General features: G+C 71.8%; 83 protein-coding genes and 5 pseudogenes (2 of these 88 only partly in view). 34 read left to right on the top strand and 54 right to left on the bottom strand.

What is annotated here, in order from left to right; genetic code table 11:
• Positions 1-116, top strand: a protein-coding gene (locus ETAA1_RS18975; protein WP_145241207.1) for an IS3 family transposase; it begins 1,038 nt to the left of the window's first position. Within the gene, positions 1-116 belong to an annotated coding region that runs on past the window's edge; the region does not span the whole gene.
• Here ETAA1_RS18975 and ETAA1_RS18970 read toward each other — a convergent pair.
• A complete protein-coding gene (locus ETAA1_RS18970; RefSeq protein WP_145241205.1) occupies positions 92-2,149 on the bottom strand; it encodes a HEAT repeat domain-containing protein in 2,058 nt (685 codons plus the stop codon). The two genes, ETAA1_RS18975 and ETAA1_RS18970, sit on opposite strands and share 25 nt — an antisense overlap.
• A 325-nt stretch (positions 2,150-2,474) precedes the next feature.
• On the opposite strand from ETAA1_RS18970, the gene ETAA1_RS18965 reads away from it, so the two are divergent.
• Positions 2,475-3,646, top strand: a protein-coding gene (locus tag ETAA1_RS18965; protein WP_145241203.1) for an IS3 family transposase whose coding sequence is annotated in 2 segments (ribosomal slippage) — positions 2,475-2,730 and positions 2,730-3,646 — 1,173 coding nt in all. Because the reading frame shifts where the segments join, the coding sequence is not laid out codon by codon here.
• A gap of 427 nt (positions 3,647-4,073) precedes the next feature.
• A complete protein-coding gene (locus ETAA1_RS18960) occupies positions 4,074-5,075 on the top strand; it encodes an IS701 family transposase (RefSeq protein ID WP_145244711.1) in 1,002 nt (333 codons plus the stop codon).
• A gap of 270 nt (positions 5,076-5,345) precedes the next feature.
• On the opposite strand, the gene ETAA1_RS18955 is transcribed toward ETAA1_RS18960, so the two are convergent.
• Positions 5,346-5,834, bottom strand: coding sequence for a hypothetical protein (locus tag ETAA1_RS18955; protein ID WP_238389253.1), 489 nt, complete (start codon positions 5,832-5,834; stop codon positions 5,346-5,348).
• Here ETAA1_RS18955 and tnpC (ETAA1_RS32955) point away from each other — a divergent pair.
• A pseudogene (tnpC, locus tag ETAA1_RS32955) lies at positions 5,769-6,746 on the top strand (IS66 family transposase). The gene ETAA1_RS18955 and the pseudogene tnpC (ETAA1_RS32955) sit on opposite strands and share 66 nt — an antisense overlap.
• A 156-nt stretch (positions 6,747-6,902) precedes the next feature.
• Here the strand turns inward: tnpC (ETAA1_RS32955) and ETAA1_RS32140 are convergent.
• The 5 genes from ETAA1_RS32140 to ETAA1_RS18925 are packed head-to-tail and all read right to left on the bottom strand — an operon-like array spanning position 6,903 to position 20,036.
• On the bottom strand, positions 6,903-7,046 hold the full coding sequence (locus tag ETAA1_RS32140) for a hypothetical protein (RefSeq protein ID WP_202920242.1): 144 nt from the start codon (positions 7,044-7,046) through the stop codon (positions 6,903-6,905).
• A gap of 56 nt (positions 7,047-7,102) precedes the next feature.
• Positions 7,103-8,389, bottom strand: a complete 1,287-nt coding sequence (locus tag ETAA1_RS18940; RefSeq protein ID WP_145241195.1) for a reverse transcriptase family protein — start codon at positions 8,387-8,389, stop codon at positions 7,103-7,105.
• 36 nt (positions 8,390-8,425) lie between these two features.
• The gene (locus ETAA1_RS18935; protein WP_145241193.1) at positions 8,426-10,273 is read right to left on the bottom strand and encodes an SWIM zinc finger family protein; all 1,848 of its coding nucleotides are present in this window, start codon (positions 10,271-10,273) and stop codon (positions 8,426-8,428) included.
• The gene (locus tag ETAA1_RS18930; RefSeq protein WP_145241191.1) at positions 10,270-16,773 is read right to left on the bottom strand and encodes a HEAT repeat domain-containing protein; all 6,504 of its coding nucleotides are present in this window, start codon (positions 16,771-16,773) and stop codon (positions 10,270-10,272) included. Before ETAA1_RS18930 ends, ETAA1_RS18935 begins: the two co-directional genes overlap by 4 nt.
• On the bottom strand, positions 16,770-20,036 hold the full coding sequence (locus ETAA1_RS18925) for a BRCT domain-containing protein (protein WP_145241189.1): 3,267 nt from the start codon (positions 20,034-20,036) through the stop codon (positions 16,770-16,772). Before ETAA1_RS18925 ends, ETAA1_RS18930 begins: the two co-directional genes overlap by 4 nt.
• 520 nt (positions 20,037-20,556) lie before the next feature.
• Here ETAA1_RS18925 and ETAA1_RS18920 point away from each other — a divergent pair.
• Together ETAA1_RS18920 and ETAA1_RS33885 are read left to right on the top strand one after the other, a co-directional pair.
• On the top strand, positions 20,557-21,858 hold the full coding sequence (locus ETAA1_RS18920) for a DNA ligase (protein ID WP_145241187.1): 1,302 nt from the start codon (positions 20,557-20,559) through the stop codon (positions 21,856-21,858).
• Between the two features lie 63 nt (positions 21,859-21,921).
• Positions 21,922-22,131: pseudogene (locus ETAA1_RS33885) on the top strand (DUF4419 domain-containing protein); the annotation flags it as partial.
• Here ETAA1_RS33885 and ETAA1_RS33880 read toward each other — a convergent pair.
• Positions 22,106-22,474, bottom strand: a complete 369-nt coding sequence (locus ETAA1_RS33880; RefSeq protein ID WP_390621220.1) for a DnaB-like helicase C-terminal domain-containing protein — start codon at positions 22,472-22,474, stop codon at positions 22,106-22,108. The pseudogene ETAA1_RS33885 and the gene ETAA1_RS33880 overlap by 26 nt on opposite strands.
• 347 nt (positions 22,475-22,821) lie before the next feature.
• Positions 22,822-23,097 carry a hypothetical protein gene (locus tag ETAA1_RS18905; RefSeq protein ID WP_145241183.1) on the bottom strand — a complete coding sequence of 92 codons (276 nt, stop codon included), beginning with the start codon at positions 23,095-23,097 and terminating at the stop codon, positions 22,822-22,824.
• 213 nt (positions 23,098-23,310) lie between these two features.
• On the opposite strand from ETAA1_RS18905, the gene ETAA1_RS18900 reads away from it, so the two are divergent.
• On the top strand, positions 23,311-28,656 hold the full coding sequence (locus ETAA1_RS18900) for a DUF4011 domain-containing protein (protein WP_202920241.1): 5,346 nt from the start codon (positions 23,311-23,313) through the stop codon (positions 28,654-28,656).
• A 71-nt stretch (positions 28,657-28,727) separates the two neighbouring features.
• On the opposite strand, the gene ETAA1_RS18895 is transcribed toward ETAA1_RS18900, so the two are convergent.
• Together ETAA1_RS18895 and ETAA1_RS18890 are read right to left on the bottom strand one after the other, a co-directional pair.
• Entirely contained in the window at positions 28,728-28,967 is a 240-nt protein-coding gene (locus tag ETAA1_RS18895; RefSeq protein WP_145241179.1) for a hypothetical protein, read from the bottom strand.
• 348 nt (positions 28,968-29,315) lie between these two features.
• Positions 29,316-30,845: an IS1380 family transposase gene (locus tag ETAA1_RS18890; RefSeq protein WP_202920240.1), complete on the bottom strand. Its 1,530-nt coding sequence runs from the start codon at positions 30,843-30,845 to the stop codon at positions 29,316-29,318.
• A 137-nt stretch (positions 30,846-30,982) separates the two neighbouring features.
• On the opposite strand from ETAA1_RS18890, the gene ETAA1_RS18885 reads away from it, so the two are divergent.
• Positions 30,983-31,585, top strand: a complete 603-nt coding sequence (locus tag ETAA1_RS18885; RefSeq protein WP_145241175.1) for a hypothetical protein — start codon at positions 30,983-30,985, stop codon at positions 31,583-31,585.
• A 79-nt stretch (positions 31,586-31,664) separates the two neighbouring features.
• Positions 31,665-32,039 carry a hypothetical protein gene (locus tag ETAA1_RS18880; RefSeq protein WP_145241173.1) on the top strand — a complete coding sequence of 125 codons (375 nt, stop codon included), beginning with the start codon at positions 31,665-31,667 and terminating at the stop codon, positions 32,037-32,039.
• Between the two features lie 260 nt (positions 32,040-32,299).
• Here ETAA1_RS18880 and ETAA1_RS33875 read toward each other — a convergent pair.
• A pseudogene (locus ETAA1_RS33875) lies at positions 32,300-32,413 on the bottom strand (Nmad3 family putative nucleotide modification protein); the annotation flags it as partial.
• Positions 32,410-32,688 (bottom strand): Nmad2 family putative nucleotide modification protein, encoded by a 279-nt coding sequence (locus tag ETAA1_RS18875; RefSeq protein WP_145241171.1) that lies wholly within the window; start codon positions 32,686-32,688, stop codon positions 32,410-32,412. The gene ETAA1_RS18875 and the pseudogene ETAA1_RS33875, both read right to left, overlap by 4 nt.
• Before the next feature lie 129 nt (positions 32,689-32,817).
• Here ETAA1_RS18875 and ETAA1_RS18870 point away from each other — a divergent pair, with 129 nt between their 5' ends.
• The 5 genes from ETAA1_RS18870 to ETAA1_RS18850 are packed head-to-tail and all read left to right on the top strand — an operon-like array spanning position 32,818 to position 36,038.
• The gene (locus ETAA1_RS18870; protein ID WP_145241169.1) at positions 32,818-33,483 is read left to right on the top strand and encodes a ParA family protein; all 666 of its coding nucleotides are present in this window, start codon (positions 32,818-32,820) and stop codon (positions 33,481-33,483) included.
• A 31-nt stretch (positions 33,484-33,514) separates the two neighbouring features.
• Positions 33,515-33,793, top strand: a complete 279-nt coding sequence (locus ETAA1_RS18865) for a hypothetical protein (protein WP_145241167.1) — start codon at positions 33,515-33,517, stop codon at positions 33,791-33,793.
• Between the two features lie 9 nt (positions 33,794-33,802).
• Positions 33,803-34,693 carry a replication protein RepA gene (locus ETAA1_RS18860; RefSeq protein ID WP_145241165.1) on the top strand — a complete coding sequence of 297 codons (891 nt, stop codon included), beginning with the start codon at positions 33,803-33,805 and terminating at the stop codon, positions 34,691-34,693.
• The gene (locus tag ETAA1_RS18855; RefSeq protein ID WP_145241163.1) at positions 34,585-35,733 is read left to right on the top strand and encodes an ISAs1 family transposase; all 1,149 of its coding nucleotides are present in this window, start codon (positions 34,585-34,587) and stop codon (positions 35,731-35,733) included. The genes ETAA1_RS18860 and ETAA1_RS18855 overlap by 109 nt, the downstream gene beginning before the upstream one ends.
• 47 nt (positions 35,734-35,780) lie before the next feature.
• Positions 35,781-36,038 (top strand): hypothetical protein, encoded by a 258-nt coding sequence (locus tag ETAA1_RS18850; RefSeq protein WP_202920239.1) that lies wholly within the window; start codon positions 35,781-35,783, stop codon positions 36,036-36,038.
• Positions 36,039-36,445: 407 nt separating this feature from the next.
• Here the strand turns inward: ETAA1_RS18850 and ETAA1_RS18845 are convergent, their stop codons facing one another.
• The gene (locus tag ETAA1_RS18845) at positions 36,446-37,873 is read right to left on the bottom strand and encodes a hypothetical protein (protein ID WP_145241159.1); all 1,428 of its coding nucleotides are present in this window, start codon (positions 37,871-37,873) and stop codon (positions 36,446-36,448) included.
• Positions 37,854-38,906, bottom strand: a complete 1,053-nt coding sequence (locus tag ETAA1_RS18840; RefSeq protein ID WP_145241157.1) for a hypothetical protein — start codon at positions 38,904-38,906, stop codon at positions 37,854-37,856. The genes ETAA1_RS18845 and ETAA1_RS18840 overlap by 20 nt, the downstream gene beginning before the upstream one ends.
• Positions 38,907-39,405: 499 nt before the next feature.
• On the opposite strand from ETAA1_RS18840, the gene ETAA1_RS18835 reads away from it, so the two are divergent.
• Together ETAA1_RS18835 and ETAA1_RS18830 are read left to right on the top strand one after the other, a co-directional pair.
• The gene (locus tag ETAA1_RS18835) at positions 39,406-39,819 is read left to right on the top strand and encodes a hypothetical protein (protein WP_145241156.1); all 414 of its coding nucleotides are present in this window, start codon (positions 39,406-39,408) and stop codon (positions 39,817-39,819) included.
• Between the two features lie 227 nt (positions 39,820-40,046).
• A pseudogene (locus ETAA1_RS18830) lies at positions 40,047-40,391 on the top strand (transposase); the annotation flags it as partial.
• Between the two features lie 58 nt (positions 40,392-40,449).
• Here ETAA1_RS18830 and ETAA1_RS18825 read toward each other — a convergent pair.
• The 4 genes from ETAA1_RS18825 to ETAA1_RS32135 all read right to left on the bottom strand — a co-directional run bounded on the left by ETAA1_RS18825 (position 40,450) and on the right by ETAA1_RS32135 (position 43,217).
• Positions 40,450-40,806 (bottom strand): RyR domain-containing protein, encoded by a 357-nt coding sequence (locus tag ETAA1_RS18825; RefSeq protein WP_145241152.1) that lies wholly within the window; start codon positions 40,804-40,806, stop codon positions 40,450-40,452.
• A 12-nt stretch (positions 40,807-40,818) separates the two neighbouring features.
• Positions 40,819-41,985 (bottom strand): hypothetical protein, encoded by a 1,167-nt coding sequence (locus tag ETAA1_RS18820; protein ID WP_145241150.1) that lies wholly within the window; start codon positions 41,983-41,985, stop codon positions 40,819-40,821.
• Positions 41,986-42,155: 170 nt separating this feature from the next.
• On the bottom strand, positions 42,156-42,536 hold the full coding sequence (locus ETAA1_RS18815; RefSeq protein WP_145241148.1) for a TIR domain-containing protein: 381 nt from the start codon (positions 42,534-42,536) through the stop codon (positions 42,156-42,158).
• 531 nt (positions 42,537-43,067) lie between these two features.
• A complete protein-coding gene (locus tag ETAA1_RS32135; protein WP_202920237.1) occupies positions 43,068-43,217 on the bottom strand; it encodes a hypothetical protein in 150 nt (49 codons plus the stop codon).
• 227 nt (positions 43,218-43,444) lie between these two features.
• On the opposite strand from ETAA1_RS32135, the gene ETAA1_RS18810 reads away from it, so the two are divergent.
• The 3 genes from ETAA1_RS18810 to ETAA1_RS33870 all read left to right on the top strand — a co-directional run bounded on the left by ETAA1_RS18810 (position 43,445) and on the right by ETAA1_RS33870 (position 45,440).
• Positions 43,445-43,981 carry a hypothetical protein gene (locus tag ETAA1_RS18810; protein WP_145241146.1) on the top strand — a complete coding sequence of 179 codons (537 nt, stop codon included), beginning with the start codon at positions 43,445-43,447 and terminating at the stop codon, positions 43,979-43,981.
• Between the two features lie 299 nt (positions 43,982-44,280).
• Entirely contained in the window at positions 44,281-44,553 is a 273-nt protein-coding gene (locus ETAA1_RS18805) for a hypothetical protein (RefSeq protein ID WP_145241145.1), read from the top strand.
• A gap of 608 nt (positions 44,554-45,161) precedes the next feature.
• Entirely contained in the window at positions 45,162-45,440 is a 279-nt protein-coding gene (locus ETAA1_RS33870; protein ID WP_202920966.1) for a transposase, read from the top strand.
• A gap of 479 nt (positions 45,441-45,919) precedes the next feature.
• On the opposite strand, the gene ETAA1_RS18795 is transcribed toward ETAA1_RS33870, so the two are convergent.
• The gene (locus ETAA1_RS18795; RefSeq protein WP_145241143.1) at positions 45,920-46,198 is read right to left on the bottom strand and encodes a hypothetical protein; all 279 of its coding nucleotides are present in this window, start codon (positions 46,196-46,198) and stop codon (positions 45,920-45,922) included.
• A gap of 235 nt (positions 46,199-46,433) precedes the next feature.
• Between ETAA1_RS18795 and ETAA1_RS18790 the strand changes: the two genes are divergently transcribed.
• Entirely contained in the window at positions 46,434-47,828 is a 1,395-nt protein-coding gene (locus tag ETAA1_RS18790; RefSeq protein ID WP_145233609.1) for a transposase, read from the top strand.
• A gap of 888 nt (positions 47,829-48,716) precedes the next feature.
• On the top strand, positions 48,717-50,609 hold the full coding sequence (locus ETAA1_RS18785; protein WP_202920236.1) for an IS110 family RNA-guided transposase: 1,893 nt from the start codon (positions 48,717-48,719) through the stop codon (positions 50,607-50,609).
• Positions 50,610-50,817: 208 nt separating this feature from the next.
• Here the strand turns inward: ETAA1_RS18785 and ETAA1_RS18780 are convergent, their stop codons facing one another.
• Positions 50,818-52,065: a tyrosine-type recombinase/integrase gene (locus ETAA1_RS18780; protein WP_145241139.1), complete on the bottom strand. Its 1,248-nt coding sequence runs from the start codon at positions 52,063-52,065 to the stop codon at positions 50,818-50,820.
• Positions 52,066-52,446: 381 nt separating this feature from the next.
• On the opposite strand from ETAA1_RS18780, the gene ETAA1_RS18775 reads away from it, so the two are divergent.
• Positions 52,447-53,841: a transposase gene (locus ETAA1_RS18775; RefSeq protein ID WP_145233609.1), complete on the top strand. Its 1,395-nt coding sequence runs from the start codon at positions 52,447-52,449 to the stop codon at positions 53,839-53,841.
• Between the two features lie 351 nt (positions 53,842-54,192).
• Here the strand turns inward: ETAA1_RS18775 and ETAA1_RS18770 are convergent, their stop codons facing one another.
• The 5 genes and pseudogenes from ETAA1_RS18770 to ETAA1_RS18755 all read right to left on the bottom strand — a co-directional run bounded on the left by ETAA1_RS18770 (position 54,193) and on the right by ETAA1_RS18755 (position 63,419).
• The gene (locus ETAA1_RS18770; RefSeq protein ID WP_145241137.1) at positions 54,193-57,438 is read right to left on the bottom strand and encodes a WD40 repeat domain-containing serine/threonine-protein kinase; all 3,246 of its coding nucleotides are present in this window, start codon (positions 57,436-57,438) and stop codon (positions 54,193-54,195) included.
• 4 nt (positions 57,439-57,442) lie between these two features.
• Positions 57,443-58,858 carry an urea ABC transporter substrate-binding protein gene (locus ETAA1_RS34015; protein ID WP_449369425.1) on the bottom strand — a complete coding sequence of 472 codons (1,416 nt, stop codon included), beginning with the start codon at positions 58,856-58,858 and terminating at the stop codon, positions 57,443-57,445.
• A 123-nt stretch (positions 58,859-58,981) separates the two neighbouring features.
• Positions 58,982-59,770 (bottom strand): annotated as a pseudogene (locus ETAA1_RS34010) (serine/threonine-protein kinase); the annotation flags it as partial.
• Between the two features lie 233 nt (positions 59,771-60,003).
• A complete protein-coding gene (locus ETAA1_RS18760; RefSeq protein ID WP_145241132.1) occupies positions 60,004-62,745 on the bottom strand; it encodes a protein kinase domain-containing protein in 2,742 nt (913 codons plus the stop codon).
• 98 nt (positions 62,746-62,843) lie between these two features.
• Positions 62,844-63,419, bottom strand: a complete 576-nt coding sequence (locus ETAA1_RS18755; protein WP_145241130.1) for an ECF-type sigma factor — start codon at positions 63,417-63,419, stop codon at positions 62,844-62,846.
• Between the two features lie 147 nt (positions 63,420-63,566).
• Here ETAA1_RS18755 and ETAA1_RS18750 point away from each other — a divergent pair, with 147 nt between their 5' ends.
• Together ETAA1_RS18750 and ETAA1_RS18745 are read left to right on the top strand one after the other, a co-directional pair.
• Positions 63,567-68,765, top strand: a complete 5,199-nt coding sequence (locus ETAA1_RS18750) for a protein kinase domain-containing protein (RefSeq protein ID WP_145241128.1) — start codon at positions 63,567-63,569, stop codon at positions 68,763-68,765.
• Between the two features lie 24 nt (positions 68,766-68,789).
• On the top strand, positions 68,790-79,151 hold the full coding sequence (locus ETAA1_RS18745; protein WP_145241126.1) for a protein kinase domain-containing protein: 10,362 nt from the start codon (positions 68,790-68,792) through the stop codon (positions 79,149-79,151).
• A gap of 145 nt (positions 79,152-79,296) precedes the next feature.
• On the opposite strand, the gene ETAA1_RS18740 is transcribed toward ETAA1_RS18745, so the two are convergent.
• The 5 genes from ETAA1_RS18740 to ETAA1_RS32125 form a co-directional block, all read right to left on the bottom strand.
• Positions 79,297-80,778, bottom strand: coding sequence for an alpha-amylase (locus ETAA1_RS18740; RefSeq protein ID WP_145241124.1), 1,482 nt, complete (start codon positions 80,776-80,778; stop codon positions 79,297-79,299).
• Positions 80,779-80,871: 93 nt separating this feature from the next.
• Positions 80,872-81,156, bottom strand: a complete 285-nt coding sequence (locus ETAA1_RS18735; RefSeq protein WP_145241122.1) for a GlsB/YeaQ/YmgE family stress response membrane protein — start codon at positions 81,154-81,156, stop codon at positions 80,872-80,874.
• Between the two features lie 888 nt (positions 81,157-82,044).
• The gene (locus ETAA1_RS18730) at positions 82,045-82,449 is read right to left on the bottom strand and encodes a hypothetical protein (RefSeq protein WP_145241120.1); all 405 of its coding nucleotides are present in this window, start codon (positions 82,447-82,449) and stop codon (positions 82,045-82,047) included.
• The gene (locus ETAA1_RS18725; RefSeq protein ID WP_145241118.1) at positions 82,412-83,071 is read right to left on the bottom strand and encodes a phospholipase D-like domain-containing protein; all 660 of its coding nucleotides are present in this window, start codon (positions 83,069-83,071) and stop codon (positions 82,412-82,414) included. Before ETAA1_RS18725 ends, ETAA1_RS18730 begins: the two co-directional genes overlap by 38 nt.
• On the bottom strand, positions 83,071-83,238 hold the full coding sequence (locus tag ETAA1_RS32125) for a hypothetical protein (RefSeq protein ID WP_202920235.1): 168 nt from the start codon (positions 83,236-83,238) through the stop codon (positions 83,071-83,073). Before ETAA1_RS32125 ends, ETAA1_RS18725 begins: the two co-directional genes overlap by 1 nt.
• A gap of 64 nt (positions 83,239-83,302) precedes the next feature.
• Here ETAA1_RS32125 and ETAA1_RS18720 point away from each other — a divergent pair, with 64 nt between their 5' ends.
• The gene (locus ETAA1_RS18720; protein ID WP_145241116.1) at positions 83,303-83,590 is read left to right on the top strand and encodes a hypothetical protein; all 288 of its coding nucleotides are present in this window, start codon (positions 83,303-83,305) and stop codon (positions 83,588-83,590) included.
• Between the two features lie 179 nt (positions 83,591-83,769).
• Here the strand turns inward: ETAA1_RS18720 and ETAA1_RS18715 are convergent, their stop codons facing one another.
• The gene (locus ETAA1_RS18715; protein ID WP_145241114.1) at positions 83,770-84,264 is read right to left on the bottom strand and encodes a hypothetical protein; all 495 of its coding nucleotides are present in this window, start codon (positions 84,262-84,264) and stop codon (positions 83,770-83,772) included.
• Positions 84,265-84,354: 90 nt separating this feature from the next.
• On the opposite strand from ETAA1_RS18715, the gene ETAA1_RS18710 reads away from it, so the two are divergent.
• The 3 genes from ETAA1_RS18710 (at position 84,355) to ETAA1_RS18705 (ending at position 86,696) form a co-directional block, all read left to right on the top strand.
• A complete protein-coding gene (locus ETAA1_RS18710; protein ID WP_145241112.1) occupies positions 84,355-85,419 on the top strand; it encodes an IS110 family RNA-guided transposase in 1,065 nt (354 codons plus the stop codon).
• Between the two features lie 559 nt (positions 85,420-85,978).
• Complete coding sequence (locus ETAA1_RS32120) at positions 85,979-86,443, top strand: hypothetical protein (protein ID WP_202920234.1); 465 nt, start codon at positions 85,979-85,981, stop codon at positions 86,441-86,443.
• 19 nt (positions 86,444-86,462) lie between these two features.
• A complete protein-coding gene (locus ETAA1_RS18705; RefSeq protein ID WP_145241110.1) occupies positions 86,463-86,696 on the top strand; it encodes a hypothetical protein in 234 nt (77 codons plus the stop codon).
• Here the strand turns inward: ETAA1_RS18705 and tnpC (ETAA1_RS18700) are convergent.
• Both tnpC (ETAA1_RS18700) and ETAA1_RS18695 read right to left on the bottom strand, forming a co-directional pair.
• Complete coding sequence (gene tnpC / locus ETAA1_RS18700) at positions 86,691-88,094, bottom strand: IS66 family transposase (protein ID WP_145241108.1); 1,404 nt, start codon at positions 88,092-88,094, stop codon at positions 86,691-86,693. The two genes, ETAA1_RS18705 and tnpC (ETAA1_RS18700), sit on opposite strands and share 6 nt — an antisense overlap.
• On the bottom strand, positions 88,066-88,785 hold the full coding sequence (locus ETAA1_RS18695) for a VIT1/CCC1 transporter family protein (RefSeq protein ID WP_145241106.1): 720 nt from the start codon (positions 88,783-88,785) through the stop codon (positions 88,066-88,068). Before ETAA1_RS18695 ends, tnpC (ETAA1_RS18700) begins: the two co-directional genes overlap by 29 nt.
• A 117-nt stretch (positions 88,786-88,902) precedes the next feature.
• Between ETAA1_RS18695 and ETAA1_RS18690 the strand changes: the two genes are divergently transcribed.
• Positions 88,903-89,967, top strand: a complete 1,065-nt coding sequence (locus ETAA1_RS18690) for an IS110 family RNA-guided transposase (protein WP_145241104.1) — start codon at positions 88,903-88,905, stop codon at positions 89,965-89,967.
• A gap of 76 nt (positions 89,968-90,043) precedes the next feature.
• On the opposite strand, the gene ETAA1_RS18685 is transcribed toward ETAA1_RS18690, so the two are convergent.
• The 12 genes from ETAA1_RS18685 to ETAA1_RS18630 all read right to left on the bottom strand — a co-directional run bounded on the left by ETAA1_RS18685 (position 90,044) and on the right by ETAA1_RS18630 (position 100,812).
• The gene (locus ETAA1_RS18685; RefSeq protein ID WP_145233609.1) at positions 90,044-91,438 is read right to left on the bottom strand and encodes a transposase; all 1,395 of its coding nucleotides are present in this window, start codon (positions 91,436-91,438) and stop codon (positions 90,044-90,046) included.
• A gap of 562 nt (positions 91,439-92,000) precedes the next feature.
• Positions 92,001-92,375, bottom strand: coding sequence for a hypothetical protein (locus ETAA1_RS18680; RefSeq protein WP_145241102.1), 375 nt, complete (start codon positions 92,373-92,375; stop codon positions 92,001-92,003).
• Positions 92,376-92,681: 306 nt separating this feature from the next.
• Entirely contained in the window at positions 92,682-92,894 is a 213-nt protein-coding gene (locus ETAA1_RS18675) for a hypothetical protein (RefSeq protein ID WP_145241100.1), read from the bottom strand.
• A 276-nt stretch (positions 92,895-93,170) separates the two neighbouring features.
• Positions 93,171-93,380, bottom strand: a complete 210-nt coding sequence (locus tag ETAA1_RS18670; RefSeq protein ID WP_145241098.1) for a hypothetical protein — start codon at positions 93,378-93,380, stop codon at positions 93,171-93,173.
• A 477-nt stretch (positions 93,381-93,857) separates the two neighbouring features.
• Positions 93,858-94,250, bottom strand: coding sequence for a hypothetical protein (locus ETAA1_RS18665; RefSeq protein WP_202920232.1), 393 nt, complete (start codon positions 94,248-94,250; stop codon positions 93,858-93,860).
• 204 nt (positions 94,251-94,454) lie between these two features.
• A complete protein-coding gene (locus ETAA1_RS18660; RefSeq protein ID WP_202920231.1) occupies positions 94,455-95,582 on the bottom strand; it encodes a sialate O-acetylesterase in 1,128 nt (375 codons plus the stop codon).
• Between the two features lie 380 nt (positions 95,583-95,962).
• Positions 95,963-97,327: a transposase gene (locus ETAA1_RS18655; RefSeq protein WP_145241094.1), complete on the bottom strand. Its 1,365-nt coding sequence runs from the start codon at positions 97,325-97,327 to the stop codon at positions 95,963-95,965.
• Between the two features lie 512 nt (positions 97,328-97,839).
• Positions 97,840-98,295: a response regulator gene (locus tag ETAA1_RS18650; protein ID WP_202920230.1), complete on the bottom strand. Its 456-nt coding sequence runs from the start codon at positions 98,293-98,295 to the stop codon at positions 97,840-97,842.
• Between the two features lie 129 nt (positions 98,296-98,424).
• On the bottom strand, positions 98,425-99,114 hold the full coding sequence (locus ETAA1_RS18645) for a VIT1/CCC1 transporter family protein (protein ID WP_145241090.1): 690 nt from the start codon (positions 99,112-99,114) through the stop codon (positions 98,425-98,427).
• A 140-nt stretch (positions 99,115-99,254) separates the two neighbouring features.
• Complete coding sequence (locus ETAA1_RS18640) at positions 99,255-99,698, bottom strand: hypothetical protein (protein ID WP_145241088.1); 444 nt, start codon at positions 99,696-99,698, stop codon at positions 99,255-99,257.
• Positions 99,699-99,768: 70 nt separating this feature from the next.
• Positions 99,769-100,299: a 2'-5' RNA ligase family protein gene (locus ETAA1_RS18635; RefSeq protein WP_145241086.1), complete on the bottom strand. Its 531-nt coding sequence runs from the start codon at positions 100,297-100,299 to the stop codon at positions 99,769-99,771.
• A gap of 78 nt (positions 100,300-100,377) precedes the next feature.
• Positions 100,378-100,812: a hypothetical protein gene (locus tag ETAA1_RS18630; RefSeq protein WP_202920229.1), complete on the bottom strand. Its 435-nt coding sequence runs from the start codon at positions 100,810-100,812 to the stop codon at positions 100,378-100,380.
• 295 nt (positions 100,813-101,107) lie between these two features.
• Between ETAA1_RS18630 and ETAA1_RS18625 the strand changes: the two genes are divergently transcribed.
• Positions 101,108-102,109 (top strand): IS110 family RNA-guided transposase, encoded by a 1,002-nt coding sequence (locus ETAA1_RS18625; protein ID WP_202920228.1) that lies wholly within the window; start codon positions 101,108-101,110, stop codon positions 102,107-102,109.
• Here ETAA1_RS18625 and ETAA1_RS18620 read toward each other — a convergent pair.
• The 7 genes from ETAA1_RS18620 to ETAA1_RS18590 form a co-directional block, all read right to left on the bottom strand.
• On the bottom strand, positions 102,092-102,679 hold the full coding sequence (locus ETAA1_RS18620; protein WP_145241082.1) for a hypothetical protein: 588 nt from the start codon (positions 102,677-102,679) through the stop codon (positions 102,092-102,094). The two genes, ETAA1_RS18625 and ETAA1_RS18620, sit on opposite strands and share 18 nt — an antisense overlap.
• 75 nt (positions 102,680-102,754) lie before the next feature.
• Complete coding sequence (locus tag ETAA1_RS18615) at positions 102,755-103,195, bottom strand: hypothetical protein (protein ID WP_145241080.1); 441 nt, start codon at positions 103,193-103,195, stop codon at positions 102,755-102,757.
• Positions 103,196-103,581: 386 nt separating this feature from the next.
• Entirely contained in the window at positions 103,582-103,788 is a 207-nt protein-coding gene (locus ETAA1_RS18610; RefSeq protein ID WP_145241078.1) for a hypothetical protein, read from the bottom strand.
• A gap of 152 nt (positions 103,789-103,940) precedes the next feature.
• On the bottom strand, positions 103,941-105,410 hold the full coding sequence (locus tag ETAA1_RS18605; protein ID WP_145241076.1) for a hypothetical protein: 1,470 nt from the start codon (positions 105,408-105,410) through the stop codon (positions 103,941-103,943).
• On the bottom strand, positions 105,410-106,273 hold the full coding sequence (locus ETAA1_RS18600; RefSeq protein WP_145241074.1) for a toprim domain-containing protein: 864 nt from the start codon (positions 106,271-106,273) through the stop codon (positions 105,410-105,412). The genes ETAA1_RS18605 and ETAA1_RS18600 overlap by 1 nt, the downstream gene beginning before the upstream one ends.
• Positions 106,270-107,691, bottom strand: a complete 1,422-nt coding sequence (locus tag ETAA1_RS18595) for a ParB N-terminal domain-containing protein (protein ID WP_145241072.1) — start codon at positions 107,689-107,691, stop codon at positions 106,270-106,272. Before ETAA1_RS18595 ends, ETAA1_RS18600 begins: the two co-directional genes overlap by 4 nt.
• A gap of 140 nt (positions 107,692-107,831) precedes the next feature.
• Positions 107,832-108,185 (bottom strand): DUF1580 domain-containing protein, encoded by a 354-nt coding sequence (locus ETAA1_RS18590; RefSeq protein ID WP_145241070.1) that lies wholly within the window; start codon positions 108,183-108,185, stop codon positions 107,832-107,834.
• A 215-nt stretch (positions 108,186-108,400) separates the two neighbouring features.
• Here ETAA1_RS18590 and ETAA1_RS18585 point away from each other — a divergent pair, with 215 nt between their 5' ends.
• From ETAA1_RS18585 to ETAA1_RS18575, 4 genes are all read left to right on the top strand, one after another.
• The gene (locus ETAA1_RS18585; RefSeq protein WP_145241068.1) at positions 108,401-109,159 is read left to right on the top strand and encodes a hypothetical protein; all 759 of its coding nucleotides are present in this window, start codon (positions 108,401-108,403) and stop codon (positions 109,157-109,159) included.
• Between the two features lie 290 nt (positions 109,160-109,449).
• On the top strand, positions 109,450-109,620 hold the full coding sequence (locus ETAA1_RS32115; RefSeq protein WP_202920227.1) for a hypothetical protein: 171 nt from the start codon (positions 109,450-109,452) through the stop codon (positions 109,618-109,620).
• Between the two features lie 11 nt (positions 109,621-109,631).
• Positions 109,632-111,485, top strand: coding sequence for a serine/threonine-protein kinase (locus tag ETAA1_RS18580; RefSeq protein ID WP_145241066.1), 1,854 nt, complete (start codon positions 109,632-109,634; stop codon positions 111,483-111,485).
• Positions 111,486-111,517: 32 nt separating this feature from the next.
• A complete protein-coding gene (locus ETAA1_RS18575) occupies positions 111,518-115,033 on the top strand; it encodes a CHAT domain-containing tetratricopeptide repeat protein (protein ID WP_145241064.1) in 3,516 nt (1,171 codons plus the stop codon).
• Between the two features lie 217 nt (positions 115,034-115,250).
• On the opposite strand, the gene ETAA1_RS18570 is transcribed toward ETAA1_RS18575, so the two are convergent.
• A protein-coding gene (locus tag ETAA1_RS18570) for a tyrosine-type recombinase/integrase (protein ID WP_145241062.1) crosses the window boundary here: on the bottom strand, positions 115,251-115,343 show its end. 1,149 nt of this gene lie beyond the right edge of the window; the window shows 93 of its 1,242 coding nt (coding positions 1,150-1,242); its start codon lies beyond the right edge, outside the window; the stop codon is at positions 115,251-115,253.

The raw sequence follows: 115,343 nt of genomic DNA, 5'->3' as shown, positions 1-115,343 counted from the left end.
AGGCGGCGAAGGCCAGCATCTTCGAGTACATCGAGACGTTCTACAACCGGGTCCGGCGACACTCGGCACTGGGCTACCAGTCGCCGGCCGACTACGAGGCATCACACCCCCAATAACCCTTAACCCCGTGTCCGTTTTTCGTGGGGAACTCCACGCGGAAGGTTCCCCCGCCCTCTACGACGTGGTAGTTGGTCAGCACCAGCCGGTTCGGGCCATCGATCAGCGTGCCGCTCCCCGAGCCGACACCGTCCCCGTACCGATCGGCGAGAACCCACGTGGCCGAGCGGGTGACGCGCTCCACCAACTGATCGCCAGTCGTCGGGGGCGGGGGCGGTGCCGGCGGCGCCGGAGGAGGGCCGGCGGCGAGGGCTTCGAACGCCTTGGCGGAATGTCGCGCCGCCTCGGGGCCGGCGGCCGTGAGCACGCGGAGCGCGGCCAGCCGCACGGCCGGATCCGCGGCCGGCAGTACGTCAGCGGCGGCCGTGATCAGGTCCGGCGCAAGCGGCCGGACTCGTGCTGCGTTTTCGAGTGCCGCCGCACGGATCGCGGCGTCGTCGTTCGCGATCAGCGCACGAAGGATCGGGCCGTCGGCCGGGTCGGTGACGCCGATGCGGACGAGCGACAGGGCGGCGGCGGAACGAACCAACGGGTCGTCCGCGGCGAGCAGCCGACCGATCGCCGCGACAGCCCCGGGAGCGCCTCCCATCTCCCCGAGCGCCCACACGGCCGCGGCGCGCACGCCCCCCTCCTGGTCGGCCACGAGGTACACCAACTCCGGCGCCGCCGCCCGCGCCGCGGGGCCGAACCCGCCCGCGGCGCGGGCGGCCAGCTCTCGGACCGGCGCCGACGGGTCGGCCAGCCTCGGCCGGACGAGTTCCACCACCGACTCGGCGTCGTTCGCGCCGGCCGTCAGAAGTCGCAGGGCCGTGTACCGGCGGACCGGGTCGGTGCCGTTGAGCGCAGCCATCAGAGGCGCCCGGTCGGCGCCGGCGTACGGCGCTAACGAGATGAGGACTCGGCCGACGGCCCGTGCTACGGCCGGGTCGGGGTCGGCAGCTCGGTTGAAGAGCTTCGGCAGTGCGGGCGTCCGCGCGTCCGGCCCGTAGAAGCCGACCGCCTGGGCCGCCGCCTCGCGCGTCTCCGCGTCGGGGGCGTCGAGCGCGGCGACGACGGCGGAGAGGAGGTCGCGGCCGGCCTTCTCGACCGTGCCGAAGTGGCGCAGGGCGTGAAGCCGGGCGTACCGCTTATCCCCCGCCAGCGCGGCGGCCAGGCAGCCGGCGTCCTCCGGTGCCGGAGGGCCGATTTGCTCCAGCGCCACGGCGGCCATCCGCCGGGCACGGTCGTCGACATCGTCGAGCCCGGCGACGAGGAGCGGGACCGCCCACCGGGCCGCCGCCTTCTGCTCCCCGAGCCGGCCGAACGCCTCGACGCGCTTCGCCGCGTCGCTCGACTTGGTATCGGCCAGGAGGACGGCTTTCGTGTCGGGCGGGGGTGGTGAAGCGGGGTCGACGGGGCGCGGGGCCAGGCCGCTCGGCGGAGCCGCGTCGGAGTCTTTCCACGCCCACCCGCCGTCCTTCGCTACCTTCGTCAGATACGCCCGCACCTCGGTCAAGTCGATGTCGTTGACGACCAGATTCTGGCTCCGGTCAAACATCGACACCACACCAACGAGTTCGCCGCGGTCGTTGGCCGTCGGCCCGCCGCTGTCGCCGGGGTTCACCGGCTTCTGAGTCTCCAGAATCATCGCGGCAATGACCTGCCCGTCGGGGAACCGGAACGTCTTTCGGCTCCGCCCGCGGACGGCGCCGACGGAGAACCGCCACAGCGCGCCGCCCTCGCGGGCCCCGGCCCCGGAGCCGCCAATCGAGTACACCGCCGCACCCGTCGCGGCCGGCTGCCCGGCCAGCGGCAGGCCGAACGCCTCGGCCGGAACGCGGTCCAGTTCCAGGACGGCCAGGTCTCGCCCGGCGTCTCGGGCGATGACCTTCGCGGTCACTCGGAGCTTGGCCGCGTTTGCGGTGTAGTGGGCGAGGTCCGTGATCAGGTCCCCTTTCCCGTCGTTGACGGGAAAGAATACGGTCGCCTCGCCGGCCGTCTCGACGACGTGGTAGTTGGTGAGGACCAGTTTTCTCGGCCCGTGAATTAACACACCACTGCCAGTGTTGACACCCCTGGTGGTTGGCCGCACGATGAACACCGCGCTGCGGAGGAGCCGCCGGTTTACCTCCTCCGGGGTGAACGCAGTCTTCGGCCCGTTCGGGGCGGGTGCAGGGGCGGCCGCGGTCGGTGGGGCGTCAGGGCCGATCGCGGCAGGGGCTCGAAGTGCCAACCACGTGGCCGTTCCGCCACCGACCAAGAGCACGAGCAGCCCGATCGCCCCGACCAGCACCAGCGGCGAACGCTTGATTGAAGTTCCCCACGGATCGTGGACAGCGGGAAAGCGGTGTAAGCTCTAATCACGAGGAGACACACCGATGGCCGGTTCCCGCAAGGTCTACACGCCGGAGTTCAAGCTCCAGGCCGTGAGGATGATCACCGAGCAGAAGCTGTCCGTGGCCGAGGTCGCCCGCCGCCTCGGGGTCACCGAGAACCGGCTCCACGACTGGAAGAAGGCGGTCCTCAAGAAGGGGGCCGACGCCTTCCCGGGATCGGGGCACCTCACCCCCGTCGAGGAAGAACTGCGCCGCCTCCGGGCCGACGTGAAGCGGCTGGAGATGGAGCGCGACATCCTAAAAAAAGCCACGGCGTTCTTCGCCACCCAGTCGAAGTGACCTTCGGCTGGATCGAGGAGCGCAAGGGCGAGTGGCCGGTGACGCAGTTGTGCCGTGTCCTGGAGGTGTCCCGCTCGGGGTTCTACGCCTGGCGGTCCCGCGAGCCCAGCCACGCCGAGGTCCGGCGGGAGGAGCTGACCGAACAGGTCGCGACGATTCACGCCGAGGTGAAGGGGCGGTACGGCAGCCCGCGCGTCCACGCCGAGCTGGTGAGCCGGGGCCACGAGTGCTGCGTGAACGTCGTGGCCGAGGTCATGCGGGAGGCCGGGATTGCCGCGAAGACGACGCGGAAGTTCCGGCAGACGACGGACTCGAACCACCCGCACCCGGTGGCCGAGAACGTCCTGGATCGGCAGTTCGATCCGGAGGAGCCGAACACGTCGTGGGTCGCGGACGTGACGTACATCCCGACCCGCGAGGGGTGGCTGTACCTGGCCGTCGTGGAGGACCTGTTCAGCCGGATGGTGGTGGGCTGGGCGATGGCCGCGACGATGACCAGTCGGTTGGTCGTGGATGCCCTGGAGATGGCGGTGGCCGACCGTCTCGGGGGGTCTTCGGTCCCGGCCCTGGTGGCCCACTCGGACCGCGGGAGTCAGTACGCCAGCGAGCACTACCGGCGTCGTCTCGCGGAGGAGGGGATCACGTGCAGCATGAGCCGGCGTGGGAACTGCTGGGACAACGCGCCGATGGAGTCGTTCTTCGCCAGCCTCAAGAAGGAGCTGGTCCATCACGAGGACTACGCCACGCGCGAGGAGGCGCGGGCGAGCATCTTCGAGTACATCGAGGCGTTCTACAACCGCGTCCGGCGGCACTCGTCACTGGGGTACGTCGCCCCCGCCGAGTACGAGCGGGCGCACAACCCGACCCACCGCTAAACGCTGTCCACTTTCCGTGGGGAACTCCAGATCGGCGGACCGGTGGGCCGTTGTCCTCGAGCGGCAACGGTTCGGCTGAGGTCGGTTGTGCCGGTATCACGGCTCGACAGCGGGGGCAGGCGGCTCGGGTGCCCGGGGGAATGCGGAGGTTAGCGGAGCACTTTGGGCAGTTGACGATCGTCATGCGGCGATCTCGGAGCGGGGTCTGCGCGCGGGTGTACACCGGAGAGTAACGTGACCGGCAGCCGAAACCGGACATTATTCCGTTCATTCCCAGTTTAAAGCGGGAGTGCCGGCGAGTGCCTCTACGTGAAAGCACCCGTTCGGCACTGGCCGGTCGCTGGACCCTACGCGAGTCCATTACGCCTTACGCAGTTGACCGAGGTTGATCTTGCGCAACCCCGTTCCGGCGGTTAGGTTCGGCGGGATGAACGCCGCCCGCTCGACCGCCGAGGACTACATCCAGTTTCTCATCGCCTCGCCGGTCGTGGTCTCGGCCACCGAGGCCGCCCGGGTCCAGCCGGATCGCCCGGCGGCACCGGCCCACGACTCGTTCACCCGACTCCTCCACCGCCTCGAGCCCGACCCCGAGGCCCTGTGGGCCGAGGTCCGGCCGCTGATCGGGCGGGGGACCGGGGTGCTGGTCATCGACGACTCGACCCTGGACAAGCCGCGGGCCAAGCACATCGGGCTGGTCGCCCACCACTGGTCCGGGAACCACCACGCCGTGGTCCGGGGGATCAACCTGATCACCGCCCTGTGGTCGGACGGGGATCGGGTGTACCCGTGCGACTACCGGGTGTACCACAAGGACGGGGACGGGAAGACCAAGAACGACCACTTCGCGGACCTGCTGGTGGCGGCCCGGGACCGGGGCCTCCGCCCCCGGGCGGTGCTGTTCGACGGGTGGTATGCGAGCGTCGAGAACCTCAAGCGGGTCCGGGACTTCGGGTGGGTGTTCGTGACCCGGTTCAAGGGGAACCGGAAGGTGCGAATCGACCACGGGGAGACGATGGCGTTGGACCGCCAGCCGATCGCCGGGTCGGGGACGGTGGTGTGGGTGCCGGGGTACGGGGAGGTGCGGGTGTTTCGGGTGGTCGCCCCAGACGGCGACACGACGCACTGGGCCACCAACGACCTCGGGATGGACGAGCCGATGCGGCTCGTGTTCGGCGAGTTGTCGTGGGGGATCGAGGAGTACCACCGGGGGCTGAAGCAGTACACCGGGGTCGAGCGGTGCCAGGTCCGGGCGGCGCGCGGGCAGCGGAACCACATCGGTTGTGCGATCCGCGCGTTCGTCCGGCTGGAGTACCATCGGTTCACCACCGGGGTGAGTTGGTTCGCCGCCAAGTGGGCCGTCATCCGGGACGCCGTCCGCGCGTACCTCGAACACCCGCTCTACCGTCTGCCAGACCCGATAACTGCGTAAGGCGTATCCATTTCTCAACGAGTTATTGCTTGCGAGCACCGGACGGGTCCTTCTCCAGCGACTCCAGAAGGCTCCAATTCGCTCCCGTCCTTGGGCATTCTCGTTTTTCCCCAGTGCCTCCGAAAGTCTCCGGTTCTCTTCGCATTCCCTGTAGCGGTCGGTACCATCGGCGGAGCAACTGCCGGGCGAAAATGCCCTGATTAGGTGAGCTCCCCGGCCGGCTGGCGTGATCGCAGATCCGAAGCGGTTCTGGTCGGCAACGGCGGCCGGTCACACGAGTAGACCGGAAGTGCTGTCCCAGACAGCAGCTTTCCACGACCGGGTACGGTTTTCAAGGGTATCGAGGAGATCTGGCAGGGTGGCCGCGATCGACTCCGCGGCGACGACGAGTTCGGCTTGGCGGGCGGCAATCGTCGCCGCAACGTGATCCTGCACCCTGGCAGCCCTCACGGCCTCCTCCGTCAGCCACCGGATGAGTTCGTCCCGCACCTTCTGCTCGAGCTCGGCGGTGACTACTTGGGCACCCGGCGGGACCTTCCGCGTGCCGGCGAACTTGCCTTCGAGCCAGTCGAGGAAAACCGGCGTCGTCATCGCGTTCAACTCGATGCGGTTCCGTTGCGGCCACTCGACATCTTCCGGCGGTAGGTCGCGGCCGTCAGGCACCCGGGCAGCGTTCTTCCCCTCGACCGGCGGCTGTGCGGGCCGGGGCTGTTGGCCGAGGTGCTCGTCGGGAAATTCCTCGACGACCTGCCGCTGCACCGCCAAGCCGACCGGATCGGTCGGGCCGGCGTCCGGGTGGCGGCCAGCACCCTGGGCGACTGGGTGACGCGGTCCGCGACCCTGCTGAGGCCGCTGTACCAGTTGATGCTCGACCGGGTGTGTGCGTGCCCGGTGATCTGGTCCGACGACACCCGCTCGCGGTTCGCGAAGTCCGGCGACCGGGTGATGCCGCATGGCCACTTCTGGGTGGCGATCGGGGACGCGACGGCCCCGTACACGGCGGTTCACTTCACCACCGGGTACGACGCCGCGGCCGGCCCGGAGCAGTTCCTCCGCGGCTTCCGGGGCTACGTGCACGCGGATTGCCTGTCGTAGTACAACGGCCTGTTCGCCGTCGGGGCAAAGCCCATCGCCTGTTGGGCTCACGCCCGCCGGAAGTGGCTCGACGCCGGGGAACCGGGAACACCCGTGGTGGAGTTCATCCACCGGCTGTGCCACGTCGAGCACCAACTCCCGCCGCCCGACACCCCGGAGCACATCTCGACCCGTCACGCGGCGCGGCGAGCGCAAGCGGTCCCGATCCTGAACGACCTGAAGGCGCGGCTCGACGCGATGCTCGGAACGGCACTGCCCAAGTCGGCCGTCGCGGTCGCGATCCGATGCCTGACCAATCATTGGGAGGCGTTCGTCCGGTACACCGAGGACGGGCGACTGTCGCTGGACAATAATCTGAGCGAGAGAACGCCCCGGCTGGCCAAGGCAGTCATCCACCTCAGCGACTACGAGTCGATCGACGCGGCCGAGCGGGCGATCGATCCGCACTTCCGGGAGAGGAACGAGTACTTCCGACTACACCCGAAGAGGGCCGGGAAGAAGATCTGGGGTAAGGAACCGGCTCCGCGTGAGTTCTCGGCTGGGAGCAACTGCAAGGACCCGAAGTGGTGCCGATGAAGGGGATCGTGTCGTCCGCCGAACGCCGGAGGCGAGAGTGATATGGATTGCCAATGCCGGGATGATGTCGTACCACCCCAGTCGCTCACCGGCCGTTTTTGGCCGGGGGTTTACCCCGCACCGAGGTTCGCCGCTCGGCCTGTCGAAGGGCATCGATCACCGTCCACGCGACTCACGCGAGAGCTTGTGGAGGAGGTCTCGGCACTTCAGGCACGTCACCGCCGCCGGGTCGTCGGTGGCGATGTCCTCCATCTCGGCCCGGTGGGCCGCTTCCCGGTCCCGCGGGTTGCATAGGACCATGCCTTCCGCGGTGAGGGCGTGGCGATCGCTTTTATCTCTGGTGTCGCGTGACATGATCAACCGTCGATTTCGGCCAACAACTTCCGGCCGAGTACTGGGTCGGTCATATAGATGTAGGCGGCCAGCCCGTGCAGCTGCGCCTCCGTATCGCCGTCCGGCCGTGGCTTCCCGACCTTGCGGTTGTGCAGTGCCGCCCGCAGTTGTCGCCGCAGCGCCCGCGGGGCGCGCGGGGCGGCGTCGCCGTTCACCACCAGCCCGGTCACCGCCTGCCGCCCACCGGGCCGCGCCACGCGCGTCTTCTCCGGGTGGATCCGAAAGCCTTCCGTCTCGACGACTCGCGTCACGCAGCCGATCATCGCCCCGAGTCGCGGCGGGCCGACGTGCGCCGCGGGCAGGCTGAACGTCAGGTCGTCGGCGTAGCGGGTGTATCGCCAGCCGAGCTTCGCCGCCAGCCCCGTGAGCCGGCGGTCGAGCCGCAGGCACAGGGCGTTCGTCAGCGCCGGGCTGGTCGGCGCGCCCTGCGGCAGGCAGCGCGGTCCGAGGCTCACGTAGTACGTCGTGCCGTCGAGTTGAACGACCTCGCGCGGCGACTCGGTGCAGAGCAGCGCCAGCAGCGTGGCGACGCGCTCGCGGTAGCCGGCGCGGCGGAACACGCCCTTCACCCGCCGCCACGTCACCGTCGGGAAGAACTCCTTCACGTCCATCTTCAGGACGAGGTTCGCGTTCGTGTGGACGGCCGCGTTCGTGAGCGTCGAGCGGCCGGCGAGGAACCCGTGCGCCGCGCCGTGGACCGGCAGCCGCTCGACGACGTTGTGCAGCACCCACGCCTGAGCCGCCTTGAGCCGCGGTAGCGGCGCCCAGATGGGCCGCTCGGAGCCGTCGCGCTTCGGGATGGCGAACCGGCAGTAGTGGAGCGACGTGGCCGCGTCGCGGTGGTACGTTAGGCCGCGGAGCTGCGCGACGGTGACCCCGAGCGCTTCGGCCAGCTGCGCCGGCGAGTCGAGCGGCGGCAGTTCGTTCTCGGCGGCGCGCTCCTCGCTGTTCGGCGTGTCCCACTTGTCGGGCGTGGCGTCGTCCGACCAGTAGATGCCGTCGCCGAGGTGGACGATGTGGGCCGCCTGGTACGCCTTCCACGCCTCGCGGGCCAGCGTCTTGCGCTCGGCGGCCTCCTGCTTGAGCGCCGTCTTGTACTGGTCCTTCTCGCGGTCGGACATCTTGTCCGCGTCGCGCCGCTCGACGAGGAACCCGCGCTCGCGCAGCTGCGCGTCGACGAAGGCGCGGACGCCGCCGGCCTGGTCGATCTGCCGCCAGAGGGTGAGCGGGTCGGTGCGCGGCGTGGTCATGTACAAGTCCGAAAAGCGCCTCGGTGGAACCCGACCTCACTCCGCCACGGCGTCCAGGTAGCCCTTCGCCTGCAACTCCGACACCCGTGCGAGGTACGCCCCGCGGGCCGCGGCCTCGTCGTTGAACCGCAGCGCCTGCACCCGCATCGGCTTCCCCGCCTCGCCCCAGCGAAGGCGGAGCCGGCGACGCTCCAGCGACACCTGCACCACCGTCTCCGCCCCGCCGGCGCGGCGGGTGAACGCCCGCGTCTCGAACGTCACCGCGTCGTCGGTCGCGGCCCGCTTCGCCTCGCGGTCGGCGTGGGCCAACCGCAGAGCGATCAAGTGGACGCACGGCCCGCCCTTCAGCCCCTGCTTGCGGAACGCGGCGCACGTGCACACCGCCCGCTTCACCTGCCCCTCGTCGGCGAGGAGCATCTGCGGGCGGTAGTCTCGCTTGTCCTCGGCCACCGACACCTCGCCGGTCAGTTCCAGCCCCTGGCCGGCGACGCGGTTCTCGGAGACGACCCGCACCGCGCCGCGCCGGGTCATCAGGTCGAACGCCACCTTCTCGCGCGCGTTGCGGAACTGGAGGCGGGCGAGGTCGAGCGGGCCGGCGGCGAGCGGGCGGAGGCGGTACTTGCCGGTCGCGATGTCGAACATCAGTTGCCCCTGCTGGCAGCCGAGTTGGAGCGTTTCGAGTAGCGCCGAGCCCTTCACCCCGGTCCGCGCCGCGATCGCCTTCGCGTCCGCCGCCCACACCCCGTCGGCGAGGGCGCCGACCACCTTCGTCAGCGCCTCCGGCGTCTGCGTCTTGCGCGGCAGGAGCAGGTCGAAGCCGAGCGCCTGCGACCAGTTCGACCCGGTGAACCCGGTGAGGCCGAGGGTCAGCGTGATCGCACCGGCGCGGAACACCCAGAAGCTCGGCAGGCCGCTGCCGAGCAGATACACGTCCACGCCCTCGACGAACGGCATAAGCCGGCGGATGGTCATGAGCCGGCGGCGGCCCCACACGCGGACCACCCGCGCCGCCTTGCCGCGGAACACGTCGCCGGTCGCCGGCAACACCGTCTCGCGCGGCTCGACGATCAGCCGCGGCGGCTCGGCCGGGACGAGCTCGAACCGCAGCCCGCGCCGCTTCCCCTTTTGGTCGGCGTTCATGCGGAGCGAGCGGAGAAGGTTGTACACGTCCACCGGGGCGAGGCGGCAGTGGTCGTACGGCAGGGTCGCCGCCGACTGCACCTGGAGGAAGCCGCGGAGCCACGAGTCCGGCACGCGGATCTGCTTCTCGATCACCTCGCGCTCGCCCGCGGCGACGGCCACGCCCTCGGCGCCGATCGTCAGGCGCGTTGTCTTGTACCCGCGGACGCGCTGCACGCCGTCGTACAGCGCCGCGCTGAAGTCGATGTTTGTCGTCCCGCACGCCGGCTCGGCGGCCTCGTTGTCGAACGCCGTCCGGTCGAACGCGAGGCAGGCGTAGGTGCTCTCGTCCTTGCCGAACACCTCGAACATCACCTGGTCGGGGTGGACGGTGACGACGGGGTCGAGGATGCAGTAGGCGAGCGGGTCGTTGCGGAGGAGCCACGCGAAGTACGCCTGCTGCGCCTTCCACACGCTCTGCCCGGCGGTGTCGCGCTTCAGCCGCAGGTAGGCGAGGTACGCGGTGCGGTCCTTCGGGACGTAGCGGTAGTCGGACCCGACGACGGCGTACAGCGCCGACAGCGCCTCGCGGAAGCGGAGCGGGTCCTTGACGTGCGCGGCGAAGCGGACCGGCGGGCGGCCGAGGTTGCCGTACAGCTCCACGTCGGCGGCGTTGCCGGCGGTGGCGACGCGGCTGGCGCCGGCGTAGGCGAGGTGGGCCGGCGTGGCGGCGGCGTCGGCCGGCGCTTCGGTGGTGGTGTTCATGCCGTCGCCTCCGCGGCGTGCCGCGCCCGCTTCGACCGCCGCAGCGCCCGCCACGCCGCCTTCCGCACGTCCTCGTCGTCGCCGTCGGCCGCCCCCATCTCGGCCAGCACCGCCTCGGCGGGCGGCGCCGCCATGACGCCCAGCCCCTCGATCGCCCCGAGCCGCGCCGCCTCCGGCTTCTTGCGGTCCTTCGCCACCGCCGCGAGCGCCGCCACGTCCTTCGCCGCGACCACCGCCGGCAGCGCCACCGCAAGCGTGTGGACCTGCGCGACGGCTCCGCGCACGAAGGCCGCCGCGGCGGGCAGCCCGCGCCCCGCGACCAGCCGCGTGAAGCTCGGCCGGTCGGACGCAAGCGGTTGCAGTAGCGCCGCGGCGCGGGCGGGGTCGTGGCGCGTCAGCACCGCGGCGGCGCTCTCGCGCACGACCGGGTCGTTGCCGCGGGCGAGCGCGTCCATCGCGGCGAGCACCGCCTCGTTCGCCGCGGCCGCCGCGAGCGCCCGCACGGCGTCGTGCCGGACCGGGCGGAACAGCGGATCGTCGGGCCGCGACACGGCGAGTTCGGCGACGCGATCCGTCGCACCGAGCCGGCACGCGGCCCACACCAGCGCGCGGAGCGCGTCGGCGGTCGGTGCCATCGCCGCGGCGACGGACTCGTCGGTCGCGTCGGGGCGGACGGTGGTGTAGGGCGGGTACATCGTCACCGGGCCGGCGGGCGGCTTCGTCCGCCGCTCGTCCCACGTCGCCGTCCACTTCGTCAGCGCGGCGGCGAGCGCCGCGGTCGTCGCGGCGTCGGGCGCCCCGGCGTTTCCGAGCAGCCGCGCGGCGAGGCGGACGGTGCCTTCGTTCGTACTCGCCAGCGCCGCCCGCGCGTCCGCCGTCGGGATTGCGGCGCGCGAGAGGAGGCTGGCCTCCAGCGACGCCTGAACCTCCGGGCCGCACCGCGGGAAGATGTCGAGGAGGCGGAGCACGTCGCCGCGCTCGGTCACGGCCCCCATCACGTCCTCGCCGAACGCGTCGGCGTCGGCGAGCGCGTCCGCCGCCGCCTCGTGCTGGACGAGGGCGTAGTGCGGCTCCAGCGAGCCGGCGCCGAACAGGCGGCGGGCGGCGCGGAAGGCCGCTTGCAACACGTCGAGTTCGTGACCGGTTCGCAGCAGCTTCAGGAGGAGGTCGCGGTTCGCCGGCTCGTCCTTGAAGCCGAGCTGCGGGACGGCGCCGAGCCGGACCATGAGGTTCTGCCGGTCGGTCGCGCGCCGGCGGATCAGCTGCCAGCCGCTCGCCGAGTCGAACCAACGCAGGCCGACGAGCGCCCGCAACGCCACGCCGCCGCTCCCCTTCGCCAGCCGTTCGAGGAGGCGGCCGATCTTCTCCGCGTCGGGCGAGCGGCGCAGGTGGCCTATCGCCTCCGCCGCCGGCTCCTGGAGCGCGTGGCCGTCCTCGCCGGCGAGGCGGAGGAGCACGTCGAGAGCGCGTGCGTCGCCGAGCTCGCCGAGCGCGAGTACGGCGCGAGCCCGCTCCCCCACGTCGTCGAGGTACTCGATCGCCGAGAGGAGGATGCTGATGCCGTCGGCGCGGCCGCCGCGGGCGAGCCCTTCGGCGGCGAGGAACTGCGTCGTCGCGTCCTTGTGCTTCAACGCCCGAAGTAATGCCTCGGCCGGGGCGCCGCGGTGCTTGAACCGCCAGCCCAGCGCCTCGACGGCCGTGCGCCGCAGCTCCGGGTCGGGGTTCGCGGTCAGCAGTGCGAGCGGCTCATCGACTTCCGGCCCGCGGCACCAGCGCGCCGCATGGAGGAGCTTCGCCACGAACACGTCCGCCCCCGCGGCGACGGCCCGGTCGAGCAGCCGCGCCAGCAGCGCCGGGTGGCGCGGGTGCTGCTTTTCCTCCCACGTGCGGTCCGGCCGCTCGTCGCTCGGGTCGTCGATCAGCTGGTCGAACCCGCTGGTGACGAGCAGCGCGTCGAACGCCGCGGTTCGCCACTCCTTCCGGCGGGCCGCGAGGTCGAACAGGCGGTCGGCGACTTCGGGCCGCCGCGCCGCGCCGGCGGCCGTGAACAGCACGAAGACCGGCGCCGTGCCGGCGGGGTCGGTCTCGATCCGGTATAGGAACGCGGCCGCGGCGCGCGGGTCGTTCAACTGCTGGATCGCCTCGATCAGCCGCGTCTGCTGGCCGGGGAGGCCGGCGTCGCGGAGGAGGGCGACGAGCGCGTCGAACGCCGCCGCGTCGCGCTTCGCCGCCAGCTCGAACGCCGCCGCCTCGCGCACCGACCGGTAGCGCGACCTGAGTGCCGCCCGAAGCGCCTGCCGCGCGTCCGCCGCCTGGTCGTACTCGCCGGCGAGCCACTGCACCGCCTGCCGGCGCAGCGGGTCGTGCGCGGCGGCGAGCGCGGCCGCGGCCACCGGCACCAGCCCGCGCCGGGCCGCGAGCAGCTTCGCCGCCTCGGCCGCCAGGTCGTCGGTGCGGGTAAGCAGCACGCGCTCCAGTACCGCGTCGCCGTCGGCGGTCGAGGTGCCTCCGGAGAGGAGTTCGAGCCCCTTCACGCCGAGGTCGGTGTGGCCGGCCTCCAGCGCCTCGGCGCCGAGGCGGGTGCGGGCGAAGCCGAGCGCCAGTAGCTGGTCGAACGCCTGGAAGCGGACCGGCTGGTTCGGATCGGCGAGCGCCTGCATCAGCACCGGGAACGCGGCCGGGCGGTACGCGGCGTCGGCGGCGGCGACCGCGAGCACCCGCGCCAGCGCCGTCTGCCGCACCCGCGCCACCGCCGGCGTCGCCGTCGCGCTCCCCTGCTCGCGGACGAGCCCGATGTACGCGCCGAACGCCAGCTCCTTCGCCTCGGCCGCACTCAGCCGCGACGCGGTCCGCGGCGGCGCGGTGACTTCCGCGGCGGCGATGTCGGCAGCGAAGCGTTTGGCGAACACCTCCCACTGGTAATTCCATCCCACCTGTTCTTTGTGGTCGAGCCACTGGAACTGACCGACCGCGCGGGCGCGGAGTGCTGGTGACCCACCGACCAGGACGGCGGCCAGAGTTTCCACCGTCTCGGCCGGGATCTTCCACGCCTCCTCGTCGCCGCGGTCGTTTACCAGTTCCACGACGAATGAGCGGAAAGCCGCCGGGTCGGGGTACAGTTCCAAGCCTCGCGCCCCGGCGAGCCGCGTCCGCGGCGCCTTCGCCGAGAGACACTCCAGGCAGCGGCGCGCGTCGCCCGACTGGCCGCGGAGCTCTGACAGCATCTCGACGAGAAGCGCCGACGTGCGTGTCGTCGCGTTCGCGTGGTCGAGCATCACCGCCACGACACGTTCGCCGGACGTCCCGAGCGCGACCGCGGCGCGCAGCACCGGCCCGGGGGGCAGATCGGACGCGAGCAGGCGACCGACGACTGACGCGTCTCCGAGCCGCGCCAGCCCGAGCGTAGCCGCGTGGCGCACGACCGTGTCGGGGTGAGACATCGCGGCGCGGAGTACGTCGGCGGTACCGGGCCGGGTCGCTGCCGCGAGGGCCACGGCCGCCGCTGCGCGGATCGTCGGGTGATTGCTCTCCAGGAGTGGGCGGATGACCGGGAGCGCGGCCGGGTCGGCCAGTTCCTCCAACCCGCCGAGTGCGGCTTCGACCACTTCCTTCCACCTCCCCACGCGCTCCGACACTGCGGGCTCTGGCTCGCCGGCCAGCGCCAGCAGCGGGGCGAGGGCGGCCGGGTGACCCTGTCGGGCGAGTGCGGCCGCAGCATTGGCCCGAATGTCGTCATGTACGGCCGACAGCGCCTCGGCGATCGAGTCTCGCGCGTCCTCGTCGATCAGGATGTTGAGGGCTCGTACCCGGTTGTCACGGTCGGTGTCCGCCAGCGCCCACACGAGCAACGCTTGCGCCGGCTTCGAGTGCTTCTTCTCCAGCGCGTCGATCCCGGCGCGGCGCGTGTCGGCGAACCGCGACGCCAGCGCCGCCGACAGTGGCGTCAACTCCTTCGTCTTCCGCGTCGCATGCGCGAACGCCTCGGCCCGCAGCGCCGGGTCCGGGTCGTTGAAGAAGTCGAGGACGAACGCCGGCGCCCACGGCTCGTCCGGCGCGGCCGCGGCCTCGGTCAGCACCTCGCGGCGCACGTCGGCGTTCGCCGAGCCGCGGGCGAAGCGGAGCCCGGCCTCGCCGGCGCCGAACTTCAGCACCGCCTTCCACGCCTCCGTCCGCACCGCCGGCGCGTCGTCGTCGAGCGCCCGCGCCAGCAGCGCCCACGCGGGTGACGTTGCCGCGTCGGGCGGGCCGCCCGGCGGGTCGCGGCGCACCACCTCGACCAGCGTTTGCAGCCCGCGGCGGCGCACGTCCTCGGCCGCGGCCGTCAGCCCCGACTCGGCGACGGCCAGCGGCGCCGCCGCCTCGATCCGTGCCAGCGCCGTGTACGCGGCGTCGCGGACCGACGTGTCCGGGTCGAAGAGAAGCGACCGGAGCCGCGCCGCGGCCCGCGGGTCGTTGAGCGTGGCGAGCGCCCGGCACACGTCCACCCGCGCCGCGGCGCTCTCCTCGCGGCTGAGCTGGATCAGGAGGCCGAACGCCCGCGCGTCGCCGAGCGTCGCCAGCGCCCGCGCCCCGCGGAGGCAGGTGTCCACCGCCCGCGCCGCCGTCGCCTGGAGCGGCACGTCGTAGTCGGCCGCGTCGAGCGCGGCGGCGGCCGCAGCCGGCTTCTCGGCCTTGTCGAGCTCGGCCAGCTGGCGGTGGAGCTCGTCGTCGGCCGCGCGCAGCGCCCGCGCCAGGGTCGGCCGCGCGAGCACGGTGACGAGGAAGGCGACGCGGCGGACGCCGGAATCGTCGTCCTCCAGGCGGCGGCGGACGGCGGCGGTCGCACGCGGGTCGGCGAGCTGGCCGCGCTCGAAGAACCGCACCAGCGCCGCGGCGCGTACGTCGCCGTGCTTCGACCCGAGCGCCGCCAGCCCGGCTTCCGGCGACGGCGCGGGGAAGACGGCTTCGAGGGCTGCGAGCGCCGCCTTCCGCACGTCCCAGGCGGCGTGGTCGAGCGCGTCGGTGAGGCGGGCGAGCGCCTGGTCGTCGCGCGCCGCCAGCGGCCCGAGTGCCGCCACCGCCAGCACGCCCACGTCCGGCTTGCCGGCCGTCAGCGCCAGGTCGATCGGCTTGAGGGTGTCGGCCCCGAGGTGCGTCTGCAACCCGCGGAACGCCTCGACGCGGACCTTCTCGTCCTTGTGGCGCACCGCGGCTTCGAGCAGCGCCACGGCCCGCGGGTTCGGCGACGCGGCGAGGAGTTGCGCGGCCAGCAGCCGCAGCTGGTGGTCGACGTCGGCGTCGAGGCGGGCGGCGATGAGGTCGAGGCCGGCGACGTCGGCCCACGCCGCGGCGTCGCGCAGCGCCTTCTCGCGCCGCTTCGGGTCGTGCTGCCCGGCCTCGTGCTTCGCCCGATCGACCGCCCCGTACACCCGGCCGACGGCGGCGCCGAACCGGCCGTCGGCGTCGAGCTCGACGAAGCGCATGGTGTCGTCGTCGCAGGCCACGGCCAGGCGCGGCTGGTTGTAGACCGTCACGACCGCGAGCGCGACGACCTTCCCGACGCCGTCCTTGAGCGCGGCCGGCTTGACGGCGCCGGCGCGCGGCCACGTCTTCAGCGCCGCATCGCGCGCGCCTGTGATCAGGCGGTCGCCGGTCGGCGTGAGGAGCATCGCGGTGACGATGTCTTCGTGGTTGTTGTCGCGTCCCTTGTCCTCGGGTTCGAGGCGGCCGCGGGCGTGCGTGCTGAGGAGCTTGTGGTCGGCGCCGGCCGAGAAGAAGCGGAGATCGTCCGGCTCGAACAACAACGCCGTGACGGCGCCGTCGTGGAGCCGCTCGGCGTCCGAGCGCTCGAAGTCGGCGCGGTCCTGGCCGTCGAACACGACCACGGTGCCCTTCTCGGTGCCGGCGGCGAGCCACTGCCCGGAGCGGTCGGCGGCGAGGCACGTCCCGCGGTCCGGGAGGTCGAGCGTCTGGAGAACCTTACCGTCGGCCCGCGACACGAGGTGGAGGTTCGCGCCGCTCAGCACCGCGAGGCGGTCGCCGGCCGCGACGACGAGCGCGGCGAGCGGCGCGTCGAACGGCCCAGCGAGCGGCTTCGGCGTCGCGCCGGCGGCGACGTAGACGCGGCGGTCGGTGCCGGCGACGTAGACGTGATCGCCGTCGACCGCGAGCGCGACGCCGCCGCACGGCAGCGGCTGCTCGGTCAGGTTCAGCGCGTCGGCGTCGAGGCGGAACAGCGCGGTCGGCTGCCCCTCGGGGTGCTCGGTGACGAACACAAGCGCCCCGCCGGCGCCGGCCGCGGCGCGGAAGTGCCCGCGGTACGTCAGGTGCTTCTCGCCGGTGCCGCCACTCGGCTTCCCGAACAGCACTGCCGCCGTCTCCGACGCGGCGCTGCCGAACTTCGCCCCCAGCGACTCGATCTGCGCCTCCACCACCGCCCGCTGCTCCGCCGGCAGGTTGGCGAGCATGGCGCGCATCTGCTCGATGCGCCGGCGGATCAGGTCCTGCATCTCCGGCGTCATGGCGCGACCGCCTTCAGCTCGGGGTGGCGGTGGCGGACGCGGGTGACGGCGACGAGGCACGCCGCCCGCTCGCTCGCCCCGCGCGAGTGCAGGAACTCGTCCAGCAGCGGCAGCACCCCGGCGGCGAACGCGCGGTCCTCGGTCGCCAGGTCGCGCATCACCTCGATCAGGTCGAGCTTCGCCCGCCGCGCCGGCAGCGGCCGGTTTGCGACCACGCTCGCCTCCGGCTTCTTCTTCGCTGACACCGCGGTGTCGCCGTCGTCGCTCGCGTCCTGCGCCGTCTTCTCGGGCGGCCCCGGCGGCACCTCGAACAGCACGCGGCGCAGGAATTGCGCGAGCGTCGGCCGTTCGGCGGGCCACTGCGGCGGCCGGGCCGGCACGCCGTCGCCGCGGGTCGCGGCCAGCTCCGCGGCGGCCTTCTTCGCCTTCGCGCCGACCTCGGGCGTTGGGGCGGTCGGCGGCTTCCACTCGGCCGTCACGCCGCGGTCGCGGTACGCCGCCCACAGCGCCCGGATGACGAACGCCCGCACCTTGCGGTCGGGGCTCTCGGTCAGGCGGAACAATTCCTCGGGCACGCGGAACCGCGGCACGCGGTTGATGAGTTCCATGCCGAGCGCCCGCGTCTCCGGGTCGGCGGCCTCGCAGAAGCGGTACGCCGCGGCCGGCTCCAGCTTCGCCGGGTCGAGGCGGAACGCGCGCGTCTCCGTGGCTTCGGCGGCGAGCAGCGCCTGGGCCACGAACCGGCGCACGTCGGCGAAGGGCAACTCGCTCATCCACACCAGCGCGTCCACGTCGGGGTTCCAGCGGGCGAACTCCCAGCGGGCCAGGTCGAGTGCGAACTCCCTGAGCGAGCGGCGCGTCTCGGCGAACAGAGGCGACACGCGCTCCCACGTCAGGAACGCCAGCGGTACCTCCGTGCCGGGATCGACCGGGCGGTCCGTCAGCTGCTGGCCGATCACCGGGTGGTGGCGGCGGACGTACAGCCGGGCGAACTTGCCGACCGGCGCGTCGGCGGGGCCGGGGGCGACGGCCAGTTCCCACAACCGCTCGCAGCCGGCGAGCGTGGCGTCGGCCGTGGCCGCCACCTGCTGCCCGACGAGCATCTGCAGGAACCGCGTCTCCGAGATTATGCCGATGTTCGTGCCGGCCGCGTTCAGCTGCTCCGCCTTGACCTGCTTCGACCCCTTCTTCCCCTGGCCGTACAGCGGCGAGCCCTCGTCGCCGATGACCAGGTAGTGCAGGTTCTTCGTCACCGACCCGGCGACCGTCCCGTTCGCCCCCTTCACCTTCGCCTCGGCCTCGTCGCGCGTCATCGACGCCAGCTTGCCGGTGAACAGGAAGGAGGCCTTCTGCAGGTCGACGGTCGTGGGGGCCGCAGCGGTCGGGGCGGCCTGCTGTGGCGCGAAATCGGCCGGCGCGAATGCGCGGATCAGCGTATCGACGGCGAAGTCGTGGTAGATCGGCTCGCTGCGGGCCACCAGCTTCATGAGCCAGTCGAACCCGAGGTCGAGCGGCGGGAACTTGCGCACGTCGCGCATCCAGTTCAGCACAACGCCGGATGTTACCTCCTGGAAGGTCAGCTCCGCCGCCCACTCCGGGCCGGACGCCCGCAGCGCCGCGAGCCACGGATCGGCCTCGTAGTCGGGGTGGAACGCGAGCGCCTTCCAAAAGTCGATGCCAAGTGTCGCCGGCTTGAGTTTCCCCCCGTCGATCCAGGCCCCCACGACCAACCACCCGGCAGGCGCGAGCAGCAGCCAGCGGAGGGAGTCGCGGTCGAGCGTGTCGAGGTCAAAGCGGGTCAGTTCCTGCGCGATCAGGTGGAGACGGCGGCGGGAGTCGGTGTCGTCCCGGACGAATCGCTTGAGCACGCCGAAGTAGAACGCGGGCCCGAGCGCGGGCGGCGCGTGGAACTTCGGCAGCAGCTTCCACACGAACTGGAACGCCTTCTCGCTCGGCGTCAGGAGGCGATCGGCGAACCACGCGGGCGTCAGCTCGGCGGCGCCGAACGCCTTCGGGATCACCTCCGCGGCGTAGGCGTGGCCGTGTTCGGTGTCGAGCAGCTCGCCCCACGCCGCGAGGCCGACGTCCTTGCGCGGGTCGCGCTCGCCGAGGAGGTCGCGGGCCAGCTTCCGCACTGGGTCGTGGCTGTTGTTGGCCAGCCGCACGAGGTCGGGCACGGTCAGGTCGCGGGCGTGGGTGCGGGCGTAGTCGGCGGCGTAGACGCGGGCGGCGTTGCTCGGCGAGTCGAGGAGCCGCAGCACCGCGGCGTGGAGGCCGTTGGCGCGGAACCCGGCCTGCTCGAACGTCGGCACGTTCTGGAGGAGCCACACCACGAACTCGTCGATCGCCGCGCTCCGCACGCCGACGAGGCGCACCACCCACACGGGCTCCACGTCGCGCAGCGCGGCGCGGAAGTCGGCCTTCAGGCCGGCGGCGGCGAACGCGCGGACGGCGTCGGCCTTCGCCCGCTCCAGCAGCGTGAACAGCGGCCGCGGGCTGCGCTTCCACAGGTCGCCGAACGCCCGGTCCTTGATCCGGTCCGGCGACGGGTACTCGCGGTAGCCGAAGGTGAAGCGCGACCGGCCGTACTTCTTCGAGTCGTGGAAGAAAATGTGGTTGGCGACCCAGGTGTTCCGCCAGTTGGTGTCGGCCGGGTAGCGGGTGAGCAGGTCCACCGCGGTGTCGGGGTAGGTGGCGGGGAGTTGCACGCCGGTGCGGCGGAGGAACCGCCACGCCCGCCGGGCCAGGTACGCGAGCGTCGCGCCGCTCACCTCGCGGCCGGGCCGGTGCTGCGCCGCCTCGGCGTCGAACCGGGCGGCGAGGGCGCCGTACACCGCGGTGTCGGGCTTCGCCTCGGCCTCCTTGAAGACGCGCTTCAGGGCGCGCCACGGGCCGTAGGCGAGCGGCACCGTCTCGATCACCTCGAACAGGCACGACCGGGCGAACGGGTCGTCGGCGGCCCACAGGTCGAGGACGACGGTGTACAGCCGGAGGCGGTCGGGCAGCGGCACCTCGGCGCCGGGGGCTTCGAGCGCCTTCAGCAACTCGACGCGCTGGTGCGCCTGCTCCTCCCTCGGCCGGCGGCGGAACTGGTAGTCGCGGCCGAGGGTGCGGAACGTGTCGAAGGTGACCGCCCCGTCGCGGAGTGGCTGGGCGGGCAGGGGGTCGGGCTGGGCCGCGAGGCGGGCGACGAGCCGCGGCAGTTCGGGGTCGCGGGCGTCCCACGCGCGGCGGACGTCGGCGAGGGTGAGGGCGACGGCCACGAGACCCCCGGTGTCGAGAAGAACGCCCGTGCGCGGTGGGTTGCCGCGCACGGGCCGTCGGTCGGGGCGGTCTACTACCTGACCTGGAACGTGGAAGGCTCACGGACCCGCCGGACCGGACGGTGCCGGTGCCGGGCAGGAACCACGAACGGCGGGGTTGAACCAGGCCTGCCCGGCACCGGCACCGTCCGGTCCGATAGCGGGTCTGGAACAGCCTTCCTCGGGACGCATGGCGGACCAAGTGCTCGGGTGACGCAACATCACCCCGCTGCAGAGCAGCCGAGCTAAACCGATGACCTCCGACCGACGTGAGACGAGTTTTACCCGTGGCGACCGCGGGGTGCAAGCAACGGAGTGAGAAAAACGACTCGGGCCGGGATTCGCACGAGCGGGAGCAGGCGAACGGAGCCCAGTGCCACTGCCACGGCCCCCCCGCTACGCCGATTGCGTGGCGGCAGCTCGCGGGATACTCTCCACACCACTCCATCCCACCCGTCCATCCCTCCTCGGAGGCCCAACCATGCCCGACCTGGCCGACGGCGAGACGTTCGAGGTGAAGGGGTCCGGGGCGAAGCCGTATCAGCTCCGGAACGTCGGCGGGGTCTACTCCTGCACCTGCCCGGCGTGGCGGAACCAGTCCACGCCGATCGAGCGGCGGACGTGCAAGCACCTCCGCAAGCTCCGCGGGGACGTCGCCGAGGAGGCCCGCGTCGGCGCGGCGCGGCCGCAGAAGCCGGCCGCGGCCGACGGCGACGCCGCCGGCCCGCCGGTCCTACTCGCCGAGACGTGGGACAACGCCCGCGACCCCGCCGGGTGGTGGATGAGCGAGAAGCTCGACGGGGTCCGCGCGTACTGGGACGGCACGCAGTTCGTCTCCCGCCAGGGGAACCTCTACCACGCCCCGAACTGGTTCGTCGAGGGGCTCCCGGACGTGCCGCTCGACGGCGAACTGTGGGTCGCCCGGAAGGCGTTCCAGCGGACGGTCGGCATCGTCCGCCGGCAGGACAAGCCGGACACCTGGAAGGAGGTGCAGTTCCTGGTGTTCGACGCCCCGGCCGCGGGCGGGGCGTTCGAGGAGCGGGTCGCGTACCTCCGGGACGGCCTCGCCAAATGGAAGGCGGGGTTCGCGGCCCTCCACCCCCACGAGCTGTGCCGCGGCGTCGACCACCTGCGGGCCGAGCTGGCACGGGTCGAGGGGCTCGGCGGCGAGGGGCTGATGCTCCGCGAGCCGGGGTCGCGGTACGAGGCCGGGCGGTCGGGCACGCTGGTGAAGGTGAAGAGCTTCCGGGACGACGAGGCGGTCGTGGTCGGGCACGAGCCCGGGAAGGGGCGGCACGCCGGCCGGCTCGGGGCGCTGACGGTGCGGCTGGCCAGCGGCAAGGTCTTCAGCGTCGGGACCGGGTTCACGGACCGGGAGCGGCAGAGCCCCCCGCCGGTCGGGTCCACGATCACGTTCCGCTACCAGGAGCTGTCGGACGGGGGCGTCCCGCGGTTCCCGAGCTACGTCGGGCTCCGGGCTGACGGCGGGGTTCCCGCCGCCTCACCGCCGCCCGCGGACCCCGACCCGTTACCGGCCCCGCCGGTCGTGGCGTCTTCCCCTGGAGCGGCGAGGCGGTTGTTCGAGTTCACCGAAGCCGGCGCGGCGAAGTTCTGGGAGGTGTGGACCGACGGGGCGGACGTGACGACGCGGTGGGGGAAAATCGGCAGCGCCGGGCAGCAGAAGTCGAAGACGTTCCCAACGCCCGAGAAGGCCGCGGCCGCAGCCGACGGATTGATCGCGGAGAAGGTGGGCAAGGGGTACGCGGAACGACCGGGTGGTTGAGGCCCCTGGCGACCCACACCCGGCGTCCACAACCCGACCACGACTCGCCCCACACTCGAGGGCACGACCGCCGACTGGGAACGGCTCGCCGAGAAGGTTGAAGCGCTTCGGCCGTTCGATCTCGACTGGTGGCTGCCGCACCTGCGACCGATCTGCGGCCAGTTCGTCGCCGCCAGCCGCGGCGAGGTGGACCGCGACCACTGGCGGGCGGTCTGCAAGCTCCGCAGCCAGTACGGCGGGGACTTGATCAACGGCTGGGTCGCCAGGCACTTCCCATACCTCCGCTCCTTCGTCGGCGGCCCGGTCGCCCGCCACAACCCGATCTTCGAGACCGGCGAGGGCTTTCAGTCGCTCGTCGCCCCCCGGGTCTGTCCCACGTGCCGTTCGCCTGGGAGACAGCGTCGGCGTGCTGCTCGATCTCACCCGATTCCCGGAGGTCGGACAGCCGCGGCTTCCCACTCGCCCGCTCCTCGACCTGGCGGTTGAGCTGGCGGAGACAGATGATCGGCACCCCCGTCTGCCGGGCGACGTGCTTCAACCGGCGGGCGGCAGTGCCCACCTGCTGGACGCGGTTGTCCCTCGGGTTCTCGGCCTGGAGGAGTTGGAGGTAGTCCACCAGCCGCCGGTACACCCGGGGGGTGTAGAGGTCACCCGCTGGGGCAGATGGTCCTGGTTCGCTCCCTCCCGGCGGTACCGCTGGATGTACCAAATGAGCACGTCACGCCACGTCCCAGTGCCTCCCGCCGAATCATCGGGTCGGCAGACTCGGGGTACGGCAGTTCCCGGCGTAGATAGGTCGGGGCAGGCGACGAAGGCGACTTCGACCCCGGCCTCGCCCCGCTTCCGCCCGGCACACTGGATCACCACCTTCATACACCGCCCCTGCGTTCCGGCGTGGTCTGCACCCTCGGAACCCAGATCACATCGTGGGGTGGCGTGCCGAAGCCCCTGCGGTCCTCCTCGTCAAGGCTGGCGACCCAGGCCGAGAGGAAGGCGTCGAGCCGGTCGTGGGCCGAGCCGCTCCCCGGTCCAGACGGCCAGGGCGAGGGCCAGCACCAGGTCGACGTGGTCCCGCTCCCTCCAGGATTCGAACGACTCGTTGCGGTCCGCCGTCACCTTCACCCGGAACGACTCCAACTCCTTGGCCAGCACCTCCGCCAGCGGCAGCCCCGGGGCGATCTTCAGCCGCAGCGTCCCGAGCACCGCTTGCACCGCCCCGACCAGGTCCTTCTTCGGCACCCTCCCGTCCCCCATCCGGTGCGGTGCCCGGCCGTGATCGTCCACGGCGTCACCCGCGCCGCCACGCCGCCGCCCAAGAGCATGTCCGCCACAGCCCGCTCGACGCCATTCGCGTCCTCGAATACTCGCAGGCCCGCGGCGGGTTTGGTACGATCGGTTTGGATAACGCCAGACCGTACTGACGCAGGCACGCTACACGGAAGACTTGACTCCATGCCGTTCGACATCGATGCCCGAATCGCCGAGTGGCAGAAGAGCCTCCTCGACACCACCAAACGAAACCGGCTCGTCAAGTTCGCGACCGGACGCGGAGGCGGGGTCGAACTCCTACACCCCGCCGCCGACGCCCTCTGGCAGCGGCTCGTGGTCGAGGGGCGGCCGCTCACGTTCCCGTGGAAGCGGGATCTCCTCGGTCTGCCGGCGGACGCGATCGACGCCGAGCCCGACCGCCGAGACGAGCCCGGCGCTGACGCGAACCCTGCCACCGCCGGCCCGCCCGAGGAACCCGTCCCTGACGCACTTGCCGCTGCTCCCGACGCCGAGCCGCCGCGGACACTCCGCGAACTGACCGAGGAGTGCCGGGAGTCGGCCAGCCTCGGCCCCGACCATCTCCTCACCGACCTGTCCGACAAGAAGCTCGCCGGCACCCTCCTCCGCCTCCACCGCGCCGCGTCCGAGGCCGAGACCGACCACGGCATCGCCACCCTGTACGCCGCGTTCGGCTTTCTCCGCTGGTACGACAGCCCGGACAGCCGGGAGGAACTCCGCTCCCCGCTCGTCCTGGTCCCGGTCCGCCTTTCCCGCGAGTCGGTCGAGGCGGTCTGGACGCTCCAGGCGAGCGACGACGACCCGGCCCCCAACCACTGCCTCGCCGAGCTCCTGGCCGCCGACTTCCGGATCCGCCTCCCGGCCGGCGACCTCGACATCGACGGGGCGGACGGGCTGGCGGCGTATTTGGCCGCGGTCGCCGCCGCGGTCCGCGCTGACCCCCGATGGGGGGTGGTCGAGGCGGCGGCCCTGGGGGTGTTCAACTTCCAGAAGCTGGCAATGTGGGAGGACCTCAAGCAGAACGCCGATCGGGTGAAGGCCCACTCCCTGTGCCGGGCGATCGCCGGGGACGGGGCAGTCGAGCTCCGCCCGCCGCCCGGCCTGCCCGCGCCCGCCGACCTGGATGAGGCCGTCCCGCCGGATGCCGCGACCCACATCCTCGACGCCGACAGCAGCCAGCATGAGGCGATCGAGGCCGTCAAGCGCGGGGCCGACGTGGTCATCGACGGCCCGCCGGGGACGGGTAAGAGCCAGACCATCGCCAACTGCGTCGCCGAGCTCTTGGCGGCCGGCAAGACGGTCCTGTTCGTCAGCGAGAAGACGGCCGCGCTGGAGGTGGTGAAGCGGCGGCTGGACGCCCGCGGGCTCGGCGACTTCTGCCTCGAACTCCACAGCCACAAGACCAACAAGCGGGAGGTCGCGGCGGAGCTCGGGCGGTGCCTCGACCTCCCCCCGGAGCCGTACCGGGACGTGTCCGGCGAGCTGCGGCAGTTGGCCGACGACCGCCGCCGGCTGAACTCCTACGCGGCCGAGCTCCACCGCCCCCGGCCGCCGCTCGGCCTGTCCGCCTTCCAGGCCCACGGGGAGCTGGCCCGGCTCGCCGACCTGCCCGACCGGACCCGGTGGACGGACCCGGACGTCTCCGCCCGGGACGCCGACTTCTACCGCCGCGCGACCGAGGCGCTCGACGGGCTGACCCGCTGCCGGGCGGTCGTCGAGAACCCGGGGGCGCACCCGTGGCGGGGGTGCCGGCTGGCGGCCGTGACCCAGGCCGGGCTCGACGACGCCCGCTACCACCTCGGCCGGCTGGCGGCCGGGGCCGCCCGGCTGGCCGCGGGCACCACCCTCGCCGACCTCGCGGCCGGCGGCCCGGCCGACACCGTCGCCGGGTGGCAGGCCGCCGTCCGCGCCGCGCGGGCAATGCTGGCCGTGCCCCCGGTGCCGCCGACGTGGCTGGCGAGCGACCCGCGCGCCTCGGCGGCCGCCGCCCGCGCGCTCCACGCGGCCACTGCCCGGTGTCGGGCTCTGGGCGACTCACTCGGCGCGTTCGACCCGGCAGCGGTGCGGCGGCTGGAGCCGGCCCGTGCGGCCGCGCTCGCCGGTGGGGTCGCCGGGCCGCGAGACCGCCTCGTCGGCGGCGCGACGCTGCCGGCGCGCGAGCGGGCGGCGGCCGCGCGCGTCGCGGCGGACCGCCTGGCCGCCGCCCGCCCCGTACTCGACCGGATCGCGGACGCATACGCCCGGCTCCTGGCCGCGCTGCGGCTCCCCGCCCGCGTCGGCGCCGTCGGGCAGGCGCGGAAGTTCGCCCAGGTCGGGGCGGAGGTCGCCACCGGGCTGCCGATCCCGCCCGGCTGGTGGGACGCGGCCCGCCGGGCGGAGGTCCGCGCCGCGGCCGCGCGGGCGGCCGAGGAGGAGGCCGCGGCCGCGGCAATCCGGTCCCGGCTGGCGGCGACGTTCGCCCCGGAGGCGTTCGCCCCCGAGGCCGCGGCGGTCGCCTGCGACGCGCTCCACCGGGGCGGGTCGTTCTGGCGGCGGCTGTTCCCCGCGTGGGGGGCCGTGCGGGCAAAGGTCGCCGGGTGGTACGCCGGCACGGCCCCGGACCGGGCCGCGATACTGGCCGACCTCGGGGTGCTGACCGAATACCACCGCCGGGCGGGGTACGTCCGGCAGGTCGAGGCCGGGTACGCCGCCGAGCTCGCCACCGGCGCCGGCGGGCGGGCGGACTGGGCGGCCACGGCCGAAGGGCTGGCGGCGGCAGAGCGGTACGAGCGGTGGAAACTGCCGGCCGAGGCGCGGGCAGTCCTGGCGCCGGGCGGCGGGCTCGACCGGGCGGGGCTCGCGGCGGCGGCCGACGACCTACGGCGGGCCGACGCGGAGTTCCAGGCGGCGTGGACGGCCGTCACGGCCGCCTACGCCCCGGCCGACCCCGCGGCCGCGCTGGCCGCCACGGCCGCCGACCTGCGGGACCGACTCCGGGCGGAGGCGGCGGCGGTCGCGGCGGAGGCAGACGGGCTGGCGGAGCTGGTCGGGCTTCTCCGGGACGGCCGCGACCTGCCGCCCGGGGAGTGCATTCCCCGATCGGCCGAACTGGCCGAGCTGGCCGACCTCCGTCGCAGGCTCGCTGCGCTCGCGGCGGCGCTGGCCCTCGACGGGACGGCCGAGACGGTCGAGGCGACCGATTGGGGCGGGTTCGCGGCCACGGGCGAGGCGCTGGAACGGTTCCTGGCCGCGGCCGGGAGGCCGTCCCCGGCGGCGGCCGCGGCCCTCCCCGCTGGCCCGGCCCGCGACCGCCTCCGGGCTGCGGTCGAGGCGTCCGACGAGGCCGCCCGGGGCGGGTTCGAGGACGCCTGGGTGTACGTCGCCGGCACCCTGTTCCCGGCCGACGAGCCGGTGTCGGAGGGAGTCGTCCTGGCCTGTGCCGCGGTCCCAGACGTCGCCTGCTGGGCCGCCGCCCGGCTGTCCGACCTGACCCGGCTGGACGAGTGGGTGCGCTACCGGCAGGTCCGGCGGGACGCGGCCGCCCTGGGCGTCGAGGCGGTGGTGGACGAGGTTTGCCGGGGCGAGTTGGCACTCGACCGTGCGGCCGACGCCTTCCGCCGGCGGTTCCTCGGGCTGTGGCTGGACGCGGTGTACGCCCGGGTGCCCGCGCTCGCCGACTTCGCGGCCGACGACCACGACCTCCGGGTTGGGCGGTTCGGCCGGCTCGACCGACTGGCGGTCGAGGCCGCCCCGGCCCGGCTCCGGGCCGCGCTCCTGGCCCACCCGCGCCGGCCGCGCGCGGACGGGTCGGCCCCGGACACGTCCGAGCTCGGGGTGCTGCTGCGGGAGGGGAACAAGAAGCGGCGGCACCTCCCGGTCCGGCGGCTGTTCGCGGCCCTCCCGACGCTCCTCCCGCGGCTCAAGCCGTGCGTCATGATGAGCCCGCTGGCCGTCAGCACGTACCTCGGGGCGGCGGACCTGACGTTCGACGTGGTCATCTTCGACGAAGCCTCGCAGGTGCGGCCGCCCGACGCGGTCGGGGCGGTCTACCGCGGCCGGCAGTTGGTGGTCGCCGGCGACCCGCGGCAGCTCCCGCCGAGCGACTTCTTCGCCCGCGCGACGGCCGACGACCCGGACGCGGACGACGGCGCCGACGGCACGGCCGGGTTCGAGAGCCTGCTGAACGTGTGCCTGTCGCTCGGGCTCGTGCGCAAGCGGCTGCGGTGGCACTACCGGAGCCGGCGGGAGGGGCTGATCGCGTTCTCGAACCGGTACTTCTACGACGGCGGGCTGGTCACGTTCCCGGGCGCCGACGACGCCGCCGGGCCGGCCGTGCGGTTCGAGCGGGTGGCCGACGGCCGGTTCGAGGACGGGGTAAACGTGCCCGAGGCCCGGCGGGCGGCCGACCTGGTGGTCGAACACGCCCGCCGGCGGCCGGACGAAAGTCTGGGGGTGATCGCGTTCTCGCAGCGGCAGCAGAACCGCATCCTCGACGAGCTGGAGGCCCGCCGCCGCGCCCACCCCGAGCTGGAGGGGTTCTTCAAGGAGGACCGGCCGGACCGGTTCTTCGTGAAGAACCTGGAGAACGTCCAGGGGGACGAGCGGGACGTGATCCTCCTGTCGGTCGGGTACGGGCCGGACGCGGCCGGGAAGGTGGCGATGCGGTTCGGGCCGCTGAACCGCGACGGCGGGGAGCGGCGGCTGAACGTGGCCGTCACCCGCGCCCGGGCCGGGATGACGGTCGTGTCGTCGCTGGCCGCGACGGACATCGACCTGTCCCGCACTGGGGCGGAGGGGGCGCGGCTGCTGCGGGCGTTCCTCGACTACGCCGAGCGCGGGCCGACCGCCCTGGCGGAGGCGGTCACCTCGGCCGCGGCGGCCGGGTTCGACTCGCCGTTCGAGCGGGAGGTGTGCGAGGAGCTGCGGCGCCGGGGGCTGACCGTCCACCCGCAGGTCGGGTGCGGCGGGTTCAAGATCGACTTGGGGGTGGTGGACCGGGCGGGCGGGGGCCGGTACGTGCTCGGGGTGGAGTGCGACGGGGCGACGTACCACTCGTCGGCGACGGCCCGGGACCGGGACCGGCTGCGGCAGGCGGTGCTGGAGGGGCTGGGGTGGCGGCTGTGCCGGGTGTGGTCCACCGACTGGCTGCGGAACCGGGAGAAGCAGGTGCAGCGGGTGCTCGACGCCCTCGCCTCCGCGGCCGTTCCGGCCCCGCCCCCGGTCACCCCGCCCCCGCCGCCCGACCCGCCCACGCCGGTCACTCCCCCCGACCTTCCACCCGCGCCGCCGAGCCCGACCTACGCGAAGATCGACGACGTGCCGGAGTTGGTGGTCCGCACGACGGTCCTGGCCGTGGTCGAGGAGTACGGGGCGACGGAGGCAGGCGACCTGTGCCGGGCGGTGGCCCGCCGGCTGGGGTTCAAGCGGCTCGGGGGCCGGATCGAGGACCGGATCAAGGAGTCGCTGGACGCCCTGGCCCGGGAGCGGAAGCTAGAGCGCCGGGACGACGGCCGCTGGGGTGCCGCCGGTTGACGGGTCACAGCGGGCGGAGCGCAGCCCGTAATCAGATCCGTGTCGCCACCCGATCACCTGGCTGGGGGGTGCTACCGAACCAACGTTCCGGCCTCGAACCGATCGGCCCACCGGCAGATTTCGTCCACTACCCACTGCACCCGCGCCGCGACCTCACGGACTTCCGCGGTACTGCGGTCGGACGACTTTGCCCGCCCCGCGCGTGCCAGGTCGGCGACCCGCGACTGGAGGCTCAGCGCGAAATACTTGATCTCCGACCACTTGGCCGGCACGTTGGCAGCGTCCCCAGTCGCACCCCGGTCGCTCGCCACGCCGGCCCGTTCGGCCTCTCGGCGACGATGGGCAGTCGCATCTGGGTCTGGAGGTTGCGGCACCGCGGGGGAGCGGGTCGTTGCCCGGGTGCGTCCGTCCTTCCCCCGCGTCGCGGCCATCCGGGGAATTTCCCCAGTCCCCACTAGGCCTTAAACAAGCGAGACCTGGGCCGTCTGTTGAGGAGTCGCTCGCAATCCGATGAAGCGATATCCTCCCTGTCCGGAGCCCGCTCGGCTCCGCCTCGCGTGGCGATTCTCTCGTCGTCCACCCGCTTCTCCTTCCTGCGTGTCGCTCTCGGCGTGCTCGCGGATCGGGACATCCGGATCCCGACTTCGAGATGAGGCCCCTCACTCGCGGAGCCGCGACACCAGGCGGAAGAGTGTCATCAGGTGCGGGTTCCAGCCCAGCAGTCGCAACACCACCCGGCGGCCGGTCCGGAGCACCTGACACGGGATCGTCACGAAGGCGTTCACGAACGTCTTGAACTCCATCCGCAGCACCCGTGCCTTCTCCGCGCGGTGGTACTCCTGCCAGCGGCCCGGCGACTCCGGCAGCAGCAACGCCCACCACGCCTTCAACGTCCACGCCAGGGCCGTCATCACCATCCAGGCCCCGTTGCTGGTCAGGGCGTCCACCGGGGCGGTGAGGGCGTGGGTGCCGCCGTGCAACTGGGCCAGCAGGTTCTCCTGATGGCAGCGGTCGTTGGCCTCGAACACCACCTCCGCGGCGGTGAGGTCCCGATCGTTGGTGAGGTAGAAGAAGTACCGGACCTCGGGGAAAAGCACCTGCTCGCCCTTCTCACGCGAGATGTGCTTGCGGACCACGACCATGCGGAAGGTGTTGGTACACGCGGTCGGCTGGTAATCGAACGCGGTGACTTCTTCCGACTGCAACCTCAACACCTCGAAGTTCCGTTCGCGGACGATGCGGTCCTTCACGGCCTCGGGCCGCGTGCGTGGCCGCGTCTTCACCTCGTAACGCGGCGGGCGACGCAGCGACTGCCACGCCGAAGCCGGCACGTCCTCGGCTTTCACCTGGAGGTTGGCCCGGGCGTCGTACCCGAAGATGAAGCGGACCCACGGGAGGGCGTGCCAGCGGTCGAGGTGCTCGGTCTGCGAGAAGTCGGTGTCGCCGCGGAGGACGACGCGGCGGAAGCCGGCCTGCAGGCAGAGCAGGATGGCTCGATCGACCTGGGCGGCGGCTCCCTCGTGCGAGGGCCGGTTGCCGGGCCGGTTGACCAGTCGCAGCACCTCACCGGTCTCGGCCAGGCTCACGACGAGGGGGTGGTAGCCCCACGTGCCGTCGTAGGCGATGTCCATGCCGGCCTTGCAGGCCCCGGTGGTCGCGACGAGCGTGCCGTCCATGTCGAGCGTGGCGCGGTCGAGGAAGGACGCGGGCTGCTCGGCCCAGACGGCCCGCCGGGCCACGTCGATGGCGTCCTGAAGCGTGTCGAGGTCGGTGGGCGTGAAGCGTCGGCAGAAGTCGCCGGCGGTGGTCGGGTCGGGGATGCGTCGCGCCCCGAGGGCATCGAGGAAGGCGTCGTCGTTGCGGCGCAGGTCGATGTCCTGGAGACACGTCCCGTGGCACAGCGCGTTATAGGCGATGTTGAGGACGTGGTCGGACTCGTGGTAGGGGAGATGCACCTTGAGCAGGTGCAGGCGCGCGTCAATGGCCTGGGGTAGGCCGACCTTCTGGACGAGTGTGTGAAGGAGCCCGATGCCGCCGTGGGCAATGGCCCGGTCGCGGCGCGACACGTCGTAATCGATGGGGCGAGACGAGAGCACGGGGCGGTGGGTGGCGGTGTCGCGCGTCGTGTCGAGTCGGCGTTCGATCCGGGACTGGCGGGAGCGGAACCACGAGCGGAAGATGGGCTTCACTTGAACTCCTCGATGGATTCCGGGCGAAGGGGAAGCAGCTACTCCCACAAACCCCGGAAACGGCCGAGGATTTCAAGCTTTTTCAGAAGCAGGCCAATCGGCACGGCAGAGATCACGCTTCGTTAAGGCCTAATGGCATGTGTCCGCCGGACCCGGCCACGCCGGACGCGGTGCGCGGGCTGGACGACCTGCCGACCGGGACGGTCGAGGCGGTGCTCCGGACCCTGCCGCGGCGGGCCGGGGAGCGGGAACACCGCCTGCTGTACCTGGCCCGCTCGCTGCTCGACCTCGCCCCCGACGCCCCGGCCGCGTACTGGGCCGCGGCGGTGCGGTTCAGGTGGACGCGGGCCGCCCCGGTCATCTGCACGCCCGAGTGGGGAGCGACGTGGCGCGCGTTCGTCCGGGCGTGGGGGCGGTGCGACGTGTCGGTGTCCGCGTCCCGCCCGCTGGCGCTGATGGCGGAAGCCGCGGCGGCGGCCGGCGGCTCGCCGGCGGACCGGCTCCGGGCGGCGTGTGAGGCCATGGCCCGGGCGACCCCGGACGGTCAGTTTCACCTGTCCTGCAGGATGGCGGGGCAGGTCGCCGGGGTGTCGAAGACGACGGCGGCGAGACTGCTGGCCGGCCTCAACGAGGCCGGGTTCCTCGCCCTGGTAGTCCCGGGGACGCGGGGGGCCGAATCCCGCCGGGCGGCGGTGTACCGGCTCGACCGCGCGTCGCTCGCCGCCTTCAGACAGACGTGAGTATCACCGGGCTCGGGTGCTAGAGTTCTGGAAGGCGGCCGCACCGGCGGCTGACCGACCCGAACCCCGAGGGCAGACCATGGCACACCGTGGCCGAGACGCCGACGACCGGCTGGCGCTGGAGCTGGCCGCCGGGGCGACCGTCCGGGACGCCGCCGGGGCCACCGGCGTGGGGGAGCGGACCGCCCACCGCCGGCTCGCCGACCCGGCCTTCAAGGCGCGGGTGGTCGCGGCCCGGGGGGAGATGTTCGCGGCCGCCGCCGGGCGGCTCGCGGCGGGGCTGGGCGGGGCCGCCGACACCCTCCTCGGGCTGGTCGCCCACCCCGACCCGGGGGTCCGCCTGCGGGCGGCGGCGAAGGTGCTCGAGCTCGGGACGGAGTTGGGCGTGGTGGCCGACCTGCACCGGCAGGTGGACGAACTTGAGCGCGAGGCCGCCAGCCGCGCCGGCCGGTGATCGCAAGGAGGGGTCGAGGATCGAGACTTGCAGAACCTGACATTCGGCCCGCGAGCCGGACGTCGATTTCGATCAGGGCAACACCGGGCAGCAGGCGGGCGTCGCACGGTGGTAGCGAAGGTTAACGCCCCATGCGTTAGCAGGGCGTCGATTTCGTGGGGGAGGGGCCATGGCGGAGGGAACGGTCGAGGCCGCGGGTGGGCGGCTGGCCGCAGCGACCGTCGCCGCCGTGTGGCGGTTTGGGTGTGGTCGCTGACCCCGTGGTTGTCCGGGATGGAGACGAACTCAAACGACCCGTCCCCGAACAGCGGCCCCTGGATGCCGCCGCACCCGGCATCGACGCCTACCCGCAGGAGAACGACTTGCCTGCTCATACCGTGCAGCCCTTTCTCCGCACCGTCGTCGGGCATTTCGGCAGCTTCAACTCCGAGTGCGGCTTGCACGGCGGGCCGTGGACGCCGACCTTGAAGTTGGACTTCAGCCACTTGGCGAACGCCCCGACGAACTCCTCGCTGAAGTCGGCCCGGTGTCCCGGCCCGGCCTTCTCGAACGGGTGGTCCAGGTGCTTGCGGGGGATGTCCGAGATGTCGATGGCGTTGCGGCCAAAGTAGAAGAAGTGGTGGGAGATCAGGGCGAAGCGGTCCTTCACGGAGATGTCGAAGTCGGCATCAATCCGGTTGGCCGGTCATCCGTAGGGCCGTCCTGCCGGACGGCGGGGCACGCCGGCGGGCGCACATCCTGCTTGCCAGCCGCCCGGGAGTGCGCTAGTCGTCGGGTCATGATCATCGTCGTCGCCAACTCGAAGGGGGGTGTGGGCAAGTCCACCATCTCCGTCCACCTCGCCTGCTGGCTCGCCGCCCGGGGCGCAAAAGTCGTCCTCGCCGACTGCGACACCCAGGCGTCGAGCTCCGACTGGCTCGGCGAGGCCGCCCCCACCGTGCGGGGGGTGCGCATGACCTCGCCCGACCAGATCCTCGACAACCTGCCACAGCTCGCCCAGGAGGCCGACTTCGTCGTGGCCGACGGGCCGGGGAGTAACACCGAGACCAGCCGCGCGCTGCTGCTCCGCGCCGACCTCGCGATCGTGCCCGTCAAGGCGTCGATGCTGGAAGTCCGGGCGCTCTCCCAGGCGACCGGGGTGCTCCGCCAGGCCCAGGACATCCGCGCCGGGGCCCCGAAGGCGGTCGTGGTGCTGAGCATGGTCGGGCGGAACTACCGCCTGACCCAGGACATGAAGGACGCCGCGGCCGTGCTCGGCCTGCCGCTCGCCGACACCCCGCTGGTGCTCCGCCAGGTCTACGCCGACGCCCCCGGGCAGGGGGCGGTGGTCTGGACGCTCGGCACCCGCGGGCGGGAGGCCGCCGTCGAGATGGACGCGCTGTTCCGCGAGCTGCTGCCGGACGCCGTGCCGGCCCGGAAGTCCCGGGCGCTGGCCGACGCCTGACCGAACCGAAACCGTACCGAGGAGGGACGCCATGACCGACCGACGCAGCCTGGTAGACGCGATCGTCACCAAACCCCACCACGAGCGGGCCGCCGAGGCAGCGTTCGTGTTCAGCGGCAAGCCCCCGGCGACCCGGCCGGCCGCCCCGGCCCGCGCGCCGCTGACCACCCGCATCCGCGCCGACTACGCCGCGGCCCTCAAGCGGGCCAGCCTGGAGCGGCAGCTCGCCGGCGTCGAGCCGGCGACCGTGCAGGAGATGCTCGAGGAGGCCCTCGGGCCGTGGCTGAAGGCCAACGGCTACCTGCCGTAAAGCCGCCCAGTGCCGGATTCCCGCCCCGCCCCGAAGGTCACCCCCCGCCAGCGTAAGCTGATCGAGGCCGCGAGTGCCATCCGCACTGCCCGCCCGGCCGACATCGACTTCCTCCACACCATCCGGTGCCAGTGCGGCATCCCGTACACCAACCCCGGCGAGGACGTCCGGGCGTGGGAGCGGAAGCAGGGGCACGCGACGCTGCGCATCGAGGCCGGGGCCGCCATCGACCCCCGCTCCGGCAAGTTCGTCGAGGTCGGCCTGCCCTACGGGGAGAAGCCGCGGCTGGTGCTGATCCACCTGGCCAGCGAGGCCGTCCGCACGAAGAACCCGGTGGTGGACGTGGAGGGGTCGATGACCGCGTTCGCCCGCTCCCTCGGGCTGGACACCAACGGCCCGAGCCTGCGGCACTTGAAGGACCAGCTCGCCCGGCTGGCCGCCGCGACGGTCCGCATGGGGCTGGTGGAGGAGGGGCGGGCGGTGCAGGTGAACACCCAGATCGTGAGCGCGTTCGACCTGTGGTACCCGGCCGAGCCGGACCAGCGGGTGCTCTGGCCCAGCACGGTGCGCCTCTCGGAGGAATACTTCCAGAGCCTCTCCCGCCACGCCGTGCCCTTAGACCGCCGGGCGGTCGGGGCGCTCGCCACGGCCAGCGCGCATAACTGGGCAATCTGGGGGGCATTGCGCGAGGGGCCGCATCGGCGTACACCAGGGCCTGGGGCCGGGGCCGTCGGGCCACACGACCGTCGGGGGCATCCCGGCACCGCCCCGCTCACCGAGGGGCCACCGGCATGGCGACCACGAGGGTCAACGTCGAAGCCATCGGCTCCTACTTCGAGTCGTTGTCCGACCCCCGGCACGTCCGCAACCGGAAGCACCTCCTGGTTGACGTCGTGGTGATCGCCGTGTGCGGCCTGGTGTGCGGGTGCGACGGCCCGACCGCCATCCACCGGTGGGCCGCCAACCGCCGGGATTGGCTCGACGAGTTCCTCACGCTGCCCAACGGCGTCCCCTCACGGGATTGCATCCGCCGGGTGCTGATCGCCCTCCAGCCCGAGGCTTTCCAGCGCTGCTTCCAGGAGTGGATCGCCGACGCCCTGGCACCCGACGGGGGCGGCCCCGGCCGCCTGGTCGCCATCGACGGCAAGACGCTCCGGCGGTCCCACGATGCGGCCAACGGGCTGGGTCCGCTGCACGTCGTCAGCGCCTGGGCGAGCGAGCACGGGGTCGCGTTGGGCCAGGTCGCGACCGAGGAGAAGTCGAACGAGATCACTGCCATCCCCGTCCTGCTGAAGCAGATCGAGCTCGCCAGGGCCGTGGTCACGATCGACGCGATGGGGTGCCAGAAGGACGTCGCGCGGGACGTCGTGGCCGGCGGCGGGGACTTCGTGATCGCCGTGAAGGACAACCAGCCGAAGCTCGCCGAGGCCATCGGGTCGGTCGTCGAGAAGCACCTGGACGGCGAACTGGAGGCACGCAAGCGCCGGCGCCACGAGACCGACGAGCGTGGGCACGGCCGGCGTGACGAGCGGTTCTACTTCGTGGCCCAGGTGCCGCCGGATTTTGCGGCCCGAGCGGAGTGGCCGTGGGTCAAGGCCGTTGGCACGGCGGTGCGGGTCACCACGCACGCCGACGGGACCCAGAGCGACGAGGTGCGGTACTACATGCTGAGCCGGTTCCTGAGCGGCAAACGCTTCGGGGCGGCGGTTCGGGCGCACTGGGGCATCGAGTCGATGCACTGGGTCTTGGACGTGACGTTCCGCGAGGACGAGAGCCGGACGCGCGAGCGGGTGCTGGCGAACAACTTGAGTTGGCTCCGGCGGTTCGCCGTCACGCTACTGAAGCGGCATCCCATCAAGGACAGCATCCGGGGGAAGATGATTCGCTGCCTGATGAATACACAGTTCCTCGACGAAGTCCTGACATTACCAGCAGTCTGATACGCGCTGACCGTGGGGCGCTCGCCACCTCGTCGCTGGCGCTCGACGTGTACGTGTGGCTCGCCCAGCGGCTGCACCGGGTGCAGCCGGGCCGGCCGCAGCTCGTCCCCTGGGCGAACCTGCACGACCAGTTCGGCCAGGGCTACGCCCGGGTCCGCGACTTCCGGGCGAAGTTCCTGGAGACGCTCCGGCAGGTGACGGCCGTCTACCCGGACGCGCGGCTGACCGCCGACGAGCAGGGGGTGACCCTGGAGCACAGCCCGCCGCCGGTGAGCGGCAAGAGCGAGCCCTTGCTCCTCGCATAGGGCGCAATCGCACGGAAACGGCACTTACAGAGGCGAAGTAGGGTCAGGTGCTGGGCGTGGTGCCGGAAGGGGTGAATTCTCTTCCCAGCCCCATCCCCGTGCGAAACCGGAAAGGCGAGGGGACGGAGGTAACCTCCTCACCCCCTGCATGCGATGCGGACGGGCGGTTATCCCCAGGCGGCGGGGTTGTCCCCGTGATCCACAGGATTCGGGCCGCTACCTATAGGTAAGAGTTATAGGTATACATATAGGTTTGCGCGACCAACTTCACGTTGGCCGACCGAGGAAATCCGACACCCGAGCGCGACCAACTTCACGTGCCCCGCGCGACCAAGTTCACGTGGACAACTTCCGGGGCGCGACCAAGTTCACGTGGATAAGTCGTGTGTCAGTGGACCGACTGACTGCTACACGGTGTTGCCCACCAGGTCATGGAGCAGATCAAACAGCTCGGAGTCGTCCGGTTCGGGCCACCCCCCCGGGGTCTTACAGTCGAAGGTCGCGGCGAGCAAGCGCTCCGGGTCCTCTCCCAAGACGCGTAACAGGTCGGGGGCACGCCGGCCCAGCACGGATCCGCCTGCCTCGAGTTCAGCCCGGGCAGCGGCCAGGTCGTCGTTCCGTGCGTGATAGCACGCGCGAAACAGGCGAGACTCGAACTCGCAAGCGGTGAAGGGCACGACGGGGTGGCGCTTAGACGCGAGTCCGGTCAGAATCGTCGACGAGGCGTCAAACCCCGCCTCCCAGTCACGACTCCCGGCCGCCTTGCGAAGGTCCGCCAACAGGTCCAGTTCCAGGTCGTAATCGTGGCCCGTCGCCAGCTCGAGGAAGTGCAGGGCCACGCGGTAGCGGTCCTCAGCGCCGGCGGCCTGGACGAGGGCGGCTCGGACGGCGTCGGCCCGGGTGGCCAGGGCGCTGGGCTTGATCACGAACAACGCGCCGTGGCCGACGGCCGGCTTGATGGTGCTGTCGGCCGACCAGTCGAACACCGCCTTCGCGCTTGTGTAATCCCCGGCGAGCGAGCAGAGTACCCCGGTCAACAGCAGGGCCACGGGGTACTCGCCGTTCGACCTCATCCGCCCGAAGAGGAGACGCAGGTCCCGCAGGATCGCGACGTAGGCGGCAAGGGCGGCGTCTAGGTCGCCCTCGGCAACGAGTCGGCGCGCCCGAAACGCCTTATTTTCCAGCAACAGCTCGGACGCAGGGGCATCCCCCCCACCCACAATCCACCCGCCGTCGCGCAAGTCGGTCAGCAGGTAGAGCCGGCCGAGGGCGGCCTCGGCCACGCGGACGAGGTCCCGCTTCCCGTGCAGGTTCTGGTAGGCCACGGCCAGTTCGCTCAGCAGGTACGCGAGTTTCGAGCCGGGCACCAGCTCTTCGCCCAACTGCATGACCGCCCCCCGCACGTACAGCCAAGTGTTGACCGGGTGATCCCGAACGAGGTCGGAGAGGCCAAGAAAACGCATGGCCCCTGCGACCAGCTCTACCCGCTCGGCAAACTCGTCCCGGCTAACCTCGCCGCGGGTCAAAGGCGTCAGGACCGACCGGTGCGCGGCGCAGTCGCCCACGTACAGGCTCCGCAGTTCCAGCCGGACACGCTGGCCCGCGAGCGGCGAGTGGGCCTCCATCAGTCGGCTGGCGACCAGGTACAGGGCGTCGTTGTGCTCCCGTCCGGGAAGGATTTCCGCGAGCACGCTGTCGAACAAGTCTTCGGTCAGCGCCGAGGCGTGACAGACCCGCCCGAGTTCCACCAACTCGTCGGCCCAGACGAGCCGGACGACCCGGTCCCAAAGCTCCCTCAGTTTGGCCGTTTCCGAGTCACCGGGCGTCGGTCCCATCGGTCTCGCTCCCAGCATTGACGGCGGCGTTCAGCCGGGGGCAGAACGCGACGTGGAACGCCCTGTCGGACGTGACGTCGTACCGGCCCCCTGGGGCGTCGTGCGCGGCCGCCCCGAGCCGGAACCGGACGATGCAGTTCTCGCTTCCCGGCCCGCCCCTGACCTCGAGCCGGAAGTGCTCCGCGGCACCAGGCCCGACCGCGTAGACGGGACGGCGGTCACAAGTCAGCTCGTAGTAGTCGGTGTCTCCGGTCAGGGCCACCTCGAACGTCGGCGGCTCGAGCAGCGGCAGCCACTCATTCCACGCCATCTCCTCGCCGACGTCAAACCGCTCCTCGACGAACAGGTACAAGGAGTCGATGAAGCACTCGCGGTCGGACCCGTTGTACACGTGGAAGTCGATGGTCAGGCCGTTCGCGGCGATCACCGGGTGGCGGGAGGCGAACGGCCGCCGCGGGGTGAGACCCCGCCGCGCGTGGTACGGGGTGAGCTTGCCGGAGATGTCCTCACCCATCGGGTCCGTCGCGAACGGCCACGGGCTGAACGTCATCAGGAACTCGTCATTGTCGAACCGGTTGGTGACGAACCGCAGCGGTCCGCCGTCCGCCTCGCGCCCGCGGGCGACCGGCTGGGCGGGCGGGCTGCTGCTCCGCCCGCGAGAACGGTCCGTCGACCCCCGACAGCACGCGGGGGCTGGACGTAAGGCGTAACTCAGAGGGGGCTTACCCTCGCGGCTGCCACCCGGGGTCTTGGCCACACCGGGGATCCGTCGGGTGAGGACGAGTGGCCGCTCGATCTGTTCCGTCTCCGCGGCCGCTTTTAGGAACGTGTTGACATACCGCGACACCAGTTCGGGGAACCCCTCGTACCCCCGTACCCAGCCGGGGAAGGTTTGCACGCTGGGCTCATCTTGCAACAGCAACTCGTGCAACCGCAGCGCGACGTGGTAGTCGTCGTGATTTTCGGCCGCGCGAACCAGGACCCGGTCGACCCGCCCCCCCCACTCGGCGACGGCGTCCTTGGTGACAAACAAGAGGTCAGGGTGATGGGTGTGTTCAAAACACAGGTCGATCGACGCGACCGCGAACAGTCTCCGATGCGGGTTGTAACAGTCGTGCTTGACCAGTCTTCCGGCGATCTCATCCGTCGCGAGGTGTTTAAGCGCTCTGGCCAGCACGCGGGTCGTTTCGTTCACCGAAGTCTCCCTGAGGTGCGTTCCAACAAGTCGTTCCACAGCTCTCGTCCAAAAACTCCTCGATGGAACTCGATGGAAACCCATGTGGGCGAAGAACTTAGCATCCCAGACGGAGAGTGCGGCGGGTAAAGTTTCGATGTCGGCGGTCGGGCCCCGCCAGCGGTCGGCGGGAAAGTCCCGACAAGTGTACCGACACCCGGGCGACACCGCAAACAGTAGACGCCCGGCCACCTAATTCGGCGCGACCGGCGCCGCACACGAAAGGGGAAAAGCTATGTTCTTGTTCAAATGGTTTGGGCAAAACCACGGGAACGATCATGTGGAGGAGATCCCCCACATGGTGGCCAACGAGTCGCTCCGCTCACGGCTCTTTTGGCTCGTCGTTGCGGCGACCATCATGTGCTGCACCAGCAAGGGGCTCACGACCGCGTTCGAGGCGATGGGCCGTATGGAACAGGAGCCGGCCCTCAACGACCGGTGGGTGGGCGACGAGGGGCGGGTCGTGGTGGACATTACGTCCGGGGGCGGCGGGCAGCACCGGCTGTGCTACCGGGGCGGGGACTTCGATCTGAAGCCCGGCACCGCTGACGAAGGGACGCTGATCTCGGCCGAGGTCTGGTCCCGGAAGAACAAAATCAAGGTCGGGTCAGCGGCCATCACGCGGATGCCCGGCCGGCCGAGCGACCTCCGTCTGACCCTGACGTTCGACGACGGCAACGGCGGCGGCGATTTCCACCTGAAACGCAGCTAACCGCAACGATTAACCGGTTCGCCGCGGCCCGGAGCCCCCGGGCCGCGTTCGTTTCATTTGCAGGTCACTTTGCTATCATGTCCGCTCGTCGCTCCCGCACGAGCTCGTGCTTCGCCCGGCAGGAGGGACAACACACACCCGGCGGCAACCACTTTGACAAACAGGCCAGAAACCGTCATTCTTCCCGGGTTGACCCCACGCCGGCCAACGGCCGGCGGCCCAGGCGGATGGAGATGGCGTTGGCGCGTCGCCGCCCGGGCGCGGGGCTGCTGGCGCACTCGGACCGGGGCAGCCAGTACGCCAGCGACCACTACCAGCGGGTGTTGGCGAGCAAGGGGATCACCTGCAGCATGAGCGGGGTCGGCCAGTGCTGGGACAACGCCCCGGTCGAGAGCCTCTTCGGCCGGCTGAAGTGCGAACTGGGGGTCGAGGTGTTCGCCACCCGCGGCCAGGCGCGGGCGGTGCTGTTCGAGTACCTGGAGGTGTTCTACAACCGCGTCCGCCGTCACTCCTCCCTGGGGTTCGTGTCCCCGGCCGAGTTTGAACGGGCGCACAGCCAGTCCCACCGTTAACTTCGTGTCCACTTTTCGTGGGGAAGATCAGCTCAACCGCATGCGCTGCCTGCGCTCCCTACCCGAGCAGGCCGCGCAGGGACGCCACAACAGCCGCAATCAGTGCGTCCTTGGCCTGTTGCTCAGGCGGCAATTGATCGAACGAGACCAGGCACGGGTGTGTTTTTAGATCTGCATCCTTCACCTCGCCGAACCTCCAGCCGTCCGCCCGCTTTGCTTCGACCCAGGCGTCGTGGTTGTCGCGGGCAGTCGCGTCAGGATGTCGCAGCCCGAATTCGACGGCTTGCAGCGAACTGGCCCGCTGCCACTCCGGTGCTTCCTCCCACGGAGCCAGGCTCTTGTCGCCGATCGTCTGACAAAACGCCCGAAGCGTTTCGTGGCACACGCGGGCGACCGCCTCTTTCGAGTACGCCATTCCGGCCCCCTATCAGACAATAAACTTGGCCTCGTAATGGGCGCGCAGGAAGCCCTTCAGCTCCTCCACCGCCGCGCGTTCCATGTCCTGCATGATCTGCAGCCGCTCGGCCCTGTTCCCCGTCGCCTCATACCGGGTCAGTAGGTACCGCACCTCGCCGGAGTAATCCACGTACCGTTGGGACTCCTCACGCACCGCCAAGCCGTCCATGATGCCGCGGGCGGTGACGTTAAGCACCAGGAAGCACAGGCTCACCGCCGGCATGGCGGGGCTGTCCGCGAGCGGCCACTGCCCGAAGTGCGCAAGGACGACGTAGGCGGAGGCCAGCAGGGCGCCGATGATACAGAAGCTGGACAGGCTACCGAGCCGCTCCTTCAAGACGCTCGTCGGCCACCGGTGCGGGGCCCAGAACGGCTGGTTCGTGTCCTTCTGCAGCTTGTGCGCCGCGTAATCGGCCTGGTGGCGGAGCCGCAGGGCCTTGTACGCTTCGAGCACGACCGGCAGCGCCTTGCTGTCGGGCGGGTACGACGACGCGTGCTCATGCAGCGAGGCGTACTGCGTCTCCGGCGAGTCGATCAGTTCGTGCAACTGCGAGTCGAGCTTGCCCCGGTGCTGCTGAAGGAACGCCGTGAACCACTTTGCACGCTTCTCCTGATACTCCTTGACGGCATTCGGGTTCGACCTGTCGCAACTCGCCTCGATCTCCTTGCCGCGGTGTATGAGCGTCTGGAAGTGCCACGCCCGCAGCTTCTCCGTCATCAGCCGCCCCTCCAACCACCGCTTTTTCTTCTCGCCGATCCACAGGCCGCCCAAGGCAATGGCCGCGCCGACCAGCCCCGCGACCTCCAGGTAGATCGACCACTCCTGCATCACGCGGAGCGTCTTCGCCGCGGACTCGGACAGGCCTGGCACCCCCTCTACCGCCTTCAGTATCGGGGTCATGGCCGACGACATGAGCGCGAGCGCGGCCAGTCCGACCGCGACAAGGCCGAGGCGGTGGACGAACCGCTTCGCCCCGTTCGACAGCCCGTTGTACGTGGCGAACTCGGCCCGCAACTCCGGGTGGTCCAGTACGTGGAAAACTTCCGGGAAGAGTACCTTGATTGCCGCTTGGTCCTCGTGGTGCGCGAGCAGGTCGTCGTTGTACTTGTGGTCCAGCGCAGGCTCGACCGTCGCCATCGGAGGCGCTCCAAGCGGGGTGGGGGCCGCCGCGGGTGCGGCGGAAGGTGCCGGCGCGGCGGCACGGCGCTGCCGGTCATTGCGTTTGCTCTTCTTCGACATTCGGGGGCGGGCTCCCGTCTCGCGGCGGCAGGTGCGGGGCGACCGAAGCCACCCCGCCGGCGGAAGGGTCACAGCGAGTCGATGAAGTCGCCGATCCCATCCCAGGTCCACTCGATCACGTCGTGCCCGATGAGGTCGCTCGGGATCGGCCCCTTGCTATCCTTGTAGATGTGGACCCCGGTGATGGGGATGCCCTCCTCGACGGCACACTTGATCTCCCACAGCGCGCCGGAGGCGTACTGGGTGTTCTTGCTCAGCAGCGCGATCACCCCGTCGCACCCCCGGATCTTCGTCCGGCACCGCGTCTTCCACTCGCTGTCCCACGGTTCCTTCACCGACATATCGACGAACTCGAAGGGCGTGTCGTCGTGCTTGGACTGCCCGACCAGTAGGTCGCGGGCGCGGACGTCTTCGACCGCGAAGCTGATGAATACGCGTTTCTTGGCCATGAGCGATCGATCCTCGTGAAGGTGGCACCACTGGTGTCAAAAGCCGGCTGACCGCTGCCGAAGCCGTGGACGGGTGTTACCAGTTGATGGAGTGATCCACTCGTCATTTTATCCCGGACCGCCTATCCGAACGAAGGTCAGTAGGAAACGGTTTTTTCGACGTGCGTAAGCGGAGGCCAGGGTCTGGCAGACCACCGAGCAGAGAAGTGGCAGAGAATTCACACCAAACGGCCACAAAAGGCGCTAAAATACAGCAGTTACCCGACACTTGGAGGCGTGCTTCCTGCCAGCGTAAGTGGTTGCCCAGAAGGCGATTGTGTGCGGTCTCGGTGTTCCCGAGCATCCCGCTACGGAACCGAAGGTTGCAGGTTCGACTCCTGCTGGGTGTACTAGAAAACAAGGGGTTTTTGAAAGAAGACCCCGAAACCGCCAAAGAATACCGCCAAAGAATTCGGTCGGCCAGAACGCACGAAGCCGTCCGGAGCGTACTGAAAAGACGCTCCGGACGGCTTCGTGCGTTCGTTCTGTCGGTCACTTCGGGACGAGGACGCTCGCCATCTTCTTGAACAGTTCGTCCGAGGCGAACGCTTTCTGGGCGTCGAGGTAGTGGCGTCGCGCTGTGTCGGGGTGGATGCCGATGGCCTCGGCGGTCTTGTCGATGCTCCCCGTCGCGGCGACCATGAGCGTGATCCCCCGGCGTCTGAGGTCGTGCGGGGTGATGGGGAAGCGGTCGGGGAACGCGGCCCGGTACTCGGGGAAGAGGTCGGCGACGTACCAGTGCTAACGGCGGAGCAAAAGTGCAGCGCGAGGAGGTGGGATCGGCGGAGTAACAGTGTGGCGCGCGACGGGGCCGTCGGGGGATCGGCGATGATGGGCGGAGCCCATCCCTGCCACCCCGGAGGCCCGAGGTGTACGCCGACATGGAACTCTGGGCCGAGATCCGCCGCCGGGTGTTGACCGGCGAGATCAGCAAGCGGCAAGCTTGCCGGGTGTATCACATCCACTGGGCCACCCTCCGCAAGGTCCTCGCCCACGAGGAGCCGCCCGGGTATCGGAGGACGCGGCCGCCGCGGCGGCCGACGATCGAGCCGGTGCTGCCGATCATCCGCCAGATCCTGGCCGACGACACGACGGCCCCGAAGAAGCAACGCCACACCGCGTACCGCATCTGGCAGCGACTGCGGGACGAGCACGGGTTCACCCGCACGTCGCCGGCATCAATGTGGGCGACGCCACCCACTGGGTCTGCGTCGGGGAGACCCCCGACGGGTCCGACCCCGTCCGCGAGTTCCCCGCCCACACCCCCGGCCTCCGCGACCTCGTCGCCTGGCTACGGCGGTGCGGGGTCCCACCGCCGGGCGAAGGAACTGGGCTACGAGGTGAGGAAGGTCGGCCCGCCGCCGGCTGACGACCTGGCCGGCGCGGCCCAGGCCCGTGCGGGGTAACGGCGAGCCGCGGGTACGCCGGGAGGGAAACGGGATTGACAACTCGGACGCGGGGCGCATTCAACACATCGGAGGGGGGCGGACGGCGAAGGTGCGCGCCGAGCGAGGTGGTTCAGCCGCCGGACTCCAAAGAATTGCACTCACGCTGCGGAAAAGTTCCTGGGACGGCGTGGCTTGCGCTGGGACCGAGGCTGCCGGGCCGGCGGAGCGGCTCGGCTAATCGTCCCGCCACCGACACCGCGGGCCTATCTGCGTGATCGCACAGTGACCGTAAGCCCAGTAGACGGATGATCGACTACATGCGCTGTAAACCAATCCCGCTCATACCCCTCGGGCATCTCCAGGCGCTTTACGACTACGAGGCGGAGGAGGCCCGGGTGCTTGCCCTCGACCTCCGCGAGTCTGGCCTCCACTTCCGCTCGGAGCCGGTACGGGTACTCGTCCAGCAGACGGCCCGTTTTGGCTTCCACCACATGAAGGTAGGCGAAGAACTTGGCACCGGCGAAGTGCTCCAAGTAGTACCGCCGCGCCTCCTCGCCACGCAGCCGGAGAACCTTCGGCGGCGCGTCTGACGTTTGCGAAGCGTCGGTATCCCCGCAAGCATTGGCGTCTCGAAAAGGGTCGTAAGTCGGGATTGCCGCCAAATTGACGCCGTTTTCGACTGCGCGAAACACGATGTCTTCAAAGTAGCTTGCAAATCCCATGACCTACGCACCTCGCCGGATAGCCACCCAGGAATGCGTTGCAAAAGCCCTCGGCCGCCGAAAGAACTGATGTAAGCCGCGGGTGTAGCGTGGGGGTAGTCGCCCCCGTCACCCCGAGGAGTACACCATGACCGGTACCACGATTCTCGCCATCGACCTCGGCAAGTACAAGTGCGTGTCGTGCACCTACGACAAGGTGACGGCCGCCGCCGAGTTCCGCACCATCACCACCTCCCGGGCCGAGGTCGAGCGGCTCATCCGCACCACCGGCCCGGCGGTCGTCGTGGTCGAGGCGTGTACCCTCGCCGGGTGGGTGTCCGACCTGTGCGGCGAGCTCGGCGTCCCGGTCAAGGTGGCGAACACCGCGGCCGAGGCGTGGAAGTACAAGCACACGAAGCGCAAGACGGACCGGGACGACGCCCACCTCGACGACACTAAGCGGTTCCGGAACGGCCGGCAGATCGGGGCGTACGGCCATCCCCAAGCAGTTCCAGTCCGGCGAGGACGACCGCCGCGGGGGGATCACCAAGCGGGGGCCGGCGGTCCTCCGGAAGCTGCTGGTGCAGTGCGCGTGGTGCATGCTCCGGTACAACCGGTGGGCGCGGGCCGTGTTCGACCGGCTGAGCCGGGGGAAGGCCCGGCGGAAGCGGGCCGTCGTCGCGCTCGCCCGGACGGTCCTGGTCCGGTGCTGGGCCATGCTCCGAGACAACCAGCCGTGGCGGCCCGACCCCGAGCCCGCGGCGGCGACGGCGTGACGACCGCGTCGGTGTGAGACCTCGCCCATGGTGGTTGGGGTGAGCCAACGGGACCCAGGCGCGGGAGCCCGGAGCGTTCTGTACCCGAGGGGGGCGACTCCGCCGGAGCGGTGGCCGAACGAATGGTGCGGCGCGGCGGATACCAGTTGGTGGGCTGGTCCCTCGGCGCCCCGGCGCGACCCGGACCGCAGCCCGAATAGTCGAGTGCGACCCGATGGCGCCCCCCGACCGACTGACGTGGAGACCCCCCGCGGCCGGCGGGGACGGGGCGGTGCTTTGCCTCGACGGACTCGCGGACAGCGGGTCCGCCGAGGGGAAGCAAGAAGACCCTGGAAAACCCGGCCCGCTTGAGTTGACAGGACCGCGGCTTCATAGTCAGATTGCTTAGCAGCGGCCTCCGCCGGCGTGAGCTTGAATCACGAAAATGCGACGGCGGCCGCCCTCTGCTACATCGCCAGGTTTGGCGCAGGGCTAAGGGATCAGCCCTGCAACTTCCTAGCCTTGCCTTCCTTGCGGTAGGGCTCCGCGAAGCAGACATATTCGTCGAGCCGACGAGACCACTGGAACCAGACCCCACCCGAGCGAGGGTGGTTCATGACCTCTGCAAAATGAGGAGTGAGTTCAACCCGCACGCTGGTGAGCTCGACTTCCTCCTCCGATTCGTCAATTTTGGCAAGGACTTCGATGCGGTGCGTACCAGCACGCCACTCCCACTCAGAGCCATCTTGGGGGAAGAAGAAGGTATGCGTCTCGTCCAAGCCCGAAAAGGGGACGAATATCCCGCTAGTCAATCCAACCTTGGTTCGCCTCCATGATGAGAACTCTGCGATCGCCTTCCCTCGCGTTACCCGCACCACCATTTCACGAACTCGATGTCCGCGCTTGGCGGTACTGAACAATAGGGCTGTGTAGCCAGGCCATTCACGGTGACGCATCCCGGTCGTAAGCCGTCCGCTGGCAGGGACTTGGCCAAGCCAGGGAGAGGGCGCGCCCATGCTGTTCGGTGGGGTCTTCGAGCGGTTCCTAGAGGAGAGCCCGCTCAGCGTGATGTCCCGGGCGACCATCGAGCACGCCCTCTCGGCCTCGGCCCTCGACGCGCTGTTCGACCGGACCGCCGAGCGCGGGTACACCCGGGAGTTGCTGTTCTCCACGACGGTCGATCTGATGACCCTGGTGGTCGGCGGCAAGGCCCTCCACGTCCAGGCCGCCTACCGGCACCTGCGGGACCGCGTCCCGGTCACCCTCAAGTGCGTCTACGACAAGCTCCGGAACATCGAGACGGGCGTGTCCGCGGGGCTGGTCGCGCACGTGTCGGGCCGGTGCGAGGGGCTGATCACCGCGCTGGGCGGGGGGTGCAAGAGCCTGCTGCCGGGCTACCGGGTGCGGGTCCTCGACGGCAACCACCTGGCCGCCACCCAGCGGCGGCTGGGCGTCACCCGGGGGCACACCGCCGGCCCCTTGCCCGGGCAGAGTTTGGTCGTGCTCGACCCGGCCCTGATGCTGGTCACCGACATCGTCCCGTGCGAGGACGCCCACACCCAGGAGCGGGCGCTGATCGACCAGATTGTGCCGCTGGTGCGGGAGCGGGACGTGTGGGTCGCGGACCGCAACTTCTGCACGGCGGAGTTCCTGTGTGAGGTGGCCGCCCGGCGGGCCTACGTCGTCATCCGACGCCACGGGAACCTGAGCGTCGAGGCCGAAGCCGGGTACGGGGCCGAGGTCGCGACGGACCGGGGCTGGGTGGGCGAGCGGCGGGTCTGGGTCTGCTGGGGTGGGGCGCGGTTGGTGCGCCTGCGGCAGGTGCGGGTGCGGCTGCGGGCGCCGACCGCGGACGGGGACGCGGAGGTGGAGATCCTGACCAACCTGCCGGCGAAGGTGCCGGCCAAGAAGGTGGCCGAGATCTACCTCAAGCGGTGGAAGATCGAGGGGGCCTTCCACGAGTTGACAGTCGCCTTGAACTGTGAGGTGAACACCCTGGGGTACCCCAGGGCCGCGCTGTTCGGGTTCTGCGTGGCGGTGGCCGCGTACAACGTGCTGGCCGTACTGAAGGCGGCCCTGCGGGCGGTGCATGGTGAGAAGAAGGTGCAGGAGGAGGTGTCGGGGTATTACCTGGCGCTGGAGTGGGCGATGGTGTACGCGGGGATGATGATCGCCCTGCCCGCGTCGGAATGGGAGGCGTTCGGTCCGATGCCCAGCCCGGAGTTGGCCGGCCACCTCCGCGAGTGGGCGGGCAAGGTCGACCTTGGGAGGATCAAGAAAGCGCCGCCCCGGAAGCCGACGAGGACGGCGACCCGACGGATCAAGGACAAGAGCCCACATGTTTCCACGGCCCGGTTGCTCGACGAGGGGAAGAAGACCCGTCAGGCGAAAGTCAGCCGGAATCCGTGAGTCTCACACCGTGAATGGCCTGGGCTGTGTAGCCAATCCCCGGGTGCGGCATGAAATAGATGTCCTGCGGGTAAAACATCCGCAGCCGACCTGTGCGCAAGTTCTCCAGGTACGGCCCGACCAGTGCGATCGCGGCTGCGATGAGGGATACGACAAGCGCTATGACCTCGATCATGGTGCCCCTGGGATGCGCGATCTGGAGCGCTGGGTAGAAAGGGATGCGCGGGTATGGCTCCCCGACTTCGATCGGATTCGTCAGTGGTCGAGCGAGATTGCCCGCTGTGGCCGAACGTTGAAGCCGAGCGGACGTTGGTTCGCTCAGCTTCAGCGTCACCCGCCCGGCGAGCCACGCCGGGAGGGACCGCCGGGGTTTGGGTATAGAGCATCGCGACACCCGGCCGGGGCGCGGCCGAGGCCGCTTCCGCCGCGATACTGGGTTATCGGCGGTCCGGTTTCCGCAACATGGCTTCCCCCGAACCACCTATCCAGCCCGAACAAATAGCTCAGCAGCCGCCGAGCCGCTCGTCACCTGCCGAGCACCAGAACCCGCTGGGAAGCGCCAGTGAGCTGGCGGTCTGCTGCAGCGACGGGTTCGCGGGCTGCCAGGTGCCCTGGCCCAGTCCCCCAGGAACTTGGGCGCGAGCGGCCGCGCCGCCTATCCCTGACCCCCGCGTGTGGCGCCGAAGCCCGTCACGTTTCTGGTGCGTCGAGCGGGTCCCGCTCGGCCCGTGGGTTCGACTGGGACGGGGAGCGCTTTCGGCCCACTTCTTGGTGACGACCGCCCGCCGCCCACGCGCACCGGCGGTCGATCCCGTTGGGACGGCTGCTACCCGGTGCCGACTCCCCCGCCGCACGCACCCCTCACCCCGCGCCATTGTGGAGTGCGTCATGCCCGCCCGCAAGACCCGACCGCGCAAGCCCCCGCCGCCCGACGCCCCGCCCCGCCTCCCGCCCGACCTCCGCGACCGGGCCGAGGCGTGTGCCCGCCTGGCCGCCGCCCCCGCCCCCAACCGCCACGCCGCCGGGATCGACGTGGGCGACGCCACCCACTGGGTGTGCGTCGGGGAGACGCCCGACGGCACCGACCCCGTCCGCGAGTTCCCCGCCCACACCCCCGGCCTGCGGCAGCTCGTCGCCTGGCTCAAGCACTGCGGGGTCACCACCGTCGCCCTGGAGGCCGGCGGGGTGTACGGCCACGTCCTGTTCCTCACCCTCCTCGAGGCCGGGCTGGACGTGGTCATGACCCCGCCCCAGTTCGCGAAGCAGATCCAGGGCCGGCCGAAGACCGACCGGCGCGACTGCCAGTGGATCTGGCGCCTCCACCACCACGGCATGCTCCCGTCGGTGTTCCAGCCGGACGAGGCCACCCAGACGCTGCGGGACTACGTCCGCCAGCGGGCCAACCTCGTCCGCCTCGGGGCGCAGCACGTCCAGCGGATGCAGAAGGCCCTCGGGCTGATGAACCTGAAGCTGACGGCCGTCCTCGGGGACACGACCGGCGTCACCGGCCTCAAGATCATCCGCGCCATCGTCGCCGGCGAGCGCGACCCGCACGCCCTGGCCCGGCTCCGCGACCGCCGGTGCAAGCACTCGGCGGCCGAGATCGCCACCGCCCTGGACGGCCGCTACCGGCCCGAGCACCTGACCGAGCTGCGGCTGTGCCTGAAGATGTGGGACGCCTACCAGGAGGCCGTCGCCGACCTCGACCCGATCATCGCCGCCCACCTGAGGGCCATGCGCCGTCAGACCACACTGCCGCCGCTCCCGCCGCAGACGCGGGTCCGGGGGCGGAAGCCGCACGACCCGAAGTTCGACGTGCGGGTGGCGCTGTACCTGGCGACGGGCGTGGACCTGACGGCGGTCGAGGGGCTCGACGCGGTCCACGCCCTGACGCTGGTGAGCGAGCTCGGGAGCGACTTCACGAAGTGGCCGACGGTGAAGCACTTCACGTCGTGGCTGGGGCTGTGCCCGAACTGGAAGAAGACCGGCGGGAGGGTGCAGTCGAGCAAGACGCGGCGGGGGAAGAACCGGGCGGCATCGGCGCTGCGGCTGGCGGCGTGGGGGCTGGTCCGGAGCAAGAGCTACCTGGGCGCCTACCTGCGGCGGCAGCGGTCGCGGCTGGGGGCGCCGAAGGCGGTGACGGCGACGGCCCACAAGCTGGCGCGGGTCGTGTACCACCTGGTCCGGTACGGGGCGGCGTACGTGAAGCAGACCGAGGCGGCGTACGCCGAGCAGGTCCGGGCGCGGGTGCGGTCGAGCAGGTCGCCGTCGTCGAGCGGCGGGCCGGTGAAGGTCACATGCTCCAGTTGCACCGCGCCCTCCGCCTCCGGCCGCCGAACAACAAGCTCAGCAGCGGTGGGGCTGTGTGAGCTATGGGTCGCAGAAACGAATCATGCCCCGCCGTCTGCTGCAGCGCCGGGTTCGGCCTGCCTTTGCTCGGCGGCTGCGACCGCGTCCGCCAGCTCGCCGTCGTACTGCTCGGATTCGTCCGGCTGCCCAGCCGCGAGCCGCCGGCGGGCCTCGGCAAGCACAGGTCCGTCCGCGGTGCGCTGCCGCAGGAACAATGCCAGCCCAGCGTCCGGGAGGTCGGCAATCGGCACCGACCACCATAGCTTGAGCCGTTCGAGCAGACCGGTCTGCCACTCCGGGTCGTCGATCCACGGCCCGTACAGGTCAGCGGCGGACATGCAGGCTCCTCCGCGGCCGAACCACCAATTCCGCAGATCCGCAGATCGCGGTGGTCCGGACTGCATATCACCGCCCGCCTCCCGCAGACGGTAACCGTAACTCCGCCCCGGGTCAATTGTCCGGGAGCCGCCCCGGTCGGCCGGACCTCGCTATGCAAACCGGCCCGGTCAGCATAGCGAGGCGGGATATGCAGCACGGATCAGAGCTGGTCGAGTTCGATACCTGTCCCCGCCCATTTCAGAACGTGGGTACAGACCATCGTCGCCTCTCCGTACTGATGGGTAATCAGAAAGAAGCTGGGTCACCCGATCTCGGCTGCTACCCGCGTCGCCAAGGCGAGGTTCTTTTCGGCGTACACCTGAGTCACATCCGCCCGCTCGTGCCCAAGGGCGACCTGCGCGGCCTCCAGGCCGTAGCGCCTCCGCACCTCGGTCCCGTGGGCGTGCCGGAGTTGGTTCGGGTGCCAGTGCGGCACGGGGTCGTAGTTCCCCACCCCGGCCAGCTGCCCCCGCCGGATGTTTGCCTTCTCGACCGCACGGGATACCGCCCGGTCGTAACTCGGGACCGTATAACGCTCGGCCGCCGCCCGCTTCGGGCTCGCGACCCGCACAGCGGCGTTCCGGGCCATGTGCGAGGCGTACCGCGGGGTTTTGCGGGCCGCCGCCCGCTCGGCCCGGAAGGCCTCGACCGACCGCCGCGGGCTGAAGAAGTAGTCGTCCGGGTCGGCCGGGGTGAACCTCTCCAGCACTACCCGGGCGCGCGGGCCGACCGCGACCTCCCGAGCCTTTCCGCGGTGCCGGGTCTTGTGTTGCCCGGGCCGGTACACCCACACGTCCCCGCTGATGTCGATGTCGCGCGGGCGGAGCCGGCACACCTCCCCCGGCCGCATCCCGGTCAGCAGCTGCACCTCGACCATCCCCCTGACCGGCGGCCGTAGGAAGGGGAGCGTCACGCGAACGTGGTCAGGATCGACCGGCTTGACGGGGTCGCGCTCCGGGGCCGCCGTCCGCCCGCCTTGGAGCCCGCCGACGGTCGCGAGGGCTTGCGGCACGGCCGCCGGGACGAGCTCCTCGGACGCAGCCCACTTGAAAGCCCGACGGACCCGCCCGACCCGGGCGTTGACTACCCGCCGGCTCCACCCGGCGTCCACCATCCGCTGCCGGACGGCCTTGAGGGCGAGCGGGCCGAACCCCCGGGCGGGGGTGGGGCCGTACAGGGCCCGGACGTGACGGAACGTTTGGCGGTACTCGCTGATCTCGTTAGTCGGGGTGCCGTCGGCCCGGCGGTAGTGGGCCTCGGCGTGCCGCCAGAAGGCGTGCAGCACCTCGTCCACCGACGGGTCGAGGGTGACGGGGGTGGCGACCTGATCGGGGACGGCAACGACGGCGAGTTCGGCGACGACGCGGGCGTACTCACGGCGGGACTCGGGTGAGTCATACGCCCCGAGGTACACGTCGCGGCGGCCGCCGTCCGCGGCGCGGATTGTTACGACGGCCTGGCCGCTGGGTTTGTGGTGGCGGTAGCTGGGAAACGAAGCTGGTCGGGGCACGGGAAAACCCTTTCTGCGGTACTTTACCGCAGCAACAGGCTTTCGGACCGCGCTCCCGACCACCGGGAGGTAAGCTTGAACCGCTTGGGCCGGACGGACTTCCGTCGAGTGGGCAGTCCCAGGGTTGAACTGGGGACCTAGCGATTTTCAGGCCGATCGACGCATGTCGTCTGGAGCCGCGAAGACCCCTGACTTCCCACACTTTACAGGCATTCCACCGCTGTGCAAGGACAACTATTTATTGCCAGGTGCTCCAAGGTTTGCGGGTTCCGGGCGGGTTTACGGGTAGTTTCCGGGTAACCAGGCCATTCACGGTGACGCATCCCGGTCGTAAGCCGTCCGCTGGCAGGGACTTGGCCAAGCCAGGGAGAGGGCGCGCCCATGCTGTTCGGTGGGGTCTTCGAGCGGTTCCTAGAGGAGAGCCCGCTCAGCGTGATGTCCCGGGCGACCATCGAGCACGCCCTCTCGGCCTCGGCCCTCGACGCGCTGTTCGACCGGACCGCCGAGCGCGGGTACACCCGGGAGTTGCTGTTCTCCACGACGGTCGATCTGATGACCCTGGTGGTCGGCGGCAAGGCCCTCCACGTCCAGGCCGCCTACCGGCACCTGCGGGACCGCGTCCCGGTCACCCTCAAGTGCGTCTACGACAAGCTCCGGAACATCGAGACGGGCGTGTCCGCGGGGCTGGTCGCGCACGTGTCGGGCCGGTGCGAGGGGCTGATCACCGCGCTGGGCGGGGGGTGCAAGAGCCTGCTGCCGGGCTACCGGGTGCGGGTCCTCGACGGCAACCACCTGGCCGCCACCCAGCGGCGGCTGGGCGTCACCCGGGGGCACACCGCCGGCCCCTTGCCCGGGCAGAGTTTGGTCGTGCTCGACCCGGCCCTGATGCTGGTCACCGACATCGTCCCGTGCGAGGACGCCCACACCCAGGAGCGGGCGCTGATCGACCAGATTGTGCCGCTGGTGCGGGAGCGGGACGTGTGGGTCGCGGACCGCAACTTCTGCACGGCGGAGTTCCTGTGTGAGGTGGCCGCCCGGCGGGCCTACGTCGTCATCCGACGCCACGGGAACCTGAGCGTCGAGGCCGAAGCCGGGTACGGGGCCGAGGTCGCGACGGACCGGGGCTGGGTGGGCGAGCGGCGGGTCTGGGTCTGCTGGGGTGGGGCGCGGTTGGTGCGCCTGCGGCAGGTGCGGGTGCGGCTGCGGGCGCCGACCGCGGACGGGGACGCGGAGGTGGAGATCCTGACCAACCTGCCGGCGAAGGTGCCGGCCAAGAAGGTGGCCGAGATCTACCTCAAGCGGTGGAAGATCGAGGGGGCCTTCCACGAGTTGACAGTCGCCTTGAACTGTGAGGTGAACACCCTGGGGTACCCCAGGGCCGCGCTGTTCGGGTTCTGCGTGGCGGTGGCCGCGTACAACGTGCTGGCCGTACTGAAGGCGGCCCTGCGGGCGGTGCATGGTGAGAAGAAGGTGCAGGAGGAGGTGTCGGGGTATTACCTGGCGCTGGAGTGGGCGATGGTGTACGCGGGGATGATGATCGCCCTGCCCGCGTCGGAATGGGAGGCGTTCGGTCCGATGCCCAGCCCGGAGTTGGCCGGCCACCTCCGCGAGTGGGCGGGCAAGGTCGACCTTGGGAGGATCAAGAAAGCGCCGCCCCGGAAGCCGACGAGGACGGCGACCCGACGGATCAAGGACAAGAGCCCACATGTTTCCACGGCCCGGTTGCTCGACGAGGGGAAGAAGACCCGTCAGGCGAAAGTCAGCCGGAATCCGTGAGTCTCACACCGTGAATGGCCTGGTTTCCGGGTAACCTGTCACCGTGAACGCACGCTACCCAGCTGCCTTCCACGGGAGCCGATGCTGGGCAGTATCGGCAGGCGGGATGTCGGACGAATGTCGCTTACTTTTCAGCGCTCCACCCCTGGTCACCAGCAACCGCACGCCGATACCTTGGCGAACCCCTTGGTCCGCTCCGTCGGCCACCGCGCTCCGGCACAGCATTGCCACGGTGGTACCGCGGCCGGAACGGCGAGGGCGTCTCCACCTCGGGCGACGCAGCCACACCCGGAGGTCGAGCTATCTCATTGGGTTCTGCGTCACCGAGGGCGTGACCGCCGGGTCCGTCCATCACCTCCTGCGCGGCGTCGGCGTGGTCGCGGCATCGGGTGGTCGGGTGTCGCGGAACGCACGGGAGTCCCACACCCGTGCTGTCTTGTCCCAACTCCCCGTGACGATCCGCGTCCCGTCCGGGCTGAACGCCGCGGACGACACCGCGTCGGCGTGGCCCTTGAAGGCGAGTAGCTCGGCACCCGTCTTCGCGTCCCACACCCGCGCCGTGGTGTCCTCGCTGCCGGTGACGATCCGCGTCCCGTCCGGGCTGAACGCCGCGGACGTGACCTCGTCGACATGGCCCTTCAGAACGGCCAACCCGGAGCCCGTCTTCGCGTCCCACACGCGGGCGGTCCGATCTTTACTCGCGGTCACAATCCGTGAGCCGTCGCTGTCGAAGGCGGCGGACAACACGCCCGCGGCGTGCCCCCTGAGAGTGAGCAATTCGGCCCCGGTCAGGGCGTCTCTCACCCGCGCCGTCCCGTCCTCATTCGTCGTGATGACTCGCGCCCGGTCCGGGCCCACGGCCCCGGGCTGCACAGCGTCGGGGTGATCCCCGGGGTTGGGCACCCCAGCTCCGGTCCGGGCGTCCCACGCCCGCACCGTCCCGTCCTTGCCGGTGGTGACGACCCGGGTTCCGCCCGCGTCGAACCGGGCGGACCGTACCCCGTCGGCGTGGGCTCTGATGGCGAGGAACTCGGGTCCGTACCGGGCGTCCCACACCCGGGCCGACGAGTCCGCACTCGCGGTGACGACCCGGGTTCCGTCCGGGCTGAAGGCGGCGAACCGCACCCCGTCGGTGTGCCCCCGGAAGGCAAGGACCTCGTCCCCGCGGGTCGCGTCCCAGACCCGCGCCGTGGTGTCCACGCTCGCGGTCACGATTCGGCCCCCGTCCGGACTGAAGCACGCGGACGCCACCCCGGAGTGGCACCGGATCACCAGCAACTCGGCCCCGGTGCTCACGTCCCACACCCGGGCCGTCCGGTCGTAGCCGCCGGTGACGACCCGCGACCCGTCCGGGCTGAAGCACGCGGACGCCACCCCGGTGTGACCCTTGAGCACGAGACGCGCAGACCCGTCCGTCGCGTCCCAGACGCGCGCGGTTTGGTCCGCGCTTGTGGTCACGATCCGCGAGCCGTCCGGGCTGAACGCCGCGGACGACACCGCGTCGGCGTGGCCCTTGACGGCGAGCACCGCGAACCCGTTCTTCGCGTCCCACACCCGCGCCGTCCCGTCCCGGCTCGCGGTGACGACCCGCGCCCCGTCCGGGCTGAAGGACGCGGACGTGACGCCCTCCGCGTGCCCCTTGAGGACGAGCAGTTCGACCCCGGTTTTCGCGTCCCACAGCCGCGCCGTCCAGTCGGAACCGGCGGTGGCGACCCGCGACCCGTCCGGGCTGAAGGACGCGGACCGCACGCCGTCCGTGTGGCCCTTGAAGACGACGAGCCCGGCCCCGGAGTTCGCGTCCCACACCCGGGCGATCCGGTCCATCCCCGCGGTGACGACCCGCGCCCCGTCCGGGCTGAAGGACGCGGACGACACGACGCCGGCGTGACCCCTGAGGGTGAGAAGGTCGGACTGGCAGAGGCGGTGGAGGTAGCCCCACTCCCAGCCGCGCAAGTCCTTCCGCGAGCCCGCCAGGATCGCCAGGGTGGTGGAGACGCTGTTCCCGCGCCACTCCTGGTGGGCGACTTCCACCGCGCGGCCGTACTCGAACACCGCCAGCTTCTCACGCTCCCGCTCGGCGTCCTTCTTGGCCGCTGCCTCGGCCTCCCGGGCCCGCTCGGCGACGCCCTCCGCCTGAATCGCGAGGTCCCTGGCCCGTTCGGCCGTCCCCTGCGCCTCCTCTGCCTTGCCGCGCTCGGACACGGCGACTTCTTTCGCCCACTCGGCCCGCTGCCAGAGGGAGTTGAGGGCCACCCCGAGAACGGCGGCCGCGACGAGCCCAAGAGCCGTGACGCCGAGGGCCACTTGCACCCGCCACCGCTTCCGCTGCTCGGCCGCCTTTACCTCGGCTGCGGCGCGCTCCCCCACCGCCTTCACCCGGTCCAGCTCGGCCTGCCGAGCCCGCTCCTCGGCCGCCACGCGCAGGGCGGCCACCGCCCGGGCCACCTCGTCCGCGTCGGCCGGCCGGCTCTCCGGCCTCGGGGCCAGGCACCGCCGGCACAACGCCACCAGTTCCGGGTCCGCCCCGCATGCGTCCAGCCGGGCGAAGCAGTCACCCACCAGCCCCTGTGCGGCGCGGAGGCGGAGCGACTCGGCCGACCCGCCCGCGAACGGCGGCTCTCCGGTGAGGATCACTGCGAGCACCGCGCCCAGCCCGAACACGTCGCTCCGCCGGTCGATCTTGCCGACCACGCCCAAGGCCTGCTCTGGTGGCATGAACGCCGGCGTGCCGAGCACGCTGCCGGCCTGGGTGAACGTGCCGTCGCTGTCCCGCAGGCTGCGCACCTCCATCTCCGCCTCCGCCGCGGTTGCGGCAGCGTCGCCGCCGGCCGGGGCGGCCCCGCTCAGGACCTTGGCCAGGCCCCAATCCATTACCTGGACCTCGCCGAACGCGCCGACCATGACGTTGGACGGCTTCAGGTCGCGGTGGATGACGTGGTGCGAGTGGGCGTACGCCAGCGCGTGGCAAACCTGCTCGAACACGGCGACGAACCGGCCGCGGTCGTGCGCGGGGTCCGGACGGTTGGCCAAGAGGTAGTCGAGGGTGCGGCCGCGGATCAGCTTCATGGCCAGGAACGGGCGGCCGTCGGGTAGGGTGCCGAGGTCGTGGACCGGGGGGATGCCCGGGTGCTGAAGTTGGGCGGCGATCCGGGCCTCGTCTGCGAACCGCCGGGCGGCCGCCGACGAGGCCCCGTACCGGTTCCCGAGCACCTTCACCGCGACCTCCCGGCCGAGGACGGTGTCGGCGGCGCGGTAGACGACGCCCATGCCGCCGCGGGCGATCTCCTCCCCCAGAACGTACCTGTCGCCTGCCGACGGCGGGTCTGCCGCGAGGGTGGTCGAACCGCCGCCGGTGGCCGTGAGCCGATCGGCGACGGACCTCGTGTGAGCCGGGTCCGGCGGGGTGACGGCCGGCACGGCCAGGAAGGTACCGATGGCCTCGTGGGACCGCAGGAGCGCCTCGACCCGCCCGCGCAGCGCCGCGTCGCCGGCGCACGCCTGCCCCAGGTAGCCGGCGCGGGCCGCCGGGTCGGGCAGGTCGAGGACCGCGAGGAAGACCTCCCGCTCTGTCATGGTGAACCTGGGGGCCGGGGGCATCGGGTCACCTCACGCCCGGGGGCTCCCACCGGCCGCCCCAGCCGTCGTGGAGGTCCTGGAGGAACTTGTCCCACTGGGCCTTGCTACGGGTGTTCGGGTATGGGATCGGGGCGACCGGGCCGGGCGACTCGTGGATCACCCGGAACCGGCTGTCGTCGCTCGTGATGAGCCCGACCCGGAACACCTTCGACGTGTGCTGCGTCTCCGGGTCGATGCGGACCACCCCGCCGGGGGCGTCGTAGGACTGGCGACGGACGGCGTCCCGGACCCGTCCGGGGGCGTCCGTCCCCGCTTCCCTCACTGCCCGCGCCCACATGTGGACGCCGAAGTAGGCGGCCTCCATAGGGTCCGAGATGGTGCGCTGCGGCCCGTGTCGGGCCTGGAACCGCCGGACGAAGGCGTGGTTCTGCGGCCGGTCGACGGACTGGAAGTAGTTCCACGCGGCGTAGTCCCCGACCACGGTCTTCGCACCCAGGCTGGCGAGTTCCTCCTCCGAGATGCTGAACGAGATGGTCGGCACCCGGTCCGGGGTCAGGCCGGCCGCGCGGAGGGCCCGGAGGAACGCGACGTTGCTGTCCCCGTTGATCGTGTTCAGGATTGCGTCGCACCGGGCGGTAGCGATTTTGCGGACCACCTCCGCCACGTCCCCCCCGCCCAGGGGGACGTACTCCTCCCCGACGACCTCGGCCCCGAGCTCGGCCGCCTGGTCGCGGATGATCGCGTTCGCGGTGCGGGGGAAGATGTAGTCCGAGCCGACGAGGAACAGCCGCTTCTTCTTCAGCGCCGTGACGCACCACCGCACCGCCGGGATGATCTGCTGGTTCGGGGCGGCCCCGGTGTAGACCACGTTCGGCGACTGCTCCAGGCCCTCGTACTGCACGGGGTAGAACAGCAGGTGGTCGTGCCGCTCGAAGACCGGTAGCGCCGTCTTGCGACTCGCCGACGTCCAGCACCCGAACACCACGCTGACGCGGTCCTTTGCGATCAGCTTCTCGGCCCGGGCGGCGAACGTCGCGGCGTCCGACTCGCCGTCCTCGACCACGGCCTCGACCGGCCGGCCCAGTACCCCGCCGGCCTCGTTGACCTCGTCCACGGCGAGGAGGGCGGCGTCGATCACGGGCCGCTCGCTGATCGCCATTGTCCCGGTGCGGGAGTGAAGGATCCCGACCCGGATCGGCGGACCCGTCGGCGGCGCGACCGGGGTGGGGGTTCCCGGCGGCACGCTAACCGGGGGATTCGTCGGCTCGACGCGGGCAGTGTCGCCGGGCTTCTCCGGCGGGCTCTGCCCCCGCGACCCGGAGAGCAAACCAACAACGCCCGCGACAAGGCCGACGCCGAGTACGGCCGCGGCGACGAGGAATTTCCGGCGGGACCGGGGGCGTTCGACGGCGGGAGCCGGTGTGCCGCCGGCGACCGACACGCGGGACAGGTCGAGCCGGGACGTCGTGGTTCGGCGCGCGGTGCGGACGTATTCCGGGAGGTTGCAGTCCTCGGTGAACGGGGCCAGGGCGGCGGCGACCTCGGCCGGGGTGGCGAACCGGTCGCCGCGGCTCTTGGCGAGCATCCGGGTCAGGACAGCGGCCACGGCCTCGGGTACGTCCGGCCGCAGCTCGCGGATGGGGGGCAGTGGGGCCTGGCTGTGGGCCCACATCTGCTGCACCATTGTGGTGTACTTCTTGTGCGGGAACGGCGCCTCCCCGGCCAGCAGGTAGTAGAAGGTGCAGCCGAGGCTGTAGACGTCCGCGCGGATGTCGAGGTTCCGGCTGCTCTCCCACTGCTCGGGCGAGGCGTAGTCCACCGTGCCGACGAACTGCCGCTCGCCGGTCATGTCCGGTACGGGGACGGCCGCGTCACCCTTCAGCGTGGCCATCCCCAGGTCCAGGATCTTCACCTGCCCGGCCCGCGACACCAGCAGGTTCTGCGGCTTGATGTCGCGGTGGACGAGCCCCTGCTCGCGGACGTAGTCCAGGCCGACCGCGGCCTGGCGGACCAGTTCGCAGGCCTCGGCGACCGGCAGCAGCCCCCGCTCGGCCACCAGTTCGGCGAGGTTGACGCCGTCGATGTACTCCATCACCAGGAGGTGCGACGGGCCGAACTCCTCGGCCTCGTACACGCCGACCACGTTCGGGTGCGTCAGCCGGGCCGACAACCGCGCCTCCTGCTGGAACCGCTGGACCACCTTCGCGTTGGCGAGGAGTTCCGGCCGGATCAGCTTCAGCACGACGGGGCGGTCGAGGAGCCGGTGCTCGGCCTTGTAGACCGTGCCCATCCCGCCGCGGCCGAGGATGCCAAGGAGGCGGTACCGCGGGTGGTGGCGGAGCTGGTCGGGCACCGGCGGCTCGGGGGCGTCGGCCTCCGTGTCGCCCGGCGGCCGCCACGTCTCGGTCGGCCGGTACGGGGTCAGTTGGGCGAGGGCGTGCCGGCAGGCGGGACACTCGCGCAGGTGGGCCTCGACCGCCGGCCGGTCGGCGGAGTCGAGCTTGTTGCACGCGAGCTGTTCCAACTGCTCGCGCGTCGGGCACGTCGTCTGTTCCACGGGGCGAACCTCCACGGTGGCCGTGATCGCTACTCGTCCGCTATCGACCCGGCGTTCAACTGCGTGAGGAATTCGGCGGGCGACTCGCCGTTGATCCCTTCCAACCGGCCCAGGGACCGGATGACCGCACCGTCGCGGTCCGCCCGCAGACGGACGCCTCGGACGTTGAGGAGCCTGAGCGGCATGTCCCGGAGCGGGGTGAGGTCGGTCACCTTCGTGTCGTCCAGGTACAGCGTGACCAGCGGCATCCCCTTGAGGGGCGCCAGGTCGCCCACGGCCGTGTGCGAGCAGTTCAGGTGTTCCAGTTTCGAGCCGGCGACGGGGTCCAGCTCGCGGACCTGGGTGTGCTGCACCCGGAGTTCCTTGAGGGGCATCCCCTTGAGCGGCGACAGGTCGGCGAGCTGGCCGTTGTTGTTGCAATCCAGGAAGGAGAGAGGCATGCCCTTCAGCGGCGACACGTCGGTGAGTTTCCCCATCCTGTCGGTGCCGGAGCAGACGAGTTCCTTGAGCCCGGTCAGCGCCCGCACCGGGGAGATGTCCGCCACCTCCAGCGTTGAGAACTCCAGCCGGGTGACGGCCCCGTTCTCGACGGTCGGGTTGAGCGTGCCGTCGAAGTTTGGGTTCCGCTTCTTCAGTTCCCGGCGGACCTCCTCCACCTGCTCGGCGGCGGGAAGGGCCGCGACGCGCCGGACCTCGTCGTCCGGGAAGGTGGGGGCCGCCGGATCGATTACCCCGCCGTCCCACTCGATCCGACACCGCGGCAGCGCCGCCTTCAGGTGATCGATCCCCACGGCAGTCACCTTCGTCCCGCGCAGTAACAGGTACTGCAGTCGCTTGCACTGCTTGAACTGGGCCACCCCCTCATCGGTGACCTGCGTCCCGCCCAGGTGAAGCACCTCCAGATTCTTGCATTCCGCGAAGGGGACTACAGCCGCGTCGCCCACCGGCAGCGCGTCCAGGTCGAGGTGCTTGAGTTTGGTGCAATTCCGGAAATGGGCCAACCCCGCCTCGGTCACCTGCGTGTGTCCAAGCCCGAGGAGTTTCAGCTCCGTGCTATGCCCGAAAAACGCACCGACCGCATCGGTCACCCGGGTGCTCCGAAGGGAAAGGTCGGTGAGCTTGCACGCTTTGAAGTGGGCCGCCCCGGTATCGCCGACGCTGGTCGAAAAGAGATCGAGAAGGGTCAGGTCGCGACATTCCTTGAAGGTTCCCAGCCCGACATCGGTCACCTTCGTCACGGCCAAGTCGAGGGACTTGAGGTTCCGGCAGCCCAGGAAGAACGCCAACCCTTCGTCGGTCACCTTCGCATTGTCGCGGAGGGAAACCCCCGTGAGCGCAAAAGGGGTCTTGGGCAACTGCTCGAAACCCCCAAAGAGTTCGTAGCCGTTGACTGACACTGCCCCGCCGATCGACAGCACGTAGACCGCGGCCTTGCGATCCCGGTCGGGGTCCCGCCGTTCCGGCGACGGGCCGGGGCCCGCCGCGGGCGGCGTTGGTGTGCCGGCGGTGTTCCAGTCCGGCCGGGTGAGGGCGTACGCCGAGATCCCGGCCGCGGCCGCGCACACCAGCACGCCGGCCGCGACGGCCCACCTCCACCGCCCGGTCTGTTTGACCTTCTCCCGGGCGATGCGGGGGAAGTCCGCCGTCCGGGCGTTGGCCTTGAGGCGGGCCTCGCACTCGGCGAGCAGGTCAGCGACCTCGCGGGCCGACTCGAACCGGTCCGCGGGGTTCTTCGCGTGCAGCTTCGCGATGATGTCGCAGAGCCACTGCGGGGCCTCGGGGATAACCTCCCGAATCGGCCGCGGCGTGTCCTCGGCGACCCGCTTCAGCACCCCCATCGTGTTGCTGGCCCGGAACGGCGGCCGGCCGGAGCACATCACGTAGAGGACGCTGCCGAGGCTGAACAGGTCGGCCCGGAAGTCGATGTGCTCCCCCTTGGCCTGCTCGGGGGCCATGTACATCGGCGTGCCGGCGACGATCCCGCTCTGCGAGATGCTGGCGTCGTCGGCCGCCCGGGCCAGCCCGAAGTCGGTCAGCTTCACCCGCCCGCGGGGGCCGCTCTCCAGCAGGATGTTGCCCGGCTTGACGTCCCGGTGGATCAGGTCCTTGGCGTGGGCGGCGGCCAGCCCCTCGGCTGCCTGCCGGGCGATCCTCAACACCTCGGGCACGTCGAGCGGGCCGGTCCGGTCGAGGCGCTGCTGGAGCGTCTCGCCGGGGACGTACTCCATCACCAGATAGGGGAGTGGCTGTTCCCCGACCTCGAACACCTGCACCACGTTCTCGTGCTGGAGTTGGGCGCTGGACCGGGCCTCGCGGAGGAACCGCTTGCGGGCCGGCGACAGGGCCGCCATCCGCGGGGCCAGCACCTTGACCGCGACTACCCGGTGGAGGTGCACGTCGAACGCCCGGAAGACGATCCCGAACCCGCCCTGGCCGAGCACTTCCAGGACCTCGTGGTGTCCGATCCGACCGCGCGAGTCCGCCCGGCCGGGCGGCGCCAGGAACGAAAGTGGCTCGTCGGCGGACACCCCGGCCGATTCCTCGTCCGTGTTCGGCGTCGCGGTGAAGGCGCGGGTGTCGGCGTGGGCGAGGTCCGGCGGGGCGACGACCGGCGTGCCGAGGAAGCTGCCGGCCGACTCGTGGGACCGGAGCAGCGCCTCCACCCGCTCGCGGAGGACAGCGTCGGTACCGCAGGCCCGGTCCACGTAGGCCGCCCGGGCGGTTGTGTCGGGCAGGTCGATCACTGCCAGGAAGATCTCGCGCTCGGTCATAGGGGCGACCTCGGCCGATCGCGGACCTTCCGGCACGGGCCCGGTGGAAGGCGACCTGCTGACAATGCGATGTCGCGCCGGCTTTACGCCAGAATTGTTCAGGACGGCTGGCGATCGGCGTCCGTGGTCAGTTCCCGGTGGAGCCACGCCCGGGCGAACGCCCACACCCGGTCCGCCGTGCGCGGAGAGACGCCGAGGACGTGGGCCGCCTCGGCCAGTGGCATGCCGCCGAAGTGGCGGAGTTCGACCAGCCGGGCCGCCTGCGGCTCCTCGGCGGCCAACCGGGTCAGGGCCGCGTCCAGCGCGACCAGGTCGTCTCGCGGGTCCGGGGCCACGGCGGCCACGCCGTCCAGTTCGACGCGCCGGAGCCCCCCGCCGTGCTTCTCGCGGCCCCTTCGGCGTGCCGCGTCCACGAGAATCCGCCGCATGGCCTCGGCGGCGGCGGCGAAGAAGTGACCGCGGTTCTCCCAGCGGCAGGCGTCGGCCGGGCCGACCAGCCGCAAATAGGCCTCGTGGACCAGCGCCGTCGCCTGGAGCGTCTGGTCGGGCGACTCGACGGCCATCCGCGCGGCGGCGAGCGCCCGCAACTCGTCGTACACGAGCGGGAGCAGGTCCGCGGCGGCCCGGCGGTCACCGGCGGCCGCGGCGTCGAGCAGGCGAGTCACCTCGGGCATGTCGGTTCATTTTACCCCCGGGTGCAGGGATTGAAAGTTGCAACCGTATCTAATTCTCATAATTTGGTCTGCCGCCAAAGTTGGCGGGTTTCGGCGGATACGACGCATTGATCACGGGGCTTCACGCCCGCACCCGTGGACTCCGCCATGACCGAACACGAAATCCGGGCCGCCGCGGCCGCGCTCGACGACCCCGCGGCGCGGGCCTCCTACCTCGATTCCGCCTGCGGCACCGATTCCGCCCTCCGGAGCCGGGTCGAAATCCTGCTGCGTGCCGAACCCGACGACAGCGGCGTAACCCGAACCATCCCACCGAGTACGGACGGCGACGGCCCCACCCGCACCATCGTGCCCGGGGCCGGGGTCCAGGACGACGCCGACACCCGGGCGCCGGACGGGGCCGGCGACGACGCCGACGTGTCGCTCCTCCTCGCCCCGCCGGGGCGGGCCGAATCGGTCGGCCGGATCGGGCATTACGAGGTCCTCGGCGTCGTCGGCCGCGGCGGGATGGGCGTCGTCTTCCGCGCGGTCGATACCACCCTCGAGCGGACCGTGGCGCTGAAGGTCCTCGCCCCCGCGCTCGCCGCGGTGCCGACCGCCCGCCGCCGGTTCGCCCGCGAGGCCCGGGCCGCAGCCGCCGTCCGGGACGACCACGTCGTCGACATCCACTCGGTCCACGACGACGCCGCGGTCCCGTACCTGGTGATGGAGTTCGTCCGCGGCCGGACGCTCGAGGACCGGGTGCGGGCCGACGGCGCCCTGCCCGTCGGCGAGGTCGTGCGGATCGGGCTGGCCGCGGCCCGGGGGCTCGCCGCCGCCCACGCCCAGGGGCTCGTCCACCGCGACGTGAAGCCCGGGAACATCCTCCTCGAAGCCGACACCGGCCGGGTCCGCCTCACCGACTTCGGCCTCGCCCGCGCCGCCGACGACGCCACCATCTCGCGCAGCGGGATCATCGCCGGCACGCCGCTGTACATGTCGCCGGAGCAGGCCCGCGGCGGGCAGGTCGATCCACGGTCGGACCTGTTCAGCCTCGGCAGCGTGCTGTACACGCTCTGCACCGGCACGCCGGCGTTCAAGGCCGACCACACCGTCGCGGTGCTGCGGCGGGTGTGCAACGACATCCCGACGCCGGTCCGGAAGCTGAACCCGCGGGTGCCGAAGTGGCTGGCCGCGGTCGTCGAGACGTTGCTAGCGAAGAACCCGGACGACCGCATCCCGACGGCGGCGGACGTGGCCGCGCTGCTCGCCGCGTTCCAGGCCCACCTCGCCGACCCGAAGCGCGTGCCGGCGCCGGCCGTGCCCGGCGTCGCCCCCGCGCGGCGGTGGGACGCCAAAGGCTGGGCGGCGGTCGCGGCCGGGGTCGTGGCGGTCGCGGCGCTCGGCGTCGCCGGCTATCGCGCACTCCGCCCGGCCGACGAACAGGTCGTCGCCCCCGAGTCGCTCCCGCCGAAGCCGTCCGTCTGGCAGCCGCCGACGGCCGCGGACCTCGCCGCCCGGCCGAGCCCGCTCGACGGCCGCACCCGCGACCAGATCCCGCCCGCGCTGCTCGCCCTCGCCGGCGGCGGGAACGCGAAGAAGGCGCCGCCCGAACTCGTCGCCGTCTTCGCCGACCCGCGGTTCCTCGTCCCCGACGAACTCGCCGTCCCCGCCCACGTCGAGTTCCGGCAGGACGCCGCCGGCCGCCGGCTCGTCATCCCGGGCCGGGACGCCGTCGGCCTATTCGACCCGGCCACCGGCGACCTGCTCCGCACCTTCGCCCCGCGGGATCCGGAGAGCGGCCCCGCCGCGATCAGCCGCGACGGCCGGCTCGTCGCCGCCGCCGCCCGGCCGGACGCGAAGACCCCCGGCACCATCACCGTCTGGGAAGCCGAGACCGGCACCGCGGTGGCGACGCTCGGCCCGGTCGCGGTGATGCCCCGCGACGTCGCCTTCTCCGCCGACGCGAAGACGATCTTCGCCGCCGGCCCGAAGGGGCTCGACGTGTGGGACGTGGCCGGGCAGGCGGTGATACGTTCGTTCCCGGCAGAGAAGGCCGACAAGACCGTCTTCTACACCTTCGGGCTGAGCCCGGACGGGTCGCGGCTGGCGTGGGCCGACGAAGGCGCGGCGGTGAAGTTGTGGGCGGTCGGCGGCGACGCCCCGCCGACGACGTTGACCGCCCACAAGACCGCCCCGGCGTTCGCGGCGTTCAGCCCGGACGGGAAGCGGCTGGCGACCGGGAACGGCACCGAACTCGCGGTCTGGGACGTGGAGACGCAGTCATTGCTGAAGCTGCTCGACACGCCGGCGAACTGGCTGGCGTTCGAGCCGGGCGGGAAGTCGCTGCTGTCGGCGTCCTGCGTGGCGGCGAAGAACCCGAACGGCCACGCGGTGACCCGGTGGAACCTCGATACGTTTGAGCCGACCGCGCTGCCGCCGATCGGCCCGCGCGGCGGGCACGTCGGGCTGAGCGCCGACGGGAGGTCGCTGTTCCTGCTGACCGCCGAGGCGCGGGACCAGCCGCGGCGGGTGCTGACCTTCGACGTGCCCGGCTGGTCGGCCGCGTCGCCGCGGGGGCACGCCGGCGAGGTCGCGGCCGTCGCCGTCAGCCCGGACGGCCGGCGGGTCGCGTCCGCGGGCGCCGACGGCGGCGTGATCGTGTGGGACCTCGGCGACTGGCCCGCGGGCGCGGCGCTGCCGCCGGTCCGCGCCCTGACCGGCCACGCCAAACCGGTCTTCTCCGTCGCCTTCGCGCCGGACGGCGCACACCTCGCGTCCGCCAGCGGCGACGGCGACGTGCGGGTCTGGGACGCCGCGACCGGCGCCGCCGTCCGCCGGCTGAAGGTCGAAAAGCCGCTGGCCGGCGACGTGGCTTACAGCGGCGACGGAAAGCTGCTCTTGGCCGGCGACGCCGACGGCGGGGTGCTCGTGTGGGACGCCTCGACCGGCGAGCCGCAGCCGCCGCTGCGGTCACACAACCTCGCCGTCGGGGCGGTGGCGGCCGGGCCGGACAACCGGTTCGTCGCGTCCGCCGGGGCCGAAGACGGCCGGGTCGGAATCGCCGACCGGCGGTCGCTCCGGCGGCTCCAGACCCTCGGCCCGGCGAAGCCCAGCCGGGCCGACGTGCGGGTCGCGTTCGCCGCCGACGGCCGGACCCTCGCCTACGGCGGGTGGGACGGCACCGTCCGGCTGTGGGACACGACCGACCGGAAGGAGACGGTGCTGGCCGGCGGCGGGCCGAACCTCCGCGGGCTGGCCGTGGACCCGACCGGCCGCTTCGTCGCGGCCACGCGGGCGAAGACTCTGCTGGTGTGGGACCGCACCGCCCCCGCCCGCCCGGCGAGCGTCGGCCCAGCCCCGTTCGGCGGCACCCCGCGGCAGGTCGCGTTCACCCCCGAGGGCCGCTTCCTGGTCGTCGCCGGGTCGAACGGGGTGGTCAGCATCCTCCGCGCCCCGACCGCCGCGGCGCCGTGGGCTCGCAGCCCGTACCCCGATTCGGCCGACGCCGTCACCCGCCTCCGCGCCGCCCTTGACACCGGCGGCACACCCGCCGAGGTGGCCGAGGAGCGATTCGCCGACGAGCCGCTGACGAAGGCGGACGCCGCGGCCGCCCGCGCGCTGCTGTGGGACGCGCACCTCGCCCGCACCCGGAAGGACCGCGCCGACGCGGTCAAGGAGCGGGTCGTGCGGCAGGGCGAGTTCACGATGCCGTACTCGGTGCAGCCGTTCGGCGAGAAGCCGAAGGACGGGTGGAGCCTGTACGTGTCGCTCCACGGCGGCGGGGGGACGGCGAAGGCGACGAACGACGCCCAGTGGGAGAACCAGAAGAAGTTGTACGCCGTGGCAGAAGGGCTCTACGTCGCCCCCCGCGCCCCGACCGACACGTGGGACTTGTGGCACGACGCCCACATCGACGGCATGTTGGGCCGGCTGGTGGAAGACCTGGTCGCGGTCGAGGGGGTGAACCCGGACCGTGTCTACCTGCTCGGGTACGGGGCCGGGGGCGACGGGGTGTACCAGCTCGCCCCGCGGGTCGCGGACCGGTGGGCCGCGGCGGCAATGATGGGCGGGCACCCGAACAAGGCGCCGGTGCGGTCGCTGCGGAACGTCCCTTTCGCCATCCAGGTCGGGGAGAACGACGCGGCGTTCAAGCGGAACGCGGCCGCACGCGAGTACGCCGGCCGGCTCGCCGACCTCCGCAAGGCCGACCCGCGTGGGTACGAGCACTTACTGAAGCTCCACCCCGGCAAGGCGGCGTGGATGGGCCTGGAGGACAAGATCGCCCTGCCGTGGATGGCGAAGTTCGCCCGCAACCCGGTGCCCGACCGCGTCGTGTGGGAGCAGTCGGACCGGCCGCGCGACCGGCTGTACTGGCTCGCCGTGCCCGACGACGCGGCGAAGGATGGGACGCTGGTGGACGCAGCACGCGGCGCGCAGACGATCACCGTCGCCGCCGCCGAGGGCGTTCCGAAGCTGCTGATCCGCCTCGACGACCGGTTGCTCGACCTGGACCAGCCGGTGCGGGTGACGCACGGCGGGAAGGACGTGTTCGTAGGCACCGCCCCGCGGACGATCGGGGTGATGGCCCGCACCCTCGCCGGCCGCGGCGACCCGGGCCTCATGTTCGACGCCGAGGTCGAGGTCGATCTCCGCGCGGCGAGCGCCGCCCCGTCGCTGGTCGGCCTGTCGCCCGAGGAGCAAGTCGCCGAGTTCGTCCGCGCCATGAAGGAGAAGAACCCGGGGTTCGACGGGAAGGTGACGCCGACGGTCGCGGACGGGGTGGTGACCGGGCTCGCGTTCAAGACCGGCGGGGTGAAGGACGTCGGCCCGGTGCGGATGCTCCCGCAGCTGCGCAAGCTCGACATGACGGTCGGCCCCGGCACCCAACTGACCGACGTGTCGCCGCTTCAGGGGCTGAAGCTCACCCACCTGTCGTGGAACGGGAACCCGGTGGCCGACCTGTCGCCGCTGAGGGGGATGCCGCTCGAATACCTGATGGCGTGGGGCTGGAGCGGGACCGACCTGACGCCGCTGAAGGGGATGCCGCTCACGTGGCTGAACGTCGGCGGCGGGGGCCGGCTGACGGACCTGTCGCCGCTCGCCGGGCTGCCGCTCGACTTCCTGTGCGTGAACATCACGCAGGTGAGCGACCTCGGCCCGCTGGCGGGGATGCCGCTGCGGACGCTCCACTTCGCGAACACCCGGGTGACGGACCTGTCGCCGCTCCGCGGGTTGCAGCTGCGGGCGGTTCAGTTCTCGTACCTGCCGGAGCGGGACGCCGCCGCGCTGCGTGCGATCCCGACGCTGGAGACGATCAACGACCGCCCGGCGGCCGAGGTGCTCGGCCCGGCCCGGAAGGACTGACGCGGACCGCACACGGACCCGCCCATGACCGACCCCGACGACCCGACGCCCCCGCCGCCCGACGACGACGGCTCGACGCGCGCGTTCGACCCGCCCCCGCCGCCGGCCGACGGGTTCACCCGCACCCTCAACCCCGGCGCCGGCGGCCGGGACTTCGGCGCCACCCAGGCGCCGGACGACGGCCCAGGCGAAACCGACTTCGTCGCCCTCCTCGCCCCGCCGCAGGAGGCCGGCTCGCTCGGCCGGCTCGGGCACTACGAGGTATTCGGCGTCGTCGGCCGGGGCGGCATGGGCGTTGTCCTCCGGGCGATCGACACAACCCTCCGGCGGTCGGTCGCGGTCAAGCTCCTGTCGCCGGCGCTCGCCGCCGTGCCGACCGCCCGCCGCCGGTTCGCCCGCGAGGCCCGGGCCGCCGCCGCCGTCGCCGACGACCACGTCGTCAAGATCCACTCGGTCCACGACGACGCCGCGGTCCCGTACCTGGTGATGGAGTTCGTCAGCGGCGAGACGCTCGAAGACCGCGCGCGGGCCGAGGGTGCGCTGCCCGTCGACGAGGTCGTGCGGATCGGCCTCGCTGCGGCCCGGGGGCTCGCGGCGGCGCACGCCCGCGGCATCGTCCACCGCGACGTGAAGCCCGGGAACATCCTCCTCGAGGCCGGCACCGGCCGCGTCAAGCTGACCGACTTCGGCCTCGCCCGCGCCGCCGACGACGCCACCATCTCGCGCAGCGGCGTCATCGCCGGCACCCCGATGTACATGTCGCCGGAGCAGGCCCGCGGCGACCAGATCGACCACCGCTCCGACCTGTTCAGCCTCGGCAGCGTGCTGTACACGCTCTGCACCGGCACGCGGGCGTTCGAGGCCGACCACACCGTCGCCGTCCTCGGCCGGGTCTGCGACGACGAGCCGACGCCGGTGCGGGAGAAGAACCCGGCGGTGCCGCGGTGGGTCGCGGCGCTGGTCGAGAAGCTGCTGGCGAAGAACCCGGCCGATCGGTTCGCGTCGGCGGCGGAGGTGGCCGGGCTGCTGGCCGCGTACCAGGCGCACGAGGCGGACCCGGCCGCCCCGCCGCCGCCGCCGATCCGCGGCGTCCGCGCCGGGCGCACTCGCCGCACCCGCCGGTGGGCCGGCGCCGCCGCCGCGGTCGTCGCCGCGGCGGTCGGCGTGTTCTGGTTCACTCGCCCGCCCGGCGACGGGCCGCCGCCGCCGGTCCCGGCCGGCATCCCCGGGTGGCGGGCGCCGACCGCCGCCGAGCTGGCGGCGCGGTCTAGCCCGTTCGACGGCCGCGCCCGCGAGGGCATCCCACCCGGGCAGCCGGCGGAGGCCGTCGTGGTCCTTGGCGAATCCCGGTTCCGACTGCCCAGGCGGGGGCCGAACAACTCGATGGCGACCGACCCGGAAGGCCGATGGCTGGCCGTTCCCAACGGCGACGCAGTCGCCATCTTCGACGCCCGCACGGGGGTGCTGACCCGCACCCTGACCGGACACGCGGGCCGCGTGATCGCCGTGGCTTTCAGCCCGGACGGGCGGTTCGTCGCCGGGGGCAACTGGGCGCCGGGGGAGCCCGGGATGGAGACGTGGACCGACCGGACCAAACCCCACGCCGTGATGGTCTGGGACCGGCAGACGGGCGAGGTCACCGCCACCCTGCCGGGCGGCGTCGCCGGCCTGTTCAGCGTCGCGTTCAGCCCCGACGGCAAGCGGCTGTACGGGTCCGGCCCCGGCGGCGTGGAGACGTGGGATCTGACGACCAAGACCTCGATCCGCCGGTTCGAGTCCGCCGGGTCGGCCGTGGGGCTGTACCACTTCGCCCTCAGCCCGGACGGCAAGCGGGTCGTCTGTAACCACACGAACACGGCGCTCACCGTCCGGGATGTCGAGGGCGGTTCTCCGGTCACGCTCGACGGTCACACGAGCGCGCCCGAGGCGGCGGCCTTCAGCCCCGACGGCAAACTCCTGGCGACCGGCAGCGAAAGCGAACTGCTGCTGTGGGACGCCGAGAAGCTGGAACTGGTCACGCGGATCGCCACCCCGGCGGAATGGGTGGCGTTCACGCCCGACGGCAAACACCTGCTGGCCGCCCGGCACGGCGGCGGCGAAGCCGAACGGGACCACGTCGTGACCCGCTGGAACCTGACCACCTACCAGGGCGCCCCGCTGCTGCCCCCGGTCCGCCGTGCGGCGTGGCCGGCGTACCACCTCAGCCGGGACGGGCACCGCCTGTACGCCCTGATGGAAGACGGTCGGGACGTCGACGGCGTCGTCCACGTCTACGACCTCGCGGCCGGGAAGGAGCTGTTCCCGTACGAGGGCCGCGCCGCCGACGTGTGGGCCGTGGCCGTCAGCCCGGACGGCCGCACGGTCGCCGCCGGCGGGGACGGCGGCGCGCTAGTACTGTGGGATCTCGCCGGTTGGGCGGCGGGCGCCGCCCCGCCGCCGGCGCGCTCGCTCACCGGCCCCACCCAGAAGGTGTACTCGGTCGCCTTCAACCCGGACGGGTCGCTCGTCGCCGCCGCCAGCGTGGACGGCACCGTCCGTGTGTGGAAGGCTGCGACCGGCGACCCGGTCCGCACGCTCGACGGCGAGAAGGACGGCCGCGCCTCGAAGGTCGTGTTCGCCGCCGACGGGAAGACGCTGCTGACCGGCGCCGCCGACGGCGCCGTGCTCGTCTGGGACGTGGCCACGTGGGACGAACAGCAGCCCCGCCGGCTGCACGCCGGGCACGTCAGCGGGCTGGCCGTCAGCCCCGACGGCCGACTGCTCGCGTCGGCCGGCGACGACCGGTCCGTCGTCGTCACCGACCTGACGACCGGGCAGCGAGTCGCGCGGCTCGGTCCCGGCGGGACCGGGGCGGCGGTCGAGGTGCGGGTGGCGTTCGGCGGGGACGGCAGCACACTCGCGTTCGGCGGGTGGGACGGGGCGGTCCGGGTGTGGGACGCGGCGACGCAGCAGGAGACGCAGCTGCCCGGCGCGCCGGTGCCGCTCGACTCGCTGGCCGTGGACCCGACCGGCCGGCTCGTCGCGGCCGGCGGCGGCGGGGCGGTCGTGCTCTGGGACCGCGACCACCCCGGCCGCCGCTATGCGTTTACCGCCGCCGCCCGCCGCCTCGCGTTCACGCCGGAAGGCCGACACCTCGTCGCCGCCACGCCGGCCGGCGTCGCCGTGTTCCGCACGCCGGCGCCCCCCGAGCCCTACGACCCCGCGCCGCGGCCGCTGCCCTCGCCGGAGGAAGTCGCCGCCCGGCCGGGCCTGGCCGACGGCGTGCCGCGCGACCCGGCCCGGCCGGGCTGGGGAGTGCTCGGCGGGTCGCGGTTCCGGCTCCCGCACCCCGGGCTCTCGTCCGAGATGGCGACCGACCCGCAGGGCCGCAGGCTCGCCGTCCCCTGCGGGCACGACCTCGTGCTGTTCGACGCCCGCACCGGCGCCCTCGTCCACACCCTGACCGGCCACACCGACCGCGTCCACGCCGTCGCCTTCACCCCGGACGGCCGGACCGTCGCCGCCGCCAACCTCGCCACGTTTCGAACGCCGTACACGGTCCGGTTCTGGGACGTGGAAACCGGCCGGGAAACGGGAGTGCTGCCGGGCGGCGGCGGGCGGGCATGGGGGCTCGCCTTCTCGGCCGACGCGGCGCTCGTGCTCTGCCTGACCGACAAGGCGATGGAGGTGTGGGACCGGGCGGCGGGGCGGATGGTCCGTCGGTTCCCGTCGGCCTTCGGGCAAGGCCTGTTCTACGGCGTCACGTTCAGCCCGGACGGGCGGCGGGCGGTGTGGGGCGAGGGGCCGCGGGTCCACGTCTGGGAGGTCGGCGCCGCAGCGCCCCCGACGGTCGTGGGTGATGCCGACCACACCGGCCCGGTCGTCACCGCCGCGTTCAGCCCGGACGGCGCGACCCTCGTCACCGGCGGATCCAAGGAGTGGGTGGTGTGGGACGCGGCGACGCTCACCGCCCGGAAGCGTGTGGCCGGCGAGGTGCGGTGGCTGGCGTTCGAGCCGGACGGGAAGACGCTGCTGGTCCGCGACGGGCAGGACGTGCTGGCCCGCTGGGAAGTGGCCGCCGACGCCGACGCCGGTCGCAAGCTGCCCCGGCTGACGGACATCCGCGGGCACCTGAGCACCCGGCTCAGCCCGAACGGGAAGACGCTCTACTCGATCGTCGCCCACGACGCCTTCGGGGGCGCCGAGGAGGCGGTCCGCACCCACGACCCGGTCACCGGGGCGGCCGTCAGGTCGGACATGCACGCCGGCCAGGTGTGGGCGGTGGACACCAGCCCGGACGGGTCGCGGGTCGTGTCGGCGGGGGCCGACGGCACGGTCCGCGGGTGGGACGCCGCGACCGGCCGGCAGCACTGGGCGGTCGCGCGAACGGGGTCGGCGGTCGCCGCCGCGTTCGCTCCGGACGGCCGCACCGTCGCCGCGCACTGGCGCGGCGGGGCGCTCGCCGTCCTCGACGCGGCGACCGGCGCCGAGGTGAAACAGATCACGACCGGCAACTTCCACCAGATCGCATTCTCGGCGGACGGCGGGCTCCTCGCCGGGGCCGGGGTTGACGGCGAAGTCCGGGTGTGGGAGGTCGCCACCGGCCGCGTCCGCCGCGCCGTCCGGGTCGATGCGGCCCCGGCGTTCGCGCCCGCATTCAGCCCGGACGGCCGGCTCCTCGCCGCCGGGTCGGGGGGCAGCCGGATTCACCTGTGGGACCTGGAGTCCGGCTGGGAGATCGGCGCGTTCCCCGCCCCGCCCGGCCCCGTCCGCTGGCTCGCGTTCCGGCCGGACGGGCGGGCGCTGGCGGCGTCGGGTCAGTGGGCCGGCGGCGCGCTCGGGCCGGACAGCCCGAAGCACGCCGCCACACTCCGCGGCAAGCAGGTGGAACTCCCGGCGGCGACGCACGAGTACTTCCTCCACGAACACGAGAGGTACACGTTCACACTCCGCGCCGCGGACGGCGGGATGGTCCCTCAGCTGTTCATTGACGAGGCGCCGCGCGGGGGCGCGCCCCGGGCCGGGGCCGCCCCGCCGGGCCGCCCGGGGGAGTCGGTCGTCGAGTTCACCTCCGCGGAGCCGGGCGTCTACCAGGTGACCGCGTGCGCCGAGTCCGGCGCCGGCCGCTACCGGCTGGAGGTGCGGTACGGCGGCATCGGCACCGAGGTGGGGCCGACCGACGTGGTCGTGTACGACCTGACGACGTTCCGCGAGACGCACCGCCTCGCCGGGCACGACGGGCCGGTCGTCGCCGGGGCGTGGCGGGCGGACGGGCGAGCGCTGGTCACGGCCGGCTCCGTCGACGGCACGGTGCGGGTGTGGGACACGGCGGCGCCGGCGGCGCCCGGCCGGGTGGTGCGGGTGCAACCGCCCGGGGAGCGGTACTTGAACGCGCTGGCGCTGACGCCCGACGGCCGGCACGCGGCGGTCGGCGGCCGCGGCGGGGTGATCCCGCTAGTGCCGCTGCCGGCCGCGCCGCCGGCCTACGACCCCGGCCCCCCGCGGCCGGTGCCGGGACTCCCCGCCGGCCCCGGCCCGGCCGACGCGCTGAGGCACGAGGCCATCCCGCCCGCGCTGCGCGGCGCGGTCGGCGGCGACCCGACCGCCCTGCCGCCCGAGGTGGTCGCGGTCCTCTGCGACCCGCGGCACCGGCTCCCCCGCACCGGCGAGGGCGGGTGGATGGTGCAGGACGCCCACGGCCGGCATCTGGCGGTCCCGGTCGGCGAGCGAGTGTTCGTCTTCGACCAGCAATCCGGGACCCTCGTCCGCACCCTGTCCGGCCACACCTCCCGGGTGTACGCGCTGGCGTTCAGCCCGGACGGCCGGTTCCTCGCCGGCAGCAGCCCCGACGGCGTGCGAGAAGTGAAGGTGTGGGACGTGGCGACCGGCGCCGTCACCGCCACCCTCCACAGCCACTACGACAAGGTGTTCGCCGTCGCCTTCCCGGCCGACGGCGTCGTCCTGACGGCCGGCACGGAGGGGCTGAAGCAGTGGGACGTGGCGACGGCGACCGTCCGCCGGACGATGGCCGCGAAGAACGAGAACGTTTGGCAGATCGCGGTCAGCCCGGACGGCCGGCGGGTCGCCTGCGGCGACTGGCCGAGCAAAACCTTCCGCGTGTTCGACCTCGGCACCGGCGAGCAGGTCGGCACGCTGGCCGGGCACACGGCGAACGTCCTTGCGGCGGCCTGGAGCCCGGACGGCAAGCACGTCGCCACCGGCGGCGAGGCGGAACTGATCGTCTGGGACGCGGCGACCCTCGAACCCGTGAAGACGCTCCCCGGCCACGCCACCTGGCTGGCGTTCGCCCCCGACGGGAAGACCCTCCACTCGGCCCGCCACGACTTCCGGACCGGTGCGGGCGCCGGCCACGTCGTCACCCGCTGGAATCTGGAGACGTTCGAGGCAGCGCCGCTCCCGGCGCTCGGCCACCAGGCCGGATGGGTGACGTACCTCCTCGCCGCCGACGGCAAGACGCTGTACTCCCACCTGGCCCTCGACCCCGGCCAGAAGACGTGCGAGCCGCGGCTGCGCCTCTACGACGCCACGACCGGCGCCGAGCGATTGCCGGCCGACGGGCACGCCGGACAGGTTGGCGCCGTCGCGTTCAGTCCGGACGGCCGCCGGATCGCATCGGTCGGGCTCGACCCCGGCGTCCGCCTCTGGGACGCGGCGACGGGTCGGCCCGCGGGCACGCTCCCGAGCAGCGGCGGCTTCGCCGCCGTCGCGTACAGTCCCGACGGCTCGAAGGTGGCCGCCGGCGAGGGGAACGGGTCGGTCGTGCTCTACGACGCCGCCACCGGCGCGCGGACCCGGCTGCGGACCGCCCGCGATTCCGACGTCCGGTCCGTCGCCTTCTCGCCCGACGGCCGCCTCGTCGCCGGCACCACGACCGTCGGCGTGGTGAACGTGTGGGAGGTCGTCACCGGCCGGTTGCGGCACGCCCTGCCCGGTCCGCGCGGGCTCGCCTGGGCGGTCGCATTCAGCCCCGACGGGCGGACCGTCGCCACCGGCTGGCGCGGCGGGGCGGTCGTGCTGTTCGACGCCGATACCGGCGGCGAGGTGGCGCGGTTCATGGCCCGCGCCTACGATGTGCGCTGGCTCGGCTTCCACCCCGACGGCCGCCGCCTCGCCGCCGCCAGCCTCGGGCCCGGGGGCAACCCGACGCTCGGCGTCTACGACCTGGCGACGCGGGCCGAAGTGAGGGCCGGACCGGTATTGGACGGCGGCTACCTCGGCGGGGCGTGGCGGCCGGACGGCCGGCTCCTCGCCGCATGTGGCACGACGAGCGGCACGGTCGTGCTGCTGGCCGCCGACGACCCGGCGCGGCAGCGCGTCATCCGCCTGTACCCGCCGAACACCCCGTGGCTGCACGGGATGGCGATGGCGCCGGACGGGCGACACCTGGCCGTCGCCGGGCCGGACGGGGCGGTCGCGGTGCTGCGGCTGCCCGCCATGCCCGCGCCCTACGACCCCGGCCCGCTGCGGCCCGTACCCGACCCGACGGCGGTCGCGGCCCGCCCGGCCCCGGCCGACGCGCTGAACCGTGCCGACATCCCGCCGGTCGTGCTGAAGCAGGCCGGGTCCGGCGACGCGCGGCGGGTGCCGCCGGAGGTCGTCGGCGTGTTCGGCCGCGCCCCGTTCCGCCTGCCGAAGTCGGCGCAGCAATCCTTCCTGGCGATCGACCCGGCCGGGAAGTACCTGGCGGTCCCGAACGGACAGGTGGTGGCGCTCTTCGACCCGCGGACCGGGGAGCTCGTCCGTACACTCCCGGCCGGCACCCACCGGGCGTACGGCCTCGCGTTCACGCCGGACGGCAAGCACCTCGCCGCCTGCGACTGGGGCTGGGGCGAAAAGGGCCCACTGCCCAGCACCGTCCGCGTCTGGGACGTCGAGACCGCCGAGACGGTTGCCACGTTCAAGAGCGAGGTCGGGCGGTTGGACGCGCTCGCCTTCCGCCCGGACGGCAAACAGCTCGTCGCCTCCGGCGACGACGGAGTGCAGGTGTGGGACGCCTTCGCCGGCGAGTCCGTCCGCGTGATCCCGGGGTGCGGCTACGTGTGGCAGCTCGGCCTCAGCCCGGACGGCGCGCGGGCCGCGGTCCGCGACCAGGCGAGCGGCGGCGTCCGCGTCGTGGACCTCGGCTCCGGGGCCGAGGTGAAGTTGCTCGACGGGCTCGACGGCGGCGTTGCCGCGACCGCGTTCAGCCCGGACGGCCGGCTGCTTCTCGCCGGCACCGACCGCGAGTGCCGGGTGTACGACGCGGTAACGTGGGAGTTGAAGAAGTCGCTCGCCACCCCGGCCGGCTGGGTCGCGTTCGAGCCCGGCGGCAAGACGATGCTGACCGCCGGCCACGACCAGCGGGTCGTCACGCCGACGCACCAGGTCGTCACCCGGTGGGACGTGGTGACGTTCGCCGGGACGCCACTCCGCCCACTCGGCGACCGCCGCGGCTGGACTGTGTTCACCCCCGACCCGGCCGCGAAGACGCTGTACTCGATCGTCGTGGACAGCCTCGAATCCGGCCACATCGACCGGTACGTCCGCCGGTACGACGCCGCCACCGGCGCCCCGCTCGACCCGCACCCGTACCAGGCGGCGCAGCTGATGGCCGTCGCGTTCAGCCCGGACGGCCGGCGGCTGGCGACGACCGGCGCCGACCACGGGGTGTGGCTCTGGGACGTGGCCGGGAACAAGTTCGACCGCGTCCTGCCCGGCGACCGGGGCTTCAACGCGGTCGGGTTCAGCCCCGACGGCCGGACGCTGGCGGCCGGCGACTTCGCCGGGAACGTCGTGCTGTACGACCCGGCCACCGGCGCACGGGTGCGGATGCTCGCCGGCACGGGGGGCGAACCCCGCGCGCTGGCGTTCTCGCCCGACGGCGCGCTCGTCGCCGCCCCGGGCGGGCACCACACGGTCCTCGTCTGGGAGGTCGCCACGGGTCGGGTCCGGCACGTCCTCGCCGGCCTCCCCGGGGCGGCGTGGGCGCTGGCGTTCAGCCCCGACGGCAAGACCCTCGCCGCCGGCCGGTACGGCGGCGGCGAGGTGGCGCTGTTCGACGTCGAGACCGGCTGGGAGGTCGCCGCGTTCCAGGTCCGGGTGGGGACCGCCCGCTGGCTCGGGTTCCACCCGTCCGGCCGGTCGCTGGCGGTCGTCGGCGACGCGTACGGCGGCGACGTCCACTTCGGCGTCTGGGACCTGGCGACGCGGACCGAGGCCCGCGGGATCACGGTCCCCGACGGCGGGCAGCTCGGCGGGGCGCTGCGGGCCGACGGCCGGCTGCTGGCGACGAGCGGCAACCGCGACGGGCTGATCCGGCTATTCGACCCGGCCCCTGGCGGCGGCGAGCAGGTGATCCGGGTATATCCGCCGAAGACCGACTGGCTCCACGGCCTTGCCATGTCGCCCGAGGGCCGCCACCTCGCCACCGCAAACCCGGACGGCACCACGACCATCCTCCGCCTCGCCTCGCCGGGCGTCGTGTTCGAGCCGAAGACGCCGCCGGCGCGGGCGCTCGTCGGGCATGACACGCGGGTCGTGAGCGTCGCGTACTCGCCGGACGGAACGCGACTCGCTTCGGGGGCGGACGACGGCGTGCGCGTCTGGGACGCGGTGACCGGGAAGCAACTCCATGCCCTCGCCGTGCCCGGCGGCAAGACGTTCGCCGCACTCGCGTTCTCGCCCGATGGCAAGCACCTGCTCTCGGCGCCCAGCGACGTGCCGACCGACCGGCGCACCCCGATCACAATCTGGGAGGTCCAATCCGGCCGGGCGGTCGGCACGCTCGACGGCCATACCGGGCCGCTGTGGCAGGTCGCCTTCTCGCCCGACGGCAAGACGCTAGTCTCGGCCGGGCACGACGCCACGATCCGCTGGTGGAACTTCGAAACGCGGGCCGAGCGGAAAAGCGTGCCGTCGCCGGCCCGGCAGTACGTCCGCTCGGTCGTCATCGCCCCAACCGGCCAGCTCGCCGTGGGCACCGGCGACCGGGTGTTCCTGCTCGGGCCGGACGGCCTGACTCTGCGGACGATCGGGAAGGCGGCCGCCCCGCTGACCTACTCGCCGGACGGCCGACTCCTCGCCGGGGTGACGTGGCAGGAGGGCCGGGTGACGGTGTGGGACGCGGCCACGGGCGACGAGGTGGCGGCGTGGCAGGCGCACGACGGCCGGGTGAACGGGCTGGCGTTCGCCCTGGACGGCCGCACCCTGGCGACCACCGGGTCCGACCGGGCGGCCCGGCTGTGGGACGTAACGACGCAGCGGCAACTGGCCGAGTTCCCGCACGCCGGCGAGGCCTACGGGCTGGCCTTCTCGCCGGACGGCCGGGTGCTGGCGACGACTGGGACGCAGGACCGGCTGGTCAGGGTCTGGGACGTGACCGGGATTCGCGGAGACGCCGGGCCGTGATCGACTGCAGGGGGCGGAAGCTCACGCGCGGTGTGCGCGCGGACGTGGTACACCGGTGGCGATGCCGCCCCGGCCACCCGTCGGCGGCGAGGTGGACGAGCTGCGCCCGCCGGCTCCCCCGGTGGTCCGGCCGCGAGAGACCGCCTCACTCCTCCACCCACACCGACACCGACCCGCCGTCGCACCGGAACTCGCCGAACCCGTCGGCGTTCACCGCCACCGCGTCCGCGACGTGCCCCGTGAGGTCGCGGAACGTCGTCCCCTCCGGCCGGTTCGTCCCCATCCACTTCGTCCCCGCCGGCCCGTCGCTCAGCAGCACCGCCATCGCCTTCGGGTGCTCGGCCGTCCCCAGCCGCACCCACCCGATGCGGTTCCAGTGGTCGAAGTAGTCCACCTGCTCGCCGTGGCCGTACCCCTTCCGCGCCCGCAGGAACACGTCCAACAGCACCCGGTGTGACGGCATCACCACCCGGTGCCGGTTCCCGTCGCGGCCCACGTCCTCGTACGCGGCGCCGTCGAGGTCCGGCAGGAACAGGCACGGGTAGCCGTCGCGGCGCAGGAGGATGCAGGCGTAGGCCAGCGGCACGAACCACGGCTCCACCACCGACTCCAGCGCCTGCAGCGGCTGCGAGTCGTGGTTCGTGACGAACGTCACCGCCTGGAGCGGCCGGTCCTTCACCAGCGACCCGTCGAACAGCCGGCGCATGTCGTAGTTCCCGCCGGCCCGGCTCGCCGCGTGGAAGTTGTAGTGCAGCGGCACGTCGAACGCGGTGAACAGCGGCCCCGCCTCGTCCAGGAACCCGTGCAGCTCGCCGACGTTTCCCGACCAGTACTCGGCGACCGTGAACAGGTCCTTGCCGGCGTGCGCCCGCATGTGCTCCAGCCACGCCGGGAACACCGGCGCCGAGATGTGCTTCACCGCATCGAAGCGGAACCCGTCCACGCCGGTGGTGTCCAGGAACCACCGGCCCCACCGGGTCAGCTCGTCGTTCACCTCCGGCGACTCGAAGTCGAGGTCGGCCCCCATCAGGAACGCGAAGCTGCCGAACTCCAGCGACACCCGGTCGTCCCACTGCTTGCCGTCGAACAGGTACACCGTGGAACGGTCGTCGGGCTGGTTGTGGTCGTAGTCGCTGCCGTCGAAGTGCGTCCAGTTCCAGGCGAACGCGGAGTGCGCCCCGGCCCGGCCGGGGAAGGTGAACGACGTGGCGGCGCGGACTTCGCGCGGCTCGCCCTTCGGGGTGCGGCGGTCGTCCGCGGGGAACGGCGTGGCGCGGACGGGCTCGAAGGCGTCGGCCCCGAGGCGGTGGTTGAGCACGATGTCCGCGTACACCCGCACCCCGGCTGCCTGGATCGCTTTCACCACCGCGAGGTACTGCGTCTTCGTGCCGTACTTCGTGCGGACCGTGCCCTTCTGGTCGAACTCGCCGAGGTCGTACAGGTCGTAGACGCCGTAGCCCACGTCGGCAGTCCCGTTAGCCCCCTTCGACGCCGGCGGCAGCCACACGGCGTCGATCCCGGCGGCGGCGAACTCCCCGGCCCGCGCCGCCAGCTGGTCCCAGAACGTGCCGTCGTCCGGGGAGTACCAGTGGAAGGCCTGCATCATCACGGCGTTGTGTTCGGGCATCGGGGTTCGCATCGGGTGGGGGGAAAACGAACCCACCCCGGGGCGCCCGGCCTCGGGGTGGGGTGGAGAGGAGAACGCCGGCGGGTCGGGGGGTTAGCTGCGGACGACGTCCCGCTGGTTGGTCGCGGCGAGGTAGCCGGCGAGGACGATGACCGCCCCGACGACCGACATCAGCCAGCCCGGCCACATGCGGTTCACGTCGGGCTGGTCGGCCCACGTCGGCCAGATGGCGAGGGAGATTAGCCCGCCGAGCATGGCGCCGGCGATGCCGATGCCGATGGTCAGGGGCACGCCGATCTTCTGCCGCCCGGGGACGAGGGCGCGGGCGACGAAGCCGACGATCAGACCGACGACGAGCCAGCTCAGCAGCGACAGCATGGAAGTTCCTACTTCGTGGTGGGTGTCCGACCTGGAGGCCGTGCACACTCGGAATGCACGTCGCATGCCAGACGCTACCCGGCCGGGTACGACACGGTGCCGGCGAGCAGCGTCATCCCCGCCGGCGTGCCGACGTACTCGAAGCGGTTGAAGTCCAGGAGCTGAGGTCGTCGCACGGCCGCTTCGGTGGCAGCCGTTGCCACGTGCCACGAGCATCATCACGGCCAGGCAACTCCTGCCGCCTGGATCTGCGGCATGGCGATCCGCGACCGCTTCCGCGAACTCCGCCGCGACTGGGCTCGCGATGATAGCTTTCCTTTTCGCTAATGGCTGGAGGTGCGCGGCTTCCCGGTGTTCGGCACGTGCTGGCGGGCTCGAACGTGTAGCCGGTACTCCTGGGTCATCCGGGCGTTGGCGGCCACGTCCCGGTGGCCCTGGGGTGGTGTCCGTCCTGCGGACACCACCCCGGGGGCGCGGGCTCAGCCCCGCAGCTGGCCGCCCGGGTTGCGAGCCTCGGCGGACGTACCCCCGACCCAAAACGGAATGCCGAGTGGGCGGCGAGAGCCGGCCCGCAGCCGACCCCGGCCGGGACCCCGGGGGAGGCCGCGACCGACGAAACCGAGTTCCCGCCGCCCGATGCGAGCGCGCGGGTTTTCCCAGGCAACGGCCGGGTGATTGATCCCGGAACGCGGCATACGCCCTGGTCTACCAACCCATCCCCCTGTGGGGGTGCCCCAAAACTCGGGTCAGTAGTCATCGCGGTCGAGCAAGCCGGTCAGCAGCCCCCGCCCGCGTCCGGGCCGCCCCGCTGCCCATCTACAAGAGGATGGGTCAGGGAATGCCGCCTGCTGCGCCCGGCTCACCGCTCCAACCACTCCGAAGCCTACGTCAAACCCCACCGGGCACGGCCGCGGGCGGGCCACCGGCCCCGTCGGGGCGTGTAGCCTCCCGATGCGACGCCGGCCCCATACGGGCTACGGGGCCGGCCCGCGCGGATTCCGCGGCGACCGCTTGCTGCACGGCCCGGGAGTACAGCACCCGCCGCTGGGCGAGGTGGCTTTTGACGAACTCCTCCCGCCGCCGGTCGGCGATCTCGGCCAGCCGCGCGTCGGCGAGCCGGAGATACCGCCGAACGGTCTCGATGCTGACCCCCCACGCCGGCCCGTGGCCGTCCGGCCACGGGTCGCCGTCGGCGTTCACGAGCGGGTGGATGTCCCACGACTCGGCCCCCTGGAGGCGGAGCCGGAGGACGAACTCAACCCGCCGCTCCATCTCGGCTTTGGTCGTTTTCATGGCGGTCGATGGCGGCGTCGATCCAACGTGCGTGCCAGTCGTGCAGGCCGGGGTCGTGGCAGACCAGAAGCTGCTCGAAGTTCCGGTTGCTTCTGAGGTTAGCCGACCCCTCCAGGCTGAGCCGGTGGGCGGGGCCGTCGAGGGTCACCACCTTGGCGTGGCACCGGGGGGCGGCGGCCCGCCACCCGCGGGCGGCGAACGCGGCGCGGACGGCGGCCCACACGGCGGTGTCGGCGGTGGTGAAGTAGTAGGAGCAGACGAGCGACACCCGGGCGACGGTGCCGGCGTCGGCGAGGCGGGCGATCTCGGCGAGGTTCCGCTTGTTGAGGCTCAGGGTGGCGATGCGGAGGTGGCCGACGGGGCCGACCCGCCCGGCGAGGGCGGCGACCAGGTGCATGAGGTCGTAGCGGCCGTCGAGGAGCAGGTGGACGGCCTCGCCGGGGGCGGGGACGTGGGCGGCGTCCAGGGTGGCCCGGTCGAACATCGCCTGCCGGCGCGCCAGGTTCGCCGCGACGTGGGGCGAGACGAACGGGGCGTCGGTGCCGCCCCCGGCGGCGGTGCCGTCCGCGGCGTCGGCGGGGGGTTTCGCGCGGGCGAACGGCGGCGGGAGGGGGCGGAACATCAGCTCCCCCCGTACCCGCCGCCGGCGGCCTTCGGCTTCCCGCCGGCCCGCTTGCGCGGCGGCCGGGCGGCGCCGGTCGCGCGGGTCGGTCCGGCGGTGCCCTTCGCGCCGGCGGCCGGGTAGGTGACCCCGGGGCGGAACGTGGCGAACCCGTACTTGTTCTTCATGCCGGCGGCTCCCGCGGAGCGGGATGCCCCGCCCACCCGTGTCAGACAGGCGGGGCGACCCCATGTGTATGGTCCCCCGCCGCCGGGGCACCTGCCGAGACGGCCGCTTGACGGCGGCGTGAAGGCGGTGACGGCGACGGCGCACAAGCTGGCGCGGAACATCTACAACCTGATGCGGTACGGGGTGGCGTACATGAGGCGGGAGGAGGCGGCGTACGCCGAGCAGGTCCGCGAGCGGCAGGAGAAGCAGCTGCTCCGCCGGGCGAAGGAGCTGGGCTTCGAGGTGACGCGGGTCGCGCCGCCGGAGGTCGAGCCGTCGCCGGGCGTGGACGTGCCCTCGACCTCCGCGTAGGGGCGAGGGCTCGGGAAGGGAGGTGATCGCTCCAGGACGCCGGCAACGCGACGCTTCGACACGTCTCCCATCGGGACGCCGGGGACGGTGCGCGCCGCACCCCTCACCACGACGCACCCAGGCCGTCAACTCGCCCCTCCGGCACCCCCATCGCCACCGGAAGTTCCTGGAACGGCCGGTCAGTAGATCACGAGCGTCCCGTCCGGCCACGTGCCCGCGCACCACCCGCACGGAAAGTGCCCGGCACGGTAAACCTGGAGCAGCAGTCGGAAGAACTCCGGCCGTCCCGCAATGCGTCGCGTCTCGTACTCTAAGGCCGCTAACCGAACGTCGCTAGCGACCAGGTCGGCAAACACCGGCGTCAATCCGTGCCGCTCACCGAACGGCCGCCACACAGTCTCGTCCAGCCGGGTCAGGACCCGGGCTTTGATCGCCCGCACCATCTCGTTCCAGTCAAAGTCACGTATCCCGCGGTTGCGACGGTCGCGCATGAACGTCGTCAGCCGATCCCGCGCCGCGCCCTTCAGAGCCTCCCAGTCGTCATCGAAGCATGCGAACGCCTCGCCCCAGGAAGTCACTGGGATGACTGGCCACGGCATCACCGCTGTGACTGGCTGGCCGATGTTGCTCAGCCACGGGATGGCATCCAGTTCCGTTGCGAACGCCTCGTCCACTCCAGGTGAGCCCTCCGGTGGCCGAAAGAACTGATGCAAGCCGCGGTGTACCGTGGGGGTAGTCGCCCCCTTCACCCCGAGGAGCGCATCATGACCGGCACCACGATTCTCGCCATCGACCTGGGGAAGTACAAGTGCGTGTCGTGCACCTACGACCGGGTGACGGCCGCCGCCGAGTTCCGCACCATCACGACCAGCCGGGCCGAGGTCGAGCGGCTCATCCGGGGCACGAGCCCGTCGGTCGTCGTGATCGAGGCGTGTACCCTCGCCGGGTGGGTGTCCGACCTGTGCGGCGAGCTCGGCGTCCCGGTGAAGGTCGCCAACACCGCGGCCGAGGCGTGGAAGTACAAGCACACGAAGCGCAAGACGGACCGGGACGACGCCCTCCGGCTGGCCCAGCTGGAGGCGCTCGGCCAGCTCCCCACGGTCGTCGTCCCGGCCAAGCGGGTGCGGGAGTGGCGGGCGCTGATCGCCCACCGGCAGGCGCTGGTCACCCAGCGGGTGGCGGCCCAGAACCGCATCCGGGCGGTCCTCGTCGGCCAGGGGCTGCCGGCCCCGCGCGGGGCGAAGGCGTGGACCGCCGCCGGGCTCGCGGGCATCGCCCAGTTCGCCCGGCCGCTGGCCGAGTGCGAGCCGGACGACCTGTGGCGGGGGCTCCTCGACCTGGCCCTGACGGCCTACCGCCAGGCCGACGAGCTGGTCGCGGTCGCCGAGGCCAAGCTGGACACGATCGGGAAGGCCGACGCCCGCGTCCGGCTGCTCGACACGGTGCCGGGTCTGGGGCCGCGGACGGCCGAGGCGGTGGTGGCCCACCTCGACGACCCGACGCGGTTCCGGAACGGCCGGCAGGTCGGGGCGTACGGCGGGCTCGTCCCGCGGCAGTTCCAGTCGGGCGAGGACGACCGCCGCGGCCGGATCACCAAGCGAGGGCCGGCGGTGCTGCGGAAGCTGCTGGTGCAGTGCGCGTGGTGCATGCTCCGGTACAACCGGTGGGCGCGGGCGGTGTTCGACCGGCTGAGTCGCGGCAAGGCGCGGCGGAAGCAGGCGGTCGTCGCCCTCGCGCGGCGGGTGCTGGTCCGGTGCTGGGCCATGCTCCGGGACAACCAGCCGTGGCGGGCCGACCCCGACCCGGCACCGGCCGCGACGGCCGCCTGACGGCGGCGGCGTGAGCCCTCGGACGTGACGTGAGACCTCGCCCGTGATGGTGGGGGGAGAGCCAACGGGACCCAGTCGCGCCAGCCCGCAGCTTTGTGTACCCGAGGCGGGGTGACCCGCCGGAGTGGTGGCCGAACGAATGGGCGGCGCGGCGGATACCAGTTACTGGGCCGGTCCCTCGGCGCCCCGGCGCGACCCGGACCGCAGCCCGAATAGTCGAGTGCGACCCGACGGCGACCCCCGACCAACTGACGTGGAGAGCCCCCGCGGCCGGCGGGGACGGGGTAGTGTTTGCCTCGCTCGACCCTCAACCGCGGGTCAGCGACCGGAAAGGCAAAAACACCCTGGAAAAACCGGCCCGCTTGAGTTGACAGGACCGCGGCTTCATAGTCAAAAAGCTCAGCTGCCCGGCCCGCCCGTGACAGCTCGATGTCACAGATGCGCTGAGGCGGGCCGAGTCAGCTGCAGCGTAGGGTTCGGCGTCTTGAGCTTGGGTCGTCTACTCACACGGACACCAACAAATCACGCGACCGTCCCGAATAGGGCTCCGACACCGGCAGTGAGAGCCATCGCGAGTGCTCCCCAAAACGGTAATGGTTCACGGCTCGGCACACTTCGCGATCCCAAGAGTATTGCCGACTACACTTACGCGGAGCGTTTCCAACTCGACATCACGCATCGGGAGCTGATTACGGCATTGCAAAAGGGCGACGTTCTCATGCCCCCTGGTTCGGCCTCAGCGCAACTGATGGGCGAACTGACTGTCGCGACTGGCCGGGAAGTTGCGCTCATCCGAATCGGGAACCAGCGCTGGCTCCGCCTCGGTGGAAGGGACGGAGTCGTCGTCGTAGATGCCGATCGGGTGATCGCTCACACGCACCCTTCCGGCGAGCTACGATTCAGCGTCGGCCCGGACAGCGACATGGCCGTCTTCACCAACCCTGACTTGAAACTAACCAAGCAGAAGAGCAGCGTCTTGATCGCGCCCGACGGCACTGCCGTGCGGCTCCCGATCCCAAGATAGCAGCAGCGGAGGACGAAACGTGACGCACGAAGAGATCCGACACGCCCTAGGTTCGGGCTGCTCGGAGGAGGAGCTGAAGGCGATGCGTTGTCCGGTCTGCGAGGGCAATGTGGTCTTCTACGTCCACCCCAAGCGAAGGAGCTGCTTCATTCGCTGCCAACAAGACAATGGCCATATGGCCATGCACGAGGAGAACCCGTTGCCGCCCGACTGGTGGGAGAAGTACGTGACGCAGGGGGGCTGGATGTCATGACGCCAACAGCGACGGCCCAGCTTCACGCCGAACGTGCGCCCGCACCACTTCGGTCAGCCAGGCGAAGGCGTTGCGGCGCTGGCGGCGGCAGGTCTCGATGACCGACAGCAGCCGCTCGACGAACCGGCTACCGGCCGCCGACTGCGTGCCGAAGGAGAGCTTCCGCCAGATGACCGCGTGCCGCAGCGCCCGCTCGGCCGCGTTGTTGGTCGGCTCCACGCCGGCCACGTCCACGAAGGTCCAGAGGCGCGCGCGGTGCTCCCACAGTTCCCGGCAGACGCCGTGCGTCAGTGCGTTGCACCAACCGCGCAGCAAGAGCACCTCCACGGTGTCGCGGATCGGGTGCATGCGGCGTCGGAACTCGGCACGACTCAGCGTTCCGTCGCGCACCCGTTTCCAGAGGGCGAATAGTTCCTTCGTCGGTCGCATCAGGTCGTGGCCGAGCCGCTTCTTGGTGTGGCACGGGTCGCCGATCAGGGCCTGGAAGTCGCGCTTCAAGTGGGCCCAGCACCACTGCAGCCGGCCGAACCGCCAGTACATTTTCGCCCGGTCGCAGTGGATGGTGCCCGCGTAGTCCGCGCCGAGGAGGTCGTCGAGTACCTCGGCCCCGCGGCTGGTGCGGCAGGCAAAGAACGTGAACGTGTCGGCCACGAAGGTCCAGACCCATCCCTTCGACGGGCCTTCCTTGGTCGGTGACTCGTCGATGTGGAGCACGGGTTGTGCGGGCAGCCTCGCGGCGAGGTCGTCGTAGGCCGGTTGCACCGCCTCGGCACACCGGCCCTGCAGCAGGACCATCCAGCCGGCGCTGGCGGGTTGGTTGAGGATCGTACCCAGGAACTGGGCGGCCCGGCGTTTCGACTGGCGGAAGCAGGCCATCAAGACGCCGGCGAACGCGATGAGCCGCGGCCCCGCCTGACCCGTGGGCACGCCCATCGGCAAAGCGCCGCAGGTGGAGACGCCGCACGCGCAGACGAGCCGGTGCCGCCGGTACTCGGTGACGACCGGCTCGATCTCGGGGAGTTCCCAGACCTGGTGGCGGACCGGCTCCGGGTCGGTGCCGGCGAGCGCCCGACCGCACTTGCGGCACGCCGTCGGCACGCACGGGATGACGGCCTGGCAGTCGTCGACGGGGATCAACGCCCGTTCGTGCTTGTCGTGCCCGGGCTGCCCGCCGCGACGCCGCTTGGACCTGGGCTTGGGCACGACCGGTTTGGCGTGTGGGTGAGCCGACGAGGGTGGCAGCGAGGAGTTGGTGGAGTCCTTGTCGAGTCGGGCCTTCAACTCCGCGACTTCGCGCTGGAGTTGGGCGATCTGCCGGGCCTGCCACTGGATCAGGGCCAGGACTTCGGCCGGCAGCGCGGCCAGAACGTCAGCCGAAACAGGCGGGGGTGCATCCATGCCGAGCGGAAGAGTAACCCAAAGGGCGCTCCGAGGCTACCCCGGCCTGTGAACGGTTACCCCAAAACGTGACTCGGATTGCCCCTCTCGTCGCGCTCGCGCCGCCGACGAACGCTGCAAGACCGCCCAGAGTCGCGAGGAATATTATTGAGGCTCCGGCGACCAGGGGAATGAGATACACACCAGGAGCAATCACCACCGCCAATAAGGGTAGCGCCGCGCCAACCGCGAATGTCCCTGCCGAGGCGAGTGCCGCTTGGATGGGCCTCGCAACGAGCAACTCGGAAGTGCCGAGTTCGTCACGGGAATGGGCGGCCAATGCGCCATGGGCCGTGAGTTGCTCGGCGACCTGGTTCGCAAGCGACGGATCGAGGCCGCGCCTGACGTAGATCGCCGTCAGTTCTGCAAGTTCGCCCGATGGATCGGCCGCGAGTTCCTGGCGTTCGCGGGCGAGGTCGGCCTGTTCGGTATCAGCCTGAGAACTGACCGAGACGTATTCACCAGCCGCCATCGACATCGCTCCGGCGACCAATCCGGCTACCCCAGCGACCAAGATGCCTTGGTTGGTCGCCTGTGCAGCTGCTACGCCCAAGATGAGACTCGCCGTCGATACGATGCCGTCGTTCGCACCCATGACGGCCGCACGCAACCAACCAATGCGTTCCGTTCGGTGTCGCTCGCTGTGTGGCATATGGTCTCACGATACCCACGAGCAATGGTGGTCTGCCGCCGCCGCCGAACGAAAGAACTGATGCAAGCCGCGGTGTATCGTGGGGGTAGTCGCCCCCTTCACCCCGAGGAGCGCATCATGACCGGCACCACGATTCTCGCCATCGACCTGGGGAAGTACAAGTGCGTGTCCTGCACCTACGACAAGGTGACGGCCGCCGCCGAGTTCCGCACGATCACCACCTCCCGGGCCGAGGTCGAGCGGCTCATCCGCGCCACCGGCCCGGCGGTGGTCGTCATCGAGGCGTGTACCCTCGCCGGGTGGGTGTCCGACCTGTGCGGCGAGCTCGGCATCCCGTGCAAGGTGGCGAACACCGCGGCCGAGGCGTGGAAGTACAAGCACACCAAGCGGAAGTCCGACCGGGACGACGCCCTCCGCCTCGCCCAACTGGAGGCGCTCGGCCAGCTCCCCACGGTCGTCGTCCCGGCCAAGCGGGTGCGGGAGTGGCGGGCCTTGATCGCCCACCGGCAGGCGCTGGTGGCCCAGCGGGTCGCCGCCCAGAACCGCATCCGGGCGGTGCTCGTCGGCCAGGGTCTGCCGGCCCCGCGCGGGGCCAAGGCGTGGACCGCCGCCGGGCTCGCGGGCATCGCCCAGTTCGCCCGGCCGCTGGCCGAGTGCGAGCCGGACGACCTGTGGCGGGGGCTCCTCGACCTGGCCCTGACGGCCTACCGCCAGGCCGACGAGCTGGTCGCGGTCGCCGAGGCCAAGCTGGACACGATCGGGAAGGCCGACGCCCGCGTCCGGCTGCTCGACACGGTGCCGGGTCTGGGGCCGCGGACGGCCGAGGCGGTGGTGGCCCACCTCGACGACCCGACGCGGTTCCGGAACGGCCGGCAGGTCGGGGCGTACGGCGGGCTCGTCCCGCGGCAGTTCCAGTCGGGCGAGGACGACCGCCGCGGCCGGATCACCAAGCGAGGGCCGGCGGTGCTGCGGAAGCTGCTGGTGCAGTGCGCGTGGTGCATGCTCCGGTACAACCGGTGGGCGCGGGCGGTGTTCGACCGGCTGAGTCGCGGCAAGGCGCGGCGGAAGCAGGCGGTCGTCGCCCTCGCGCGGCGGGTGCTGGTCCGGTGCTGGGCCATGCTCCGGGACAACCAGCCGTGGCGGGCCGACCCCGACCCGGCACCGGCCGCGACGGCCGCCTGACGGCGGCGTCGGTGTGAGACCTCGCCCGTGATGGTGGGGTAGAGCCAACGGGACCAGGCCATTCACGGTGTGAGACTCACGGATTCCGGCTGACTTTCGCCTGACGGGTCTTCTTCCCCTCGTCGAGCAACCGGGCCGTGGAAACATGTGGGCTCTTGTCCTTGATCCGTCGGGTCGCCGTCCTCGTCGGCTTCCGGGGCGGCGCTTTCTTGATCCTCCCAAGGTCGACCTTGCCCGCCCACTCGCGGAGGTGGCCGGCCAACTCCGGGCTGGGCATCGGACCGAACGCCTCCCATTCCGACGCGGGCAGGGCGATCATCATCCCCGCGTACACCATCGCCCACTCCAGCGCCAGGTAATACCCCGACACCTCCTCCTGCACCTTCTTCTCACCATGCACCGCCCGCAGGGCCGCCTTCAGTACGGCCAGCACGTTGTACGCGGCCACCGCCACGCAGAACCCGAACAGCGCGGCCCTGGGGTACCCCAGGGTGTTCACCTCACAGTTCAAGGCGACTGTCAACTCGTGGAAGGCCCCCTCGATCTTCCACCGCTTGAGGTAGATCTCGGCCACCTTCTTGGCCGGCACCTTCGCCGGCAGGTTGGTCAGGATCTCCACCTCCGCGTCCCCGTCCGCGGTCGGCGCCCGCAGCCGCACCCGCACCTGCCGCAGGCGCACCAACCGCGCCCCACCCCAGCAGACCCAGACCCGCCGCTCGCCCACCCAGCCCCGGTCCGTCGCGACCTCGGCCCCGTACCCGGCTTCGGCCTCGACGCTCAGGTTCCCGTGGCGTCGGATGACGACGTAGGCCCGCCGGGCGGCCACCTCACACAGGAACTCCGCCGTGCAGAAGTTGCGGTCCGCGACCCACACGTCCCGCTCCCGCACCAGCGGCACAATCTGGTCGATCAGCGCCCGCTCCTGGGTGTGGGCGTCCTCGCACGGGACGATGTCGGTGACCAGCATCAGGGCCGGGTCGAGCACGACCAAACTCTGCCCGGGCAAGGGGCCGGCGGTGTGCCCCCGGGTGACGCCCAGCCGCCGCTGGGTGGCGGCCAGGTGGTTGCCGTCGAGGACCCGCACCCGGTAGCCCGGCAGCAGGCTCTTGCACCCCCCGCCCAGCGCGGTGATCAGCCCCTCGCACCGGCCCGACACGTGCGCGACCAGCCCCGCGGACACGCCCGTCTCGATGTTCCGGAGCTTGTCGTAGACGCACTTGAGGGTGACCGGGACGCGGTCCCGCAGGTGCCGGTAGGCGGCCTGGACGTGGAGGGCCTTGCCGCCGACCACCAGGGTCATCAGATCGACCGTCGTGGAGAACAGCAACTCCCGGGTGTACCCGCGCTCGGCGGTCCGGTCGAACAGCGCGTCGAGGGCCGAGGCCGAGAGGGCGTGCTCGATGGTCGCCCGGGACATCACGCTGAGCGGGCTCTCCTCTAGGAACCGCTCGAAGACCCCACCGAACAGCATGGGCGCGCCCTCTCCCTGGCTTGGCCAAGTCCCTGCCAGCGGACGGCTTACGACCGGGATGCGTCACCGTGAATGGCCTGGCCAACGGGACCCAGTCGTGCCAGCCCGCAGCTTTGTGTACCCGAAGGCGGCTCTGCCGCCGGAGTGGTGGCCGAACGAATGGGCGGCGCGGCGGATACCAGTTAGTGGGCCGGTCCCTCGGCGCCCGGGCGCGACCCGGACCGCAGCCCGAATAGTCGAGTGCGACCCGACGGCGACCCCCGACCGCCTGACGTGACGAGCCCCGCGGCCGGCGGGGATGGGGTGGTGCTTGCCTCGACGGAACGCGCTGACCGCGGGTCAGCCGTGGGGCGAGCAAAACACCCTGGAAAACCCGGCCCGCTTGAGTTGACAGGACCGCGGCTTCATAGTCATAAAGCTCAGCAGCCGCCGAGCCGCCTGTCACCTGCCGGGTACACGAGCCCGGTTGGAATCGCCAATGAGCTGGCGGTCTGCTGCAGCGACGGGTTCGGCCCCAGCCTCTGCTGTCGCGCCGTCCCCTTCGCAGCTCGCTTGTACTCCGCTACCGCTTGTTCTTGAACGTAGCCGAATCGCTCCCGGACAAGCCATCGTCGAACTCGATGGCAATCTCCGACCCGTCGTCCAGGACCCAGATCGCCTTCCGGTTGGCTCCCGCCCCCTCCCACCGGTCCGGCTCCTGCCCGAAGTACCGCACCACCTCGGCCAGCGGCGTCCGCACTGGCAGCACCTCGTCCATGCGGTTGTATTTCCGCTCGCCCTCCTCCCGGCTGATGGCCTTTTTGACCTGAGAAGCCCCTCCGACGGCGGCAGGTTGACCAGGGGCGGGTGGGACGGCGGCGGGCGGGGCGGCGGGTTCCTTCCGCTTGCAGCCCGCGGAGATCATCGACGCGGAGAGGAGGAGGGCCAGCCACTTCATGGGACGGACCTGACAGGAGGAGGAATGAACTCGCACGACACGGGAGCAGCCGGCTGGATTAGACCGCGCCGCGAGAGGAGCCACAAGCGGCTCCCAGGTGTGACTCGCGTCGGGCGGCGGGTCTTTGGAGTGCCGGACCAGTTCCTGGGCCGGTCCCTCGGCGCTCCGCGCATCTAATGCGCTCCACTGCAAACGCTCCCCGCCGCCGAACAAAAAGCTCAGCAGCCGCGGGGGCCGGGTGAGCTACGGTCACGAATCGCTTATGCCCCCGCGGTCTGCTGCAGCGTGGGGTTCGGCCTGCCGCCACTAGTCAAGCACGAGATAGTCGTCCTCGTCCGTGCCGTCGAGCCGCGTGATGAGCCGGTAGTGGCCGACCGGCCGCAGCCCCCGGAACCACCCGCCCGCCGGGTCGGGGACGTAGAGCCCGAGCCGCGTCTCGACGAATGGGTGACTCAGCTCGCCGTGGTCGAACACCAGCGCGGACCGCTCAAACACCGCCTGCACGTGCTCTTCGGCCAAGCCGTTCAGATCGCCCTCCGCGGCTGCAGCCCGGAGGGACTCGCGACACGACGCCTCGGCCCGACGCCTCAGGTCGTGCCGGTCTGACAAGACACGCATCGCAGCGACCGCGGCCGTACTTGCGTCCTGCGGCAACACGTCTACCCCTCGGGTGCCCTTCGGTGGCCGAACATGAAGCTCAGCAGCCGCGGCCCGTGGCTGCTGTGGTCACGAACCGCTTATGAGGCCGCGGTCTGCTGCAGCTACGGGTTCGGCGTCTGGGGCCACCGGGTGCCGTCACGATTGCGGTCCGCCCTCGGCCGGCCGCATGTGTTCAGGGAAGATGCCGCCGTCCGCGTCCCCGTCGTCCGGCTGCACGATGTAATACACCCTGCGGTCCTCGCACAGCACGATGTCCAGCACTCGGCCTCGGCCCGAGGCGTGCGGGGCAGTGTACTCCACTTGGTCGCCGAAGGTGTACGGCGAGTCGAACGTGAACCTATGCACCGTACGCCTCCGCGTCTGCCGGCACATGCCGCCGGCGCGAGCCTCCGCCGCCGAACCAGTGTTTCATTTGACCGGTGCTGCGCGTTCGTCGTGACCCACCGGTCAATGCGAATGCGCCCGACCCGGGCGCCGGTCAAGGTAACGCGCCGGCGGGGTGATCGCAACCGGCCACCCCAACCCGCGTCTTCCGTGGGGGCTCGGCAGGCCATCGCGGACGGCGCCGGGATTACCGTGACCAGCGCCGGTCAAAGTAACCCCGCAGAGCTCGACGAGTGGCCACCACTGCCCGGCCGGGTGGGCACTCGGGAGTCGGCCACAATCATCGGTGACGCCCCGCGAGTCCGGGCTGGAGATACCTCCATTTTCTCCGTTACCTCCTACCTCCGCGAGACGGCTCCCGCACCCACGACAGAAACAGACGCGCCCCGGCGAGCTACAACTCGCCGGGGCGCGTTCGCGTGTCGTGCCGTCGCGCACTCACTTCGCGCGCTTGGCCTCCCAGTCGCGCTTCTGCTCCTTGCCGCCGACCGTCGTCTGGTAATTGCCCTTGATCGTGTTCCCGGCCAGCTTGCCGGTGTACTTGCTCGTGAACTTCTCGCCGTTCCGCTCCCGGGTGATGGCGAAGCCGACTTCCCCGTCCTTGAACGTGCCGTCCTCGATCTTCGTCTCGTCGCCCTTGCCGGTGGACACGGTGCCGGTGAGCTTCCCGCCCGCGGCCGCCAACTTCAGCGTCACGTCCCGCTTCTCACCGCCGCGCTCGACCGTCCATGTCCAGGTGCCGGTCGGGTCGCCGGCCTTCTCCTGGGCGCGCGCCCCGCCGACCAGGACGACCAGGGCGCTCGCCAGCGCCACGCTTGTTACTGCCTTCACCGCAGTCCTCCGAGAGGGATATCCGGCCGCTGTTATAGCCGATCGGCGCCCGACGGGTGCGGTGGCGTTCGTGGCGGCGGTCGCGGTGCCGCTCCTCGCCCCGGTCACACTCATGCTCGTGTTCGCGGGGATCGCCGCGCTGACCGGAAAGCCGATGCGATGGAACAGCCGCCGGCCGGCCCCGCGGGGCTCCGGGGTTCGGGGCTACTTCTTCAACAGGCCCACCATGGCCCGGCCCATGGCTTCGCCGACATCCATGTACACCTCGGCCTTGCCGCCGTAGTGGCCGTTCCCGCTGCCGCCTTGCGCCATCGGGTGCGTGTAGATGGTGGCCACGTTGCCTTTGAACTCGGAGTACTTACCCGAGGCACCGTCCACGGCGAGTTGGGCGTTGAGTACGTCGGCCCCGGGGCCGGTGCCGCCCTTGACCGATTCGCCCATCGTGGCCAGCACGAACTTGGCGTCGGGGGCTTTGAATTCCGCACGCAGCGTCTTGATGAAGTGCACGAGGTTCTTCTCGTACCGCGCGGCGTGACCGGCGTTGCCGGCGTCCCGCTCGCCCTGCCAGAAGAAGAAGCCGGCGACCTCGTAGCCTTTGGCCCCCGGGTAGTGCTTCTCGAGGTCGGCCAGCGCCTTCCTGGCGTCGCCGATGTCGTAGTCCCACTGCTTGCCGGCGTACCAGTCGATCGCCTTGCCGTTCTTGTCCACCCACGGGGCGGGTTCGGTTTTCAGGCCCTTGGCCGGGTCCATCTCCCAGAACTCCGGCTTGTCCTTGTAGCCGGCGTAGACCAGCTTCTTCTCCACCCCCGCCTTGTCCTTGGTGGTAAACGCGTAGCGCTCGCTACCCGGCGGGAGGAGGTCCCAGCCGAGGGCCCGGTTGCCGATGCAGCACTTGAGGAGCATCACGGGGGCGTCGGTCGCGTTGCCGAGCGGATGACCGATCCCGAATTCCGGTCCCATGGTTCCACCCCCGACGGTCAGCCAGTCGTTCTTCAGCGGCCCCTTGCCGGACATGTACTGCACGAAGCGGACATCCTTCCGCGCCAGCCAGCTTCCCCCGTCGTCCACGAGGTGCTGGTACTTCTTCTTCACCTTGACCGCGTGCTCCAGGGAGATCTCGCCGCCTTTCACCTTGCCGAGCCCGACCATGTTGGACTGCCCGAGCAGGATGAAGACCTGGACGGGCTTGGTCATGTCCGCGGGCTTGCCGTCCGGCCGCGGAATCGCGGTATTGGGCTGCATTGCAGTCGTGGTCGTCACCATGACGACCAGTGCCGCCAGTGCCGCCGCGGGCGCGGCGAACAGGGGGGTGATACTGCGCGGGCGGCTCATGCGAGATCCTGTCGGCTGAGATGTCTCAGATGCCGGTGTGTGCGGGGGCCGTTGTCAGCCTCGGCCCAGTCTCGGTTCGTGTCCCACCCCGGTCAAGCACATTTCGTCCTCAAAGCCGTCGCCGCACCGTGCGGTCGGCGACCTTGATCGTTCGCCGGGCGGCCGGGCTCCACTCCCACCGCTGCACGCGCCGCTCCGACCACAGCCCCGGGCGTTCCTTCCGGCGGGCGACCGGGCCCGGGGCGTACTGGCAACGGTATGCCAGCCGGCAGCAGACGCGGCAGGCGAGGTGGTCGCGGCCAGGCGTGAGGAACAGCGCGTCCGCCCGCCGCCCGCACGCGGGGCATGCCCACCACCGCCCATCCCTGTGTACATGACCGTTACGACTTCTGGGCCTTGAGCAACCGGGCCGTAGCGACGTGCCCGGTGCCGGCCGCACTCTCCCGCCGCGTCCGAGGTTTCTTCGGCCCCCGAGGGCTGGTCACGAACTCCGCCACCCGCACCTGCCGTCCCAACGCGATCAGCACCTTCGCCATCCCGGCGGCCGACACCCGGGCGAACACCGCCCACTCGGCCGCGGGGATGGCGATCAGTAGCCCCCGGCTGGCCCCGGCGACTTCATTGGCCACGTGATACCCGGACACCCCGGGCTCGGCCGCCGCCCCGTGGGCCGCCCGGATGCTCGCCTTGATGACGGCCAGCACGTTGTACGCGCACAGGGCGACGGCGAACGCGAACAGCGCGGCACGCGGGTAGCCCAGGCCGGCGACCTCGCCGTGGAGGGCCGCCGCCAACTCGCCGAACGCGGCCTCGACCGACCACCGGCCCCGGTACAGTTCCGCCACCCGGGTCGCCGGTACGGCCGCCGGCAGGTTGGTCAGGACGCGGATCTCGCGGTCCCCGTCCCGGGTCGGGGCGTCGAGCACCACCGTCACCCGCCGGACCGCCACCTCCCCGCCGGCCCCGTCCGACACCCGGACCGCCTCCTCGAACACGGCCCCCGTGCCGGTCCGGCCGCGGGCCACCCGCTCCCCCGTGCCGAGCTCGGTCAGGGTGAGGCCGTGCTGGCGGACGACGAAGCACCCGCCCCGGCCCGCGGTCCCGGCGAGCAGCCGGGTGGTGCAGAAGTTCCGGTCCCCGACCCAGACCGTGGCGGGCGCGGCCCACCCGAGGATGGCCGGGGTGAGGGACCGCTCCTGGGCGTGGCCGTCCTCGCACGGGATCGCGTCGATCACCAACCCGGTCGCCGGCTCGAACAGGACCACGGCCTGCCCCGGGAGTGCCCCGGCCCGGGTCCGGCGGAGCGGGCGGAGGCGGTGGTCGGTCCCCGGCAGGTGGCTCCCGTCGACCACCCGCACCCGGAACCCCGGGACCGACGCGGCCGCGGTCGGCCCCAGGGCCGCGACCACCGGGCCGAGGCGGGCCGCGGTGTGCCGGACGAGGGCCGCCCCGAGGCCGGGCTCCATCCGGGCGACCTTGGCGTAGACCGCCTTGCGGGTCACCCCGAGGTCGGCGGCCCGCTTGCGGATGGCGGCGTTGAGGGACGGCTGCACCCGGCAGACGACGAGCCCCATCAGGTCGACGAGCTGGGAGAACAGCAACTCCCGGGTGTACTGCCGCTCGGCGTGTTCCGCGAACAGGGCGTCCACGGCGTCGGCCGGGAGGGCGTGCTCGAACGCCGCCCGGGCCATGACGCTGACCGGGGACTCGGCCGCGAACCGGTCGAACACCTCGCCGAGGAGCATGGCCGTCCATCCGTGGGTGGCAGAATTGCGTTGGCCACCAACAGGTTACGCTTGGCTACCGGATGTACACAGGGATGCCACCACCGCCGCATCCCGCCCGACGGGACGGGCGTCTCGACCACGGCGAGGAGGTACGCGGGCGAGTCCGCCCGGGGGTCGGCCGCGGGGTGGGCGACGAAGACCCCGCCTGGGGCGAGCTCCCACAGCACCAGCCGCCCGCCGACGGTGTCCGAGCCGCGGGTCGCCCCCTGCCACCGGACGCACTTGAACACGTAGCCCGCGGACAGCTCGCCCCCGGCGTCCTCGACCAGTCGCGGCATGGGCAGCCCCGAAATCAACAGGAAGTGTCGCGCGGCGGGGTTAGCCGGCGGGGGTGACGAACACCCACTCCGCCTCATCGTACCCCACGGCTACGATCACATGGTGATGACGCCCCGCGCGGTCAACCCATCGGTGATTCTCTTTTGAGGTGCTTGACCCCAGCTCTGCGACCTCCCAAACACCATGGGGGGCTAGCCGAACAGGCCCTCGAGGCGGGCGTTCACGTAGACGATGGCACCGGCGGCGTCCGCCAGGGCGACGGCGTCGGGGGCGGCCTCCAGGAACCCGCGGAACAGGTGCTCGGTCCGGCTGGCCCAGAGGAGCGATTGGGCTCTGGCCACCACCCGCTCGGGGGACAGGGCCGGCAGCGCCGTGCCGTCGGGGGCCGCGGCCGGCGGCCCGCCCGGCGCGGCGACGTGAAGGACGGGGGTGGCGGCCGTCCCGGGACGATACCGGAGGCGGTTGCAGACCTCGGCCCCGGGCAGGTCCGGCAGCCGGGCGTCAAGGGCGACGAGGGCCGGAACCTCGTCCGCCAGCCGCAGGGCCTCGAGGCCGCTGCGGGCTTCCCGGACGCTGAACACGGCCTTCTGAAAGGCCTGGTTGAGGGCGTGGCGGACCGCATCATCGGCGATGACGTTCAGCACCATCGCACGAGTCGGGGTGGCCCTCGCAATCCTCTTTCTGACGGTTATTCTACGAACACCGGATTCTCCTGTCGCCGAGGTTGTCGTTCGGAGTCTTGGTTTTCTGCCGTGACAACGTTCGACCAGCATCACTCACACGGCCGTACCGAATAACGCTCCGACGCCGGCAGTGATGGCCATCGCGAGTGCTCCCCAAAAGGTAACTCGGACAGCACCTCTCGTCGCGCCTGCGCCACCAACGTACGCGGCGACACCGCCCAGAGTCGCGAGGAAGATGATCGAAGCTCCTGCGACAAGGGGGATGAGATACGCACCCGGGGCAATGACCACCGCCAGTAAGGGCAACGCCGCGCCAACGGCGAATGTCCCCGCCGAGGCGAGCGCCGCCTGGACGGGCCGCGCGACGAGCAACTCGGACGTGCCGAGTTCGTCACGGGAATGGGCGGCCAAAGCGCCACGGGCCGTGAGTTGCTCGGCGACCTGTTTCGCGAGCGACGGGTCGAGGCCACGCTTGACGTAGATCGCCGTGAGTTCCGCAAGCTCGGCGGACGGGTCGCTCGCGAGTTCCTGGCGCTCGCGGGCGAGGTCGGCCTGTTCGGTATCGGCCTGGGAACTGACCGAGACATACTCACCGGCCGCCATCGACATCGCCCCGGCGACCAACCCGGCGACCCCCGCGACCAAGATGTCGTGGCTGGTCGCGTGGGCGGCCGCGACGCCCAAGATGAGGCTCGCGGTTGATACGATGCCGTCGTTCGCCCCCATGACGGCCGCACGCAGCCAGCCGATGCGTTCCGTCCGGTGTCGCTCGCTGTGTGGCATACGGTCTCCCAATACAGACGAGCAATCGCGGTCTACATCCGCCGCCGAACATCGAACTCAGCAGCGGCCGCCGTGGGCGCTGTCCTCACGAATCGACTATGAGGCGGCCGTCTGCTGCAGTGACGGGTTCGGCGTCTTGCCTACACCCGCGCCAGAAGCTCTCGATAGCCGTTGAACTCGTTCTTCCAGTCGCCATACACCGCGGTCAGCCCACACGCGATGCAGCGGCATCCGACGTACAGCCACCGCACGTCCTCGCTGTCGTCGTACAGGGCAACACCAACCGTAATCTCGAACCCCTCCTCGCCGCAGGGGCATGCGGTATCCTCCTCCTCGGCCTCGTCCATGAAGTTCGCACTATCCGCGATCGGGTGGACCTCGGCGTCGCACGCCACGCAGACTCGGAGAGCCACGCCGGCGCTGTCATCCACCAGCAAGCCGAACACCTTGCCGCCACACGCGCACACCGCGTCTGCGAAGTGTTCGGCGAGATAGCCGTTCTCCTTGCTGTATCGGACGATCTCGGCGCGGATGTCGGCTTGGCTGTCGCCATACCGCCACTTGCCGCGCTTCCGCAACGCCATCGGCTCGCCTCCGTCGCCGAACGATTAGCTCACCTGCCGGCCGGTGCGGGAGTAATGACACGCGAGAAGCCTACAGGCCCGCCGGGTCAGGTGCAGCGGCGGGTTCGGCGTCTGGGGCCAGCGGGAACACGGCGATGACTGCGTTGTCCGGGCCGACCACCTGCAACTCCGTGACCGCGAACTCGCCGACCTGCGGCAGCCCCGCGAACGCCGGCCACGCCGCCTCCAGCCGCGCCCCCTGATCCGGGTGCAACAGGGTGACGTGTAGCCCGAACCGCCCGCGGCGGGTGAACGGCGGGGCCAGCACCACGTCCCGGACGGACGCCACCCCGCCGGCCGGGTCGGCGACCGGAAGGAACGCCCCGACCACGGGGGGCGGGAACCGGGCCGGCACGCCGACTGCCAGCCGGAACCGCCGGATCTGGGCAGCGGCCCGACGCACCCGCTCGACCAGCAACGCCGGGTCCGGAGCTTCATCCTGGTAGGCCACGGTGACGTGGGCCGGGTTGCCCGCCGCCCGCTCCGGGTTGTACGCCAGCCGAACCCGGTCGATCTCCCGGCGAACGTCCGGCGGCAGCGGGATACGGGCCTGCACCTTCACGTGTTATCCGCGCCTTCTGCGGCCGAACATCCAGCTCAGCAGCGGCACCCGCCAGTGTGAGCTGTGGTCACGAGAAACCTACAGGCGGGGGCCGTCTGCTGCAGCGCGGGGTTCGGCCTCTTCGTCGCCGCCGCTGCGCCACTGGCTGAGATCATCGACCGGCCGCGGCAGCCGGCCCTCCAACCACTCGACGCAGGTGTCGGGGGTGAACGATGGGTCCGTCGATTCGATCACCCACGACAGAAACTCCACGCCACCGTTCAGGTACGGTGGCGGAGACACCGGCATGAACACCGTCGGCAACCGCTCCTCAACTGATACGTAGTTGAGGACGAATCCAAGTTCCTGTACGTGCCGCCAAGCCAGCGGGTGCTTGGTATCGAGCGAGAACTTCATCCACCAGTTCCCGTTGGGGAACGAGCCGCGGCCGATCGACTTCCGGCCGGCCGGCAATCGAATCGCCGGCAACCGCTCCATGAACGCGAGCAGCTTGTCGAAGTCGTGCGTCGCCACTCGCTGCGCCTCCGGTGGCCGAACGACATGCTCAGCAGCGGCGGGGGCCGAGTGAGCTTTGAACTCCAGAAATGCTACATGCCCCCGCCGTCTGCTGCAGCTGCTCACATGTTACCCTACCGGGGTCGTTGAGGCGACAGCCCGGCGGTCGGATCAACCGCATGCAGCGGATGAGGCTCCGACCTCGTGAACCAGGTGGCGGCCCGACCGCCGGTGCTCCTCGACCTCGGACGCTACCCGGCGGGCGACTCCCCCGAGCCGACCCCGCATCCGTGAGCATGAGGGGAGGGACACCGTGGGCACCACCGCCGCGACCGCGACCGCCGTGATCGGGATCGATGTCTCCAAGGCCACCTTCGACGCCTGCCTCCTGACCCCCGACGGGAAGGCCCGGGTGAAGGCGTTCCCCAACACCGCGGGCGGGTTCGCCGCCGTCCTCGCCTGGGCCGACGGCCACGGGGCCGGGGCGACGGCCCGCTACGGGATGGAGTCCACCGGCGGGTACGAGGACGCCCTCGCCCGCCACCTCCACGCCGCCGGCCGGGCGGTCAGCGTCATCAACCCGACCCGGGTCAAGTACGCCGGGGTGATGCGCGGCCGGCGGAACAAGACGGACAAGGCCGACGCCCAGCTGATCGCCGCCTACACCCGCGACGAGGCCCCGCCCGCCTGGACCCCGCCGACCGCGGAAGTCCGGGAATTGCAGGCGTTCGTCCGCCGGCGGGACGACCTCCGGGCTCTCGCCGCGAGCGAGAAGGCCCGGCTCGAATCCCCGCTCCTGACCCCGGCCGCGCGGAAGTCGGTGGCCCGCGTCGTGAAGCTCCTCGGCAAGGAGGCCGACGCCATGCAGAAGGCGGCCGACGCGCTCATCGCAGCCACCCCGGCGCTCGCCGCCGACGCGGAGCTGCTGGTCAGCATCTCGGGGGTCGGGTCGCAGACCGCCTCGACCGTGCTGGCCGAGCTGCCGCCGGTCGCCCGGGTGCCGAGCGCCCAGGCCGCGGCGGCGTACTGCGGGCTGTCGCCGCGGGAGTTCACGAGCGGGACGAGCGTCAAGAAGCGGACCCGGCTGTCGAAGTCCGGGAACGCCCGGCTGCGGAAGGCGCTGTACCTGCCGACGCTGACCGCGATCCGGTTCAACCCCGTCCTCAAGGCCTTCTTCGACCGCCTGGTGGCGGCCGGGAAGCCGAAGATGCAGGCGGTGGGCGCGTGCATGCGGAAGCTGGTGATGATCTGCTACGGGGTGCTCAAGAGCCGAAAGCCGTTCGACCCGGTGTTCGCGTCACGAATCGCCACTTGACAACACGCTACCTGGTTCGGCGTGCCTTTTCCGTTTGGGCAGCCGGAGGTCCGACTTCGGGTCTGCCCTCGTACTAATCGCCAGCCGCACGCCCGATTCCGCCAAGTCATACGCTTTCGGACCGACGTAGCACGTTCCCACCTTGCGGAACTCGGCGCGAACCGCTCGCTGCAACGCTGCCACCAAGTCGTACCCGGAGGGTTTTGGCAGCGCGACGCCGAAGTTGCCGCCCACGATGCACCAGTCGGAGTACAGACCCGCCGGCGTAAGAACCACCGAGTCCGGGTTACCCTCCGGGTACACGCGGCCCAGCGTTTCGCCGTTGGGGAAGGTTGTCACGTAAGGCGTAAACGGACTCGCAGTCGGCATGACTAAGTAACGCTTCTGATTGTTCGCCCCGCCCTCGACTGCCACCCCCAAGTCATTGATTGCAGCAGCGGCGTCCCACGTCGTCGGCTCCGGCGTGGGGGCGAAGCACAAGCGGTAAGTCAACGGCACGTGCCGCTCGATCCGAGACAAGACGGCGAGCAGGTCTTCGCATACCGCCATGAACTGCATCCCTCGCGCCATTCCATCAACCCCCTCCGCCGCCGAACAGATAGCTCAGCAGCGGCCCCCGCCGTGTGAGCAATGGTCACGAAAAACCTACGGGCGGGGGCCGTCTGCTGCAGCGCCGGGTTCGGCCACCTCGGGGCACGCGGCGACGAACCGAACGAAGTCCCGGACGGTCTCGACCGGCGTGATCGCCCGTAGCCGCTCGGCAGGTGCGAGTCGCCGGCCGCAGCGGGCGACGACCGCTAGCACCTGGTCGTCGAGGTCCTCCTCGATTAGCCCGTACACACGGCGGAGGTTGTCCTCCGCCCGGACCGGGAACGCATCCACCGCGTCCGAGCACCAGTCCTGGAGCTGAGCGTACACCGCCCGCAGGACCTCGGGAGGGGCGTCACCCGACGAGAACCCTGCGACGAACGTGTCGAACGTCTCCCCGACCCGACCGGCCGCGATCCGGCGGGTGCGGTGCCGTTCCGCGATGACGCCGACCGCGACCAACACGACGAGCGCGAGGGCCACGTACACGCACGTCAACGAGGCACCTCCGGTGGCCGAACCATCAATTCCGCAGATCCGCAGAGTACGGCGGCCCGGACTGCAGATCACTGGCCGCCTCCCGGGGACAGTAACCGCAACTCCGCACGGGGTCAACAGTCCGGGAACCGCCCGCCGCCGGCCGTGCCGTACTATGCAGACCGGGTCTGCTGCATAGTACGGCCGGATATGCAGCAGGAATCAGAGGCGATCGATCGCGCCGGTCACCGCTACCGGAGGGGCCATGAGTACGAGGGATGGCGGAATTGGACTCCCTCCGCGCGCGGAGGAATGGTTTTCCGCCGGTTTCCTGAGGGGTGCGGAGAGGCGTGTGGAGTGCGGTTCGGGCTCCCGACGCGATAGCCGCGGTCAAGTAGGCAAAGTGATTAGTGCTTCATCTGTTCGAGAGTGTCGATCAGGGCGTAGTGCTCGGCCAGTTCGCGCGGCAGACCACCGCACCACTCGCGGATGGCGGCGCGCTCGTGGTACACCTCCCACCACTCGGGGGACAGGTCGTCCGGGCTCAGATCGGGCAACCGCGGGACGGCCGGACGGTCGTCGTCGAAGATGTCATCCAGGTCGAGGAGCTCCATTGCTGATCCCCCGCGGACGCGTGGACGCAACACAACAACGCTGGAAATCGCTGTCAGATTGCGTCCGGTAGTGGTTCTGGCCACAACGGACGCATCACTGTCTCTCCCGGCTGCGTCCGTCGCGTCCACCGGGCGTGACGGACACAAACCCGCTAGAAATCCTGCCCAACACGCGTTGCGTCCACGCGTCCGAGGGGTGCCGGGAAGATGCTCTCGGCGGACGGCAGAAGGTCGTCGCCGGGGTCGGGCGCCCGGCCCGTCGTGCGCCACCTCGCGGCCCTCCTCCCCCGCGACTCCTCGACCACCTCGACCGCGCCGGCGTCGCTTAACTCCGTGAGCCATCCGGCCGCCGCCGAGTTGGACACCCGCAGTTGCTTGGCCACGGCCTTCGACTCGAACTCGCCAGGGGGGAGCTTGGCCAGGAACGCGACCGCCGAGTCCGACAGCCCCCCGCCCAGGGATTGCGAGAACGGCCGGAGGATGAGCCGCCGCGCGAGCTGGTAGTCCCGGGCGTCGGCGAGGATCGCCCCGTCGTCGCCGGTCTTGCGCTGCCGGTGGTGGAGCAGGGCAGACGTTTGCACCAGCGCCACCAGCTGTGGGAACGCCCGCCGCACCTCCACGCGGTCGCACTGGAACGCGTCGGCCAGTCGGTCGAGCCACGGCACCCGGACCGGGGTGCCGCACGGCAGCATCCGCTGCAAGGCATGGTGGACCTCGAACAGCCGGGCGGTGTCGCGGACCCCGCCCGCGTGGCGGTCGGCCAGGGCGCGGATGATCCGCTTCGTCTGGGCCGGGGTCTCGTCGGTCTGCAGCATCAGACAGCGGTTCGCGTCCTCCTCGAACACGGCCGTCAGCGTCGTCGTCTCGGTGAACGCGATCGGCCCCTCCTGCTCGATGAGCTGCGTCTCGATGCCGGTGCCGACCTTCACCGGCATCAGCTTCGACAGCCGGCCGCTGGCCAGCATCTCGCGGAGCGCCCGCGTCGCCTCCGCCCGGTCGCCGTCCTCCAACCGCGACCGCTCGCCCGCGACCACCCACCGGTGCGACAGGCTCCCGGGCTTCATGTGGAAGAGGGCCTGCGGCGTCATCTGCGTGGCGCGGATGACGGCCTCGGACGGGAACAGGCCGGCCACCTTCTCCACCGTGTAGCTCTTACCCGACGAGGACGACCCGCGGATGATGCCGGAGAGAGGGTGGGGCAACAGCCGGGACACGCCGATCAGGTAGACGGTGACCGCCAATTCACGCTCGCCGGCGACGCCGGCGAGGGTGATGTCGTCGGTGATGCGCTTGATGAGGTGCGGGCTTTCGAGGAGCCGGTTCGCCTCGTCGAGGACGTCCGGCGGGGTGCCGGCGAGCCGGTCGGGCTCACCGTCCGTTCCCCCGGTTGGCGCGTCGGCGGGGCCGCTGGCGGCGATCTTCAGAAGTTCGGCGTCGAGTTGGTCCCGGTCGAGGCCGGGGTAGTTCGCCGTCACGGCGACCAGGAACTTCTTGCGGGCGGACATGCTCGACGCGTTGAACGCGTCTACGGCCAGCACGTCCCCGCCGAGCCTGACGGTCACCGTGTGCTTCTTACCGTCGCGCTCGGCGAGCAGTTCCAGTTGCGGCTCCGTCTCGGTCATCACGTCCCCTTCGTGGTGAGGCTCAGGTTGAGCTGCCGGCGGGCGGCGGCGTGGATCAGGTGTTCGAGGGTCGGCCGGGTCGCGCCGGCCGCGACCCAGGCGCGAAGGTCTTTCACCCCGGCCGGCGGGGCGATCACGCGCACGTCGCGGGCGTACAGGGTGAGCCGGGACGCCAACGCTTCGGCGCCCCGCATCCCGGGTTCGTCGTTGTCCCCGACCACGACAACGCGGGCCGGCTTGTGGAGCCGCACGAGGGCGACGAGGTGCGCCGTCCCGCCGGTGCAGGACGGGCGGCCGATGGCGTTCGGGAACCCGACGGTGTGCGCCGCGATCGCGTCCGTCGCACCTTCGCACACCAACAGCGGGTCGTCGCCCGCATTCAGGGAGCCTGGCAGGAACAACGACTCCTTGCCGCCCGTCACGCTGAACTTCTTCCCGACCGGCGGACGTAACCGGATGCCGGTGACCGTGCCGGTCGTCGGGTCCGTCATCGGAAACGCCCACGCCGGGTAGCCCGCGGCCCAGCCCACCCCGAAGGCGGTCAGGCTCGCCGGGCCGACCCCGAGCTCGGCCGCGAAGGCCGCCAACCGGTCGGGTGTCGCGGCGTCGCGGTAGCTCGCCGCGAGGGCCGACAGGTCCGGCGGGGCCGTCGCGGGGCGGAGGACCACGCGACGCGGGCCGTACTGCCGCGGGGTGTCGGTGAGCCGGTGCAGGAACCCGGCGTCGCCGCACCGCTTCGCCGACTCGGTCCGCGGGCAGATGCACGCGGTCTTGTCCGCGGCGACGAGGCACCAGTCGATCTTTTCGCAGACCGGGCAGGGGAGCTCGCGGCTGACGCGGAGCCACTGGGTCTCGGTGGTCACGCCTCACCCCCGCCGACCCGGCAGTGCTTGAGGGCTTCGGCGACTTGCTGCTGGTACGCGACCACGTACCGGGCCTCGTCGGACTCGATCCGCTGCTCCCCCGCGAACAGTGCCATGTCGAGCACCCCCCGGATCGCGTCGCGGATGACGGCCTGGAGTTGGTCCGGCTCGAACGCCTCCAGCTCGTACACGCTCGACCCGTGAGCCCTCACGAACTTGTCCTTGCGGCTCGACCCGTCCTTCACCGGGAGCGGACTCAGCCCGGACTCGGCCACCTGCGCCGGGTTGACCCCGACCTTGACGACGGTCAGGTTCTCGACCCCGTGCTCGTCCCGCAGACACGCCCCCCAAACCTCGGTGATGTTCTCCCCTTCCGGGTCCAGGTCGCCCGCGACCAGCATCAGGAAGTGGTCCTTGCCGGACGCGTGGAACCGGTCGGCGGTCTCGTCCAAACTGGTGACGGACGTGTACCCCTTGCCGACGCCGACCGGGACGTGGAAGGGGCCGGCCGCCCGCTCGGCGATGTCGAGCGCGGCAACCTTCTCGACCACGAGCTCGACGTACGACGGCTGCGACCGGAGGAGGTTCCGCTTGTACCCCCGGCCGAAGTCGTGGATCTGCTCCTGGAGGAACGGGGCGACGCTGTCCCACTGCCGCCACTCGACCCGCGGCCGGGTCGGGTCGTGCATCGCCTCCCACGGGAAGTCGCCCGCCACCCGCGCCCGGCTGAGGAGGTCGGACAGGTCCTGGTAGCACCCGTGCGTGTTCACGTACTTCGTCTTGGTGCGGGCGTTCCGGAGCACGTTCCGGGTGAGCAGCCGGTAGTGGATCTGCCGCAGGGTGAGCGGCCAGTAGCCGCGGTACTGCTCGACGACCGCGCGGGCGGCGTCGAGCATCGGCCGCTTCTGGTCGGTGATGACCGACCGGCGGCTGGCGGCGGTCGGGGCGATGACCCGCAACCCGGTGTCGGCGATGCGGCGGTGCTCCCGCGCGACCTCGGCGGCGCGGTGGGCGAGGAGGACGTTGCGGGCGTCGTCCGGACTAGTCCGGACGACGGCCTCCCGCACCTGTTCCTGCGCCGATTTGACGCGCTGGCGGTTGAACGAGGTGAGGTACTCGACGAACCGCGGGTCGGTGGACCGGATGTTGATGCGGCGGACCGGAACCACGTCGAGGTCGGCCACTTCGGCCCCGGCACGCCTCCGGTGCCCGGACACGATGACGCCGTCGGGGGTGGCGACGATGGGTTCGAGCAGCCCCTTCCGCGCGATGTCGCGGCCCAACTCGATGATCGCCGGGTCGTCGGTGCGGACCGGCTTGTACAGCTCGTCGTTGACGACGGCGGGCCGGAGGTCGGCCAGCGGCACGTGTTCGATGCGGTCGCCCAGTGCCACCCCGGTCGGGCGTGCGGGTTCCACGGCTATACCCCTTTCGGTGAGTGTGCCGACAGCGTCGGTGGTGCGATCCGGTGGACGGGGGTCGGGCGGCGGCCTGCGTCCGCGGCCCCCGGGACGGTCGAGCCGTGAGGCCAGAGGGCAAGCGCCCCGGCCGGCTCGCGTCAACAGCCGAGGGCCTTCAGTCGTTCCCCGGCGGCGTCGGCGGCGGTCGCCCGCTGGGCCGGTGACCGCGGCGGGGTGGCGGCCGGCTGCTCCGCCGCCGCCGGTTGCTGCGCCGCGACGAACCGGACGACGGCGGCGCGGCTGGTCACGAGGCGGCCGCCGATCCGGACGCCCTCCAGGCGGAGGGTCGTGCCGTCGGCCAGCCGCACCCCCTCCTGGATGTGCCGGACGACGGTCGAGGGGTGAGTCGGGCGGCCGCTCCGGTAGCTGCCGTACAGCCGGGCGGCGGCGGCGGGGCCGATCGGCCCCTCGGTCAGCAAGCGGTCCACGAGGTCGGTCGTCGCGTCAGGCATGGCAGACTCCTCCGGGTGTCTGCGGGCAGTATCCCGCCGTGGCGGGGCACCTGCGGATCCGACGCGAGGAGACCGATCCGGAGCGGCAGGGCAGGATCGTGTAACATGCGAGCGGGAAGGCGGTTTTCGCGGACCCGGCAGGCGTGGCCGGGAACGAGCGCGATTGGCCGGACGAACGGTCGTCCGAGGTTGGTGTTAAAATTTCCAGGGCAGCTATGTCACCGGCGGAGTACCGGCGGGCGATCGAGGGGCAACTCTGCCTGGGGCGCGACTGCCGGGCGGGGGTGGCCACTACCCGCGGGGGCGGCCGCCAGCGGCAGTGCCCGGACTGCCGGCGGAAGTGGAGCTTCGACGGGCGGCGGCGGCAGCTGCGGCTGCTCGATACCTACGCCACGGGAATGTCGGTCCGGGAGGCGGCGGCGGCCCTGTCGGCGGAGAGCCGCGGGGCCGCCGCCGCGGGCACGGCGGCGCCCGCGGTCACGCCGCCGACCGTCCAGGCCGGGTACGACCGGTTCCGGCGGGCGGTCGCGGAGGCGCACGCCCTCGACCTCGCCGCGGAAGTCCGTCGCCGGTGCCGCCGGCTCAAGGAACCCTGGGTGGAGGAGTTGGTCCGGCTCCTGGCAGGTGAGCCCCCGGGGGGCGGCGAGGACGGGGATGAGACGGTCGTGCTGGTGGCGGGCGGGTACGTCGTCTTCGTCCCGCCCGACGAGGAGGTGACGGCCCGGTCCGGGCTCGCGCGGGTCTTCGGGGGGCCGGTCGAGCGCGCCGGGCTGGCGGAGTTCTTCTCCGCGACGCGCCTCGGCCCGGGCCGGCCGGTGGCGGAGCGGATCCGCTCACGGGTGCGGGGCGGGGCGCGGGTGGCGGGGCCGAGCCGGCGGGCCGCGGTGTGCGAGGCGGCCGCCTGGGCACACCGATCGGCCATCAACATCTTCGGGCAGCTCTACGCGCGGCTGTTCGACCCGGACGCCGAGTAACCCGCGATTCCGAACCGGCGGGCGCCAGCCCGAACGGCAGACGACGCTCCCGTACCGGCGATGTGATGAGACGCACCGGCTGGCGGACGGGGAGCGAAGTGACGTGTGTCGGCTTGTCGTCGGCGCTCACGCTCACCGCCCGAGTGTCTTCGCGGTTCACCGCCCGGATGCCGCCCCCGCGCGCTTCCCACCTCGGGCAACCCGCCATTACCACGCCGGCTCGCGGTGCTGGACAGGAGCCGGACCGTCTGGCAAAATCTCGTTACTCGCACCACCGCCCCGGGCCGCCCATGCCCGACCCGTCGTTCCACACCACCCGGCTCGGCGACCCGATCGACCGCATCCGAGCGGCCGCCTCGGCCGCTCGCGACCGCTGGGCTGCGTCCCACCGCGAGGTGGTCGCGTGCCGGTCCGACCACGACCGGCCGACCGCCCCCGGCACCGCCCTCCCCGCCGCCTGACCGGAGCCGCGATGGACGACGACCCGCTGCTCGACCGACTCTCCGCCTGGCAGGCCGCGTTCGACCGCGGCGCCGAGGTGTCGCCGGCCGAACTGTGCCGCGGCCGCCCGGACCTCCTCCCGGAGTTGGAGAGGCGCGTCGCCGACCTCCGCCGGGTCGCCCAACTCGCCGCCACCCCGCCGCCGGCCGACCCCGACACGACCCGCCCGTCCGCCGGCGGGGGGCCGACCCCGGCCGGCCCGCCGGCCGACACGGCCTCGTTCGACCCCGGACCCGGCGGGTACGAGATCGGGGAGCGGGTCGGCGGCGGCGGCATGGGCGACGTGTACCGGGCGCACGACCCGCAGCTCGGCCGCGACGTGGCGGTGAAGGCGATGAAGCCGGCCCTCGCCGCCGACCCGGCCGCCCGCGCCCGCTTCCTCCGCGAGGCCCGGGCCGCGGCCGCCGTCCGGCACGACCACCTCTGCCCGATCTACCACGTCGGGGAGACGACCGCCGGCCCGTTCCTGGTCATGCCGCTCCTCGCCGGCGAGACGCTCGCCGCCCGGCTGGCCCGCGGCCCGCTCCCGCCGGCCGAGGTCGCCCGGGTCGGGCGGGAGGCGGCCCTCGGGCTGGCCGCCGCCCACGCCGCCGGGCTCATCCACCGCGACATCAAGCCGGCCAACCTGTGGCTCGAGGCCCCGACCGGGCGGGTGGTGGTGCTCGACTTCGGCCTCGCCCGGGTCGCCGACGCCGACGACGGCCTCTCCCAGCCCGGGCGGGTGGCCGGCACCCCGTCGTACATGAGCCCGGAGCAGGTGGACGGCCGCCCGCTCGACCCCCGGACCGACCTGTTCTCGCTCGGGGCCGTGCTGTACGAGGCGGCGACCGGGGTCCGGGCGTTCGCCGGCCCGTCCCTGACGGCGGTCCTGAAGGCGGTGGCCGACGCCAGCCCGCCGCCGCCGGACGCGGTGAACCCGGCCGTCCCGCCGGCCCTGTCCGCGGCGGTGATACGGCTGCTGGCGAAGCGCCCGGCGGACCGGCCGCCGTCGGCCAGCTCGGTGGCCGATGCGCTGGCACGTGTCGTCGGCCCGGCGGGGGACACGGACACGGTGGCACCCGCCCCGGCGGTCGCCGCACCGCCTCCGCCGCGACCGGCGGCCCGGTGGCCGGTTCGGGTCGCCGCTCTCGTTCTCCTTATGACGGGTGCGGCGGCGGGGTGGTACGCGATACGGCCGCCGGCCCCGGCCCCCAGTCCCGAGCCGCCGGCGGCCGCGGCCGCGGTCGAGCCGCTGCGGGTGGTGTCGTTCGAGGTCCGCCCGTGGCGGCCGGTCGCGGCGGGCGGGACCGACGTGCGGCCGCTCCCCGTCCTCGGCCGCGAGGACAGCTTCTCGGCCACGGTGGCCGACTTCATCGACGTGAAGGTGACCCTGTCCCGCCCGGCGTACGCCTACCTGATCCTGTTCCGGGGCGATGGCGCCGATACGGTGCTGTACCCGCAGGACGACGCCGACGAGCCCGAGAAGTCGGCCGCCCCGCACTACCCGAGCAAGCGGCGGGAGGCGCTGTACGGGCTGGACGACGGGCCGGGGCTGTGGGCCGTCGGGCTGGTCACGTCGGAGGACCGGCTGCCGCCGTACCGCGAGTGGCGGGGGTCCCACCCCGGCGGCCCGTGGGGGCGGCACCCGGCCCCGACGGACACCGTCCTGTTCGACGACGGGGCGGGGTTGGACGTGCTCGTGCCAGGTCGGCCGGCGACGCGGGGGAGTCGGGGAGAGAAGACGGACATCAACCGCCGCCCGGTGGTGGCGCTGGTGGACTGGCTGAAGGGGCAGGCTGGCGGGCCGGTGGCGGCGGTGGCGTTCCCGGTGACGGCGGTGAAGTGACACTCTTTCAGTTTCCTCGGGGGAGGTCGATCATGCGTGGATTGATCCTGGTTCCGGGGTGGGTGGTGCTGGTCGGGCTGGTGGCGGCCCAGGAGCCGAAGCCGGCGGAGCCGGCGAAGGCGCCGCAGTGGCAGCGGGTGCTATCGAAGGAGGACGCGAAGACGGTGGCCGACCTCCGCCGGAAGCTCGCGGCGGCCAAGGCGGCGGACCGGGTGGACGAGGCGGTGAAGCTTCTGGAGGAGGTGGTGGCGTTGCGGACGCGGGTGCAGGGGGCCGACCACTGGGAGGTGGTGGACGAGCGGGTGTACCTGAAGACCCTTCGCACTCTCGACGCCGACGGGCGGAGGGACTGGCGGGCGGCCCGACTGGCCAACCGTGAGGCTTTCCAACTCCACGCGGGAGGACGGATTGCCGAGGCCGCACCGCTGTTCCAGAAGGCTCTGGACATCCGCCGCAAGGTGCTCGGCGAGGACCACCCCGACACGGCCAACAGCTACAACAACGTCGCCGCCAACCTGCAGGCCCGGGGGAAGGCGGCCGAGGCAGCCCCGCTCGTCCAGAAGGCCCTGGACATCTACCGCAGGGTGCTCGGCGAGGACCACCCCGACACGGCTGCTAGTTACAACGACGTCGCCGCCAACCTGTCCGCCCGGGGGAAGGACGCCGAGGCCGCCCCACTCGTTCAAAAGGCCCTGGACATCCGCCGCAGGATCCTCGGCGAGGATCACCCCGAAACGGGCAACAGCTACATCAACGTCGCCATCAACCTGGCCGCCCTGAAGAAGACGGCCGAGGCCGCCCCGCTGTTCCGGAAGGCTCTGGACATCAACCGTAGGGTCCTCGGCGAGGACCACCCCGAAACGGCCACCAGCTACAACTACGTCGCCATCATCCTGGAGACCCGTGGGAAGGCGGCCGAGGCCGCACCGCTGTTCCAGAAGGCTCTGGACATCCGCCGCAAGGTGCTCGGCGAGGACCACCCCGACACGGGCAACAGCTACAGTAGGGTCGGCTTCAATCTGGAAGCCCGTGGTAAGCCGGCCGAGGCCGCACCGCTGTACCAGAAGGCTCTGGACATCGCCCGCAAGGTGCTCGGCGAGGACCACCCCGACACGGCCACCAGCTACAACAACGTCGCCGCCAACCTGCAAACCAGGGGGAAGGCGGCCGAGGCTGCCCCGCTGTTCCGGAAGACTCTGGACTTCCGCCGCAAGGTGCTCGGCGAGGACCACCCCCACACAGCCGACAGCTACAACAATCTCGCCTCCAACCTGACAGCCCGGGGGAAGGACGCCGAGGCCGCCCCGCTGTACCAGAAGGCTCTGGACATCGCCCGCAAGGTGCTCGGCGAGGACCACCCCGACACGGCCCGGAGCTACAACAACGTCGCCACCAACCTGACAACCCGGGGGAAGGCGGACGAGGCTGCCCCGCTGTTCCGGAAGACTCTGGATATCAATCGCAGAGTCCTCGGCGAGGACCACCCCAAAACGGCCACCAGCTACACCAACCTCGCCTTCAACCTGGCCGCCCAGGGGAAGGCGACCGAGGCCGCAACCGTTCTGCGGCAGGCCGTCTTCAGTGCCGAGGCCAGTCGCCTCACCCGGGCGAAGGGGATCGAGCGAGCCATCGGGGCGAAGTTCGACCCGCGCCTGCTTCTGGCTGCGATGGAGTGCGGTACGAATCCTGGCGGCGCGTGGAACCAGGCGGAACTGACCCTGGCCCGCGGCCTGCTCGACCAGCGGGACCAGCCGGGTTCAACACTCACCCCCGCCGAATCCGCGGAACGGGGCACTTTGCAGGCCCGCGTTACCGATCTGCAGTCCCGGATCCTGGTGCTGGTGACCCGGACGACACGATCCGATGCCGAAAACACGGAACTGGAACAACTGCTCACGGCCCGTCGCGCGGCGGAGCAGAAACTGGCCGCCCTCGCCGTGGCCGAGAGCGCCCGCGCGGTGGCCGCCCCGGAGGCGATCCGGGCCGCCCTCCCCGCCGACGCCGCCCTCCTCCTGTGGGTCGATGTCTTCAGCACGGGTGGCGTCGAGGAGCACTTCGCCTGCGTGGTGCGGCGGGACGGCGCCCCCCGGTGGGAGCGGCTCCCCGGCACCGGCGAGTCGGGGAAGTGGACGAAGGAGGATGACGCGTTACCGCAGTCGCTCCGCGAGGCCCTGGCGCGGTCGGCGCCCGCCGCCCGGGTCGCGGCCCTGGCGAAGCAACTCCACGCCCAGCGGGTCGCCCCGGTCCTCAAGCACCTCGACGGGGTCAAGACCCTGTACGTCGTCCCGGTCGAGGCGATGGCCGGGGTCCCGGTCGAGGTGCTGGCCCCGGAGTTCACCATCAGCTACGTCCCGTCCGGCACGTTCCTCGCCCGCCTCCCGAGGCGGGAGGTCCGGCCACCCACCCTGCTCGCCGTCGGCGACCCGGTCTACGAGCCCGGGACGGCCCGCCGGCCCGACCTCACCGCCCTCCCGCCGCACGGCCTGCTGGTCCAGCAGGTCGCCCCGGCCGGGGCCGCCGGGACGGCCGGGCTGCGGGCGGGCGACGTGATCCTGTCGTACGCCGACACCCCGACGAAGACCCTGGACGACCTGCAGGCCGCCGTCCAGAAGGCCGGCGGGGCGAAGGACGCGGCGCTGACGTACTGGCGGGTCGGGGCCGACGACCGCCCGGCCGAGCGGACGGTCCGCGTCCCGGTCGGGCCGCTCGGCGTGGCCCTGGCCCGCGACCCGGCCCCGGCGGCCATCGCCGACCGCCGCAAGACCGAGGCCATGCTGGCGTCGGCGGGCCGCGGGGATCCGCTCGCCGACCTGCCAGGGAGCCGGTACGAGGTGGCCCGCATCGCCGGCCTGTTCGATCAGCCGAAGGTGCTTCTCGACAGCAAGGCGAGCGAACCCGAGGTGGAAGCCCTGCGGACGGCGGATCAGTTGAAGGGCTACCGCTACCTCCACTTCGCCACCCACGGGAAGGGGGACAACGTCATCGCCTTCGACTCCGCCCTCATCCTGTCGCAGGACAAGCCGGGTGAAGAGTTCGCGCCCTCCGACCGGCCGTGGCGGGACAACCGCGTCACCGCCCGCGAGGTGCTGGACTACTGGAACCTGGACGCCGACCTGGTGACCCTGTCGGCGTGCGAGACGGGGGTCGGGCAGGCCGGCGGCGGAGACGGGCTGCTCGGGTTCGCCCAGGCGTTCCTGCTGAAGGGGTCGCGGGCCGTGTGCCTGTCCCTGTGGGAAGTGGATGACACGGCGACGGCCCTGCTCATGCAGCGGTTCTACCAGAACCTGCTCGGTAAGCGGCCCGGCCTGGCGGCCCCGATGCCGAAGGCGGCGGCGTTGCGGGAGGCGAAGGAGTGGCTGCGGGGGCTGTCATCGGACGAGGCGCTGCGGGAGGGGGCGGCGCTGCGGGCCGGGGTGGTGCGGTCGGGCCGGGGCGAGCAGGTGGTGCGGCGGGTCGGGGAGTTGCCGGAGGGGGCGAGGCCGGGCGAGAGGCCGTTCGCCCACCCGCAGTACTGGGCCGCGTTCATCCTCGTCGGCGACCCGAACTGACCCCCCCGGTCGCCGCCCGCCCGCCACCTCCAAGCGGCCGGCGGGGTCACCCGGAGGGCGGTCACCGCGCCGGCCTTCATGACACCCCCCGGTGTGGAGCTCTGATGTGGCCACGATGATACCGGTGGCGCTTCCTCCGAGGCGGCTCGGAAGCCGTGGGTGATGTCGTTACGGTTGGTCCGGTCAACTACAACTACGCGGGCACCATCCCGCTTCGTCAGCCGATCTCGGCCGCCACCCGCGTCGCCAGGGTGAGGTTCCGCTCGGCGTACACCTGGGTCACGTCCGCCCGCTCGTGGCCGAGGGCGAC

This window comes from Urbifossiella limnaea (genome assembly GCF_007747215.1).
In the GTDB taxonomy this organism is placed as follows: Bacteria; Planctomycetota; Planctomycetia; order Gemmatales; family Gemmataceae; genus Urbifossiella; species Urbifossiella limnaea.
The sequence above is the reverse complement of the archived record's forward strand: the minus strand, read 5'-3'. Positions and strand labels throughout refer to the sequence as shown.

Coding starts and splice junctions, on each gene's coding strand:
- ETAA1_RS18815 (WP_145241148.1), bottom strand. CDS start 42,536: ATGGCCAAGAAACGCGTATTCATCAGCTTCGCGGTCGAAGACGTCCGC.
- ETAA1_RS18835 (WP_145241156.1), top strand. CDS start 39,406: ATGGTGGCCAACGAGTCGCTCCGCTCACGGCTCTTTTGGCTCGTCGTT.
- ETAA1_RS18575 (WP_145241064.1), top strand. CDS start 111,518: ATGCGTGGATTGATCCTGGTTCCGGGGTGGGTGGTGCTGGTCGGGCTG.
- ETAA1_RS18745 (WP_145241126.1), top strand. CDS start 68,790: ATGACCGACCCCGACGACCCGACGCCCCCGCCGCCCGACGACGACGGC.
- ETAA1_RS18730 (WP_145241120.1), bottom strand. CDS start 82,449: ATGAAAACGACCAAAGCCGAGATGGAGCGGCGGGTTGAGTTCGTCCTC.
- ETAA1_RS18880 (WP_145241173.1), top strand. CDS start 31,665: ATGGCACACCGTGGCCGAGACGCCGACGACCGGCTGGCGCTGGAGCTG.
- ETAA1_RS18650 (WP_202920230.1), bottom strand. CDS start 98,295: ATGGTGCTGAACGTCATCGCCGATGATGCGGTCCGCCACGCCCTCAAC.
- ETAA1_RS18590 (WP_145241070.1), bottom strand. CDS start 108,185: ATGCCTGACGCGACGACCGACCTCGTGGACCGCTTGCTGACCGAGGGG.
- ETAA1_RS18870 (WP_145241169.1), top strand. CDS start 32,818: ATGATCATCGTCGTCGCCAACTCGAAGGGGGGTGTGGGCAAGTCCACC.
- ETAA1_RS18825 (WP_145241152.1), bottom strand. CDS start 40,806: ATGGCGTACTCGAAAGAGGCGGTCGCCCGCGTGTGCCACGAAACGCTT.
- ETAA1_RS18680 (WP_145241102.1), bottom strand. CDS start 92,375: ATGAAGTGGCTGGCCCTCCTCCTCTCCGCGTCGATGATCTCCGCGGGC.
- ETAA1_RS32125 (WP_202920235.1), bottom strand. CDS start 83,238: ATGAAGAACAAGTACGGGTTCGCCACGTTCCGCCCCGGGGTCACCTAC.
- ETAA1_RS18885 (WP_145241175.1), top strand. CDS start 30,983: ATGTGTCCGCCGGACCCGGCCACGCCGGACGCGGTGCGCGGGCTGGAC.
- ETAA1_RS18685 (WP_145233609.1), bottom strand. CDS start 91,438: ATGCTGTTCGGTGGGGTCTTCGAGCGGTTCCTAGAGGAGAGCCCGCTC.
- ETAA1_RS18960 (WP_145244711.1), top strand. CDS start 4,074: ATGAACGCCGCCCGCTCGACCGCCGAGGACTACATCCAGTTTCTCATC.
- ETAA1_RS18725 (WP_145241118.1), bottom strand. CDS start 83,071: ATGTTCCGCCCCCTCCCGCCGCCGTTCGCCCGCGCGAAACCCCCCGCC.
- ETAA1_RS18805 (WP_145241145.1), top strand. CDS start 44,281: ATGCGCTGTAAACCAATCCCGCTCATACCCCTCGGGCATCTCCAGGCG.
- ETAA1_RS18940 (WP_145241195.1), bottom strand. CDS start 8,389: ATGACCACGCCGCGCACCGACCCGCTCACCCTCTGGCGGCAGATCGAC.
- ETAA1_RS18690 (WP_145241104.1), top strand. CDS start 88,903: ATGACCGGCACCACGATTCTCGCCATCGACCTGGGGAAGTACAAGTGC.
- ETAA1_RS18660 (WP_202920231.1), bottom strand. CDS start 95,582: ATGAGCCGCCCGCGCAGTATCACCCCCCTGTTCGCCGCGCCCGCGGCG.
- ETAA1_RS18770 (WP_145241137.1), bottom strand. CDS start 57,438: ATGCCCCCGGCCCCCAGGTTCACCATGACAGAGCGGGAGGTCTTCCTC.
- ETAA1_RS18790 (WP_145233609.1), top strand. CDS start 46,434: ATGCTGTTCGGTGGGGTCTTCGAGCGGTTCCTAGAGGAGAGCCCGCTC.
- ETAA1_RS32135 (WP_202920237.1), bottom strand. CDS start 43,217: ATGGTCGCCGCGACGGGGAGCATCGACAAGACCGCCGAGGCCATCGGC.
- ETAA1_RS18695 (WP_145241106.1), bottom strand. CDS start 88,785: ATGCCACACAGCGAGCGACACCGAACGGAACGCATTGGTTGGTTGCGT.
- ETAA1_RS18865 (WP_145241167.1), top strand. CDS start 33,515: ATGACCGACCGACGCAGCCTGGTAGACGCGATCGTCACCAAACCCCAC.
- ETAA1_RS18785 (WP_202920236.1), top strand. CDS start 48,717: ATGCCCGCCCGCAAGACCCGACCGCGCAAGCCCCCGCCGCCCGACGCC.
- ETAA1_RS18605 (WP_145241076.1), bottom strand. CDS start 105,410: ATGACCGAGACGGAGCCGCAACTGGAACTGCTCGCCGAGCGCGACGGT.
- ETAA1_RS18640 (WP_145241088.1), bottom strand. CDS start 99,698: ATGGCGTTGCGGAAGCGCGGCAAGTGGCGGTATGGCGACAGCCAAGCC.
- ETAA1_RS32115 (WP_202920227.1), top strand. CDS start 109,450: ATGCCCGACCCGTCGTTCCACACCACCCGGCTCGGCGACCCGATCGAC.
- tnpC (WP_145241108.1), bottom strand. CDS start 88,094: ATGGATGCACCCCCGCCTGTTTCGGCTGACGTTCTGGCCGCGCTGCCG.
- ETAA1_RS32140 (WP_202920242.1), bottom strand. CDS start 7,046: ATGGTCCTATGCAACCCGCGGGACCGGGAAGCGGCCCACCGGGCCGAG.
- ETAA1_RS18755 (WP_145241130.1), bottom strand. CDS start 63,419: ATGCCCGAGGTGACTCGCCTGCTCGACGCCGCGGCCGCCGGTGACCGC.
- ETAA1_RS18735 (WP_145241122.1), bottom strand. CDS start 81,156: ATGCTGTCGCTGCTGAGCTGGCTCGTCGTCGGTCTGATCGTCGGCTTC.
- ETAA1_RS18620 (WP_145241082.1), bottom strand. CDS start 102,679: ATGGCGCGAGGGATGCAGTTCATGGCGGTATGCGAAGACCTGCTCGCC.
- ETAA1_RS18740 (WP_145241124.1), bottom strand. CDS start 80,778: ATGCCCGAACACAACGCCGTGATGATGCAGGCCTTCCACTGGTACTCC.
- ETAA1_RS18710 (WP_145241112.1), top strand. CDS start 84,355: ATGACCGGCACCACGATTCTCGCCATCGACCTGGGGAAGTACAAGTGC.
- ETAA1_RS18645 (WP_145241090.1), bottom strand. CDS start 99,114: ATGCCACACAGCGAGCGACACCGGACGGAACGCATCGGCTGGCTGCGT.
- ETAA1_RS18775 (WP_145233609.1), top strand. CDS start 52,447: ATGCTGTTCGGTGGGGTCTTCGAGCGGTTCCTAGAGGAGAGCCCGCTC.
- ETAA1_RS18610 (WP_145241078.1), bottom strand. CDS start 103,788: ATGGAGCTCCTCGACCTGGATGACATCTTCGACGACGACCGTCCGGCC.
- ETAA1_RS18580 (WP_145241066.1), top strand. CDS start 109,632: ATGGACGACGACCCGCTGCTCGACCGACTCTCCGCCTGGCAGGCCGCG.
- ETAA1_RS18900 (WP_202920241.1), top strand. CDS start 23,311: ATGCCGTTCGACATCGATGCCCGAATCGCCGAGTGGCAGAAGAGCCTC.
- ETAA1_RS18855 (WP_145241163.1), top strand. CDS start 34,585: ATGGCGACCACGAGGGTCAACGTCGAAGCCATCGGCTCCTACTTCGAG.
- ETAA1_RS18585 (WP_145241068.1), top strand. CDS start 108,401: ATGTCACCGGCGGAGTACCGGCGGGCGATCGAGGGGCAACTCTGCCTG.
- ETAA1_RS18930 (WP_145241191.1), bottom strand. CDS start 16,773: ATGACGCCGGAGATGCAGGACCTGATCCGCCGGCGCATCGAGCAGATG.
- ETAA1_RS18750 (WP_145241128.1), top strand. CDS start 63,567: ATGACCGAACACGAAATCCGGGCCGCCGCGGCCGCGCTCGACGACCCC.
- ETAA1_RS18935 (WP_145241193.1), bottom strand. CDS start 10,273: ATGAACACCACCACCGAAGCGCCGGCCGACGCCGCCGCCACGCCGGCC.
- ETAA1_RS18760 (WP_145241132.1), bottom strand. CDS start 62,745: ATGACCGAGCGCGAGATCTTCCTGGCAGTGATCGACCTGCCCGACACA.
- ETAA1_RS18655 (WP_145241094.1), bottom strand. CDS start 97,327: ATGCTCCTCGGCGAGGTGTTCGACCGGTTCGCGGCCGAGTCCCCGGTC.
- ETAA1_RS18845 (WP_145241159.1), bottom strand. CDS start 37,873: ATGGGACCGACGCCCGGTGACTCGGAAACGGCCAAACTGAGGGAGCTT.
- ETAA1_RS18820 (WP_145241150.1), bottom strand. CDS start 41,985: ATGGCGACGGTCGAGCCTGCGCTGGACCACAAGTACAACGACGACCTG.
- ETAA1_RS18920 (WP_145241187.1), top strand. CDS start 20,557: ATGCCCGACCTGGCCGACGGCGAGACGTTCGAGGTGAAGGGGTCCGGG.